This window comes from Nonomuraea sp. NPDC050227 (assembly GCF_044459705.1).
In the GTDB taxonomy this organism is placed as follows: Bacteria; Actinomycetota; Actinomycetes; order Streptosporangiales; family Streptosporangiaceae; genus Nonomuraea.
Genome location: NZ_JBITJF010000005.1, coordinates 1 through 115343 on the forward strand (window position 1 = coordinate 1; position 115343 = coordinate 115343).

Here is a 115343-nt window from a genome sequence, read left to right on the forward strand (position 1 = left end):
GGATCCACCGCCAGCACCACCGAGATCGCCATGCACCGCTCACCCGCCGACCCGAACCCCGCCGACACCGCCGCATCAGCCACCAGATCCAGATCGGCGTCCGGCAGCACCAGCATGTGGTTCTTGGCCCCGCCCAGCGCCTGCACCCGCTTGCCGTGCGCGCTACCCCTCTCGTACACGTACCGGGCGATCGGCGTCGAACCCACGAACGACACCGCCGCCACGTCCGGGTGCTCCAGCAGCCGGTCCACCGCCACCTTGTCGCCCTGCACCACCGAGAACACCCCCTCAGGCAGCCCGGCCTCCTGCCACAGCCGCGCCATCAGCAACGACGCCGACGGATCCCGCTCCGACGGCTTCAACACGAACGCGTTCCCACACGCGATCGCCACCGGGAACATCCACATCGGCACCATCGCCGGGAAGTTGAACGGCGTGATCCCCGCCACCACCCCCAACGGCTGCCGGATCGAATACGAATCCACCCGGGTCGAGACACCCTCGGAGAAACCACCCTTGAGCAGATGCGGGATCCCGCACGCGAACTCCACCACCTCCAGCCCGCGCGCCACCTCCCCCAACGCGTCCGCATGCACCTTGCCGTGCTCGGCCGAGATCAACGCGGCCAGCTCGTCACGATGGGCGTACATCAGCTCACGGAACCGGAACAGGACCCGGCCGCGCTTGATCAGCGAGGAGTCCCGCCACGCCGGGAAGGCCGCCACCGCGGCGGCCACCGCCGCGTCCACCTCGGCCACCGACGCCAGCGCCACGTGACCGCCGACCTCACCCGTGGCCGGGTTGAAGATCTCCGCCGTCCGGTCGCCGCCGTCCGTCAGGGCGCCGTTGATCCAGTGCTTGACCGACTTCACCGTTCTCCCTCTCCCAGTGCCAGTTCCACCGCGTCCACGAGCGCGCCCTCGGCGCAGGGACGCGAGACCACGTCCGCGGCCGACAGGACGTCGGGATGGCCGTCGCCGACCGCGATGCCCAGGCCGGCGGCCTGGATCATGTCGATGTCGTTGGGGTTGTCGCCGATGGCGGCGACCTGCTCCAGCGGCACTCCCCGGGCCTTCGCCAGCTCGCGCAGGGCGCTGCCCTTGGTCGCCCCCTCCGGCAGCACCTCCAGGTACGTCGCCTCCGACCGGACGGTGACCGTGCCCGCGATGTCCAGGTCCGGCAGGCGATCGCCGATCAGCATGCACTTGGTGATCCCGTCGGGGGGCAGCACCGCCCAGTCGCCGGGGTCGCGCAGGGTGATGCCGTCCCGCCGGGCGTAGTCCCGCAGTTCCGGGACGTCGTCCACGGCCAGCGCCTCCCCGCCGGAGAAGGCCACCGGGTACACGCCCGCGGGCAGCTCGCCGAACAGGCCGAGCAGCGTCTTCCAGGCGGTGGCGGGCAGGTGGCGGGAGCGCAGCACCTCGCCGGTCGCCAGGTTCACGGTGCGGGCGCCGTTGTAGAGGATGGCCGGGCCGTCCAGGCCCAGCTCGTCGTAGTAGGGGCGGGCCGAGCGTTCCATGCGGCCGGTGGCGATGACGACCTCGCCGCCCGCGGCCCGGTAGCGGCGCAGCGCGTCCCGGGCGGCGGGCACCATGGCCAGGTCGCGCCCGACGAGCGTGCCGTCGAGGTCGGTCACGATCCAGCGGATCACGTCGCGCTCCCCGCCCCCGCGACGTCGGCGGCCCCGACGGCCCCGGCGGCCACGTCGGCCAGCACCGAGGAGGCCAGGTCGAACCCGCCGACGCAGGCCAGGTAGCCGCCCGGCTCGAAGACGCTGCCCGACAGCGGGATGTAGACGCCGCCGGCCTGCCTGACCAGCAGGGACCCGGCCGCGACGTCCCAGGCGTTGACGCGGGTGCCGTACGCGACGTCGGACCAGCCGGCGGCGACGTGGGCGAGCTTGAGCGCGGCGCTGCCCGGACGGCGGATGGTCGCGAACGACTGGGTCATCCTGGAGAAGCGGCGCAGCGCGCCCTCCTCGTCCTCGGCCAGGTCGCGCGGCGTGGGATAGCTGGACAGCAGCACCGCCTCGCGGTCGGCGCGGGCGCCCGCGCTGCGCAGCCGCTCGCCGTTGCAGACGGCCCCGCCGAGCCAGGCGGTGAACTCGTCGTCGCGCACCGGGTCGTAGATCACCCCGGCCACCACCTCGCCGTCCACGGCGGCGGCGATCGAGGTGCAGAAGAACGGCAGGCCGACGGCGAAGTTGGCGGTGCCGTCGATGGGGTCGACGTACCAGCTGATGGCGCCCTGTCCCCTGGTGCCGCCCTCCTCGCCCACCACGACGCTGTCGGGGCAGAGCCGGTCGAGCACCTCGCGGATGCCCTCCTCGGCCGCCTTGTCGTGCTCGGTCACCGGGTCGTGGAAGTCGCGCTTGGTCTGGATCTCCGGACGCGAGCGGAAGGCGCCGCGCAGCCGGTCGCCGACCGCCCTGGCCGCCTCGGCCGCGATGGCGGCCAGCTCGCGAGAGGTGTTCACGTCCATGTCTCCTCCAGGAGGGTCAGCAGGGCGCGGGGGTCCTCGACCGTGGCCTGAGGGCTCTGCCGCACCCGGTACGGGATCTTGTCGGTGCTCGCGGAGACCATCAGGACGGTCGCCCCCGCCCCGGCCCGGGCGCCGCAGATCACGTCCCGGTCGTAGTTGTCGCCGACGTACCAGGCGTCGGCCGGGTCCACGCCGAGGGCGCGGCAGGCGAGCAGGATCATCTCGGGGTTCGGCTTGCGCACGCCGACCTCGTCGCTGTAGACCTGCGCGGCGAACAGGTGCTCCAGCCCGCTCCCGGCCAGGTAGTCGCGGTGCACGGCCCCGCACAGCGCGTTGCTGACGACGGCGGGGACGACGCCGTTGCGCAGGCAGGCGTTCAGCAGCTCCGCCATGCCGGTGCGCAGCTTCCGGTCGCTGCGCAGCTCGCCCATGCGCTTGCACAGGGGCGTCGCCTCGACGGTGACCAGCGTGCGGGCCTGCTCGGGCCAGTCGGTGGCGACGAACTCGGCCCAGAACCGGCGGTGGGTCATCTCCTCGGGCGCGAACTGCCGGGACGTGGAGTCCTTCCAGTACTTGTCGGCCCGCGCCCCGGCCCGGATGTCGCTCTCGACGTCCTCGGCCGTCAGGCCGTCGAACCCGGTCCTGGCCAGCATGGCGTGCACCTCGGCGGCCAGCTCGGCCGCCCAGGACGGGCGTTTGGCGGTCTCGACGATCACGCCGCCGAAGTCCAGGAGCAGCGCCTTGGGGCGGATCACGCGGTCACCTCCGCCCGGTCCCAGGAGGAGATGCGGGCGCCGTCCGCGCCGAACAGGTGGAGCTGCTCGGTCCAGCAGGGCAGCACGTCGCCGGGCGCGGCCCGCACCGGCGTGTACGACAGGGCGAACAGCTCGGTGTCCAGGACGCGCAGCCGTACCGTCCAGGAGGAGCCGGCCGGCAGCACGGCCTCGACCAGCGCCTCCTCGCTCCAGGCGGCGGCGGGCGGCGTGCCGAGCCGCAGCGCCTCGGGCCGGATGCCGACGGCGGACGGGATGACCCCCGAGCCGCGCGCCTCGACGAACCGCAGCAGCGATCCGGCCAGCCCGCCGGGCGCCGGTCCGGCGTCCACGATGGCCATCGGCGGGCTGCCGACGAACTCGGCGACGAACCGGTTGGCGGGCCGCTCGTACATCTCCATGGGCGCGGCGAGCTGCTGCAGCTCGCCCTCGTTCATGACGGCGACGTCGGTGGCCATGGTGAGGGCTTCGAGCTGGTCGTGGGTGACGAAGACGATCGTCGCGCCGGACTCCTCGTGGATGCGCTTGAGCTCGGCCCGCATCTCCAGCCGCAGCCGGGCGTCGAGGTTGGACAGCGGCTCGTCCAGCAGCAGCACGGACGGGTTGACCGCGAGCATCCTGGCCAGCGCGACGCGCTGCTGCTGGCCGCCGGACAGCTGGGAGGGGTAGCGGTCCATGGCGGCGTCGACGTGCACCATCTTCAGCGCCGCCTCGGCCCGCGCGCGCCGTTCGGCGGCGGGCACCTTGCGCATGCGCAGCCCGAACTCCACGTTGTCGCGCACGGACAGGTGCGGCCAGAGCGCGTAGTTCTGGAACACCAGCCCCATCGCCCGCTTCTCGGGCGGGACGTAGACGCCCTGCTCGACGGAGTCCAGGACGCGCTCGCCGACGGCGATGCTGCCCGCGGTGGGCTGTTCGAGGCCGGCGATCATGCGCAACGTGGTGGTCTTGCCGCAGCCGGAGGGGCCGAGCAGGCACATGAAGGCGCCGTCGGGGACCACGAGGTCGAGGTTCTTCACCGCGTAGTCGCCGCCGCCGTAGCTCTTGGAGACTGCGCTCAAGGTGATGTTCGGCATCTATCCTCCTAGGCCGGACGCCAGGCTGCTCTTGGTCAGCCGCTGGGTCAGGGAAGTCATGGTGAAGGAGAGCAAAGCGATCATGAGGACGACGCCGTTGGCGAGCTGCGTGTATCCGTAGTCGACCAGGCCGATGGAGAGCGTCGTGAGAAGCTGGGTGCCGGTGGTGGTCAGCATCACGACGATGCTGAGCTCCTTCAGCCCCGAGATGAACGGCAACACGATCCCGGTGACCAGGGCGCCCTTCTGGATCGGGAAGATGATCCGCCGCATCCGGTGCCACCAGGAGGCCCCGGCGATCTGCGCGGCCTCCTCCGGCTCCCGGCCGAGCTGCATCATCGCCGCGATGCCCGAGCGCGAGCTGTACGGCAGGTGCGTCACGGCCATGACCAGGATCAGCAGGAACGTCGTCCCGTACAGAGCGGGGACGGGCCCGCGGGCGACGGCGAACAGCGACAGCGAGGCGGCGGCGAAGGCGATGCCGGGGATGAGGTACGGCAGGAACGACACCTGGCGCAGGAACCCGGCGATGCGCGGCGCGGTGCCGCGGACCACGACGTACCCGATGAGCAGGCCGGCGACCGCGCAGATCAGCGAGGCCAGGCCGACGATGCGCAGCGAGTTCCAGGCGGCCTGCCACAGCTCGGAGCCGCGCAGGATGCCGTGCGGGAACCCGACCGCGCCGGGCAGCCGGTCGGCGATCCAGTAGTCGAGCGTCAAGGTCGACAGGTCCAGCGGCGTGCGGGTGAGCGTGGACAGCAGCAGCGTGAGCACCGGGATCAGCACGCTGACCACGAAGACCACCGCGCCCAGCGCGAACGCGGGCCAGCGCCAGCCGCGCAGGTCGCCCAGCCGGTCCATCGCGCCCTTGCCGCCGACGGTGACGAACCTGCGCTGCTCGCGCATCAGCCGCATGTCGGTGAAGACGATCAGCACGCCGATGATCACGATGACGGTGGCGAGCACGGAGGCCACGCCGGTGCTGCGGTCCCTGATCGACTGGAACAGCCCGGTGGACAGCACCTGGTAGTCGGCGGGCAGGCCGAGCACGTACGGGGTGCCGAACGTGCCGAGCACCCGCCCGACCACGAGCAGCACGGCCGAGGAGAGCGCGGGCAGCATCAGCGGCACCACGATCCGCCGCACGACGACGCGCCGCGGCGCCCCGAGGATCCGGGCCGAGTCCTCCAGCTGGACGTCGATCCGGCGCAGCGCGTTGCCGACCAGCAGCAGCACGAACGGGTAGTAGTGCAGCCCGAGCGTGACGATGATCGGCAGCGGGCCGTAGGCCAGCCAGTCGGGGGTGCGCACGCCGGCCGACTCCAGGAAGCCCACCTGCCCGCCGGCCCGCTCGTTCTTGAACAGCGTCAGCCAGGCCAGCGAGAACGTCCACGACGGCAGCATGTACGGCACCACCAGCGCCCCGGCCAGCCACTTGCGGCCGGGCACGTTGGTCCGGGTCACCAGCCAGGCCATCCCGCCGCCGAGCAGCAGCGCGAACAGCACGGTGCCGACCGCGACGACCAGCGTGTTGACCAGCGGGCCCCAGAACAGCAGGCCGCTGATCTGGGAGCGGAAGACCCGCCACAGGTAGTAGCCGGTCCACTCGCCCGGCTGCTGGCCGGCGTGCAGCTCGTCGCCGAACTGGAGGCGGAAGGCGTCCGACAGGACCGCGATCAGGGGGGCGACGACGAGGTAGGCGAGCAGGACGACGAGGATCAGGCCGAGCGCGGCGGTCGGGTCGTGCCGCAGGACCTGGAGGCGGTAGCGGAGTCGGCGCCGTCTCGGCGGGCGAGGCGGCGGCTCCGTCTTGGTCAGAACAGCCATGGTCTTCCTTCGGGGGGTTTTCAGTGGCTTCGTTTGAGCATGGCGTCGGCGAGGGCGTCGGCGGCCTCGCCGAGCCGGCGGCCCACGGCGTCCAGGCGGGAGAGCAGCTCGCGTTCGCGCAGGGTGTCCATGTCCAGCGGGCCGGCGAACAGCTCGGTGAGCCGGGCCTGGTGGAGCTGGCGGACGCGGCTGCGGGACTTGCGGGTGGCGAGCACGGCCACGGTGACCGAGCCGGGATCGCCGGTGATCTTCAGCAGGGCCTGTTCGAGCTGGTCCAGGCCGTCGATGACGGCGCCCAGCGGCTCGGCGGCGAAGGTGAGGTCGGCGGGCCCGAACAGGTCGGCCTCGCGGACGAAGTCGCGTAACTGGTCCAGCACGTCGTCGATCGAGCGGGAGAGCCGGAAGAGGTCCTCCCTGTCGATGGGGGTGGCCAGCACCCGTCTCAGCGCCCGGACGAGCTCGGCGCGGGCGGCGTCGCCCTCGTGCTCGACCTCGGCCATGCGGGCGCGGGCCGCGGCCTGGCCGGTCGTGCCCGAGGCGGCCGAGCGGGCCAGCACGGCGCCCTCCCTGGCCACGGCGACCTGGCCGCGGATGAGGTCGATCACCCGCCGTCCGGACCGGCCGCGCAGCTCGTCCCAGGCGCGGGCGAGCCGGCGGGGCCGTCCGCCGCTCACAGCAGCCTCAGGCCGAGCCCGGCCAGGGCGCCCAGGGCCATGGACGACGGCAGCGTGACCAGCCAGGCCGTACCCATGTTCAGCACTCCTTGCCATCGCACCCTCCTGCTTCCTTCGCTTGCCACCACGCCGACGACCCCGGCGGTCACGGACTGGGTCATGCTCACCGGGCTGCCCAGGGCCGAGCTGCCGAGGACGGCGCCGGTGGCCGCCGTCTCGGCCGACAGCACGTGCAGCGGCCGGGTGATGACCAGGCCGCGGCCGACCCGCCCGCCCACCCGGGGCAGCGTGGTCAGCGCCCCGGCCAGGAACAGCGCGACCAGCACGGCCATCCACACCGGCGAGAGCTGGACGGGCCCGACCCGGCCGAGCCCGTTGCGGCCGACGTCCACGGCGACGCTCACCACGGCGATCATCTTCTGGCCGTCGTTGACGGCGTAGGCCAGGCACTGGGCCGCGTACGCCACCAGGTGGGCGGCCAGCACCAGCCCCGGCATCCGGCGCGAGGACGGCACCCGCCGGGACGCGGTGCCCAGCAGGTAGCCGAGCACCAGCCCGACCAGCGGCGCGCACGCCCCGATCGCCAGCACGGTGATCAGGCTCGGCCAGGCCACCGGCAGCCCGGCGCCGAGCCCGGCGCCCGCGATGCCGCCGATCACCGCCAGCGTCAGGCTGGTGGGCAGCCCTCTGCCGGTCAGCGCCGCCACCACCACCACGGCGATCACCACGCCGGCCAGGAACACGGCCGCGCCGCTGCCCGAGTCGAGCCCCGCGAGCCCTTCGGTGAAGGTCCGCGCGACCGCGACGCCCAGCACGTACGGCCCGGCGAACAGGACCGCCACCAGCAGCGCGGCGGCCAGCCAGCCGGGCGTGCGCGGGAAGCGCAGGCCGAGGCCGATCAGCGTGGCGCCGTCGTTGGCCCCGCTGATCAGCACGAACAGGACGGCCACCGCGGCGAAGGCCAGCGTCCAGCCCATCAGAGGTAGAGCCGCTGGTCGCGCTTGGCCTCGTCGTAACGCTCGCGCGCGGCCCTGACCTCGGGCAGGCCGGACACCTGCGCGACCGGCACGTCCCACCAGGCCTGCGCGCCGGGGCCGCCGCCGGGGACGGGTTCGACGTACACGACGGTGGTCCTGGCCGACTCCCTGGCCTTGACCAGGGCGGCCCGCAGCGACTCGGGGCCGTCGGCGCGCAGCACGTCGGCGCCCAGGCTGGCGGCGTTGGCGGCGAGGTCCACCGGCAGGGGCTCGCCGTCCAGCTCGCCGCCGGGGCCGCGGGTGCGGTACGCGGTGCCGAGCCGCCGGGCGCCCACCGACTCGCTGAGGTTGCCGATGGAGGCGAAGCCCCGGTTGTCCACCAGGACGATCACCAGCTTGATCCGCTCCTGCACGGCGGTCGCGATCTCCTGCGCCATCATCAGGTACGACCCGTCGCCGACCAGCACGAACACCTCGCGTTCCGGCGCGGCCAGCTTCACCCCGAGGCCGCCGGCGATCTCGTAGCCCATGCACGAGTAGCCGTACTCGACGTGGTACTGCTCGGGGTCGGCGGGCCGCCAGAGGCGGTGCAGGTCGCCCGGCATCGAGCCGGCCGCGTTGACCACCACGCCGCCTTCGGCGACCTCGTTGAGGACGCCGAGCAGGACGGGCTGGGTGAGCTCGGGGCCCGCGTAGGTGTGGCCGATCTCCGACTGCCAGGCGGCGGCCAGGGCGGCGGCCCGGTGGGTCCATTCGGGGTCGGCCCGCCAGTCCACGTCGTCGAGGGCGCGCAGGGCCTCGCGGGCGTCGGCGACGAGCGTGGCGCCCGCGTTCTTGGCCGCGTCGAAGGCGGTGACGTTGACGTTGAGGAAGGCGGCCTGCCCGAACAGCGTCCTGGAGGCGGTGGTGAAGTCGGTGTAGCGGGTGCCGACGCCGATGACCAGGTCGGCCTCGCGGGCCAGGGTGTTGGCCGCGTCGGTGCCGGTGTGGCCGATCGCGCCGGCCGCGCAAGGATGGTCGTACGGCAGCGCGCCCTTGCCCGCCTGCGTCTCGCCCACCGGCACGCCGTGGTTCTCGGCGAAGCGGGTCAGCTCGGCCCACGCCCCGCTGTACCTGACGCCGCCGCCGGCCACGATCAGCGGCCTGCGGGAGCCGCGCAGCAGCTCCTTCGCCCTGGCCAGCGCGGCCGGCTCCGGGACCGGGCGGGGAACGTGCCAGACCCGCCGGGCGAACAGCTCCTCGGGCCAGTCGTAGGCCTCGGCCTGCACGTCCTGGGGCAGCGCCAGCGTCACCGCGCCCGTCTCGGCGGGGTCGGTGAGCACCCGCATCGCCGCCAGCAGCGCGGCCGGGAGCTGCTCGGGCCGGTTGATCCGGTCGAAGAAGCGCGACACCGGACGCAGCGAGTCGTTGACCGACACGTCGTAGGACCGGGGGTCCTCCAGCTCCTGCAGCACCGTGCCGGGTGCGCGGGTGGCGAAGACGTCGCCGGGCAGCAGCAGCACCGGCACCCGGTTGATCGTGGCCAGCGCCGCGCCGGTGACCAGGTTGGTGGCGCCGGGCCCGATGGACGTCGTGCAGGCGAAGGTGGACAGCCGCGCGCGGGTGCGGGCGTAGCCGACGGCCGTGTGCACCATGGCCTGCTCGTTGCGGGCCAGGTAGTACGGCAGCGCGTCGCCCGTGCCCGCGCCCTGCTCGGCCAGCGCCTGGCCGACGCCCGCGACGTTGCCGTGGCCGAAGATCCCGAGCACGCCCGCGATCAGCCGCTGCTCGACGCCGTCGCGTTCCGACCACTGGGCGGCCAGGAAGCGGGTCAGCGCCTGAGCCGTGGTCAGCCTCATGAGGCACCTCCTTGCACGAGATCGGGCACGCCGCCCTCCAGCAGGCCGAGCGCGGTGTCCACGGCGGCGCCCACGTCCCCGTCCGGCGGGTAGAGCAGCGCCCGGCCGACCACCAGGCCGCGGACGCCGGGCAGGCGCAGCGCCTTGCGCCAGGAGTCGTACATCTCGCCGGCGTCCTGGCCGGAGTCGCCGCCCAGCAGCAGCACGGGCAGGGTGGTGGACTCCACGACGCGTTCCATCTCCGGCACGACCGGGATCTTCAGCCAGGTGCGGGCGGAGGTCGCGCCGAGGCCCTGGCCGACGCTGATGGCGTGGATCACGGCCTCGGGCGACAGGTCGTGCCGCACCACGCCGTCCTGCCGCCTGGACCAGAACGGCTCGACCATCGCCATCAGGCCGTGCCTGGCCAGGTCGGTGACGGCCTGGCCGCAGCTGGCCAGGGTGGCTGCGGTGGCGCTGTCCTCCAGCGCGATCCGGCACAACATCTTGCCGCCGTCCAGGCCCATCGCGGCGATGGTGGGGGCGTCGTAGGCGGTGAAGCGGTCGTCGAACTCGAACACCGAGCCGTGCACGCCGCCGCGGTTCATCGAGCCGATGACGATCTTGTCGTCGAGCGCGCCGAGCAGCAGCAGGTCCTCGACGATGTCGGGGGTGGCCAGCAGGCCGTCCACGCCGGGCCTGGCCAGGGCGGTCATCAGCCGGTCGAGCAGGTCGGCGCGGCTGCGCATGGCCATCGGGTGGCCGGCCACGCCGAGGGCGCCCCGGGCCGGATGGTCGGCCGCGATGATGAGCAGCTGCTCCCTGCCGTTCCTGAGGGGCCGGCGCCGGCGGGCGGCCGCCGCCTCGGCGACGCGCTCCGGCTGCCAGGCGCGCTGGTCGAGCAGCCGGCGGTAGTCCTGCTCACGCATGCGTGACGGCTCCTTCCGAGAGGGTGGCGGACAGGACGGCCTCGACCTCGTCCGCCGTGGGCATCGCGGGCGCGCAGGCCAGGCGTCCGGCGACGATCGCGCCCGCGGCGTTGGCGAAGCGCAGGGTGCGTTCGAGCGGCCAGCCTTCGAGCAGGCCGTGGCAGAGCGCGCCGCCGAAGGCGTCGCCGGCGCCGAGCCCGTTGACCACCTCGACCGGGACGGGCGGCACCCGTACGGTCTCCGTGGCGGTCATGCCGAGCACGCCGTCCGCGCCCTGTTTGACGATGGCCAGCTCGACACCCAGCTCCAGCAGGGTCTCGCCGGCCGCGCGCGGGTCGCGGGCGCCGGTGGCCACCTCGACCTCGTCGAGGTTGCCGGCCGCGACGGTGACGTGCGCGAGCGCCTCGCGCACCCGCTCGCGGGCGGTGGCCGCGTCGGCCCAGAACATGGGCCGGTAGTCCAGGTCGAGCACGGTGTGCCGGGCGCGCCCGCGGGCCTGCCAGGCGGCCAGGTGGGCGGCGTGGGACGGCTCGGCCGACAGGCCGGTCACGGTGGCCCAGAACAGCCGCGCGCCGGTGACGGCCGCCAGGTCGAGGTCGCCGGGCGCGATCTCCAGGTCGGGCGCGTCCTGGCGGTAGAAGTAGAGCGGGAAGTCGTCCGGCGGCCTGATCTCGCAGAACGTGACCGGAGTCGGCCGGCCGGGCACGGCGCCGACCAGGCGGGCGTCCACGCCGTAGGAGCGCAGCGCGTCGCGGACGAACGCGCCGAACGGGTCGTCGCCGGTCCGCGTGATCACCGCGCTGGAGTGGCCCAGGCGGGCGGCGGCCACGGCCACGTTGGTGGGGCTGCCGCCCAGGTACTTGCCGAACGTCTCCACGTGCCGCAGCGACACGCCGGTCTGGAGCGGGTAGACGTCCACGCCGACCCGGCCCATCGTCAGCACGTCGAGGGCGCTCACGCCAGGCCCCGCAGGAACGCCACGCCCGCCCGCACGTCGTCGGCCGGGCCGGCGCCCGCCGGGGGTTCGGCGTCGAGGACGACGTCCTGCTCCATGACGTACCAGCCGTCGTAGCCGGCGGCGGTCAGGCGTTCGACGATGCCCCGGACGTCCACGTCGCCGCGGCCGAGCCGGCGGTAGATCCCGGCGCGGACGGCGTCGGTGTAGGTCAGCTCACCGGCCCGGACGCGGGCGGCGAGCGCGGCGTCGACGTCCTTCAGGTGCACGTGGGCGATCCGCTCGGGGACGCGGGTGACCAGCTCCAGCGGGTCGCCGCCGCCGATGAGCAGGTGGCCGGTGTCCAGGCAGAGCGGGACGGCGCTGCCGCCGAGCACCCGGTCCACCTCCTGGCCGGTCTCGACCATGGTGCCGACGTGGGGGTGCAGGGTGAGCGCGCGGCCGTCGCCCTTGGCCTCGTGGAAGGCGCGGTCGAGGTTGCCGAGCAGGGTGCGCCAGCCGGTGTCGTCCAGCTCGGGACGGGCGTCGTAGCCGTCGGCGCCGGTGGCGGCGGCCAGCACGACGACCACGTCCGGGTCGAAGGCGGCCCAGGTGGCGCGGAGGGCGGGCAGCGGGTCGTGGGCGGGGTCGTGCAGGACCGCGGGGACGAATCCGCCCACGGCGCGCAGCCCGTACCGGCCGAGCAGGTCCTGGTCGGCGGGCAGGAAGCCGTCGGGGCCCAGCTCGGTGGCGGTCAGGCCCAGCTCGGCCATCTCGGCGAGCACGCGGTCGGCGGTGAGCTGGTGTCCCCATCCGGGCACCTCGCACACGCCCCAGGAGATGGGTGCGGCGGCGATCCTCACTTGGCCACCTCCAGCACGCGCACCGGACGGCCCTCGCGGCGCGCCAGGTCGGCGGCCTCGGCCAGGTAGAGGGCGGCCAGGGCGTCGCGGACGGTGCAGGGGCTCTCGCTCTCGCCCCTGGCCATCGACAGGAACGCGCCCATCTCGGCGACGTAGGCTTCCTCGAACCTGGTCTGGAAGTCCGGCCACGGCGGCCCGTCCGGGTTCAGGCCCTCGGCCGAGCGCAGTGGGGTGCGGTCGCCGAGCCCGACGGCGCGGGTGCCGAGCGTGCCGGCCAGCTCCATGCGCACGTCGTAGCCGGCGCCGTTGTAGCGGGAGCCCTGCAGGGTGACCAGCGTGCCGTCGTCCATGACGATCAGGGCGGCGCTGTTGTCCACGTCCTCGGCGGCGGCGAAGTACGGATCGCCGCGGTTGGCGCCGACCGCCTGCACGACGTCCGCCTCGCGGCCGGTGACCCAGCGCAGGATGTCGAAGTCGTGGATGTGGCAGTCGCGGAAGATGCCGCCGGACTGGGCGACGTACTCGGCGGGCGGCGGCGCCGGGTCGCCGGTCAGCATGTGCACACGGTGCAACTCGCCGAGCTCGCCCGCCAGCAGCGCCTCGCGGGCGGCCCGGTAGCCGGCGTCGAAGCGGCGCTGGAAGCCGATGTGCACGCCGATCCCGGCCCGTTCGACGGCCTCGGCCACCCGCAGCGTCTCCTTGACGGTCGGCGCGGCCGGCTTCTCGCAGAACGCCGGCACTCCCCGCTCGCACGCCCTCAGCAGGCCCTCGGCGTGGGCGGAGGTCGGCGTCGCGAGCACCACCGCGTCCGCGTCGAAGGGGTCGCCGGTCCGGGCGCCGAGCCGCCGGGCCACCTCCTCCGCCCGCGCCGTGTCCACGTCGGACACGACGAGCTCGTCGACCAAGGCGGACAGGGTGGTGGCATGGAACATGCCTATACGTCCTAGGCCCAGCAGACCCACACGCATGATCGCTCCTCATCCAGGGGGGCCTCCAGTTCTAGATGAACAGGAGATGAACCGTCAAGACTTTGTCCTGACATAAGGATGAACTGTCGTACCTGGGGGGCGAGGCCGTGGCTCGGTTCGCACGTAAGAATGTCTTGACAAATTATTCACGTGACGTTCATCGTGAGCACACAATGGCGCCGGTCGGGGCTGGCGCGGCGCCTTGCGAATCCGAGAGGCAAGAGGAGTGACGCCATCATGAGGCGTACCGGGAAGATCATCTCCATGGCGTTGCTGGCGTCCGCCGCCGTGGCGTGCGCGCCCTCCACCGCAGGCGGAGGACCGTCGGCGGCGGCGACGGCCAAGGCGCTGCCCGGCCCGTCGCTCGATGCGAACTTCGACCTGGAGGCGCTGGTCGCCGCGGCGAAGAAGGAAGGCAGCGTCCTGGTCTACGACTCCAGCGGCGACATCGAGGAAGTGGCCAAGGCGTTCACCGCGAAGTACGGCATCGCCATGGAGGGGGTGAAGTCGGACACCCCGCAGACGGCCGAGAAGATGACCAGGGAGCACGCCGCCGACAACGTCACCATCGACGCGGCCATGTACGAGGACGGCGGCGTCCTGGTCGGCCAGCTCGCGCCGCAGGGCGTCACCCAGACGTGGATCCCCGGCGACCTGCAGGACCAGATCCCCGCCGAGAACCAGAACCCGCTGCTCGCCCTCTCCAAGGCGACGGTCTTCGGCTACAACACCAAGCTCTCCCCCGGCGGCTGCCCGGTGAAGAACGTCTGGGACCTGACCGATCCGGAGTGGTCCGGCAAGCTGGTGATGCAGGACCCGCTGGGCAAGCCGACCGTGCTGTCGTTCTTCACCCAGCTCGACGCGTACGGCAACCAGTCGCTCGAACAGGCCTACCAGGCCAAGTACGGCAAGCCGCTGAAGACCGAGGAGAAGAGCGCCGCACAGGAGTGGATCAAGCGCCTGTCGCTCAACAAGCCGGTGCTGACCGGCTCCGACGAGGACATCTCCGCCGCCGTGGGCGCGCCGGCCGCCACGGACAAGAAGATCGGCTTCATGTCGATCTCGAAGTTCCGCAACAACGAGGACAAGGGCTACCACCAGGCCGCCTGCGAGGGGATGACCCCCTTCACCGGCTTCAGCTACCCCAAGTACGCGGCGATCGCCACCAAGAGCAAGCACCCCAACGCGGCCAAGCTGTTCGTGCACTTCATCATGACCGAGGAAGGCGTCAAGCACGAGATCGGCGAGGGCGGCGTCTCGGGCAACAGCACGGTCAAGCCGATGGTCACCCCGCCCGGCCTGTCGGACTGGCAGGGCCAGCTCTTCCACACCGACCCCAAGGGCCTGCTCGGCGACCTGCAGAACCGCCAGGCCATGTCGGACTTCTGGCGCGTCAACCGCAGCTAGCGCGCACCGTCGCACCGCCCGGCCGGGAGGATCCCCGGCCGGGCGCGTCGGCATGCCCTGCTATCCGTGCAACACCTAATGTCCTGACATAAGGACGACCTATTGATTTCTTGTTAACTGGTCGTTACGTTTTGGGGCAACATCAACACCCCGAACGAGGAGGCGCAATGCGTCCCCTGTCCAGGCTCTCCCTGGCAGCCCTGATGTTGACCGTGTTGGGCGGGATCGCCGTACCCGCGGCCGGTGCCGGTGTGGCGACCGTGTACCCCGACGTCGAGACCCCCTCCCTCTACGACGACGAGGCCGGCGGCGACGCCAACGGCGACGACCCGGCGATCTGGGTCGACCCGTCCGACTCCGAGGACAGCGTGGTGATCGCCACCGCCAAGAAGGGCGGCCTGTACGTCTACGACCTCGACGGGCAGCAGCTCCAGCACCTGCCGGCGCCCGCCGCCCCCGGGCCGGACGACGAGGCGGGCCGCTTCAACAACGTCGACGTCGCCTACGGCTTCGGCGGCAGGGACCTGGCGATCGTCTCCGACCGCGGCCGGGACATGCTGCGCATCTACGCCATCTCGCACGGCCACCTCACCGACGTGACCGACCCGGCCGCGCCGTTCGTGTTCAACACGACGCAGCAGCAGGTCAACGACGCCGAGACGGCCTACGGCCTGACCGCCTGGAAGGACTCCACCGGCACGTACGCGCTGGTCAGCCGCCGCCACAAGACCTCGGTCGGCCTGGTCAAGCTGCTCGCCAAGCCGGGCGGCAAGATCGGCTACCAGCTCGTGCGGACGCTGACCCTGCCGGGCTCCTTCACCCTGCCGAACGGCCAGACCTGGTCCCCCTGCCTTGAGCCGGACGAGCAGGCGCAGGTCGAGGGCATGGTCGTGGACCAGGAGCGGGACGTGCTCTACGCCGCCCAGGAGGACGTCGGCATCTGGCGGATGCGCGCCGACCTCACCGGCACGCCCGTCCTGGTGGACAAGGTCCGCGAGTACGGCGTCCCCGGCACCTACGACCCCGCGACCGAGGAGTGCACCCCCGGCGCCGACCCCGGCTACGGCGGCACGCACCTCACCGCGGACGCCGAGGGCCTGACCATCTACTACCGCGAGGACGGCAAGGGCTACCTGCTGGCCTCCAGCCAGGGCGACAACACCTTCGCCGTCTACCGCAGGGAGGGCTCCAACGCCTACCTCGGCCAGTTCCGGATCGGCGAGGCGAACGGCATCGACGGCTCGGAGGTGAGCGACGGCTCGACCGTGCTCAACGTGCCGCTGGGCGAGTTCGACGAGGGCATGTTCATCGCCCACGACGGCGTGAACACGCCGGCCACGGCGGACCGGGAGAACACCAACTTCAAGTTCGCCGACTGGGGCGACATCGCCGACGAGCTGGACCTGGACGTGGACACCGACGGCTGGGACCCGCGCGACTGATCATCGCCTGATCACCGCCGCCCAGCGGTCCCGCGAACCGGGGCGCCGTCCAGCCGGACGGCGCCCCTCGTCGATTTGGGCATCCCTTCGTGGGGCGGGGAGAATGGGGTGCGCGTGCGGAGGAGGAGCGTGACCGAGAGCCAGTCGCTTGACCACCTCGCCCGCCGCCTGGAAGAGGTGGTCGGCGAGCTGCGCGGCATCCCCGTCGACGTCGAGCGGCTGGAGGACCCCGAGCTCGTCCGCCGGCAGATCCTGCGCGCCACCCGGTCGTCGGCCGAGCTGCGGGCCATGCACCCGGTGGGCTCGCGCGAGCAGGGCCGCGACGAGCAGCGCAGCCGGCGTACCGTGCTGGACGCCCTGCGGGAGGGCCTGTCGATGCGCACGATCGTCCATTCGAGCGTGCTGGACGACCCGCGCAAGGCGGCCCGCATCCAGGAGCTGCACGCCGCCGGCGACCTGCACCGGGTCATCGACGAGCCCATCCAGCAGCTCCTCATCTTCGACCGGTCCGTGGCGTTCGTCCGGATCACCCCGATCGCCTACACGCCGGGCGCGCTCATGATCAGGCAGCAGGGGCTGATCGCCACCCTCATCGACCTGTTCGAGCTGTCGTGGGCGCGGGCCAGGGAGGTCACCGAGCCGGCCCACCGGCTCTCGCCCCGGGAGCGGGAGGTGCTGGCGCTGATCGCCGAGGGCCGTTCCAACAGCGCCGTGGCCCGCGCCCTGTCGATCACGGAGGCGGCCGTCGGCAAGCACGTGGCCTCCATGTTCGCCAAGCTCGACCTGCCCGCGACCGACGACGCCAACCGGCGGGTGCTGGCGGTGCTGGCCTACCTGCGCGGCGTGGCGAGGTAGGGCCAGGGCTACCTCGTTCTCGTCCCAGCACCCGTGCGGGCGGGCCGCGGCGGGCGCTTCGATGGACGTCATGCAGAAAATGACTGGATTGCTGGTCGGCGCGGTGTTCGGCGCGGTGTTCGTCGTCGTCAACGCGCACGGCCCGCTCGGCTCCGTGACCGCGAACCTGCTGCGGGCCGCCGCGTGCCTGGCGGCGGCGGGCGTGCTGGCGATGTGGTTCCGTGCCGTGCGCGCGGAACGTCCCGCCGCGGCCGGCCGGCGGGGCATGTTCGGGCCCGGCTACCTGGCCGTGGTCGTGGCCGAGGCGGTCCTGCTGTTCGGCGGGCTGCGGGTGCTGGCCGCGCTCGGGCGTCCCGAGGAGGGGAACGTGGCGTGGGTGGCGTTCGTGGTGGGCGTGCACTTCGTCGCGCTGGCGCCGATCTGGAAGGACTGGAGCATCGCCGTGCCGGGCGTCGCGCTCACGCTGCTCGGCGCCGGCGGGCTCGTCCTGGCCGCCACGCCCGCGGTGGCGTGGGTGCCGGTCGTCAGCGGGGTGCTGTCCGGCGTCGTGCTGCTGGCCGGCAGCCTCACCCTCGGCCTGCGCGGTACGGCGCGGGCGGCGGCCTGACCGTCCGGCGGGCGCGCCTTCTCCCCCGGCACAGACCCTCTGATACTCTCTGTGCTGAATTGATTACTTTCTGTCGCTAGGGGAGCTAGTGTGAAGGTCGCCTGCGTCGGCGGTGGGCCCGCCAACCTGTACTTCTCGATCCTGATGAAACGGGTCGACCCGTCCCACGAGGTCGCCGTCTACGAGCGCAACCCGGCCGGGACCACCTACGGCTGGGGCGTGACCTACTGGGACGACCTGCTCAAGAACCTGCGCGCCGCCGACCCCGAGTCGGCGGACGTCATCAGGGAGAACTCGATCCGCTGGGACAGCTGGGTCACCCACATCCAGGACCGCGCGACGGTGTCGCTCACCGAGTCGGACGAGGGCTTCGGCATCTGCCGCCACCGCCTGCTCGACATCCTGGCCGACCGCGCCCGCTCCCTGGGCGTGCACGTCGAGCACGGCCGCGAGATCGCCTCCCGGGAGGAGCTCGACGCCGACCTGGTCGTGGCCGGTGACGGCATCAACAGCACGCTGCGCGCGCCGCACGCCGAGCATTTCGGCACCGAGATCGCGGTCGGCCGCAACCACTACATCTGGCTCGGCACCACGAAGGTCTTCGACGCCTTCACCTTCGCCTTCTCCGAGACGCCGCACGGCTGGATCTGGTGCTACTGCTACGTCTACAGCGGCGACCACAGCACGTGCGTCGTCGAGTGCTCCCCCGAGACCTGGAAGGGGCTCGGGCTCGACCAGGCCGACGCGGCCGACGGCCTGGCGCTGCTGGAGAAGATCTTCGCCGACGTCCTGGACGGCCATCCGCTGATCGGACGGGCGCACACCGACGGCAGCGCGTACTGGCTGAACTTCCGCACGCTGACCAACCGCACGTGGTACCACGACGACCTTGTCCTGCTCGGGGACGCCGCGCACACCACCCACTACTCCATCGGCGCGGGCACCGCCCTGGCCTTCGGGGACGCCGCCTTCCTGGTCAACGCGCTGAACCAGGAGCCGGAGCTCCCGGCCGCCCTCGCCCGCTACGACCGCGAACGCCGCAAGGCGATCCGCCCGCACCAGAAGTCGGCCCGGCTCAGCGCCCAGTGGTACGAGAACCTGACGCGTTACATCGACCTCTCGCCGGTCGAGTTCATCGCGCTGCTCGGCCAGCGGCACTCCCGGGTGCTGCCGCACCTGCCGCCCCGGCTGTACGTCCAGGTCGACCGCGTTCTCAGCGGGTTCGGCGGGTTCGGCGGCTCCGGCAAGGACTGACCGGGAGGCGCGCCCGCTCAGGCCCCGATCAGGGGAAGTCCTTGGGGTTCACGGGGCTGGTGCGGGCGTTGCCGCCCCTGACCGGGTTCAGGGTCAGCGTCCAGATGGTGTACTGCGTCGAGGTCGTGCGGAAGCGCAGCCGGTCGTTGAACTTCTGGTACGTCGCACCCCTGGTGAAGCGGCCCTTCGACACGCTGAACCGGTAGCCGGTGGTGAAGAAGATGCGGTACGTGCCGTCCCGGACGTCCCGGATGCGGGCCGTGGACCGCGCGCGGACGTAGACGCTGATCGCCTTGGTCCGGCCCTTGACGATGGTGACGACGCCGTCCTTCGACGTGCCGTTCTTGATCTTGAGTACGCCGCGGCCGCCGCTGAGACGGTCGTAGACGATCCGGCCGTTGGCCGGGCGGGAGGCCGCCTCCTGGACGGCCGAGGAGGTCTGGACGGCCGCGGCCTGCAGGCCCGCCGTGGCGGCGCCGGCCGGGGCGGAGGTCAGCAGCGTGCCGGTCAGTGCGACGGCGGCGACGACCCCCGCGCGTAGCGGGGTCGCTTCGAGGAGTCTCTTCACCATGGTCTTCTCCTTGGGGGACATGGTCGGACTGATCGCGTACCCGTGTATATCAGGACAGACCGCTTCTACGCTCGTAGACTTTAAGCCGCCCGTTCGGCTCCGAGAGGCGGCACGATGAGCTACGTCCCCGTTCCCTACGACCCTGAGCTGGCGGAAGGTCTCGCGGCGTTCCTGGCGGCGGTCGAGAGCGTTCCGCTGCGCGCGGACACCATCCAGCGCAACCGCGAGATCTTCGCCGAGCTCATCCCGCCCATGGAGACGATCGTCGCCGGCCGTCCCGTCGAGTGGTGGGACGTGGACGTGCCCGGCCCCGAGGGCGCTCCCGACGTCACGCTCACGGTCGTCCGTCCCAAGGGCGGCCCCGCGCCCGGCGCGGCGGCCGTGTACGAGATCCACGGCGGCGGGATGATCCTCGGCACCCGCTTCTTCGGCATCGAGGGCCTGATCCAGGCGGCCCTGGCGCACGGCATGGTCGGGGTGACGGTCGAGTACCGGCTCGCCCCGGAGAACCCGGCCCCGGCGGCGGCCGAGGACTGCTACGCGGGCTTCGTCTGGACCGCCGGACACGCCGAGGAGCTGGGGTTCGACCCGGGGCGGCTGCTCGTGTCCGGCTTCAGCGCGGGCGGCGGGCTCACCGCGTCCGTCGGCATCATGGCCCGCGACCGGAACGGCCCCGCCGCCGCCGGGCTCTACGTCGGCGCACCCATGATCGACGACCGGAACTCGACCGTGTCGAGCCTCCAGTACGACGGCATCGGCGCCTGGGACCGCAACAACAACGACACCGCCTGGACCGCCCTGCTCGGCGACCGGCGCGGCGGCCCGGACGTGCTGCCGCACGAGGTCCCGGCGCGGGCGGCCGACCTGTCGGGGCTGCCGCCGGTCTTCGTCGAGGTCGGGGCGGCCGAGGTGTTCCGGGACGAGGCGGTCGAGTTCGCCGGCCGCATCTGGGCGACCGGCGGCCAGGCGGAACTGCACGTGTGGGCCGGCGGCCACCACGGCTTCACCGGCACCCCAGGCGCCCGCGTCTCCCGCGCCGCCCAGGAAGCCAAACACTCCTGGCTGCAACGCACCCTGGGCATCTGACCCCACCCGCCAGCCCCCTCCACACCGCGAGGGGGCGGGGGGCCGGGAGGCGCGGGCATCTCCCCCTGCCCCAACCCCACACGACGCCCGGGGAGCGATGAACCGGAGGGCCTTGGGCACCTCCCCCTCCCCCCACCACCCCGGACGCCTTCCGCGCGACGCGGGGACGGTGTGTGGGGTCAGGGGGTGAGGGTGCGGCGGAGCCAGGAGAGGCGGGTGGCGAGGGCGGCGCGGGTGATCTCGTGGTCCGGCGCGAAGATGTCGAACCCGTGGAAGGCGCCGTTCCAGATGTGCAGCTCGGCCTGCCCGCCGGCCGCCCAGATCCGCGTGGCGTACGCGACGTCCTCGTCACGGAACAGCTCGGCGGCCCCCGCCTCGACGAACGCGGGCGGCAGCCCCGACAGGTCGGTCGCCCGCGCCGGGGCCGCGTGACAGGGCACGTCGGCGTCCGGGTCGCCGGCCCGCTCGCCGAGCAGTGCCCGCCAGCCCAGCAGGTTCAGGGCGCGCGGCCAGGTGCCGAGGTCGTCGTACTGGTGGCTGGAGACGGTGGTGTTGCGGTCGTCCAGCATCGGGCACAGCAGGAGCTGGCCGGCCAGGCGCGGGCCGCCGCGGTCGCGGGCCAGCAGGGCGACCCCGGCCGCCAGGCCGCCGCCGGCGCTGCCGCCCATGACCACCACCCGCCCGGGATCCACGCCGAGCTCGGCGGCGTGCCGCGACATCCAGGCCAGCCCGGCGTAGCAGTCCTCGACCGGCGCCGGGTGGGGGTGCTCGGGGGCCAGGCGGTACTCGACGTTGACGGCGACGACGCCCAGCTCCTCGACGAGCGCGACCAGGCGCGGCGTGTCCATGGCCCGATGGCCGGTGATCATGCCGCCGCCGTGGATGTTGTACAGCCCGGGGACCGGGGCCCGCAGGCGGCGCGGGCGCAGCACCGTGACCTCCAGGTCCGGCGCGCCGGCCGGGCCGGGGACGAGCAGCTCCTCGGCGTCGATCTCGCGGTCGCCGATCACCTCGGCGACCGGCGGCATGGGCATGGCCGCCCCGGCGGCGCGCATCAGCGGGATGGTCTCCAGGGTGGGGGCGGGGCCGTTCGGCCGGGGCATGCCGTCCAGGACCACGGCCAGCGCCGGGTCGAAGGGCACGGGGACGGGGGGCACGGGAGTCGGAGGCACGGGGGTGGGGGGCATGGTTCTCCTGGTCACTGCGGTTCTGCGAAGGTGAGCGCCCGTGCCGGGTTCTCGACCATGATCATGTGGGTGGCCTCGGGGCTGACGCCGAGGCGGCGCAGGGCGGGCAGGAAGTGCCGCGGGATGTAGTCGTAGCCCTTGCCGCCGTACCGCTTGAGCTGGATCTTCTGGCACACGTCGTGGCCGAGCACGATCTGGCCCGCGTACCCGCGCTCGACCAGGTCGGCGATGCCGCGCAGCACCTTGTGGTCGCTGCCCAGGACCAGGTGCCCCCACGGGCTGCCCGGCGCGGCCAGGAAGTCGAACTCGACGAAGACGCCGCGGGCCAGCAGCCGCTCGGCGAACTCCGGGCCGGACAGGACGTCCATGCAGTGGCCCAGGACGACGTTGCCGGGGGCGACGCCCTCCTCCTGGAGGATGTCGAGCACCCGGAACTTCTCCTCGCCGACGCCGCCGACGTGGAAGGTGACCGGCGCGCCGGTGACGCGGGCGGCCCGTCCGGCGGCCCGCACGCTCTTGAGCTCGCCGCCGGTCAGCGGCACCGACTCCGCGCCGACCTCGCCGATGACGCCCGCGCGCACGCCGGTGCCGTCGGCCCCGAGCACGACGTCGCGCACGATGACGTCGGCCAGCTCGTCCACGGTGCGCTCGTCCATGTCGGCCGGATGGAACGCCGGGGTGTACCAGCCGCCGCCCATGACGATGTGCATCCCGGTGGCCCGGGACAGCCGCAGCAGCGCCTCGGGGTCGCGGCCGAGGCCGATGGGCGAGACCTCGACCATGGTGCGCCCACCGCTGTGGGCGAAGGCGAGGGTCTCGGCGAGCATCTCGTCGAAGTCGCCCAGCAGGTCGTTGTCGGCGTTCGGCCCGCCGTGGCGGGTGCGGGCGAGGTTGGCCAGGGTGAGCGGCTCGGCCGCCGCCGGCGCGTCCTCGCCGGGCCGGCGGGACCGGGCGGGCCTGCGCAGGTCGATGAAGATGTGCTCGTGCATGGACGTCTGCCCGAGCAGCGCCGGGTCCACCGGGCCGGCGACGGTGAGCGCCTGCCCGGCCAGGTCGGGGATGGGGAAGGGGTAGCGGCTCACGAGCCCGCCTCCTCGGTCCGGAGCGTGAGCAGCCGCCTCGGGTTGCGCACGGTGACGGTCTCGATCAGCTCGTCGTCGGCTCCGAGCATCCTCAGGTACGGCACGAACTGCCGCAGGACGAAGGCGTAACCGCCGCCGCCGTAGGCGAGGAGCTGGGACTTGGCCCGTACGCCCTGCGACAGCAGGAGGCGTCCGGCGTGGCCGCGGCGGGCGAGTTCGAGCACGGCCGCGGCGACGTCCTGGTCGTCGGAGACGCTGAGCGCGGTGGGCAGCCTGCCGAGCTGGTCGAACTGCACGAAGACGCCGCGCCCGAGCAGCGGTTCGAGGTCGTCGGGCCGCGGGGAGAGCGCGTCGCAGTGGCCGACGGCCACCCGAGTGAGGTCCGCGCCCTCATCGGCGAGCAGGTCGAGGACGCGCTGCTGGACGGCCGGGTCCTCGTTGCGGGCCAGCGAGACGGCGGCGCCGGTGGCCGCCGCCGCGCGGGCCGCGGCGACCAGGAGCGCGCGCTCGGCGGGCACGCCGGGGTCGAGCGCGGCCAGCTCGCCGATGATGCCGGCCCGCACCCCGCGCACGCCCTCGGTGAGGTCGCGGACCAGCTCCTCGGTCAACTCCTCGGCCGGTGCGGCGGCGTCCCGGGCCGAGGTCGGGGCGGCGGGGCCGGCGGTCCGTGCCGGGTGGTGACGGCCGCAGCCCATGACGACGGTCACGCCGGTCTCTTCGGCGAGCCGGCGCAGCCCGGCCGGGTCGCGGCCGAACCCGTCGGTCGTCAGGTCCACCACCGTGCCGCCGCCGGCCTCCCGGAACGCGGCCAGCTCGGCGGCGGCCAGGCCCGCGTCGCCGAGCAGCAGGTCGTCCCGGTTGACGGCGCCCATGCCGACCTCGCCGAGCAGGTCCATCGTCAGCGGCGCGCGGTAGAGCCACAGGGCGCCGGCCGCCGTGGGACGGGTGCGGCCGGTACGCGCCCAGGACTCGGGCGTGTCGTCGGGCGGGGCGAAGTCGCTCAGCAGGTGCTCATGCGGCAGGACCGCGCCCAGCGAGGCCGCTGGGACCTCGCCGGTGACGGCCACGACCGTGGCATCGGTGGTGGACACACGAGCAATATAGCCCCAGAGCGTCTACAAGTGTAGATAAAAGCGTCAGGCGACTCCGTCCACCGTCCGGGGGACGCCGAGCGGGTTGGCCTCGCGCAGCTCCGGCGGCAGAAGGGGGTCGGGGGTGTCCTGGAAGCACACCGGGCGCAGCCAGCGCTCGATCGCGGTGCCGCCGACCGAGGTCGAGGTGCTGGTCGAGGCCGGGTACGGCCCGCCGTGCTGCATCGCGGGCGCGACCGACACGCCCGTGGGCCAGCCGTCCACGACGACCCGCCCGGCCAGCCCGGCGAGCCTGGCCACCAGGCCGGCCGCCGCGCCCTCGCGCTCGTCGGCCGCCAGGTGCGCGGTCGCGGTGAGGTTGCCGGGCAGCGCGTCGAGCACGGCGTCCCGCTCGGACTCCGAGCCGTACCGGGCCACGACGGTGACCGGTCCGAAGCACTCCTCCAGCAGCTCGGCGTGGGCGTCGCCGTCCGCGAGCCGCTCGGCCGCCACGGTCAGCACGCCCGGCCGGACGGCCAGCGGCGCGGCGTCGTCCTCGCCCGCGGCCAGCGCCTGTGTGACCCCGGGAAGCTGGGCGCGGGAGCGCACGCCGTCCAGGAAGGCCGCCCGCATGCGCGGGTCGAGCAGCGGTCCGGCGGGCACGGCGGCCGTGACCACGGCGTCGAGCACCGCGTCGCCCGCCGGGCCCGCGGGCAGCAGGACCAGGCCCGGCTTGACGCAGAACTGGCCGAGTCCCTGGGTGTAGGAGGCGGCCAGGCCCGCGCCGATCTCGGCCGCCCTGGTCGCGGCGGCCCGCTCGGTCACCACGACCGGGTTGAGGCTGCCCAGCTCGCCGTGGAACGGGATCGGCCGCGGACGCGCGGCGGCCAGGTCGTGCAGCGCCCGCCCGCCGCGTACCGAGCCGGTGAAGCCGACGGCGGCGGTCAGCGGGTGCCGGACCAGCTCCGGGCCCGCCGCGAAGCCGTGGACCAGGCCCACGACGTCGGCCGGCAGACCGGCCTTCTCCGCGGCGGCGCGCAGCGCGCGGGCGGTCAGGACGCTGGTCGCCGGATGGTCCGGATGCGCCTTGACGACGACCGGGCAGCCGGCGGCCAGCGCGCTGGCGGTGTCGCCGCCCGGCACGCTGAAGGCCAGCGGGAAGTTGCTCGCCGCGAACACCGCGACCACGCCCAGCGGCACCTTGTAGCGCCGCAGGTCGGGGCGGGGGGCCGGGCGGGCGGCCGGGTCGGCGTGGTCGATGATCACGTCCAGGAAGGCGCCCGACTCGGCCACGTCGGCGAAGGCCCGCAGCTGGTAGCAGGTGCGGGCCAGCTCGCCGGTGAGGCGGACCCGGCCGAGCGCGGTCTCCGCGTCGGCGGTCGCGATGATCTCCTCGCCGCCCTCCTCCAGCAGCGCGGCGGCGGTACGCAGCAGGTCGGCGCGTACGGACCGGTCGGCCAGGGCGGGGGCGGCGGCGGCAGCGGCGCGCACGGCGCGGTCCACGTCCCGCGGCGTCGACTCCGCCGCGACGCGCTCGCGGGGCTGTCCGGTACGCGGGTCGACGCTCAGCACGTCACTCACGGTCTCGTCCTCTTTCATGGTCTTCGTCGGGGGCGTCGTCAGGGGTTTCGTCTGGGGCGTCGGGGTTGTCGTCGTCGAGCGCGGCCAGCTCGCCCAGGGACACCGGGGCCGCCAGGCTCCGGGTGGACAGCGGGCGCAGGTCGCCGGCCGTGCTCTCGCGGCGGCTCAGGCAGGCCGCGACGCCGGCGGTGGCGAACCCGCACACCCGTCCCTGGCACCAGCCCATGCCCGGCCGGGCCAGCATCTTCAGCGTGCGCGGGTCGCCCGCGCCCAGCTCGTCGTGGGCGCGGCGCAGGTCGCCGTAGGAGACCTCCTCGCAGCGGCAGACCAGCGTCTCGTCCCGCAGCCAGGACGTCCAGGCGCGCGGCACGGGGTAGGTCCGGTGCATGGCCGCGGCGAAGCGCCGCCCGCGGGCGATCGACCGGCGCAACCGGCCCATGAGCGCCGGGTCGGCCCGGCGGCCCAGCGTACGGGCCAGGGCGAGGGCGCTCAGCCGGCCCTCCTGCCGGGCCAGGACGGCGCCGCCGACGCCGGTCGCCTCGCCCGCGACGTACAGGCCGGGGACGCCGGTGCGCTGGAAGGCGTCCACGGTCACGACCAGCGAGCCGTCGACGTCCTTCCTGGTGTCGGCGCCGAGCATGAGCGGCAGTTCGAGGGACGGCGTGAACCCCCAGCCGAGCGCGACGAGGTCGGCGGAGATCTCGCGGACCGGCCCGGCCGGGCGGCCGTCGCGGCCGAGCCGGGCCAGCCGGACGGCCTCGACCCGGTCCTCGCCCAGGATCTCGGTGACCACGGTCCCGGTGCGGTACGGCACGCGGTGGCGGCCCATCAGCACGGCGTACCGCAGCGCCTCCAGCCCCTTGGCCGGCACGGACGCGGCGCCGCGCGGGTCGCGCAGCCAGCCGAGCGTGGCGTTGGCCTCGGCGACCGCCGCCACCCTGGCCCCGGCCGCGGCCAGGCCGGTGGCGACCGGCAGCAGGAACGGCCCGGTCCCGGCGACGACCGCCCGGCGGCCCGCGAGCGTGCGCTGCCCCTTGAGCAGGGCCTGCACTCCCCCGGCGGCCATCACGCCGGGCAGGTCCCAGCCGGGGACGGGCAGCTGCCGGTCGTAGCCGCCGGGGCACAGGATCAGCGCGCGGGCGGTCACCGTCGTGCCGGACGCCCCCTCCTCGGGGACGGTGGGCGTCGTGCGCAGCGTGAACGTGCCCGCGCCGTCGCGGGTCGCCAGCCAGACCTGGTGGCCGGGCAGGTAGCGGACCCGTCCGGCGGCGGTCAGGGTGCGCAGCCGGTCGCGCAGCCGGGTGAAGACCGGCCAGTCGTGGTGCCCGGCGGCGTCCTCGGGGCGGGCGTGGCGTTCGTCGTAGTGCCGCCAGTACTGGCCGCCCGGCTGGCGGGCGCCGTCCACGAGGGCCACGTCCAGCCCGGCCTCGGCGGCCTCGACGGCGGCGGCCAGCCCCGCAGGGCCCGCGCCGACCACGGCGACGTCGTGCGTCTCACGCATGACGACCTCCCTGCTCGCCGTCCGCCGGGGCGTCGTCGCCGAGGCGCATGCCGTCGCGCGCCGGGACCAGGCAGGCGCGCAGGTCCGGGACGCCGTCGACGGTGATGAGGCAGTCGAAGCAGACGCCGATGCCGCAGAACAGGCCACGCGGCCGGCCGGCCCCGCGGGTGGTGCGCCAGTCGAGGATGCCGGCCGCGACCAGGGCGGCCCCGACGCTCTGGCCGGGCTCGGCGGGGACGCTCGCGCCACGGAAGGTCATCTGGTGGGTCATCGGGGCCCCTCCTCGGTCGCGGCGGACTCGGTGCCGGGGAAACGGTCGGGGGCGGGGAAGCGGTCGGGGGCGAACGGCTTGAGGTCGAGGTCCGGGGTGCGGCCGGTGAGCGCCTGGGCGACGAGCTTGCCGGTGCCCGCGGACAGTCCGATGCCCGCGCCCTCGTGCCCGCAGGCGTGCCACAACCCGGGCGCGCGCGGGTCGGGCCCGATCACCGGCAGATGGTCCGGGCAGTACGGCCGGAAGCCCAGGTACGTGCGCATGGCCCGGACGTCCCGCAACATCGGGAACAGCGCGATCGCCTTGGCCGCCAGCGCCCCGGCCGCCCGCGGGGAGAACGTGCGGTCGAAGCCGACGCGCTCCCGGGAGGCGCCGATGAGGATCGTGCCGCTGCCGGTGCCCTCCACGACGGGCGAGGTCTGCAGGGCGGCGTCGGAGCTGGCCACGTCCCCGACGTACTCGGCGGCGTAGACCTTGTGGCGGATCGTCCGCGGCGGCATGGGCTGGGTGACCAGCACGAACCCGCGCCTGGGCAGGACGGGCACGTGCACCCCGGCCAGGGCGGCGACGTCGCCGGCCCACGTGCCGGTCGCGTTGAGCACCGCCCCGGCGGGCAGGTCGCCGGCCGTGGTGCGCACGCCGGTCACCCGGCGCCCGTCGCGCAGGAAGCCGGTGACGCCGGTGCCGGTGCGCACCTCGGCGCCGTGCGCGCGGGCCAGCCGCAGCAGGTGGGCGACCACCAGCATGGGCTGGACCTGGGCGTCCTGGGGGTAGAAGGCGGCTCCGGCGAGTCCGGGCGCGAGGTGCGGCTCGTAGTCGCGCAGCTCCTCCGCCGCCACGTCGCGCACCTCGACGCCGTGGCGGCGCTGGTGCTCGCCCAGCTCGCGCAGCGAGGCCAGGCCGGGCCCGGACGCCGCGACGACCAGCCCGCCCTTGGCCTCGAACTCCCACAGCCCGGCGTGCTCGGCCAGGTCCTCGCGCCACACCCGCTGGGAGTAGAGCGCGAGGTCGAGCTCGGGCCCGGCCTCCTTGTCGGACACGAGCAGGTTGCCCTCGCCCGCGCTGGAGGTGCCCCCGGCGATGGCGCCGCGCTCGACGACCACCACGCGCAGCCCGGCCAGCGCGGCGAAGTACGCGCCGGCGGCGCCCACCACGCCGGCGCCGACCACGACGAGGTCGGCGCTCACGGCGTGCCCTTCGCGCCGCCCGCCCGGCGGCTCACAGCAGGAACCCCGCCGGGAAGGGGTCGGTCGGGTCGAGGTGGAACTGCGAGGTGCCGGTGACCCAGGCGCGGCCGGTGATCGAGGGCAGCACGGCGGGCAGCGGGCCGACCGTGGTCTCGCCGAGCAGCCGCCCGGTGAAGCGGGTGCCGATGAAGGACTCGTTGACGAAGTCGTCGCCGAGGGCCAGCTCGCCCCTGGCGTGGAACTGGGCCATGCGGGCGCTGGTGCCGGTGCCGCACGGCGAACGGTCGAACCAGCCGGGGTGGATGGCCATGGCGTGCCTGGACAGCTGCGCCGTCGAGCCGGGGGCGGCCAGGTAGACGTGATGGCAGCCGTTGATGTCGGGCCGCTCGGGGTGGACCGGGCGGTCGTGCTCGTTGACGGCGTCCATGATCGCGAGCCCGGCCGACAGCAGGTCGCCGGCGCGGGCCCGGTCGAAGGGCAGTCCCAGCTCGGCCAGCTCGACGAAGGCGTAGAAGTTGCCGCCGAAGGCCAGGTCGTAGCCGATCTCCCCGAAGCCGGGCACCTCGACCTTGCGGTCCAGCGCGTACGCGAACGAGGGCACGTTCTGGATGGTCACCGAGGTCGCCGCGCCGTCCTCGACCGCCACGGACGCCACCACGAGCCCGGCCGGCGTGTCGAGCCGGATCGTGGTGACCGGCTCGACCACGGGCACCATCCCGGTCTCCACCAGGACGGTCGCCACGCCGATCGTGCCGTGGCCGCACATCGGCAGCAACCCGGAGACCTCGATGAACAGCACGCCGTAGTCGGCGTCGGGCCGGGTGGGCGGCTGGAGGATCGCCCCGCTCATCGCGGCGTGGCCGCGCGGCTCGTACATGAGCAGCGTGCGCACGTCGTCGCTGTTCTCCATGAACCACAGCCGGCGCTCGGCCATGGTCGCCCCCGGGATGGCGCCGACGCCGCCGACGATCACGCGGGTGGGCATGCCCTCGGTGTGGGAGTCGACGGCGTGGAAGGTGCGACGTGATCTCACTTGTAGCCCTTTTCCAGGACGGCCTCGGTGTCGGCGGTGATGCGGGCGACCAGCTCGGGCGCGAGCGGCAGGCGCGGCGGACGGCAGGCGCCGCCCCTGCGCCCGGCCAGGTCCATGGACAGCTTGATCGACTGCACGAACTCGGGCTTGGAGTCCCAGCGCAGCAGCGGGTGCAGGTCGCGGTAGACGCGCAGCGCCTCGGGCAGGTCGGCGGGGTCGCCCGAGGTGGCCAGCCGGTACAGGCGGGTCGTGGACTGCGGGATCATGTTCGGGTACCCGGCGATCCAGCCGACGGCCCCGGCCAGGCCCAGCTCCAGCAGCACGTCGTCGGCCCCGATGAGCAGGTCCAGCTCCGGCGCCAGCTCGGCGATCTCGTACGCCCTGCGCACGTCCCCGGTGAACTCCTTGACGCCGACGATCAGGCCCTCGTGGTACAGCTCGGCCAGCAGGGCGGGGGTCAGGTCGACCTTGGTGTCGAACGGGTTGTTGTAGGCCACGACCGGCAGCCCGGCCTTGGCGACCTCCCGGTAGTGGGCGACGACGGCCTCGCGCGGGGCCCGGTAGGCGTTCGGCGGCAGCAGCAGCACGGACGTGGCCCCCGCCTCGGCGGCCTGCTCGGCCCACCGGCGGGCCTCCATGGAGCCGTACGCGGCCACGCCCGGCATGACGCCGAACCCGGGCGGCGCGGCCTGGACGGCCGTCTCGACGACGCGGGCCCGCTCCTGCGGCGTGAGCGTCTGGTACTCGCCCAGCGAGCCGTTGGGCGTCACACCGTCACAGCCGCCTTCGGCCAGGAAGCGCACGTGCTCGGCGAACCCGTCGTAGTCCACGGAGAGGTCGTCGGCGAAGGGCAGGGCCGTCGCGACGTGGATGCCGCGCCACGGCGTGGCGGAGGTGGTCATGCTGAGGTCTCCTCACATGGGGATATTCGAGAGATTATGCGGTGCAATGTCACAGCGACTACCTACCCGGCGGCCATCCACTTCTCCAGGCCGTCGGCGTCCAGGGGCAGCGCCGCCGACAACACGTCGGCGCCCTGCTCGGTGACCACCAGGTCGTCCTCGATCCGGACGCCGATCCCGCGCAGCTCCGGCGGGACGGTGAGGTCGTGCGGGTGGAAGTACAGGCCGGGCTCCACGGTGAGCGCCATGCCGGGGGCCATGACGGCGTCCTGGTAGGACTCCTGGCTCGCCCTGCCGCAGTCGTGCACGTCCAGGCCGAGGTGGTGGCCGACGCCGCAGACCAGGTAGCGGCGGTGGTGCTGGCCGGCGTCGGACAGCGCCTCGTCCACCGAGACCGCCAGCAGGCCCCAGTCGGCCAGGCCGTGCGCGACGACCTCCATGGCGGCGTGGTGGAAGTCGCTGAAGCGGCGGCCGGGGGCGACGGCGGCGAGCGCGGCCCGGTGGGCCCGTTCGACCAGGTCGTGCACCTGCCGCTGGGCCGGGGTGAAACGGCCGGAGACGGGGAAGGTGCGGGTGACGTCGGCGGTGTAGCAGCTCTCCGCCTCGACGCCGAGGTCGAGCAGGAGCAGCTCGCCGGGGGTGACCGGGCCGTCGCAGCGCACCCAGTGCAGGGTGGGCGCGTGCGGGCCGGAGCCCACGATGGAGGGGTAGCCGGGGCCGTTGCCGTAGGCGCGGGCGTACCGGTCGAAGGTGCCCTGGAGCCACCGCTCGCCGCGCCCGTCCACGGCGGCGGGGATCTCGCGGACGACGGCGGCGAACCCCTCGACGGTGCGGTCCACCGCCTCGCGCAGCTGGCCGAGCTCCCAGTCGTCCTTGTACATGCGCAGCTCGGCGAGGACCCGGGCGGCCTCCTGGTCGTCCGTCACCTCGGTGGTCAGCTCGGCCAGCGGCTTGACCGGGACGCCCAGCGCCTTCGCCCAGTCGTCCAGGCCGGGCGCGGCGCCCACCCACAGCTCGCCGTACCTGGAGTCGGTGAAGAACGCCGGGTCGCCGGGGCCGGCGGGCGGCGGCACGTAGAGGGTGGCCTCGGCGCCCTCCAGCACGACGACGGCGTTCTCGATCTGGCAGCCGGTCAGCCAGACGAAGTCGCTGCCGGCGCGGAAGTCGTAGGCCATGTCGTTGCTGCGGATCGGGGCCTGCCCCGCGGCCAGCACGACTCTCCGGCCGGGCAGCGCCTCGGCCAGCCGCGCCCGGTGGGCGGCGGCGGCCTCGGCCGCGCCGGGCACCACGCGCGGCGTGCGGTCGGGGGTGCCCCAGCCGGTGTTCATGTACGCGGCGAACGCGGGGATCTCGGACAGCCTCGGGGGCCTGCCGTCACGCACCGGGGATCACTCCTTCCATAGGGCTCAGTAATGTGTGGCATTGCACTGAACACTAGAACGACAGGAAGCCGCCGCCAAGAGGTGACCAGAAAAATCCGCATATCGTGACAAAGGCTCGGTTAGTCTGCGGAAGCCACGCGATCATCACGCACACGGAGCCCCCGCGGCGGAACGAGCGCGGCGGGACGAGAGACGGGAAGAACGATGACCTCTTGGATCCTCATCGTCGTCGGCGTGCTGCTGGCCCTGGTGGGCGGGCTCTGGGCGCTCCAGGGACTGGGCGTGGTGGGCGGCAGCGTGATGACCGGCGACACCGCCTGGGCGGTCATCGGGCCGGTGGTCCTGCTGGTGGGCGTCGCCGTCGTGGTGATCGGCCTGCGCCTGCGGCGTTCGCCGTCCCGCTGAGCGCGGCGATCCGGCCCGGGGAAGCATGAAGCCGGCTGCGATCCGGGCGGCCGTCCGCACACGGAGGGTTCTGTCGCAAATGGCCTAGAATCCGACAGATGTCCCCCGCCTCCGCCCGGCTGGCCTGGCTGGACGCCCTGCGGGGGCCCGCCGCGCTGGCCGTCACCGCGCACCACGCGGGCTGGTCCTTCGTCCCCGCCGCGTGGGCGGTCGTGGACCGCAGGATCGACCTCGGCACGTGGGGCGTCTTCGTGTTCTTCCTGGTCAGCGGCTACATCATCCCGGCGTCCCTGGAACGGCGCGGCGACCTGCGCGCCTTCTGGACCGGGCGGGCCTTCCGCCTGCTGCCGCTGCTGCTCGCCGCCCTCGGCCTGGCGTTCCTGCTCGCCTTCGCGGGCCTGGTCCCGCTGGATCCGCGCCTCGGCGAACGTCCCGCGCCGCTGGTCGCGCTCGGCAACCTGACGATGCTGCAGGAGCTGGTCAACCTGCCGCCCGTCATCGGCGTGACCTGGACGCTGTCGTACGAGATGGCCTTCTACCTGATCAGCGTGGCGCTGTTCGCGACCGGCCAGGCCAGCAGGTCGGCGGGGATCGCCGTCACGCTGGCGGCGCTGGCCGTGCCCGCGGGGCTGCTGCTGCCGGGCGCCTCGATCAACGGCGGGGCCGACCTGACCGCCGCGCTGCTCGTCCTCGCGGTCGTGGCGGCTATCGCGGTCACCGCCCTCGGGGACGGCCGGGCCCGTACGGCGGCCGCCGCGGCGGGCGGGCTGCTCGGGCTGGCGCTGGTGGTCCTGGGCAGCCGGGCCGGCACCTGGCAGGGCGTGATCATCCTGGCCGCCATGTTCGCCGGGACCGCGGTGCATCGCGCCGAGCAGGGCGTGATCTCCTGGCGGACCGCCGGGCTCGCCTGCCTGGCGGTGGTGGCCTGCGGCGTCCCCGCCAAGGACGACCCGGGATGGGCGCCCGCGCTCGTGCTCGCGTTCGCGGTGTTCGGGGTGGGGCTGGCGCTGCGCCACAGGGCGTTCCCGCGCGCGCTGACCCGGCTCGGCGTGATCAGCTTCTCCGTCTACCTGCTGCATCCCCTGCTGCTGCGCCTGCTGCCGAACCTGGTGCTGTACTACCTGGTCCTGATCCCGCTGTGCCTGGTGACGTACCAGGTGATCGAGGCCCCGGCCCAGCGGCTCGGCCGCCGGCTGAGCGGGTCGCGCGCCGCCGTCCAGAAGCAGGGACCGACCGTCAGGAAGTAGCGACCGACGCCGCGGGCGGGCACCCCCCAGCCCCCGCCCGCGCGTCCGGTGCCGCGAGCGGGTCCCGCTCGCGGAGGTGGCCGCCGTCGTCAGGCGACCACGAGTGACTGCGCCCTGAACTCCCTTCCGGCCACGATCTCCGAGACGAACCCGTCGGGTCCGACGGGACGGTCGCCGATCAGCGTGACCCGGTGCAGCCTGCGCGGCACGTCGAGGTGGTCGAGGTCGGACGGGGCGAGGTGGGCGGTGGCGCGGTTGTCCCAGAAGGCGACGCTGCCGGGCTGCCAGCGGAACCGCACGGTGTACTCGGGCCGGGTGAGCTGCTCGTACAGCAGGTCGAGGATGCGGCGGCTCTCCACGGCCGACAGGCCCACGATGTGGTCGGTGAAGCCGGGGTTGACGAACAACGCCCGCTCACCGGTCTCCGGATGCACCCGCACCACCGGGTGCACGGAGATCAGCAGGTTGTCGTTGATGCGCTTGACCAGCTTGCCGTCCTCCTCGGCGGCCTGGTAACCGGCCAGGAAGCGGTGTTCGGCGCGCAGGCCGTCCACCAGGTCGCGCAGCGGCGCGGACAGGCCCTCGTAGGCGGCCACCAGGTTCGTCCACTGGGTGTCGCCGCCGAACTCCGGCACGGTCTCGGCCCGCAGGATCGAGGCGGCGGGCGGGTTGACGGCGGCGGTGACGTCGGTGTGCCAGCCGGAGAAGTAGGAGTAGCGCCTGCGCTGGTAGAGCTCGCGGTAGTTGACGCCGTAACGCTTCTCGTACCGGCGCGGGTCGATGGTCAGGATCTGCGGGAACTCCTCGGGCGGCGCGTCCTCGTGCGGGTGGGCGTGGGTCAGCTCGCCGAACTGGCGGGCGAAGGCGATCTGCGCGGCGTGGTCGAGCTCCTGCCCGCGGAAGAACACGACTTTGTACGCGAGCAGCGCCCGGCGGATCTCCTCGACCACGGACGGATCGAGCGGGTGGGCCAGATCGACGCCGGTGATCTCGGCGCCGATGTGCCCGGCGACCCGCCGGACGGTGAGCACGCTGGTGGGTGTCGACATGGTTCGGCCACTCCTCTGAGCTTCGGGGAAGGTCTGGGGGAAGGACGCTCGGGGCGTCCGAGGAGAGCGGGGACCCGGAGGTCACCGCACGGCACAGAGCGCGCTCGCCTGCCGCCGGAGGTCGACGTGGAGGCGGGCCACCAGAAGGCTCTTCACGCCTCTGATCCTGCGCGAAATTTCCCACAAAAGCAATAGGTAATACATGAAAGGCGGTCAGCCCCGGCCGGGGCCGCCGTCCGTCACCGTGACCCGGCCCGAGTACGCCGAGGTGCCGTCCGGGTTGAGCTGGAGGATCGGGATCTCCTTGGTCTGGCGGGCGCCGCCCTCGACGATCCTGATCGGGCCGCTGGCGCCCTCGACCGACACCGTGCCGCTGGTCAGCATGTTCGCCATGTCCTGCGGCGAGGGCACGTCCGGCTCCCGGGCGAACGCCTTGGCCGTCTCCAGGGCCACGAACATGGCGTCGTGGTGCATGATGGCCATGCCGTCGTCGAGGCTCTCGTGCGGGAACATGCGCCGGAAGCTGTCGGGGTCGTCGCCCTCGAACCTGGCCCGGATCGCCGTGAGCACCCCGCCGCCGGGCAGCGCGAGGCTCGCCGGGTGGGCCAGGGCCGTGTAGAAGAGCCGGATCCGGGTGTCCCCCCACATGCCGAGGTCGACCTTGCGGTTCATCTCGCTGGCGTCGTCGCCGGTGATCACGGTGACGCCGGGCCGGACGCACCGCTCGCGCTGGCTGAGCGCCTGCATCAGCGCGGGCAGCTGCTCGCTGCGCCCGGCGTACAGGACGGTGTTCGCGCCGGAGTTGCAGACGCGCTCGGCGATGACGTCGAGCACGGTGCCGGAGAACCTGGTCGAGGAGTCGAAGGACAGCTCCATCACGCGTTCCCGGCCGGCCAGCGAGCCGGTGTAGAACCGGGCGAGGGTCTTGACGTAGCTGTCGGCCGGGTTGAGGTCTTTGATCACGACCGCCTGGAGCCCGGGGTTGACCTTCCTGGCGTGCACCACCCCGGCCTGGGCCTGCTCGCTGTTCAGGGCCGCGACGCGGGCCAGGCCGGGGAAGCCGGTGAGCTCGTCGGAGGTGATGACCGCCGAGACCATCGCGTACCGGCTCGCGCTCAGGCTCGCGACCGTCCTGCGGGTCGCGCCGGTGCTGGCGCCCAGCCCGGTCACGGCCACGATGTGCTCCTGCGCGGTCCGGTCCCGGACGGCCTCGACCGTCGGCTCCCAGTCCTGCGGCCCGTCGCTGGCGACCAGCACCCGCACGTACGGCGGCGAGGACGGCTGCCGGTTGCGCCACACCTGCGCCAGATGGATGCCCTCCAGGCCGTGCCTGATGCTCTCCCGGTTCATGGCGATGTCGGTGAGGGAGCCGGTCATCGGGAACATCGCGACGACGGTCACGTAGTCATCCGGGTGCTCCTTCTCCACCGCGGCGTTCTCGGCGGCGATGCGGCTCATGACCGGGGCCAGGTCGGGGCCGAAGGCGTCGCTGTCGTCGGTGAGCCGCGACGTCCTGACGTAGAGCCCGAGGACGACCACGGCTGCCACGACGAGCGCCCCCGCCAGCGCCCTGCGCAGCAGGACGCGGTTGCGGCGGCCCGCCGCCCACTTCGCGCCGACCTCCGCCGGCGCCGGATCGCCCGCCCCGGCCATGCCGAGGTCACCGTCGTCGCTCATACCTGTCGGCCTCCCGTAACAAGATCGCCGGACTGGTGGCCGACCGCCTGGCCAGGTCCCGCAGCCCGCGCGCGACCTGCTCGGCCCGGCTCCCGGACGGGTCGAGCAGCGGGTCGAGCCAGAACCAGCGGTCCACGACCAGGGCCCTGACCACGACGAGCCAGTCCCCGCGCTCGTGCGGGACGGCGGTCGCCACCAGCGAGTCGTACAGCTCGTCCAGGGGCGTGACCAGCGGCAGCCGGTTGGGGGCGGTGGTCACCTCGTTGAAGCCGGCCAGCCATTCCGGCAGGCGGCTGCGGCCGTCCTCGCGCACGTCGAGCCGGTCGAAGAGCCGGTGCAGGTGATCGGCGACGTGGGTCAGATGGCCTTCGGGGTCGTCCCGGCCGACACGGGCCAGGCGGTGGTGCAGGCTGCGCGGGTTCTCCTCGCCGCCGGGGCCGAGGTGGAAACGTTCCAGGTCCCCGTGCACGTCGTCCCAGCGGCCGGTGACGGCGAGCCGGTGCAGCAGCAGCCGCCGCAGCCACGGGTGGATCACGGTGACCTGGGGGCCGCGCGCGCCCTCGTAGCGGCCGTGCGGGTCCCGCTCCTCCGGACGGCGGTCGAGCCAGAGCAGGTCGGCCAGCTCGTTGCGCAGGTTCGGCGTCCGGCCGGCCCGTTTGAGCAGGGCGCTCTCGGCGTCGTCCACGTTCCTGGCCGCCGCCCAGTCGGTGAGCTCGTCCAGGTGGGCCAGGTGCAGCCGGTCGGGCCAGCGCAGCAGGTCCTCGCGGCACACGACGGCGCGGAAGGCGTCGTCGTCCTGGGCCGTGGCGGCGAGCCTGCCCAGGCGCCGGGTCACGGCCGGATGGCCGCCGGTCAGCTCCCGGACGGCCGAGGCGTAGGCGCGCGACCTGTCGGCCTCCAGCGGCGGCATCAGCACCGGGTACCACCACGGCTGCTCCCGGGCGTCGTAGCCGGCCCGCCAGTCTCGGTAGCTCGCCTCCGCCAGCGTGGGCGGGTGGGCCGCGCCGGGCACGACCGTGCCGGGACGCGCCCACGAGCCGCCCATCGGCAGCCACTCCTTCGACTCCGCCACCACCAGCAGCGGGTCGGCGCCCTTGGCCGGGCCGAGCGCCCTGAGCAGCGCGCGGCCCGCCGCGGTCTCGGCCCCCTCCAGCAGCAGCAGGCAGCTGCGGGCGTGGCGGTGGCTCTTGGACCAGGAGTCGGTGAGGTCGGCGACGAGGGCCCGGCACAGGATCGCCCCGGCGGACCCGGACGGGTCGCCGCCGTGGCCGTCCCGCCGCCTGGCCAGGTCGATCACGTTGCCGTTGGCCATCTGGGCGGCCAGCCACGTCCTGCCCTTGTCGTTGAGCAGCCTGACCACGCGGCGGCGCTGGCCCCGCGCGGCGTACTGGAGCACCGAGGTGAGCGCGGCCAGCGGCTCGGCCCCCGGGATGCGGCCGAGCAGGTCGCGCAGCAGGGACAGGGCGTCGGACAGCCGCTCGGGGTCGCCGCCGTCCACGAGGTCGTCCAGTTCGCCGGCCAGCTCGTTGTCGGAGCGGTCCCGCGGGTCCAGGGCCAGCACGTGCAGCGCGAAGACCACCCGGGGCAGCCGCACGCTGGAGGTCTCCATCAGGTCGTGGGCGATGCGCTCCACGGTCTTGACCACCGGCGCGTCGCGCAGCCCCGGCAGCCGGAAGTCCACCCGCACCCGGGGCGACTCGGGCCTGGTGACGCTCCTCCAGACGCGGGTGAGGCACACCTCGCGGTCGGTGCCGTCGGGGCCGAGCAGCACGATGACCGGGAGCCGGTCGCCGCTCCCGAGCGGGAGGCACTCCTTCGTCACCAGGCGAAGGTGCGCGTCGTTGAACGAATCCGCCATCGCAGCAACCTGCTCGGTCGTCGTCAGCCGGTGCGTGCCCGAGTGAGCATCGCCCCGCGGACGCTCGTTTCCATCATAGAAACGAACATCGGACGACGCGGAAAAATCCGGATGAATCCGGAGCCTCCGGCCGGCGCCGGAGGCTCCGGCCGGGGTCAGGGGTGCGGGCGCTCGTCCACCACCTGCAGCACCTTCCCGGTACGCGGGTGCGTCACCAGCTCGGACGGCCGCACCCATTCGACGGTCAGCGGGTGCACCAGCCCCTCGGCCACGGACTTCGGGTAGAGCGGCTTGGCCGCGTACACGGCGTCCACGAGCCGCTGGGTCAGGCCGGGCGGCGGCTCCTGCGTGCAGGCCAGCCGGAGCAGCAGGCCGTCCTTGCCGTCCCAGCGGCGCTGGACCATCTGCATCGCCGACATCGCCCGGTCCGGGTCGGCGGCGACCAGCACGGCCCGGACGGCCTCGCTGGACATCGCCACCGTCTCCACCCTGGCCCCCTCCGACGTCCTGCCGACCAGCCGGAAGGCCCGGCATTCCGCGTCGGTCCACTCCCCCAGGTCGCCGACCGGGTAGCGGATGACCGGCATCAGCGTCCTGAACAGGTTGGTGACGACCACCCGCCCGCGCACGCCGGGCGTGGTGACCGGGTCGCCGGTCACCTCGTCGAGCAGCTCCACCAGGGTGCGGTCGGGGAACGCCGCGTGCACCCGCACGTCCGCGCCCGCCACGGGGCCGCCGATCAGCCCGGCGTCCACGGAGGCGTAGCCGAGCGAGGCGATCGCCGCGCCGGGGAAGGCCTTGGCGAGCTGCGGACGCAGGTCGTCGAAGAGCAGGTCGCCGGCGAACAGCAGCAGTTCCACGGTGTCCGCGCCGCGCCCCCGCGCGATCACCGCCTCGGCCACCTTGCCGAGCTTCATCGGCGGCCCCGCCAGCACGTGCACGCCGAACAGCTCGATCAGGTCGGCGATGTAGCCGTCCTCGGCGTGGCAGGCGATGGGCAGGCGCACGTTCTCCACGGGGGCGTTGTGCAGGGCGTGCTCGATGTAGAGGAAGCCGCCGTACATCTCGCCGGCGGAGAACAGGTTCGCCACCCGGTGTCCGGGCCGCAGGCCCGCCTGCACCATGCCGGCGCCGAACGCGGTCACCGAGTCGGCGTGCTCCGAGCGCGTCCAGGGGGAGAACTTGGGCGCCCCGGTGGTGCCGCCGGAGGCGTAGACGCCGGCGTCGGTCAGGGGGCCGGTCAGCAGCCTGTTGTCCGGGTAGGTGTTGGCGGCCCAGAAGGCGTTCTGGTCGATGATCGGCAGCGCGGTGAGGTCGTCCACGCCGTCGGGCAGGTCCCGGTAGAGCTCGGCGTAGAACGGCGAGTGCCGGCGGGCGAAGTCGATCAGGTCACGCAGGGACTTGGCGGGCATGTGTCACTCCTTGGTCGTCGATGCTCAGATCCGGCTGTGGGCGAGGCTCGGGACCCGCGCCAGCACCCGTCGGCGGTAGAACCACCAGTTGGTGGCCAGGAAGACGGCGTAGGCGCCGATGAACACCTGGAGTGCGGGCGCGACGGAACCCGTCCCGGCCAGCGAGACGGCGAAGCCGCGGGGGATGAGGAACCCGCCGAACGCGCCGACCGCGGAGGCGATGCCGATGGCCGCCGCGGCCTCGCGCCTGGCCCGCAGCCGCGCGTCCGGAGACCCGTGCCGGGCCTGCGCGGTGAAGATGGCCGGGATCATCCGGTACGTGGACCCGTTCCCCGCCCCCGAGGCGACGAACAGCAGCAGGAACGCGCCCAGGAAGAGCGGGAAGCTGTGCCGGCCGAGCGCGGCGAGCGCGGCCACGGCCCCGGCGGCCATGGCGACGAACGACCACGAGGTGACCTTGGCCCCGCCGTACCGGTCGGCCAGCCAGCCACCGACCGGCCGCGCCAGCGACCCGGCCAGCGGCCCGAGGAAGGCCAGGTACGGCGAGGCGGACTCGGCGAACGCCGACTTGGCAACCAGCGGGAACGCCGCCGAGTAGCCGATGAACGAGCCGAAGGTGCCGATGTACAGGAAGGACATGACCCAGGTGTGCGGACGCAGGAACGCCCTGCCCTGGGTGCCGAAGCCGGTCCTGGCCACGGCCAGGTTGTCCATGAACAGGTACGCGCACAGCGCGGCGGCCACGACGAGCGGCATCCACACCAGCCCGGCGTACGCCAGGCCGCCCGCCGCCACCAGCGGGATCAGCAGTTGCACGACCGCCACGCCCAGGTTCCCGCCGGCCGCGTTCACGCCCAGCGCGAACCCCTTGCGCCGCTCCGGGTAGAAGTAGGAGACGTTGGCCATGGAGGAGGCGAAGTTGCCACCGCCGAGCCCGGCCGTGGCGGCGGCGGCCAGGAACATCCAGTAGGGCCTGGCCGGATCGGTGACCAGCCAGGCCAGCAGCCCCGTCGGCGCCAGGAGCAGCAGGGCGCTGGCCACGTTCCAGTTGCGCCCGCCGAAGGCCGAGACGGCGAAGGTGTAGGGCAGCCGCAGCGTGCTGCCGACCAGGTTCGGCACCGCGACCAGCCAGAAGAGCTGGTCGACGGTGAACGGGAAGCCCGCCTTCGGCAGCAGGACGACGACGGCGCTCCACAGCAGCCACACCGCGAAGCCGAGATGCTCGACGAAGATGGAGAAGATCAGGTTCCTGGTGGCGACGCGGCGTCCGACGGCCGCCCAGAAGCCCGGGTCCTCGGGTTCCCAGTGCTCGATCCAGCGTCCGGTCCGCCGGTTCATGAGGTTCTCCCTTCGTTGGTGGGACGGCCGGCGACCACGACGCCGTGGCCGCGGAACTCGGCGACGACCTCGCCGGCCGGGCGGCGCACGGTGACGTCGTAGACGCCGTGCCGACCGTGTCTTGCCCGTTCCGTGGCCTCGGCCACCAGCACGTCGCCGGCCGCCGCCGGGCGCAGGAACGTCACCTGGGCGCTGTGGGCCAGCATGACCGGGCCGCGGCTGTTGCAGGCGTGGTCGAAGGCGGCGTCGGCGAGCAGGAACAGGTAGCCGCCGTGGGCGACGCCGTGCCCGTTCACCATGTCCTCGGTGACGCGCATGCGCAGCCGGGCCCGGCCGCCGGCGGCCTCCTCCAGCGCGATGCCGAGCGCCCGGCAGGCCGGATCGGGGCCGGCCGCGGGGTCGGTCGCAGGGCCTTTTGCGGGGCCGGGCGCGGGGGCGGTCATGGGGTGGCTCCGAGCCAGGTCCTGGCCATGGCCTGGACGGCCGAGCCGTCGGGGTCGGCGAGCTTGCCGGCCACGTACCGCGACACCCAGGGCCCGGTCGGGATGCGGAAGGGCGGGTCGGCGGCGGTCAGCGCGGCCACGATCACGTCGGCCACCTGCCAGGAGGTCTGGCCGGCGCCCTCCCAGCCGGGGCCGCACACCCAGTCGAGGTAGGCGTCGAAGGCCGGGGCGTACGGGCCGGAGGCGGCCCGGATGGTCTTCCGGTTGATGTCCGGAAAAATCCCGAACCGGGTGTCGGAGACGAAGCCGGGCACCACCACGCTCACCCGTACGCCGTGCGCGGCCGCGACCGGCGCCAGGCTCTCCATGAACCCCTCGACCGCCGCCTTGGCCGCCGCGTACGCCTCGTTGAACGGCTGGCCCACGACGCCGTGCACGCTGCCGACCGTCACCAGACGCCCTCCGGCGGCCCGCAGCAGCGGCATCGCCACCCGGCTGACCTCGATCACCCCGAAGAAGTTGACCTCGAAGTTGGCGCGCAGCGCCTCCGGCGTGGACATCTCCATCGTCGGGTCGAAGTTCGACACGCCCGCGTTGTTGACCAGCGCGTCCAGCCCTCCGTACGTCTCGCGCACGCCCTTCACGCACGCCCGCGCCGAGGCGGGGTCGGTGACGTCGAGGTGGCGGACGTCCAGGGTGACGCCGGCCCGGTCGGCCGCCGCGCGCAGGTCGCCGTCGCGTCCGAGGTCGCGCATGGTGGCCACCACCGTCAGCCCGGCCCGTGCGGCGGTCACCGCGGTGGCCAGCCCGATCCCCGACGAGGTCCCGGTGATCAGCACAGTCGTCATGACGCGCTCCCCGCCAGGTGCGCCCGCGGCTCGGCCCGGTCCATGTGGGCCTGGATCCCCGAGGCGGGCAGGAACGAGAACGCCGCCAGCAGCGTGCCGCCGGCCATGACGGCCTGCGCCGCGCCGAGCACGCCCAGCGCGGGCGTCAGCAGGGTGACCGCCGACCCGCCCGCGAGCGCGGCCAGCGGGATCACCCCCCAGGTCGCCGTGCGGAACGCGGCGTGCATGACGCCCTGGTTCTCGGCGGCCATCCGCGACTGCCGGATCGGCGCGCTGCACACGTTGATGCACGACATGAAGAAGCCGTAGCAGCCGAACGTCACGCCGATCACCGCCGCGGCGGGCAGCGCGGGCGCGGCCAGCACGCCGAGGCCGACCAGGCAGTGCAGCAGCAGCGCCCAGGCCATGGTCCGGCCGAGCCCGAGCCGGTCGCTGATCTTCGGGGCGGCCAGCGCGCCGAGCACCGCGCCGACGGCCGCCGCCGAGATCGCCGCGCCGAACACGCCCACCGAGACGCCGAGCCCCTGGTAGGCCAGCACCGGCAGGACCGTGACGAAGACCGGACCGCCCGAGTTGAGCACCACCGCGGCCAGCACCACCCGGCGCAGCACCGGGTCGGCCCAGTTCAGCCGGAAGCCGAGCATCAGCCGCGAGCGCACCGGCACCCGCTCCCCGGTCGTGACGCCCCACGGCTTCATGGCGCGCAGGCAGGCCGCCGAGACCAGGTAGCTGGCCGCGTCCACGAGCAGCGAGGCGACGCCGAGCAGGTGGTACAGGCCCGCCGCGATCGACGGCCCGGCCACCTCCGACACCGTGCTGCTGCCCTCCAGCCGCGAGTACGCCCGCACCAGCCGGTCCTGCGGCACGGTGGTCGGCACGGCGACGAGGTAGCCGATGTTGAAGAAGATGGTCGCGCCGCTGATCAGCGCCACGCACACGAACAGCACCGGCGTCGAGAGCACCCCGCACCAGTACGCGACCGGGATGACCCCCACCGCCGCCAGCCGGACGAGGTCGCACACGACCATGGTCAGCCGCTTGTCCCACCGGTCCACGAGCACCCCGGCGATCGGCCCGAGCAGCGGGATGCCCAGGTACTGGGCCATGGCCACGACGCCGACCTCCAGCGCGGAGGCGTGCAACACGAAGATCATCAGCGTCGGCACGACGAACACGGTGATCCGGTCGCCGAGCAGGCTCACCGTCTGGCCGCTCCAGTAGAGGCCGAACTCCCGGCCGAGCGACCCCGGCATCCTCACTGCTCCTCCCGCACGACGAAGGAGGAGGTCTTGCCGGTGCGGTCGTTGCCGATCAGCGCGTCGACCGTCCGGACGCGGAAGGAGCCGGGGTCGTGCTGGAAGGCCGTGCTGAGGGTGAAGGTGGCGGCCAGGAGGTCGTGGCGCAGCCGTTCGGGCAGGCCGGGCGGGGTCTCGGGGCCGGTCAGCAGCAGCACGTCCACGCCGGAGACCCGGCCCTGCCGCTCGGTGATCAGGACCTGGGCGCGCAGCACGCCGGGCTCGCGCTCGGCCTGGGCGACGACGTCGTCCACGTGCAGGCCGAGGCCGCGCACCTGGACGACCGAGTCGCGGCGGCCCAGGACGCGCAGCGCCCTGTCGTCCCGGCCGCACGGGCAGGAGACGAGGCGGCCGGCGTCGCCGGTGCGGTAACGCAGCACCGGGTTGAGCATGTCGGGGTTGAGCGTGGTGAAGTCCAGCAGCTCGTCGGCGTCGCTGTGCACGAGCTGGTCGGGCAGCGGGTGGAAGACGTCGGCCGGGCAGTCCGGGGTGTTGGTGGCGGCGACCCAGGTCTCGGTGCTGCCGAACATGCCCCAGCGGCGGGCGTCCGGCGCGACCTCGGCCAGGTCCTCGTCGAGCTGGGGATGCCACGCCTCGCCCAGCCAGAGCACCTTGCGCAGCGCGGGCAGGCGCAGGCCGGCCGCGCGGGCGTGGGCGAACCACAGCCGCAGGACACTGGGCGTGCCGCCGAACGCGGTCACCTTCCGGTCGGCGAAGAAGCCGAGCCAGTCGCCGTACTCCTCCTTGCCGACCGAGCCCAGGGCGATGACCCGGCAGCCGGACAGGTCGGCGAAGGCGGCGGCCAGGAAGTGGGCGCCCCACATGCGGCCGGCGCCCCAGGCGTTGACGAAGACGTCGTCCGGTTCGAGCGGCTGCCAGTGGCGGTGCACGCCGTCCATGTAGAAGCCGGTGGGGGCGTAGCCGACCTTGGGCGCGCCGGTGCTGCCGCCGCTCTGGAAGAGCCAGGTCGCGCCCTGTCCCGCCTTGGGCTCCAGGTGCGCGAGCGCGACGTTGAGGTCGTCCTTGACCAGCGGCGGCAGGACGGCCAGGTCCTCCAGCGTGAGCACCTTCTCGTGGCCCTCGTAGCGCGGCGCGAGCGCGGGCACGCTCCTCAGCCGCTCCAGCGAGCGCCTCGGGACGCGCAGCAGCGGCTCGGCCGCCGCGGACGTCAGCGAGAACGATTCGGTCATGGGGGTCACCAGCTCTCGGGGTCGTGCGGAAGACGGTCTTGCGGAAGGCCGTCGTGCGGGTGGCGGTCTTTGAGGAAGCGGGTGTGGCCGTCGCGGTAGGCCGTCCAGCGGGCGCGGGTGACGTCGCGCTGGAGGGTGCGGGCGGGGTCGCCGAGGTCGGGCGCGATCACGCCGTCGGGCTCCAGCTCGGAGAACCAGTAGCGCTCGCCGTCGTGCAGGAAGTCGACGCAGAAGAACGGGATGGGCAGCCGCTCGTAGAAGTACGCCGTGGCCGCCGCCAGCTCGGGCGGCACGGGCGGGAACTCCATCGTGCCGCCCCTGCTGGCGTTGGCGACCGGCGAGCCCGGCTCCGGGATGCGTTTCATGACCGCGTACGGCTCGCCGTCCACGACGTAGACGCGGTAGTCCACGGTGCCGTCGCCCAGGTAGGGCTGGACGACGAGCGTGGTGTCGCCGCCCTGGGCGAGGCTGGCCAGGCCGCGCAGCTCCTCGGAGTCGCGGGCCAGGTTCACCCCGCCGCCGCCGCACCAGCCGGCCGGCTTGACCAGGGCCGGGTAGGTGAGGCCGGCGATGGCGGCCTCGTACAGGTGCTTGCTGGTGTCCCGGCCGGTGCCGATGCGCAGGGTCGGGATCGGCGGCACGGGCGAGTCGCGCAGCCGCAGGACGGTGGCCAGCTTGTCGTTGGCCACCGGCGACAGGGACGGCGGGAACGGCAGGTAGAAGCCGGCCTCCTCCAGCACGGCGTAGAGGGCGTACTGGTTGAAGACGTCCATGGACTGGTAGGGCAGGGAGTACAGGGCGGTGATGAAGAGGGTGTCCTCGGGGGTGACGGGCTCGTCGTCCACGAAGACGCGGGGCCGGCCGGGCTCCAGGGCGTCCACGGTGACCGAGTCCGGGGAGTTCCTGGTCCAGCGCAGGCCGAGCTCGGCGGCGACCTCCTCGTACAGGTCCCAGAAGAACGGGTGCCACATCGCGGTGGCCCTGGTGGACTCCCGGTCGGGGAAGATCCAGCACAAACGGCGCAACGAGCTCATGACTCTCCCTTCTGGCTCGCCCACCAGCGGCGGCCGGGCTCGGGCAGGGTGTCGATCGGGTCGTAGAAGGGGAAGCGGCGCGCCGGGCCGGGCGGCTCCAGCCCGATCCCGTGGCTCCTGGTCCAGTACGAGACGCCGCGTTCCCGGTCGTAGGCGGCGGCCTGGTGCACCCAGCGTTTGCCGACGTAGGGCACGTCACACACGATCCGGGGCGTGGCGTAGCCGGGCAGGTGGCCCATGATGGCCTCCTGGAGGCGCCGGGCCTGGTGCAGCGGGGTGCGCCAGTGCTCGGCGTTGGGGATCAGGTCGCAGACGTAGAAGTAGTAGGGCAGGATCCCGGCCTCGCCGTGCAGGGCGAAGCACAGGTCGAGCAGGTCGTGCGGGGTGGCGTTCACGCCGCGCATGAGCACGCCCTGGTTGCGCACGTCCCGCACGCCGGCCGCGAGCAGGGCCCCGGCCGCCTCGGCGACCAGCGGCGTCACCGAGCGGGCGTGGTTGGCGTGGGTGTGCACGGCCAGGTTCACCCCGCGGGCCCGCGCGACGGCGGCCACCCGGCCCACGCCCTCGACCACGGCCGGCTGGAGCCAGTGCTGCGGCAGCCCGACCAGCGCCTTGGTGGCCAGCCGAATGTCGCGTACGGACTCCAGCTCCAGCAGCCGCAGCAGGAACGCCTCCAGCCGCGGCCACGGCATGTTCGCCAGGTCGCCGCCGGAGACCACCACGTCGCGGACGGCGGGCGTGCGCTTGAGGTAGTCCAGCATCAGCTCCTGCCGGTCCACCGGCCTGAGCGTGAGCCTGGCCTTGACGACCTGCGGGGTGGAGGTGCCGACCAGGTCCATCCGGGTGCAGTGGCCGCAGTACTGCGGGCACGTGGCCAGCAGCTCGGCCAGCACCTTCGTCGGGTAGCGGTGGGTCAGGCCCTCCACCGCCCACATCTCGGCCTCGTGCAGCGAGTCCCGCTGGGCCCGCGGATGGCTCGGCCAGACCGGGTGCCGGTCGGAGGCGACCGGCAGCAGGTAGCGGCGGACCGGGTTGGCCAGGAACGCCGCCGTGAACGCGGCCGGACCGCCGGGTTCGTCCGGCGCCATGACGTTGAGGAGCTGGGGCGTGACCAGCATGGACATGGTGGCGAACCGGGCCACGTCGGCGGCCAGGTCGGCGAGGAAGGCGTCCTGGAGCAGGTCGCCGGTCACGGCGCGGAGCTGCGCCGCGTTGCGCACGCAGTGGGCGCGCTGCCACTGGGCGTCGCGCCACTGCGCCTCGGTGACCCCGCGCCACCCCGGCAGCCGCCGCCAGTCGGGCTCGGCGAGCGCCCGCCGCGCGTACACGTAGGGGCGGTCGGCGGCCCCGGACCCCGCGGCCCCGGACCCCGCGGCCTCGGACCGGGCGGTCTCGACGTCGGCGGCGGGGCGGCGGGGGTTGTCGTCGTTCGGGCTCATCCGGCGAACAGCGCCGCGTGCCGGGTGCGGAGCTCGCGCTTGAGCACCTTGCCTGTGGGGCCGAGCGGGTAGTCCTGCTCGGTACGCGCCAGGATCACCGCGGCCAGCGTGGCCAGGCCCGCGTCGGCCAGCGCCTTGTTGGCCTTCTCCCTGATCTCCTCGGCGGTGACCGCGGCGGCCTCGGCCTGCGTCCGTACGACGGCGATCGGCACCTGCCCCCCGGGCCCCGGCACGCCGACGACCGAGCAGTCCTGGACGAGGTCCGCGCAGTCGGCGATGAGGACCTCCTCGACGGGCAGGCTGTAGACCGGCCCGGCCGCGGTGTCGATCACGTCCACGGTGCGGTCGAGGTGGTAGAAGTCGCCCTCGGCGTCCCGGCGGGCGACGTCGCCGGTGAGCCAGTAGCCGTTGAGCTCGAAGCTGCCGGTCAGCCTGGCGTCGTTCCAGTAGCCGGGGGTGCGCGACGGGGTGATCACGCCCAGCAGGCCGACCTCGCCGTCGGGCAGCTCCCGGCCGTTCTCGTCGAGCACGGCGGCCTTGATCACCGCGTCCTGCGGCTTGCCCACGCAGCGGTCGGCGCGCGGCGTCTCGGGGGTGGTGACCTGGCCGAACAGCGCCATGCCCATCTCCGAGGAGCCGAGCCCGTCCACGAACTGGGAGCCGGGCAGCGGCTCGCCGGCGGCCTCGCCGCGCGGCAGCAGCCACGACCTGATCAGCCCCGCGGGCCGCTCGCCGAGCTGGACGAGCCGCCGGATGTGCCCGTAGTGGGCGCTGTCCCCGGTGTTGAACCAGGAGTGCACCCGGGCCGCGCCCCTGACGGGCAGCTCGCCGGTGGCCAGCTCGACGAACGTGCGCGGGAACGAGGCCACCATGGTCGGCTGGAACGCCTCCATGACCGGCTCCACCCCGGCCCGCCGCCAGTCCGACATGATCACGGTCGGCAGCCCGAGCAGCACCGCGGTGAGGAAGTAGCTGAGCCCGCCCGCGTGGGTGTGCGGCATGAGCGACATCAGCCGGTCGTACGGCTCCGCCGGGAAACGCACCATCCGCTGCTGTTTGCCGTCCCAGAAGCTGCGGTGTCCGAGGATGGTGGACTTGGGGGTGCCGGTGGTGCCGGAGGAGTGGATGAGCGCCACCACGTCGTCCGGCTCGTGCCGGTACGGGTACTGCTCCGGCAGCCCGCTGGACGCCGCGTCGTGGGCCCGCACCTCGGCCGCCAGGGCGACGAACCGGGGCCGGGCGCGCGGCGTGTTGCGGTAGGCGAGCTGCAGCCGGGTCGTGTCGTCGGCGACCACGCCCACCACGCCGACGTGCTCCAGGTAGCCGGCCATGACGTCGGCCCGCATGGCGTCGTTGACCATCGCCGGGATCGCGCCGAGCGCGGTGAGCGCCAGGAAGTGCAGCAGCGGCTCCAGTCCCTCGGCGACGACGACGCCCACGGGCTCGCCGGGCCGCACGCCGTTGGCGTGGTACCAGGTGGCGTACCGGTCGCGCAGGGCCGCGAGGTCGGTCAGGCTGTGGCCGCGTAACACGACCTGGCCGCGGTGGTCGGTGTGGTGGCTGTGGATGAACGGCACCGACCGGTTGGGGTTGGCCGCCAGCGCGTGGTCGAGGAAGTTGCCCGCGCCGAGGCCGGGCTCGGTCATGAAGCCCTGCCGCACGGCCAGGGGGGCGATCGGGGTCTGGTCAGTCATGGATGTGCCTCCACGTCGCGTCGATCTGCGCGGCCACCCGGTGCCCTGAGCGGATGGCGCCTTCCATCAGGCCGAAGAACTCGGTGCTCGTCTCGGTGCCGGCCCAGTGCACCCGCTGGTGGGGGGTCGTCAGCCGCGGGCCGAGCCGCAGCCAGTCGCCCGGCCCGAACAGCGCCGCGTAGCAGCCCCGGCTGTGCTCGTCGCTCAGCCAGTCGGTCACGTGGCAGGCGTCCGGGGCGGGCAGCCCGGGGAACAGCCGCGCGACCTGGGCCCGCGCCCGCTCGGCCTGCTCGCGCGGGGGCAGCGCGGCGAACGCCTTGGCCTGCGCGCCGGTCACGAACCCGGTCAGCACGCCCGCCGAGCCGTCCGCGGGCGAGTCGTCCACGGTGGACAGCAGGGGACCGTCCGCGCTGACCGACCAGCCCGAAAGGCCCTGCTCGCGCCAGAGCGGCGCGGGGTAGACCAGGTGCACCTTCACCGCGCAGCCGGGCGCCGTACGGGGGCCCGAGCGCGGCGCGGGCAGGCCCGGCCGGAACTCCACGGCGTCGGCCAGCACCGGCGGCACGGCGACCACCACCGCGTCCGCCCTGGTGGCGCCGGTCGCGGTGACGACGTCCACGCCGGTCGCGTCCTGGTGGACCGCGCGCACCGGCTCGCCGAGGAGCACCCGGTCGCCGAGCCGGGCGGCCAGGCGCAGGCACACCTGGTGGGCGCCGCCGTCGATCCGGTCCTCCTGCGCACCGCCCGCGAAGGCGTTCAGGTAGCGCAGCCCGCCGCCCGAGCGCAGGTAGAAGGCCAGATGCAGGACGGACACGTCCGCCGGGTCGGCGGCCATCATCTCGCCGGCGAACAGCGGGAAGAACAGCCGCGCGTCCGGATGCGTCAGGTGCTCGGCGGCCCAGTCCGCCGCCGTGGTGGCGTCCAGGCGGGCGGCGTCCGGCGTCAGCCAGGGCGCGTCGGGGCGGACGGCGGCGGCCAGCTCCTCCAGCGCGTCGAACAGGCCGCCCAGCGCGACCGCCGACAGGGGCGGGAACCGGCCGGTCCCGGCCTCGCCGCCGAGCGCGAACCTGGCCGCGCCGCCCACGGTGGCCGGGGTGGTCTTCAGGTCCAGCTCGGCCAGCAGGGCCGTCAGCGCGGTGTGCCGCTCCCCCAGGTACGCCGCGCCCGCGTCGGCCCAGCCGCCGGGGGCGACCTCGATGCCGCGCGTACGGCCGCCGACGCGGTCCCTGGCCTCGATCACGGTGACCTCGGCGCCGGACGCCGCCAGGTCGGCGGCGGCGGTGAGCCCCGCGAGGCCCGCTCCCACGACGACGACCCTCATGCCAGGCTCGCGATCTTCTTGGCCAGCGCGGCCGGGGTGGGCGCGTCGAGGAAGTCGTCGAAGTCCAGCTCGGCGCCGCAGTCGCGGGCGATCGCGCTGAGGACGCGGGTGGCGAGCAGCGAATCCCCACCCAAGACGAAAAAGTCGGAATCGTCCGTTATTTCGGGGTTTTCCAGTACCCGCCGGAAGATGTCGGAGACGGCGGTGACGTCCACGTGCATGATCTCCTTCAGTTGGTGGTGTAGCGCCGGTGCGAACCGGCGCGGTCGACCTTGCCGCTGGTGGTGTAGGCCAGTTCGGGCACGACGGTGATCCGGCTGGGCACCAGGTGGCCCGGCACCCGGCCCCGCAGGTACTCCCGCACCTCGCCGGCCAGCCCGCCCTCGACGTCCCGGCCGGGCTGCGGGTCCTGGGCGTCCTGGACGGGTTTCGGGTGCTCGACGTCCCGGCGGGGCTGCGGGCGGGGGACGACGTAGGCGGCGAGGGTGGTGTGATCGGCGACCGTGACGCCCGCCACCGCGACCGCGCTCACGCCCGGATGGCCGGCGATGTGCGCCTCGACCTCGGCCGGGTCCACCCGGATGCCCCGGATCTTGAGCTCGTGGTCGAGCCGTCCCTCGTGGACGAGCGCCCCGCCGCCGGTCACGGTGACCCGGTCCCCGGTGCGGAAGAACCGCCCGCCGCCCGCCTCGGGGGTGACGAAGCGCGCGGCGGTCGCCTCCGGCAGGCCCAGGTAGCCCAGCGCCAGTGCCGGCCCGCCGACCAGCAACTCGTCCTCCGCACTCACCCGCTGCTCGACGTGCGCAAGCGCCCACCCGATCGGCACCCGCTCCCCCGCCCCCGGCGCCCGCTCCCCCGCCGTCGAGCCAGGCGGATCCGTCGGCGCCCGCTCACCCGCGACCCCGTCGGTCATCGGGCCGTGCAGGTCGATGGCGTGCGTGATGAGCGTGGTCTCCGTGCATCCGTAGGTGTTGAGCAGGCGGACGCCGCCGGTGTCCAGGGCCCGCCAGTCGGCCAGGCGCGACGGGCTGACGGCCTCGCCTCCGATGATCACCAGCCGGACGCACGGAGGCAGCGCGGCCTCTTCGTCGGCCAGGTGCCGTACCAGCTCGTGCCAGAACGCCGTGGGCAGGTCCAGCACGCTGATCCGCTCGTCGGCGACCGCGCGCAACATCCGGCGGAACGAGCCCGAGTGCGCGCCGTCGTGGAAGACCAGCGCCGCCCCGCCGGTCAGGGCGGGCAGGATCTCCTCCAGACAGGTGTCCCAGTTCAGCGAGGCGAACTGGAGCACCCGGTCGGCCGGGGTGATGCCGAACAGCTCGCGCAGTGCCCCCGTCACGACGGAGATCGCCCGCCTGGGCGTCACCACGGGCTTGGGCGCACCGGTCGAACCGGAGGTGAACAGGACGTACGCGGGCGCGTCCCCCGCGACGACCGGCGGCTCACCCGCCGCGCCGCCGTCGAGGCCGCCGCCGGGGTCGCCGCCGGAGTGGTCGGGGTCGTCGTCAGAGCTGCCGCCGAAGTCGCCGTGATCGGGCGGCTCGATCACCTGTACGCCGTCCGGGGCCCATGCGTCCGGCCCGGACGCGACCAGCGTGCGGCAGCCGGCCGCCGCCAGCATCGCCTGCCGGCGGGCCCGCGGGTGCGCCGGGTCGACGGGCACGTACGCGCCGCCCGCCGCCAGCGTGCCGAGCAGCGCGGCCACGGTCCCCGGCGTGCGGGACGTCAGCACGCCCACCGCCCCGGGACCGGGCCCGAGCCGCCGGGCAATGGCGCGGACCCAGACGGCCAGCTCGGCGTAGGTGACGGTGCGACCGTCGTGGACCAGGGCCGGACGGCCCGGATGGAGCCCGGCCGTGCGGGCGAACTCCTGGAGAACGTCGTGGTGCGGTTCGGACAACGCTGCCTCTTCCCCGGGGCGACGCGACGGGGCCGGCCGCGCGTCGGCGCGTCTGTCAGCCCGTGTCAAGCGAATGTGGAGCGAACCCAAGCGAGATCGCGTTCAGAGTGCAGCAGGGCGCTGCACGGGGGCTTGATGGCGTCAGGATTTCGGCTGTACTGCCTGTCATGTCTCCTGTATGGCGGCCTGCGACGTGGCAAAGGGGAAATGCGATATGTCAGACGAAACAGCACGGGCGGGTCTGGCGGACGTACTGAAGATCGGGCTCCTGGGGGCGGTGCGCGCCTGGCGGGGGCGCCAGGAGATCCCGCTCGGGCCGCCCCGGCAGCGCGCGGCGCTGGCCCTGCTCGCGCTGGACGCGGGCCGGCTCGTCTCGGTGAACCGGCTGATCGAGGGCCTGTGGGGCGAACGGCCTCCGGCCGGGGCGCGCAACCTGGTGCAGGGGTACGTCTCCCGGCTGCGTCCCCTCCTGGCCGCGGCCGGCGTCACCATCGCCTACCGCCCGCGCGGCTACCAGCTCGGCCTGGACCCCGGGCAGGTGGACGTGCACGAGTTCCGGACGGCGGTCACCCGGGCGCGCGCCGGCGAGACGGCCGAACGGCAGGCCACCGGGCTGCGCCGCGCCCTGACCCTGTGGCGCGGCGAGCCGCTGACCGGCGTCTCCGGCGGCGAGCTGCTGGACCGGCTGCGCGACGCGCTCGCCGAGGAACGCCTCGGCGCCGTCGAGGAGTGCCTGGACGCCGAGGTCCGGGCGGGCCGGGCGGCCGTGCTGGTGCCGGAGCTGATCGCGCTGGTCGCCGAGCACCCGTTCCGCGAGGGGCTGGTCGGCCTGCTCATGCTGGCGCTGTGCCGGGCCGGCCGCCGCGTGGACGCGCTGGAGCGGTACGAGCGCACCCGCCGCCGCCTCACCGAGGAGCTGGGCCTCGACCCCGGCCCCGAGCTGCGGCAACTGCACCAGCGCATCCTGCGCGGGAACGTTCCGCCGATCAGGCCGGCCGATTCCCGGGAAACGGTGACGCCCGCGCAACTGCCGCCCGGCCCCGGCCAGTTCACCGGCCGGACCGCCCAGCTCCGGCTGCTCGACCTGCTCACGCCCGGCGGCGACCCACCCACGAAAGACGGCGCCTCGCCCGCGAAGGACAGCGCCCCGCCCGTGACCGGCGGCAACGCGCTCGCGAGCGGCGACGACCCGCTCGCGACGGGCGGCGACCCGCTCGCGACCGGCCGCGACGCGCTCGCGGGCGGCGGCGACCCGGCCGCCGGCGGTACGGCGATCTCGGTGCTGACCGGCGCGGGCGGGTCCGGCAAGACGGCCCTGGCCCTGCACTGGGCCCACCGCAACCGCCACCGCTTCCCCGACGGCCAGCTCTACGTGGACCTGCGCGGCCACTCGGCCGAGCGGCCGCTGCTGCCGATCGAGGCGCTCGGCCGGTTCCTGCGCGGGCTGGGCCTGCCCGCCGAGCGCGTGCCCGGCACGGTGGAGGAGGCCAGCGCGGCCTACCGCAGCCTGCTGGCCGACCGGCGGGTGCTGGTGGTGCTGGACAACGCCGGCAGCGAGGAGCAGGTCCGCCCGCTGCTGCCGGGCGGACGCCGCTGCGCCACCGTGATCACCAGCAGGGACCGCCTGGACGGCCTGGTCGCCCGGGACGGCGCGATCCCCGTCCCGCTCGGCGTGTTGTCCACCGGCGAGGCGGTCACGCTGTTCGGCGGGATCCTCGGCGGCGAACGGCTGGCCGCCGAGCGGGACGCGGCGCTCGACCTGGCCAGGGCGTGCGGCCGGCTGCCGCTGGCGCTGCGCATCGCCGCCGCGGGCATCCTCGGCCGGCCGGGCGGGGACGCCGTCGGCGGCATCGCCGGTCAGGTGCGCCGGCTCACCGGCACCCGATTATCGGCTTTGGCGGTCACCGGAGATCCGCACGCGGCCGTGCGCGGCGCGTTCGACCTGTCCTATCACCGCCTGGATCCGGCGGCGCGGCGGCTGTTCCGGCTGCTGGCGCTCGTCCCCGGGCCCACGTTCACCGCGGGGGCGGCCGGGGCGCTGGCCGGGACCGTGTCCGCGGAGGCCGACCGGCTGCTGTCCGGGCTCGCCGCCGCGCACCTGGTCGAGGAGCCGGAGCCGGGCCGCTACACCTTCCACGACCTGATGCGGGAGTACGCCCGCGAACGCGTGCTGGCCGAGGAGTCCGCGCCGGGACGGGCCCGCGCCCTGGACGCGCTGATGGCCTGGTACCTGCGGATGGTCCGGGAGGCCGGCGACGTCGCCTACCCCCACCTGCTGCGCGCCCCCGCCGACGGCTCCGGCCGCCCGGCCGCCTTTCCCGCCGCCGCCGCCGCGCTGGCCTGGCTGGACGCCGAACGCGCCAACCTCGTCGCCGCCGTACGGAACGCCCCCGACCACCCGTACGCCTGGCGGCTCATCGACGCCATGAACGGCTACCTCGACCTGACCGGCGGCCAGCCCGGCTGGACGGACGTGCTGCGGGACGCCCGGCAGGCCGCCCGCGCGGCCGGCGACCACCTGGGCCAGGCGGCCGTCGGGCACTGCCTGGCCGCCACCCGCTGGCGGGCGGCCGAGCTGACCGAGGCGGTCGCGGAGCTGCGCGGGGCGTTCACGGCGGCCGAGCTGGCGGGCTGGCCGGAGGGGAAGCTCGCGGCGCTGGCCGCGCTCGGCGTGGTCCACCTCCAGCAGGGCAGGCTCGGCGCGGCCCGGCGGCTGCTGGCCCTGGCCGTGGACGGCTCGCGGCGCTCCTCGCGGGTGGGGGCCGCGCCGCTCGTCGACCTCGGGCTGGCGCTGACCCAGATGGGCCGACTCGACGCCGCCGAGGAGCGCCTGAGCGAGGCGGTGTCGCTCTGCCGCGACCGCGGGCTGCCGGCGACCGAGGCCGCCGCGCTGGCCAGCCTCGGCAACGTGCTCCGGCTGACCGGCCGGCTGGGCGAGGCCGTCCGGTGCCTGACGGCGGCGCGCGGGCTCGGCGCCGCGATCGGCGAACGGTCCCAGGCCGACCTGTGCAGGGAACTGGCCGACGTGCACCTGGACGCGGGCCGGCGGGCCGACGCGCTCGGCTACGCCGAGGAGGCGCTGCGGCGGGCGCTGGCGGTCGGCGATCCCAAGCTGGAGCTGGACGCCCTGCTCGGGCTCGGCCGGATCCGCTGCCAGACCGATCCCGGGGCCGCCGTCGGGCAGCTGAGCGCCGCGCTGGAGCGGGCCCGCGGCATCGGCGCCGCCGTGGGCCAGGCGGACGCGCTCGTGGGGCTGGCCGTGGCGCGTACCCGTCTGGACGAGCACGCGACCGCCATGCGCGACACGCTGGCGGGGCTGGCGCTGGCCAGGAAGGCGGGCGCGGTGCTGGTGCAGGGCGCGGCGCTGGCGGCGGGCGCGGAGGCGGCGCTGGCGGCCGGCGACCCGGGCCTGGCCATCTCCTACGCCGCCCGCGCGGCCCGCGTCCACGCCGGCAGCGGCTACAAGCTGGGCGAGGCGCGGGCCCTTCTGACGCTGGGACGCGCCCACCGCCGCACCGGCGACGAGCCGGCCGCCGAACGGTTCCGGGAACGGGCCGGCGACCTGTTCACCGCGGTCCTGGATCCGCCGCCGGCCCGGCCCGCCGAGGTGGCCGCGGGCCGATGACCGGCCCCGCCGCAGGCTCGCCGGGATCGGCCTCGGCGGGATCAGTGGAGGACGCCGTGCTCCGCGGCCCAGGCGGCGACCTGCGTGCGCGAGCCGAAGTTGAGCTTGAGCAGGATGTTGGCGACGTGCCGGGCGGCCGTGGCCGGGCTGATGAACAGCTCCTCGCCGATGGCCCGGTTGGACAGCCCCCGGCTGATCAGCACGACGATCTCCCGCTCGCGCGGCGTGAGCACCGACGCCGGGCCCGACGCAGCCCCCGCGCCACTGCCCGCCGCGGGCCGCGGCGCGCCCTGGGCCGGCCGCTCGCCCCGCAGGCCGTAGCGCAGGGCCTCCTCCTCCGTCATGCCGCCGCCCATCGTCCACCAGAGCTGGACCTGCCCCTCGCCGGCCTCCGCGCGGGCGCGGGCGAGCAGCGGCTCGGGCGTGGCGGACGTCCAGACGGGCAGCCCGAGCCGCTCCTCCATGGCCTTGGCCGCGGCCCAGAGGCGTACGGCGGTCTCCAGGTCGTGCTGCTTCTCGGCCAGGACGGCCAGCGCGACCAGCGCGGAGATGATCGGCAGGCGCTGCCCCATGGACCGGCTCAGCGTCACGCACCTGGCCAGCCGCGCCCTGGCCCGCTCCGCGTCGCCCTGGCGGGCCAGGACCGCGCCGAGCAGGCCGAGACTGGTGGCGAGGACGGGCTTGGCCGCCATCTCCTCGGCCAGCTCGGCGCACTCCTCCAGGTGGCGGCGGGCGCTGTCGAGGTCGCCGAGGAAGTCGGCGAAGCGGCCCAGCTCCAGGTGGGCCCGGGTGACCCCCCACAGGTGGCCGAAGCGGGAGTAGACCTCGATGGCCTCCTCGCCCCTGGTCAGCGACTCGCGCCGGAGGCCCTGGAAGGCGGCCACCCCGGACAGCAGCAGCCGCGCCGACGCCTCGATCAGGCCGTTGCCGACGCGCAGGGCCAGTTGCAGGGCCTCCTCGCCGCGCTCGGCGGCCAGCGCGAGATCGCCTTTGGTGCCTTCGTACATGCCGGCGATCACGAGGGTGAAGGCCAGCATGAAGTCGTCGCCGGTCGCCCGGCGCAGCTCAAGGGCGCGGGCGGCCGACTCGCCGCAGGCGGCGGCGTCCTGCTGCTCGTAGGCCAGGTTGGCGTGGTGGAGCAGGGCCTCGGCGGACAGGTCGCGGAGCGGGCGGGCGGCGGGCAGCGCGAGCAGGCTCTCGTACCAGCGGCGGCCCTCGGTCAGCTCGCCGAACCCGGCCCACAGCGGCATGTAGCCGCACGCGAGCCGCAGACCGGGCTCGGCCAGGCCGGACCGGACGGCCCAGGACAGGGCCTCGCGGGCGTTGCCCAGCAGGTCCTGGAGCGCGAGCAGCCGGGCGTAGCGCTGCGGCCAGGTCAGGCCGGGCGTGGCCCACACGTCGCGGCCGTGGTGGTGGGCGAGGTCGGCCAGGCCGTGGAGCAGCCGGTCGCGCAGCTGCCGGGTCTCGCCGGCCGACTCCAGCTTCCCGGCGGCGAACTGGCGGGCCGACTCCAGCAGCCGGTAGCACGAGCTGCCCTGGTCGAACAGCACGAGCGACTTGTCGACCAGGCCGCTGAGCACGTCGAGGACCTGGGCGGCGGCCAGGCTCGGCCCCGCGCAGACGGACTCGGCCAGGTCGAGGGTGAACGGCCCGCTGAACACCGCGAGCCGCCGGAAGAGCACCTGCTCCTGCGGGGAGAGCAGGTCGTGGCTCCATTCGAGGGTGGCCAGCAGGGTGCGCTGCCGGGCCGGCGCGGTGCGGCCGCTCGCCGTCAGCAGCTGGAACCGGTCGTTGACCCGGGCCGAGATCTGGCCGGGCGACATCGCGGCGGTCCTGGCCGCGGCCAGCTCCAGGGCCAGCGGCAGGCCGTCGAGGGCGTGGCAGAGCCGGGCGATGTCGCCGGCGTTGGCGCCGGTGACCGCGAGCCCCGACCCGGCCGACCGCGCCCGGTCGAGGAAGAGCTGCACGGACTCGACCCGCTCGACCTCCTCGGCCGCCTCCGCCGGGCCGGGCAGCGCCAGCGGCGGCACCCGCCACACCAGCTCGCCGGGGATCTTCAGCGGCTCCCGGCTGGTCACCAGCAGCCGCAGGTCCTCGCAGGAGGTCAGCAGCCGCTCGGCCAGCTCGGCGCACGCCTCGACCAGGTGCTCGCAGTTGTCCAGGACGAGCAGCGGCTTCTTGCCGCGCAGGAAGTCGACCAGCGTGTCGAGCAGCGGCCGCACGCCCTCCTCGTGCACGCCCAGCACCTTGGTGATCTCGTGGACCAGCAGGTCGGCCCTGGTCAGCCTGGACAGCTCGGCCAGCCAGACCCCGTCGGGGAAGGACGGGACCAGCCGGGCGGCGATCTGCAGCGCGCACCGGGTCTTGCCGGTGCCTCCGACGCCGCTGAGCGTCAGCAGCCTGACCTCACCGACCAGCCCGCACAACTCCTCCAGATCCCGTTCCCGCCCGATGAACCTGTCGGGCTCGGCGGGAAGGTTGTGTCTGAGCAACGTCACCATGATCCTCATGTGTCTGGACCCCAGGATTGGCACCCAGTGTGACACCGCCCTCACGAGCTGTCAGAGGTTTGCCCCAAGCGCGGGACCGGCGGCGCGGACCGGGACGACCCGCAGCCGCGCGTCGATCAGCAGGGTGACGTCGTGCTCGGTGATGATCCGGCGGCACTCGGCGGGGTCGGGCTCGTGCGCCGCGACCAGCCGCGCGCCCGCCCCGAGCACCATGTCGTAGGCCCGCAGGTCGGCCCCGGCGACCAGGACGACGTCGGCGGCGCCCACCTTGCGGGCGGTGGTGAGCCGGGCGGTGGGCTCGATCGGGCCGTCGGCGCCGAGCAGGCTGTCGAAGCCGGCCGTGCCGGGGACGCCGGTGAAGGAGTAGACCTGCCGGATGTCGGCCTCCTGGGCGATGGCGTCGGCGTCGTCCCGGTCGGTGATCATGATGCGGGCGCCGGTGGCGGCCGGTCCGCCGGGGATGGACACCACCACGCCGCCCGCGGCGAGCACGGCGTACCCGGCGACGGGCAGATGGCAACCGCCGCGCAGCAGCACGACCACCGGGTCGCCGGGGCGCAGGCCGCGCCGCCGCAGGCCCTGGGCGGCCTGGCGGGCGCGGACGGCGAGCGTGCCGTACGTGAGCGTGGCGCCGCTCGCGGCCTCGGCGACCGCCACCCGCGGGCCGAGAGCGGCCGCCCGCAGCAGGACCGTCTCCGTCCAACCAGTCATGGCCCCCAGGCTAGGAAGCCGGGCGGCCGGGCGGCATGGTCCAGAGTGTGTAACCGGGTGTGTAATCCGGCCGCGCCATACCCGATTCCGCATGGCTTGAGCCCGCGCGGGGGCGGCGCGCGTACCTCCTGACGGCAGATCCCGGTTCCGGTTTCGGAGGTACGTCATGCACCGCAGAGTCGCCCTGCTCGCCGTCGTCGCGCTCGCCGTGGCGGGCGCGCCGGTCCCCGCGCAGGCCGGGACCGCCCTGGACCGCGGCCCCGTGGGCTGGTCGGGGGCCGGTTCGTCGTCGCAGCGCAGGACCGTCATGGAGTACTGGACGCCGGAGCGCATGCGGGCGGCCAGGCCGCTCTCCGCGCCCACGCCGCGCCGCGGGACGTCCTCCGGCGGGCCGACGCAGGGCACGCCCTGGGCCACGCGCGGCGTCGCGGGCAGCCGCCGGATCACGACGTCCTCCTGGACCGGCTCCCGGACCGGCGCGGCGGCCTCCTCGCTCGCCGGGAGCACGGCGGCGGCGGCCCGCCGGGCGGCGCCCGCGCAGGACAGTCCGGGCCAGGCGTGGGCGGACGGGGGCGGCGTCGCCCGCACGGTCGGCCGGGTCTTCTTCACCACCGCCGAGGGGCGTACGGCCTCCTGCTCGGGCACCGCGGTGACCAGCGCCAACCAGAGCGTCGTGATGACCGCGGGCCACTGCGTCAAGATGAACGGCGCCGCCCACCGCAACTGGGTGTTCGTCCCCGGCTTCGACGACGGCCGCCGCCCGTTCGGCACGTGGGTGGCCACCCGGCTGCTGACCACCCAGCAGTGGAACACCAACGAGGACATCAACTTCGACGTCGCCGCCGCCGTGGTCGCGCCCTTACAGGGACGCACGCTCACCGACGTCGTCGGCGGCCAGGGGGTGGCCTTCAACCAGCCCACCGGACGGCAGATGTTCTCCTTCGGCTACCCGGCCGCCGCCCCCTTCGACGGCTCCGACCTGGTGTTCTGCAGCGGACGGGTGTTCAAGGACCCGGTCAGGACCCGCGACCAGGGGCTGCGCTGCGCGATGACCGGCGGGTCGAGCGGCGGACCGTGGTTCGAGGGGTTCGACACCTCCAGCGGCCTCGGCTGGCTGAACTCCGTCAACAGCTTCAAGTACGACTTCGCCCCCGACTTCATGTTCGGCCCCTTCTTCGGCAACGAGGCCATGGCCGTCTACCAGGCCGCACAACGCTCCGGCGCCGCCTGACCACCGCCGGCGTCCACTGATTGATCTGTTTTGGGCCCCCCGGCCGGTATTCCGGCCGCACGGCGGACGCTCTGACCCGGCGCACGAACGCCACCACGCCGTCAGGCGACCCACGGGGGACCACGTTGACCCAGACCAGTGCCGACGCCCATGCCGCCTCCCGCCTCCGGCCGGCGGCGGTGCTGCGGCTGCTGGCGGGGCGGGGCGCGTTCCGGGCCGGTACGCAGGTCGCCGCGGCGGCGCCGGCGGCCGTGTGGGACGGGGCGACGTTCGGCCACTACGCCACCGCGCTCGGGCTGTGCGGATGGCTGCTCCTGGTCGCGGACGCGCCGGAGAAGGCCGCGCTGAAGACGCTGGCGCGGGTCAGGCGGACCGGCCCTGCGGTGGCCAGGCTGACGGTGGCCATGTCCGCCGCGCCGGTCGCGGTGCTGCTGGCGGTGCTCGTTCCCGTGGCGGTGATCGCGCCGCTGTCGACGGCGGCCCTCTGTCTCGCGGCCGGGGCGTGGTCGGCCTGCACGGGCCTGCTGATGACGGTCTCCGGGCTGCACCGCGTACGCGGCCGGCCCGTGCTGGACACGATGGCCTTCGTGGCCAGCGGCGGCGTGGTGCTCGCCGTCACCGCCGCCACCCTGTGGACCGGCTGGCCGCCGCAGACGCACCTGCTGCTCGTCCTGGCCGGGACGGTCGCGGTGACCTGCGGGGCGCTGGCGGCGCTCCCCCGCGACTGGCTGCGCCCGCCTGCCGGTCATGGGCGGCGGGCGTTGCTGCGTCCCCTGTCGCGGGCCGCCTGGCTGCTGGGGGCGGCCGACCTGTGCGACGCGCTCTGCTTCGCGGTCGTGTACCTGGTGCTCGGCGCCTCGGGGCGGGCGGGGCAGAGCGGCGTGCTGTATCTCGCGCTGCTGCCGGCGGTCGCGGTCTGCCAGCTCGTCATCTACCTGCTGCGGGTCGCGCAGCCGGCGACCTCGCGGCGGCTGCGCGGGCTCGCCGGACGGGCCGGGCGTGCGCGGGCGGCACATCTCCTGGGCCGGGCCGGGTGGGCGGGAGGCGCCGTCGCCGTCGCCTGCGCGGCCCTGCTCCGGTGGGCTCCGGACGGGCTCGCGGCGTCGCCGGTGGTCCTGGCCGGGCTGGTCCTCGTCGTGCCGGCGCTGTTCCTGACCGTGATGTACGCGGCCTACCTGGTGGAGAACACGAACAACGACGTGCTCGCCGTGACGTCGGCGGGCGCGTTCGCCGGGCTGGTGGCCACCGCCTCGCTGGCGGTCGTCGTCGTGCCGTGGTCGGGGGCGGCCGGGGGCCTGGTGGCGCTGGCCCTCGGGGTGCCCGTGAAGGCCCATGTGATGCGCCGGATGCTGATCTCGCGGAACTCGGAGTGACGACATGTACGTGATGGGCATCTCCCGGGCGCACGACTCCGCGGCGGCGCTGGTGCGCGACGGCGAGATCGTGGCGTTCGCCGAGGAGGAGCGGCTCACCCGCGTCCGGCACGACGGCCGGTTCCCCCGCCGGGCGGTCGCCTACTGCCTGGAACAGGCGGGGATCGGGCTGGACGAGGTGGACCACGTGGCCTTCCACGGGCAGCGGACGGGCTCCCCGCCCGGCTGGGAGGTCAGGGAGGCCGCCGGGCACACCGGCCCGGCCGGGTTCGGGGTGCACCAGGTGGAACACCACCGCGCGTACGCGGCCGGCGCCTTCCACGTGAGCCCGTTCGACTCCGCCGCCGTGCTCACGATGGACGGGACCGGCACCTGCCTGGCCGTCGCCGACGGGGACCGGATCAGGCACCTGCGGCACGTCGGTCAGCCCCACTCGCTGGGCGCCCTGTACGCGGCGGTCACCGGCTACCTCGGCTTCCGTCCCGGCCTGGACGAGGACAAGGTGATGGCGCTGGCGGCCTACGGCGGCGACACCTACGTCCAGCCCTTCGCCGACCTGCTGCGCCTGACCCCGTACGGCGGCCACGAGCTGGACCTGAGCTGGTTCGAGCCGCACGCGGGCGGCGGGCGGCACACCGTCTCGGCGAGGTTCCTCGACGCCTTCGGCCCGCCGCCCCCGCCCGCCGGGAAGATGCTCACCCAGCACGCCGTGGACGTCGCCTTCGCGCTCCAGGCCACCCTTGAGCGGGCCGGGCTGCACCTGGCCCGATGGCTGCGCGAGACGACCGGGGCGACCCGGCTCGCGGTGGCCGGCGAGACCGCGATGAACCCCATGCTGAACGGCCGCCTGCTGGCCGAGTCCGGCTTCGAGGAGCTGTTCGCCCAGCCCGCCGCCGCCTCGCTCGGCGCGGCGCTGGAGGTGAGCGTCGGCCGGTACGGCCGGCCCCGCCCGGCGGGCGGTCACGTGTTCGCCGGGCCCGGCTTCACCGAGGAGCGCATGGAGAAGGCGCTGCGCGACGCGGGCGTGGACTACCGGCGGCCGGACGACATCGCCGGGCACGCCGCCGCCCGCATCGCCGACGGCCTGATCGTGGGCTGGTTCCAGGGCCGGACGGAGTGCGGGCCGCGCGGCCTGGGCAACCGCTCGCTGCTGGCCGACCCGCGCGACCCCACGTCCGCCGCGCGCATGAACGAACGGGTCAGGCGCCGGGAGCCGTTCCTGCCGCTCGCGCCGTCGTGCCTGGCCGAGCGGTCCGCGGACTACTTCGCCGGGGGGCATCCCTCGCCGGTCATGCTGCTCGGGTTCGACGTGCTGGACCACCGCCGCGGCGAGGTGCCCGCGATCACGCACGTGGACGGCAGCGCCCGCGTGCAGACGGTGAGCCGGGCCGCCAACCCGCTCTTCCACTCCCTGATCACCCGCTTCGAGGCGCTGACCGGCGTGCCGATGCTGGCCGGCGCCTCCTTCCGGGACGACGACGAGCCGATCGTGTGCACGCCCGAGGACGCCGTCGCCTGCTATCTCAGGACCGGCGCGGACGCGCTGGCCCTCGGCCCGTTCTGGGCCCGCAAACGCCGGACGGACGACCGGGCCGGCCGGGAGGCGGACCGATGAGCGGCGCGAGGTCCCTGCGGCCGCACCCGCCCCGGCCCGTCCTGTGGCGGGTGCTGACCGCAGGGCGGGCGGGCGATGTACAGCGTTGAGGTGGCGGCCTCCATCGGCGAGGTCGGGGCCGGGGAGTGGGACGCGCTCGCCGACGGCGTGCCGTTCGTGCGGCATCACTGGCTGGCCCTGGCCGAACGCGTCCTGTCCGGGCACCGGCCGCGCTACCTGCTGGTCCGCAAGGACGGCGGGCTCGTGGCCGCGGCGGTGTGCGCGCTGGAGCACCGGCTGCACAACCCGGTGCTGGAGTCCCGGTTCGGGCGGCTGACCAGGAGGTGGCCGTTCCTCCAGGTCCAGGCGCCGATGACGGCGACGTCCGGGCTGCTGGGCGGTGAGGGGCCGCAGCGGCGGGTGCTGCTGCGGGCGGTGCGGTCGCTGGTCAGGCGCGAGCGGCTGCTGTTCTGCGTCGTCGACCACCTGCCGTACGCCGCCGGGCAGCCGGGCTACAGCCGCCTGGGCTGGTTGCCGGAGACGCTGCTGGACCTGACGTGGCCGTCGTACGAGGCGTACCTGGACCATCTGCCACGCAAGAGGCGGGCCGAGATCCGGCGCACGCAGCGCCGGGCCGCGCGGGAGGGCATCGAGGTCCGGCCGCTGACGGCCGGGCCGGGCGGGGAGCCGGACCGGCTGCTGGACCGGCTGGGCCCGATGGTGGCCGCGGTGGACCTCCGCCACGGGCCGCACGTCTTCTACCGGCCGGGCCTGTTCACCGAGGCCGCCGGCGCCCTGGGCGCGGACCTGACCGTCCTGGCCGCCCGCCGCGACGGCGCGCCGGCCGGCTGCGTCGCCCTGCTGCGCGACGGCGACGAGCTGGTCGCCCGGTGGATCGGACGCGACTACGCCCTCACCGAGGGCACCGCCGTCTACCACGCGCTGCTCACGGCGTGCGTACGGGCCGCCGTCGGCTCGGGCGCGCGCAGGCTGCGGCTCGGCGGCGCGGCGTACGAGACGAAGAAGCAGTTCGGGGTGCGGCTGGAGCCGCGCAGCCGGTTGTTCGCCGCCCGCAGCGCGATGGTCACCCGGCTCGTCGGCGGGCTGGGCCACCGCCTCGACCCGCCGCAGCTCCCGTCCCCGCCATCCAGCACGTGACCCGGGAAGGACGAGGGCCGGTGCGCGCCGCCGTTCAGCGCTCGCGGCGCTCCGGGGGGAGCTCGCCCGCGAAGACGCGTAGCTGGAGGGCCAGCGTGGCGTAGTAGCCGACCAGGGTGGTCAGCTCGAACAGGCCGCGCTCGCCGAGCGCCGCCGTGACCGCCCGGTAGTCCTCCTCGGCCAGCGTCCCCGTCCGGGTCAGCTCGCGGGCGGCGAGGACGGCGGCGCGTTCGGCCGGGTCGGCCAGGCCGGGCGGACGTCCCTCGCGCACCGCGGTCAGCTCGGTCTCGGTCAGGCCGCAGGACCGGCCCACCGCCTCGTGCGCGTCGCGTTCGGTGTCGCTGCCCCAGTGGGCGGCGACCACGAGGATCGCCAGCTCCCTGGCCCGGTCCGGCAGCACCGAGCCGTAGCGCACCGCCGCGCCCAGCGCCTGGAGCGCGCCGCCGACCGGCGGGCTCAGCAGCATGGCGTTGAACGGGCCGCGCAGCCGTCCCCGCTCGTCGGCGAGGGGGAAGAGCTGAGGGCCCGCCGCCCGGGGGCCGCCGGTGATGGCGCGGTAGACCTCGGTCTGGGCGTCGTCCAGGTCTTCCGGGGGAAGGGCGGGCAGCCGGGCGGTCATGCGGTGCTCCTGTCTCGGCGACGCGGGCCACCCGGGCTCCGCCGGCGGGTGGACCTGCGGTGACGTCTCGCGCTCGGGTGCCGCTGGCGCGGTTAGCCGTGGCCGGATCACGGAACATCCTAGGTCTCTAGCCGCGCGGCCGTCTTGGAGATCATGACCATGGAGTTCGCCACTCCCCACCGCCACCGTCACCGCCCGCCGGGGCGTGTCTCGTGACCAGGACCGGGGTGTCCGGGCCGCTGCTGGTCGTGCTCGGCCTGCTGTCGGCGGTGGCGCCGCTGGCCACCGACATGTACCTGCCCGTGTTCACCGACCTGGCGGCCGACCTGGGGACGGGCGCGGCCGGCGTGCAGCTCACGCTGACCGCGTTCCTCACCGGGCTGGCGCTGGGGCAGCTCGTCATCGGGCCGCTGTCCGACCGGTTCGGCCGCCGCCGGCCGATCCTGCTGGCCACCGCCGCGGCCCTGGCCGCCTGCGTCCTGTGCGCGCTGGCGCCGGACATCCGGACGCTCGTCGCCCTGCGTTTCGTGCACGGGTTCGCCGGGTCGGCGGGCATCGTCATCGGCCGCGCGGTGGCGGCCGACCTGACGTCCGGCCGGGCGGCGGCGCGGATCTTCTCGCTGCTGGCCTCGGTGGTCGGCGTCGCGCCCGTCGTGGCCCCGCTGATCGGCGGCGCGCTGTCGCCCGCCGGGTGGCGCGCGGAGTTCTGGGTGATGGCCGGGATCTCGGCGGTGATGCTGCTCGGTTCGGCGCTCGTCGTGCCCGAGACGCTGCCGCCCGGACGCCGGCACGCGGGCGGCCTGGCCGCCACCGGGCGGACCGTGCGGCGGCTGTTCGCCGACCGGGGCTATCTCGGTTACGCCTTCTCCTTCGCGTTCGGCTTCGCGGGGCTGATGGGGTACATCTCGGCCTCGCCCTTCGTCGTGCAGAACGTCCTGGGCCTGTCCACCCCCGCCTACACCGTGACGTTCGCGGCCAACGCGCTGGGCATGACGCTGACCGGCCTGGCCGCGGCGCGCCTGGTGCGCCGGTTCAGCCCGGAGGGGCTGCTGCGGACCGGGCAGGGGGTCGTGCTGGGGCTGTCGGCCGTGCTGCTGGTGCTGCTGGGGGCGGGGGTGGCCGCGGTGGTGGTGCTGCCGGTGCTGTTCGCGCTGGTCAGCTCGTTCACGCTGATCATGGGGAACGCGGCGGCGCTGACGGTGGGGCGGGCGCCGTACGCGACCGGCACGGCGGCGGCCGTGATGGGCGCGTTGCAGTTCGCGCTCGGGGCGCTGGTCTCGCCGCTGGTCGGCCTGGGCGGCGCGGACACCGGGCTGCCGATGGGCGTCACGCTGGTCGTCAGCGCGCTGCTCGGCATCGGCGCCCGCCTGCTGACCCGGGGCCTGCCCGAGACCGGCCCCACCACCGCCGAGGCCCCCGCCCGCGGCTGAGCCCCGTCCGGTGGTGTCTTCCGGGCCTGGGTTCAGGGGGCCGGGTGGGTGCGCAGGGCCGTGTCGAGCCAGTCGAAGGCCGGGGCCGACGGGGCCGGGGGCGGCCAGGCGTTGATCACGGCGAGCAGGCGGAGGTAGCGCTCCCTGCGGGGGTCGTTCGCCGCCGTCAGCCTGGCCAGCAGTCGCAGCCGGAGGCCGGCGTCGTCGGGACGGCCCAGGAGGCGTGCGTACTCGCCGGCGACCGCCGCCACGACCGGCGCGGACTCGGGCGCGGCGGGATCCACGCCCACCGCCAGCGCCTTCCCCGCCGCCCACACGCCCACCGACACGGCGTCCCGCGGCACCCCTTCCCCATGGCCCGCGGCATGGTCGGTGGCGTGGTCGGTGGTCAGGTCGTGCAGCCTCGCGCGGAAGGACGGGTCCGCCATCAGTTCGGCCAGTTCCAGCCACGCCTCCACCTGCTCCGGCTCGGCGTCGTCCGGCAGTTCGGGGGTCAGCGAGACCCGCATCCCCGCCAGTCCCGGCCCGGCGTCCGGGACGGCGGCGTCCAGGAAGTCGCCGACCAGGCGGCGGCGTTCGTCCTCCGACAGTCCTGCGAGTCTGTGCATGAGCTCCATCTCCTCGGGCCCCGAGCCGCGCCGGGCCACCGCCGTCAGCACCGCGCGCCGCATCCGCAGCGTGCGGATCCGCACCGCCAGGGCCTCGGCGTGCGCCGCCGCGACCTGCGCGAGCGTCAGCTCCCGATCCACGACCTTGCGGACCGTGACCAGGTCGACTCCGAGGTCGCGCAGCGTGCGGACGAGGTCGAGGCGGGCCGCGGCGGCGGCGTCGTAGAGGCGGTAGCCGGCCGGGCTGCGTTCCACCGGCGGCACGATCCCGCGGTCGGAGTAGAACCTGATGGTCCTGACCGGCAGTCCGGTCCGCCGCGCCAGGTCGCCGATCGTGTAGAGGGTGCCGCCGTCCATGGCTCCACCTTGGCGTCTCCCCCTGGTGGAGACTCAAGCGCCTCCCTCGTCGCGCGGCTCCGGCCGATGACCGTGGTGTCAAGCCTCGGATCGTGACCGGCGTGATCGTAAGGTGGGACTGACCACCGGGGAGCGGTCCTGGACGTCGCCGCGCGCCTGGGTGCCCTCACTTCGACGGCTCGGGAGAAGTCATGGCTGAAGAGCACCCCCATTCCTACGGCGCCCACGACGCGGCCACCGTGTCGGCCGCCTACCGCAACGCGCTCGACGTGATCGCCGCCGTGGAGCCCGGCGTGGCCGGCGCGATCCGCGCCGAGCTGGCCGACCAGCGCGCCTCGCTGAAGCTCATCGCGAGCGAGAACTACGCCTCCCCGGCCGTCCTGCTCACGATGGGCACGTGGCTGTCCGACAAGTACGCGGAAGGCACGATCGGCCACCGCTTCTACGCCGGTTGCCAGAACATCGACACCGTCGAGCAGCTGGCGGCCGACCACGCCAAGGCCCTGTTCGGCGCCGAGCACGCCTACGTCCAGCCCCATTCGGGCATCGACGCCAACCTGGTGGCGTTCTGGGGCATTCTGGCCCACCGGGTCGAGGCCCCGGCCCTGGCCGCCGCCGGCGCGCGGCACGTCAACGACCTGTCGGAGGACGACTGGGAGACCCTGCGCAAGGCCCTGGGCGACCAGCGGGCCCTCGGCATGTCGCTGGACGCGGGCGGTCACCTGACCCACGGCTTCCGTCCCAACATCTCGGGCAAGATGTTCCACCAGCGCTCCTACGGCACCGACCCGGAGAGCGGCCTGCTCGACTACGACGCGCTGCGCGCGACCGCCCGCGAGTTCCGCCCGCTGGTGCTGATCGCCGGGTACTCGGCCTACCCGCGGCGCATCGACTTCGCCCGCATGCGGGAGATCGCCGACGAGGTGGGCGCGGTCCTGATGGTGGACATGGCGCACTTCGCCGGGCTGGTCGCGGGCAAGGTGTTCACCGGCGTGCACGACCCGGTGCCGTACGCGCACGTCACGACGACCACCACGCACAAGTCGCTGCGCGGGCCGCGCGGCGGCCTGGTGCTGTGCCAACGGGAGTACGCCGACTCGATCGACCGGGGCTGCCCGATGGTGCTGGGCGGCCCGCTCGGCAACGTGATGGCGGCCAAGGCCGTCGCCCTGGCCGAGGCGCGGCAGTCCGAGTTCGCCGACTACGCGCGGGCGGTGGCCGGCAACGCGGTCGCCTTGGCCGAGGGCCTGGCGCGGCGCGGCGTACGGCTGGTCACCGGCGGCACCGACAACCACCTGGTGCTGCTCGACGTGTCCACGTACGGGCTGACCGGCCGGCAGGCGGAGTCGGCGCTGCTCGACGCCGGGATCGTCACCAACCGCAACGCGATCCCGCGCGACCCCAACGGTGCCTGGTACACCTCGGGCATCCGGGTCGGCACCCCGGCGCTCACCTCGCGCGGGTTCGGCACGCCGGAGTTCGACCAGGTCGCCGAGCTGATCGTCGGCGTGCTGACCGACACCACGCCGTCGGCCACCTCCAAGGCGAAGTACGACCTGCCGCAGAGCACCGCCGAGAAGACCCGCGCCGCGGCGGCCGAGCTGCTGGCCGCCCACCCGCTCTACCCGGGCCTCGACCTGGGCTGACCCACCGGCCGCCCACCCCGCTCACTCCGGCCCGCTCACTCCTGGCCGCGACGGGCCCGTCCCGCGAAGTAGGCGGCCGCCGCCCGGGTGTGGGCGGGGAACGCCAGCTCGGCGGGCCCGTCGATGACCAGCCACTCGCTCGTCTCGTCCGTGGCCTCCATCGGCGGCAGCGCGGACGCGGTGACGCGCGGGCCGAGCCCGAAGATCAGCACGGTTCCGTCCGGGGCGCTGACCACGTCGAAGAGCGTGACGTCGGCGGCCTCGGCCACCACGCCCGTCTCCTCGCGCAGCTCGCGCACGGCCGCCTGCTGCCAGGACTCCCCCAGGTCGATGAACCCGCCGGGGAGGGCGAGCCGACCGCGGCGCGGCTCGACGTCCCGGCGTACGACGAGCAGGCCGTCGTCGACGGGCAGCAGCGTCACCGCGACCGGCAGCGGGTTGAGGTAGCTGGTGTTCCCGCAGGCCGCGCAGGTGCGGGGCCAGGGCTGGCCGGGGGCGAAGGCGGCGCCGCAGAAGGAGCAGTACGCGTTCCTGATCACGCCGCGATCCTAGAGCCCGGCCCGGCGACCGGGCCGGCTGGACGACGGTGCCATGGGGTCAGCCCGCGACCGAGCGGTCCGCGCGGCTGACCAGGGGATTGCCGCGGTGGGGTTGCCAGGCGGCGCGCAGGCCGCGCAGCTCCTCCCGGACCCGGGCCGAGGAGATCAGCCGGATGTCGTCGCTCAGGTCGAGGACGGTGGCCGCCGCCTGGTCCACCTCCCCCGCGCGGAGAAGGGAGTGGGCGGCCCGCAGCCCGATCAGGGCACGGGTGCGCAGCTCGACCGGCCGTCTGCCCCGCATGGACGCGGCGAAGTGGCGGGCGGCGGTGGCGTGGTCGCCGAGCTGGGTGAGGGTCAGGCCGATCTGGTGCTCCAGGGACTCGCGCCGGTAGTTGCCCGTCCACTCCGACTCGGGGACGGAGTCGGCGCGTTCGAGCTGGGTCTCGGTACGGCTGAGCAGGCTGAGCGCGTCCCAGCGGGTGCCGGCGGCGGCGTGGGTCTCGGCGCGCATGCCGGTGATCCACGCCTGGGTGCGGGCGGGACCGTGCCCGGCCAGCGCGGACGCGGCAGCCTCGGCCAGGGCCAGCGCCTCGCCGTCGTGGCCCAGCTCGGCGGCCTGGACGGCCATGCTGCGCAGGGCGGTGGCGCGCAGCAGCAGGTCGGCGGCCTCGTCGGCGAGACGCACGCTGCTGATGTAGTAGCGCTGGGCCAGGGCGTGGGCGCCGGCGTCCATGGCCATGTAGGCGGCCAGGTAGCTCAGCTCGGCGGCGGCGGCGAACAGGTCGGGCCTGCGGCGGCCGGTCGTGCCGTGCAGCAGGGGCGTGACCTCGCGGGACAGGTAGGCGGCGACCGCGGCGCGGGCGTGGCCGCCGCCGTAGCGGTCGTCCAGGTCGGCGAAGGCGCGGGTGGTGGCGCGGATCCGTTCGACGTCGCCCGCGCCGGCCCGGCGGGCCGCCGCGCGGCCGCCCGCCCGCCGCGCGGCCAGGACCGATAAGCCCGATAAGCCGGACAACGCGGCCAGGGTGAACGTGCGCCGATTGAGCAGGTCGTCCTCGCCCAGCACGGCGAGCCGGGCGACCGGGTCGCCGCGCCAGGGATCGTCGGCGGACGGCGACCCGCCCGGCTCCGGCCAGCCCAGATGCGCCGGGCGCAGGCCGGGCCGGCCCAGGCGGCGGCGGAACGCCTCGACCGCCGCGCGCACCGCCTCGGGGCGCGGGATGGTGCCGGTCAGCCAGTGGCCGACCGCCGAGCGGTCGTAGTGCACGCGCTCGCCACTCTCGGCGGCGACGGCGTTGACGTGCCGCGCGGTGGCCGCGTGGGTCCAGCCCGCCTGCTCGATCAACGCCGCCAGCGCCCGGTTGACGACTGGGTGGGTACGGCGGGGCGGCATCTCATCTTCACATCGCTTCACATCACTGTGGCCTCGACGGTGCGCCGGACGTGGCTCACCGTCAAGAGTGCGGGCCGTGCCCCTCGCGGGACGGCCCCGTACGGAGGACGGCGAGGGAGGGGCTGATGGACGGGCTGCACGGCGCGGGCCGGCACGAGACCGGCCTGGAGGAGGCGGCGCAGGAGGAGCTGACGGCCGCGCTGGCGGGCCGCCCGCTGGTCTGCGTCGAACGGTTCAGCACCGCGCTGCGCACCGGCTACACCGGCCCGGCCCCGGTCGAGGTGCTGCGCCCGGCGCTGAGCATCGGCTGCTACCCGGCGTGGGACCCGGCGCTGCCCGGCATGGTCGTCGCCGCCGAGGAGCGCACCAGGACCCGGTCGGTCGCCGAGCGGCACGCCTGGCTGCCCCGCGTCCGGCACGAGGCCGCCCGGCACCTGCTCAAGCTGGACCGTCCGCCGGTCGTCTTCACCTGGTACGACAACGCCCGCCTGCGCGAGCTGGCCGGCCCCGGCGGGGTGGTCGCGGCCATCGACGCCGACGTGCGGGCCGCGATCGAGGCCAAGCACCTGCTGGACGACCTGCTGCGGGCGGCCGGCGTGCCGGCGGTGGCCCGCGTCCCCTGCGTGCACGTCGAGCGGCTGCCCGGACTGGCCGAGCTGCGGCGCGCGGTCGGCACCGAGCGGGTCGTGGTGCAGGCGGGCCGGCGGGCGGACCGGCACGGCACCGTGGTCGTCGCGGGCGAGGAGGACATGCCGCGCGCGGCCCGGCTGCTCGGGCCGTACCGGGTGGCGGCGTACGTGCCGGGCTGGCCGTGCACGATCGCGGTGCTCAGCGTGCCCGACCGCGACGGCGGCGTCCGGGTGTACGCCGACCGCCCCGCCCACACCTCGGCCGGGATCGCCGAGCTGGGCGCCGGGCCGATGCGCAGCACGGGCGACGACTGGTCGCGCCCCTGGCCGACGCCCGCCGCCGCGCTGCTCATCGAGTGCGCCGAGCGCATCGCGTCCTGGGCCTGGCGCAGGTACGGCGCGGCCGGCCTGTTCAGCGTGGAGGCCATCCTCACCCCGGGCGAACGGGTCCACCTGACGGCGATCAAGTGGCGGCACCAGGAGGGCACCGAGGTGGCGTCGGTCAACCAGCAGGCCGCCGGGCTGCCCCCGTTCGTGCTGGCCCACCTGTCGGTGATGCTCGGCGGGCCGGTGACCTGGCTGGGGGACGCGCAGGAGTTCAACCAGCGCACGCTGCTGCGCTCGGCCCGGCCGGGCGGGCCGTTCCACGTCCGGGTCCGCCTGGCCCGCGACACCCCCGTACGCGTGTCGGCCGCCCACGGCCCCGGCGTCTACCGTCTGGACCGGTCGGGGAGCCTGCGGTGGGTGCGGCGGGGGGCGCACCCGTCGCAGGCGCGGGCGAGCCAGGGCGAGTTCCTGCTGGCCAACCTGCCCGAGCCGGACGTCGTCTGCCATCCGGGGGCCCACCTCGCCACCGTCGAGGGCGTCGCCGAGGACGGGGCGCACCCGTTCGACGGCCCGGACACCGCCTCCTTGGCCACCCGGCGGATCGTCGCGGCCGTCGAGGAGCTGTTCGACGAGGTCAAGGAGCTCTGATCGGCACGTTGCGACAGGGAGCCCGCGGACCGATGAGTTCCCCCGTCCCCGGTGGTCCAACCTGATGACACCCGACTCCGCGGAAGGACCCACACCGATGAGCACCACGCACATTCTCGACATACCGGGCGGGCGCCTGCGCTACCACGTCCGCGGCAGCGGCCCGCTGCTGCTGCTCGTGGGCGCGCCGATGGACGCCGCCCCCTTCGCCCCGCTGGCCGAGGAGCTGGCCGGCGAGCACACCGTCGTCACCCACGACCCGCGCGGCGTGGCCGGCAGCACGCTCGACGACCCCGGCCAGGACTCCACCCCCGACCTGCGGGCCGGCGACGCGCTCGCGATCATGGACGCGCTCGGCGCCGAGTCGGCCGACGTGCTCGGCAGCAGCGGCGGCGCGGTCACCGGCCTCGCCCTGGTCACCCGCCACCCCACCCGCGTGCGCACCCTCGTCGCGCACGAGCCGCCCGTGCTGGAGCTGCTGCCCGACGTGGCCCGGCGCCGCGCCGAGGTGGACGACATGATCGAGACGTTCCGCCGGGAGGGCCCGGGGGCGGCGTTCGGGAAGTTCATGGCCGCCGCGGGCTTCCAGCCGGGCGAGGACGCCCCGGCCCCGCCGCCGAGCGAGTCGCCCGAGCAGGACCTGGCCGACGCCGCCCACTTCTTCCTGCACGAGCTGCGCGGCACCACCCGTTACGTGCCCGACGTCGCGGCGCTGAAGGCCGGGCCGGCCCGCGTCGTCGTGGGCGTCGGGGCCGACTCGGGCGGCCTGCTCACGCACCGCACCTCGCAGGCGCTGGCCGACCTGCTCGGCGCGCCGCCGGTGGTGTTCCCCGGCGAGCACACCGGCTTCGTCGACCGTCCGAAGGAGTTCGCCGATGTGCTGCGCGAGGTGCTGGCCCGCTGACGCGGTGGCCTGCTGAGGCGGCGGGCCCCCGGGCGGCGCGCTCCTGGCGGCGGGCTCCTGGTCGGGCGCTCAGCCGCCGGGGGTCAGGTTCGCCGGGAAGCCGCCGGTCGCGATCGGCCCCCAGCGGTCGATCGTGATCCGGATCAGCGACTTGTTCTGGCGGCGCATGGCCTGCCGGTACTCCTCCCAGTCGGGGTGCTCGCCGGCGATGCACCGGTAGTAGTCCACCAGGGCGTCGAGGGCCTCGGGCATGTCCAGCACCTCGCCTCGCCCGTCCACCTGGACGTAGGGGCCGTCCCAGTCGTCGGACAGCACGCACATCGAGACGCGCTCGTCGCGCCGGGCGTTCGCGGCCTTGGCGCGCCCGGGGTAGGTGGAGACCACGATCCGGCCCTCGTCGTCGACGCCGCACGAGACCGGCGAGAGCTGGGGACGCCCGTCGGCGCGGGTCGTCGAGAGCAGGCCGTGATGCCGGGGGCGGAGGAAGTCGAGAAGTTCGGGCAGATCGACGCGGCGGGCGGTCGCGATCCTGGGAGCCATACGGAACGCCTTTCCTGTGCGGTGCCGGCTTCGATCTTGCCATCCGGCGCGGGCCCCGGCTTCCGGGGCTCGCCCAGGCGGCCCTATGGTGTGGTTCGCCGGCATATGCCGGTACGCGCCCGAGGGGAGGAGCGGAATGCCGGAAGTCCGTCCGCTCCGGCCGGGCGATCCCGACAGGATCGGCGACCACCGGCTGCTCGGCGTGCTCGGCTCGGGCGGGCAGGGGGTCGTCTACAAGGGCGTCGACGGCGCGGGCCGCGAGGTCGCGATCAAGCTGCTGCACAGCCACCTGACCCAGGACGACGACGTCACCCGGGGCCTGCTGCGCGAGGCCGAGGCGGCGCGCCGGGTGGCCGCGTTCTGCACGGCCGCCGTGCTGGACGTGGGGGTGGCCGACGGGCGGCCGTACATCGTGAGCGAGTACGTCGCGGGCGACACGCTGCAGAGGCTCGTCCGGGAGTCGGGGCCGCGCACGGGGGGCGCCCTGGACCGGCTGGCGATCTCCACGCTCACCGCGCTGGCCGCCATCCACGAGGCCGGGATCGTGCACCGCGACTTCAAGCCGGGCAACGTGCTGATGGGGCCCGAGGGGCCGATCGTCATCGACTTCGGCATCGCCAAGGCCCTGGGCGCGACGACGCAGGCCTCGGCGCCGATGGGGACGCCGGCGTACATGTCGCCCGAGCAGTTCGCGGGCGAGCGGGTCGGGCCGGCGTCCGACGTGTTCAGCTGGGCGGGGACGATGGTGTTCGCCGCCACCGGCCATCCGCCGTACGCGGGCGAGACGGTCGCCGCCATCCTGCACAAGGTCATGAGCGGGACGCCCGACCTCACGGACGTGCCGGCCCGCCTGGTGGACCCGATCCGGTCCTGCCTCGCCAAGGACCCCGCCGCCCGCCCCACCCCCGCCGCCCTCCTCCGCCACCTCATCAGCGCCCCCGGCTCCCCCGCCCCGACCACCTCGCCCCCTGCGTCGGCGCCCGCCGCCCCGGGCCCGCCGACGCCGTACCCACCCGGTGCGCCGATCCCCCCGCCCGGAGCCGGAGCGACGGCCCATCCGACCGGACCCGGAGCCGGTGCGACGGTTCCGCCGCGCGGGCCTGGGGCGACGGTTCCGCCCGCCGGGGGCGGAGTTGGGGCGACGGTTCCGCCGGCTCTGGCTGGGGCGACGGGGCCGGCGTTTCGTGGGGAGGCGACCAGGCCGGGTACGGATCGGCGGGTGAGCCGGCGGGCCGTGGTGGTCGGCGGTGCGTCGGCCGCGGTGGCTGCGGCGGCGTCCGCCTTCCTTCTTCTGCGCCCCGCGAACGGCCTCGCCGACGACCCGTCCCCCCGCCCCACCGGCGACCCGACCGGCCCCCCGGCGACGGGCACGCCCACGACAGCGGCGACGAGCCCAGCGCCCAGCACGTCCCCCACTGGGTCGCCCACGGCGTCCACCACTCAGTCCCCCGCGGCCGAGCCGTTCGGCGCGCCCGTCAGGGAGCCCGTGGCGCTGCCGGCGGGCAGCGGGACGCCGGCCGTCCTGGCCGCCGCCGGCGCCACCGTCGTCTGCGGCACGTCCAAGGGCGCGGTGCTCGTCTGGGACCTCGGCCCGGCGTCCGCGCCCGTGCGCAGGCTGGGCGACGGCGGCGCCGCCGCGACCGCCGTGTCCTGCGCCGACGGCAAGGCCGCGTCCGGACACGGCGACGGCGCGATGCGGCTGTGGAACCCGGCGGGCGGCGCCCTCAACGCGAAGAAGGCGGCCGACCCGGTCATCGCCGTCACCACCGCCGGACGCGCGGTCGCCGTCACCCAGAAGTACGACAGCCTGAAGGACCTGCACAGCGTCGTCCGCCTGTGGGACCTCGCCACCGGCCGCCAGATCGGCCCCGCCGTCACCGACCACTTCCAGGGCGTCAACGGCCTGGCGTTCGGCCGCCTCGGCGACGACGAGGTGCTGGTCACCGGCGACGGCGCCAACCGCGTCCGGGTGCGCCGCCTGTCAGACGGAAAGGTGACACATACCTACAAGACCGGCGAGATCGGCGGCATCGAGCTGCTCGCCTGCGGCGAGCTGGACGGCCGTCCCGTCCTGGTCTCCACCCACCTCGACGCCACCCTGCGCGTCTACGACCTGGCGACCGGCAGGCGCAGGAAGAAGTGGAACTTCAGCCGCCGCAGCCCCGACGACCGGGGGGCGTCCGCGCTGGTCGTGGGCGCGCTCGGCGGCAGGCCCGTCGCGGTCGTCGCGCACGCGCCGGGCGGCGGCGAGACCGTCGTCCGCGTCTGGAGCCTGACCGACGGCAAGGTCGTCGGGGAGCTGGGCCCGGGGCCGGGCGCCGAGGTGCGGGCCCTGGCGCTGGCCGAGCTGGAGGGCCGTCCCGTGGTCGTGGGCACCGGCGGCGACGCCCTGCTGAGCGCGTGGAGCCTCGGTCCCGCCTGACGCTCATCCAGGTTTAAGAATCGCGGCCTATGGTTCGGCTGTGCTCACGGACGAAGTGGTGAAGGAGCCCGTGCGGACGCGTCCGCGCCGGGTCTGGCGACGGCGGCTGGCGACGGCGGTCGCGGTGCTGTTCGCGGCGGGGACGGCGGTCCGGCTCGGCGGCCTGGAGTCGGGCGTCCTGCTGGTCCCGCTGGTGTCCTTCACGCCGTACTTCGGGGTGGCGGCGCTGCTGATGCTGGGCGCGGCGGCGCTGGCCCGCAGCCGGGCGGCGGTCGCGGTCATGCTGGCGGTGTGCGTGTGCCTGGCCTGGCTGGTGCTCCCGCGCGCCCTGCCCGGCGGTACGGACGCCGCGACCGGCCGCCCGTTGCGCGTGCTGACCGCCAACCTCAACGGCGGCCGCGGCGACGCCCGCACGATCGTCGACCTGGTCCGCACGCTGAACGTGGACGTGCTCAGCCTCCAGGAGCTGACCTGGGCGGAACGCGACCGGCTGGCGGCGGCCGGGCTGGAGACGCTGCTGCCGTACCAGGTCACCAAGCCGGAGACGTGGGGGCCGGTCGGCAGCGGCGTGTACGCGCGCCACCCGCTGCGCGAGCGCACGGGCGTGTTCCAGCCGGTCGGGCACCACATGCCGGTCGTGGAGGCGGCGCTGCCCGGCGGCGCGGTGGAGGTGGTGGTCGTGCATCCGGTGGCGCCGGTGCCCTCGACGGTGCCGGAGTGGGCGGCGGGGGTCGGGACGCTGCCGCCCGCGCCGTCCACGGGCGCGCCCCGGATCCTGGCCGGGGACTTCAACGCCACGCTGGACCACGCCGTGTTCCGGCGGCTGCTGGGCACCGGCTACACCGACGCGGCGGCGGCCACCGGCAAGGGGCTGGTCCCCACGTGGCCGATGCGCCGGATCCCGCCGCTGGTGGCGATCGACCACGTGCTCACGGACGGACGGGCGCGGGCGGTGGACGTGCGCGTCCTCGACCTGCCCGGCTCCGACCACCGCGCCCTCTTCGCCGACCTCCGCCTCCAGGGCTGACCCGCCGGAAGCCTTGCGCCCGCCGACAGACCGGGCATGGGCCCCCGGACGGGCCGGGGCGGTGTCAGGCCAGCCAGGCCGCCGTGTCGGTGGGCAGGCGGTCGCCGTCCAGGGCGCCGCTGGCCAGCAGGAGCGTGCCGTGGGCGGGCAGCGGCACCGGGTCGGCGCCCAGGTTGACCACGCAGGTCAGACCGGAGTCCCGGGTGAAGGCGAGCACGTCGGGCCCGAGGTCGAGCCAGGTGAGCGTGCCGTCGCCGAGCCGCTCGGCACGGATGCGCAGCCCGTCCCGGTAGAGGTTGAGCATCGAGCCCAGGTCGGCGGTCTGGGCCTCGACGGTGAGCTTGTTCCAGGCGTCCGGCTGCGGCAGCCACGGCGTGGCCGTGCCGAAGCCGAACGGCGGCTCGTCGCCCGACCACGGCAGCGGCACCCGGCACCCGTCGCGGCCCTTCACCGTGTGGTTCGAGCGCCGCCACATCGGGTCCTGGCGCAGCTCGTCGGGGATGTCGTCCACCTCCGGCAGGCCCAGCTCCTCGCCCTGGTAGATGTAGATGCCGCCGGGCAGCGCCATGGCCAGCAGCGCCGCCGCGCGCGCCCGGCGGTAGCCGAGCTCCAGGTCGGAGGGGGCGCCGTCCCTGCGGTCGCCGTGGTCCCAGGAGGTGTCGGCGCGGCCGTACCGGGTGACGACGCGGGCGACGTCGTGGTTGGACAGCACCCAGGTGGGCGGGGCGCCGAGCGGGGCGTGGGTGGCGAGGGTCTGCTCGATCACCTGGCGCAGCCCGGCGGGCTCCCAGGGGCAGGCCAGGAACGGGAAGTTGAAGACGGTGTGCAGCTCGTCGGAGCGCAGGTAGCGGGCCAGGCGCTCCTGGTCGGGCAGCCAGACCTCGCCGACCAGGACGCGGCCGTCGTACTCGTCGTTGATCAGGCGCCAGCTCCGGTAGACGTCGTGGACCTCGTCCAGGTCCTCGTACGAGCCGGTCAGGCCGTCGGGCTTGGCGAGCAGGGCGGCCGAGTCGATGCGGATGCCGTCCACGCCGCGGTCGTACCAGAAGCGCAGCACGTCGTGGAACTCGCGGTGGACGTCCGGGTTGGTCCAGTTGAGGTCGGGCTGGCCGGGGTCGAACAGGTGCAGGTACCACTGGCCGTCGGGCACCTGGGTCCAGGCGGGGCCGCCGAAGATCGACTGCCATTCGCCGGGCTCGTCCCGGAACCAGAACCGGTCGCGCACGGACGGGTCGCGCAGCGCCTCCCGGAACCACGCGCTCGCGGTCGAGCTGTGGTTCGGCACCACGTCGATGATGATCCGGATGTTCAGGGCGTGCGCCTCGGCGATGAGCTCCTCCGCCTCGGCCAGGGTGCCGAACACGGGGTCGATGTCCCGGTAGTCGGCCACGTCGTACCCGCCGTCGGCCAGCGGCGACGGATACCAGGGGTTGAGCCAGATCGCGTTCACCCCGAGCGCCGACAGGTACGGCAAACGTGCCCGCAGCCCCGCCAGGTCGCCCACGCCGTCACCGTTGCCGTCGGCGAAGCTGCGCAGGTAGACCTGATAGATCGCGGCTCCCCGCCACCACGTTTCGGACATGCTGAAGACAACTCCTTGCCATAGGTGGAGGCACTCAGCCCTTGAGGCTGCCGGCGGTGAGTCCCGCCATGATGTGCCGCTGGAAGATGAAGAAGACGATGACGGTCGGGATGCTGGCGATCACCAGGCCGCCCATGACCTGGTCCTGCGACACGGCTCCGGCGGTCTGGGCCAGGCCCACGCTGAGCGTCATCTTCTCGCTGTCGCTCATGACGAGCAGCGGCCAGATGAAGTCCTTGAACGAGGTGACGATCGTGAAGATCGACGTCACGCCGAGGATCGGGCGGGAGACCGGCAGCACCACCGACCACAGGATGCGGAACGGGCCGCCGCCGTCGATCTGGGCGGCTTCGAGCAGCTCGCGGGGGATGGAGTCGAAGAACCTCTTGAGCAGGAAGATGTTGAAGCCGTTGGCCGCGGCGGGCAGCCACAGGCCCCACGGGTTGTTCAGCAGGTCCCAGCCGAGGACCGGCACGTCGTGGATGGCGAGATAGGTGGGGATGAGCACGACCATCGGCGGGATCATCAGCGTGGCCAGCATGGCGCCGAGGATGACGTTGCCGAACGCCGGGCGCAGCTTCGACAGCGCGTACGCGGCGGCGACGTCGACCGACATGGTGATCAGCCAGCCGCCGCCGGCGTACAGGACGGTGTTCTTCAGCAGCGTGCCGATGTCGAACAGCTCCCACGACTCCAGGAACTTCCCGAAGTTCAGCTCCTTCGGGAAGAGCGTGGGCGGCACCTGGGCGAACTCCTCGGCCGACTTCAGCGCGCCGGTGATCATCCAGTACATCGGCAGGAGGAACACGACCGTGAACGTGACGACCGTCGCGACCAGGACCGTCCAGTAGACCCGCCGTCCCCACCGGCTGTTGAGCTGGTGCGGGGAGATGATCGTGCGGAACTGCACCTCGATGCGCCTGGGCGGCCGTCTCCTGGCCCGGCGCCCTGGCGAGGGCGGCGCGGCGGGGCGGCGCAGGGTGGCGTTCGACATGGTCAGCCCTTCTCCTCGCGGGTCAGCCGGAGCTGCACGGCGGCGAAGGCGAGCAGCACGACCATGAGCATCATCCCCAGCGCGCCGCCCGCGCCGTAGTCGCTGTAGGTGAACGCCTGCTGGAACATCAGGAAGACGACGGTGGCGGTGGCGTTCTCCGGGCCGCCGCCGGTGAGCAGGTACGGCTCGATGAAGACCTGCATGGTCGCGACGATCTGCAACATCAGCATGAGCAGCAGGATCAGCCGGGTCTGGGGGATCGTGATGTGCCGGATCCGCTTCCAGACGCCGGCGCCGTCGAGCTCGGCGGCCTCGTAGAGGTCGGGCGGGATGTTCTGCAGCGCGGCGAGGTAGATCAGGGTCGCCGAGCCCATGTTCATCCAGGTCGAGACGAGCACCAGGCAGAGCAGCGCGGTGTCGGTCGAGTAGATCCAGTTGAGTCCGGGCAGCGAGAAGAAGCCGAGGATCTGGTTGAACAGGCCGACGTCGGGGTCGTAGAACCAGCGGAAGAGCAGCACCGCGACGGCCGGGGGCAGCATGACCGGCAGGTACACCACGAACCGCAGGTAGGCCCGGCAGTGGCGGAGCTCGTTGAGCAGGATCGCCACCGCGAACGGCAACCCGTAGCCGAGCACCAGCGCGAGGACGGTGAACATGAGCGTGTTCAGCCACGCGGGCCCGAAGGCGGGGTCGGCGAAGGCGGCCCTGAAGTTGTCCAGCCCGACCCACTCCGGCTCGTTGACCAGGTCGGTCTTCTGGAAGCTGAGGATGAACTCCTGGACGATGGGATACCAGGAGAACAGGACGAAGCAGAACAGCGCCCCGACCATGAACCCGTAGGCCGTCAGGTTCCTTCGCAACGCCCGGCGCAACGGCGAGGGCGGCCTCGGCCGTCGCGCGGCTCCGGCGGTCGCAATGCTCATGGGGTGTCTCCGATCACCGACTCGACGTACCGGGGCGCCGGCGGGTGCGGCGCCCCGGTCTCACGTTCCGCTCAGCCCTTGCCGAGCATGGCGTTCGCCTTGGTCTCGGCGTCCGCGAGGAGCTGGTCGACATTGGCGTCCTCGCGGCTCAGCACGGCCGACATGGCGACGTCGAGGATGGCGTAGAGCTCCTGGGCGTGCGGCGGCTCCATCTTGGGCGGGATGGTGGCCGAGGCGTCCACGTACGGCTGGTAGTTCTCCACCGGCAGGGTGGCGTTGGCCTTGCGGGCGTCCTGGATGGCCTTGCCGGTGGGCGAGGCGCCGTAGACGTCGTTGTCGGGCACGCCGACCGGGTTGCCGAGCGACTTGCCGCGGGCGAAGTCGAAGCGGCCCTTGTCGACGGTGTTGAAGCGGAAGTTCACCCAGGCCAGGCCGGCCTTGGCCTGCTCGGGCGTGGCCTTGGGGTTGACGAAGAACGCCTCGCCGCCGCTCAGCGACGCCTTGGCCTCGGGGAAGCCGGTGATGCCGTAGTCGGTGGCGGCGCCCTTGAACTTGTTGACCACGTCGGTGACGACGTCGGGGGCGCCGAGCATCATGCCGACCTTGCCCGAGCCCATGGCCTGCATGAGGGGCTCCCAGGCGTTGAACAGCTTGGCGCCGGTGCTCTTGTCCACCCAGCGCAGGTCCTTGAGGAACTGCAGCACGGCCTTGCCCTCGGGCGAGTTGAACGCGGCGGTCTTGCCGTCGGCCGAGACCATGTCGCCGCCGCGGCCGTACAGGGCCTGGTTGAAGTGCCAGCCGCCGGTGTTGCCGCCGGAGTACTCGCCGTAGCCGATGACGCCGCCGCCGAGCGCGGCGATCTTCTTGGCCGCCTCGCGGACCTCGGCCCAGGTCTTGGGCGGGCTGTTGGGGTCGAGCCCGGCCTTGGTGAACAGCGCCCGGTTGTAGACCAGGCCGACGCTGTAGTGGACGTTGGGGACGCCGTAGACCTTGCCGTCCTTGGTGACCAGGTCGCGGACGTCCTGGCGCAGGTCGTTCCAGTTCTTGATCTCACCGGTGTACGGCGTGATGTCCAGGCCCTGTCCCTTGGCGATCACGTCGCCGTAGTTGGTGACCGGCACCACGAACACGGTCTCCATCTGGCCGCCGGCCAGCTTCGGGCCGAAGGTCTTGGGGTCGAAGCAGGGCTGCTGGTCGGTGCTCTTGACCGTCACGCCGGGGTTGGCCTTCATGAAGGCGGCCACGTCGTCGTCCCAGGCCTGCCGCTCCTTGGGGGCGGACTTCGCGGGCTGGCAGGCGACGGTGATGCTCACCTGCGCGGCGCCGGAGGCGCTGCCCTGCGCCTCGGGCTTGGTGTCGTCGCCACTGCCGCAGGCCACGGCGCTCATGCTCAGGCCTGCCGCCACGAGCAGCCCCACAGTCCTGCGATAGTCCGATCTCTTCATCGATCTGACCCTTCCGAAGCTTGACGAAGCCGGGGGACGGTGAGGCGCCCCGCTGTGCGCTCACAATGGCAGATCCCTCAGATGTCCGCAATGTTTCGACATGGGGTTGCAAGATAACGACTAGGTCACCGGAAGACGTTCTCAGGACGAGCCGCGAACCCGTCCCGTCGAGGCCCTGACCACCAGCTCCGGGTCGAAGAGCAGCTCGTCGGCGGGCACCACGTGCTTGTCGATCTGCGCGATGAGCAGGTCGACGGCGGCCCGGCCCATGGCGTCGATCGGCTGCCGCACGGTGGTCAGCGGCGGGTCGGTGCAGTTCATCAGGGCCGAGTCGTCGAACCCGACGACCGAGACGTCCGCCGGCACCGACAGGCCGGCCCGGCGCACGGCCCGCACCGCGCCGAGCGCGAGCATGTCACTGGCGCACACGATGCCGGTCACGCCCCGGGCGACCAGCCTGGCCGCCGCCGCGTGGCCGCCCTCCAGCGAGTACATGCTGTGCTCGACCAGCGCGGGATCGACCTGCCCCGCCACGGCGGCGAGCTTGCGCCGGGACGGCACGTGGTCGCGCGGCCCGAGCACCAGGCCCACCCGCTCGTGACCGAGGCTGCGCAGGTGGCCGAGCGCGATCTCGGCGGCCACCACGTCGTCGGCCGACACCTGCGGGAACCCCAGGTGCTCGACGGCGGCGTTGACCAGGACGGTCGGCAGTTTGCGCTCGTAGAGCAGCTCGTAGTGCTCGTGGGAGGCGTCGGCCTGGGCGTAGTGGCCGCCGGCGAAGACGACGCCGCTGACCTGCTGGGAGAGCAGGAGGCTGACGTAGTCGGCCTCGCTGACCCCGCCGACCGTGCGGGTGCACAGCACGGAGGTGAAGCCCTGCTGGGCCAGGGCGCCGCCGACGACCTCGGCGAAGGCCGGGAAGATCGGGTTCTGCAGCTCGGGCAGCACCAGGCCGACCAGCCGGGCGCGGTCGCCGCGGAGCCGGGTGGGGCGCTCGTACCCGAGCACGTCGAGGGCCGTGAGCACGGCCTCCCTGGTGGCCTCCGACACGCCGGGCTTGCCGTTGAGCACCCGGCTCACGGTCGCCTCGCTCATGCCGACCTTCTTGGCCACGTCTCCGAGTCGTCGGGTCATGCGCAAACTATACGGCCAATCCCGCAAAGACTTGCAACAGCTTGCGCCCATCCTTGCGGGCGATGGGCGGGATTTCCGCCGCTTCCGCAGGGGTCACGACCTGCTTCGTTCGCCGCGCCCGCGAAATCACGTCATAGTCGATTATTTGCGAAACGAAGTAGAAACATTGCGGATTTCTAGGAGTCAACTTAAGGTGCGGGCAACCCTCCCAGCCCGACGAGAGGTGACACCCCCCATGAGACGCAAGCCCTCCCTCTTACGACCGCTCGCGGCGGCCGTGGCCGTCGCCCTGGCCCTGATCGGCTGGACGGCCCCACCGGCCGCGGCCGCGGGCCCGAACCTGGCGGCCGGGAAACCGGTCACGGTGAGCAGCACCACCGACGTCTACGGCGGCGGCAACGCCACCGACGGCGACCAGGCCACCTACTGGGAGAGCGCCAACAACGCCTTCCCCCAGTGGATCCAGGTGGACCTCGGCTCGGCCGTCAGCGTGAACGAGGTGGTCCTGAAGCTGCCCTCCGCGTGGGAGTCCAGGACGCAGACGCTGACGGTGCAGGGCGGCACCGAAGGCTCGCCGCTCACGACGCTCTCGGCCTCGGCCGTGCGCACGTTCGCCCCGGCGGCGACGATCACCTTCACCGCGGCGACCGTCCGGTACGTCCGGGTGACCGTCACCGCCAACACCGGCTGGCCCGCCGCCCAGGTCTCGGAGTTCGAGGTGCGCGGCCCCGGCTCGGGCGACACCCAGGCCCCGTCCGCGCCCGGCGGCCTGGCCTTCACCGAGCCGGTCGCCGGGCAGATCAAGCTGACCTGGACCGCCGCCACCGACAACGTGGGCGTGACCGGCTACGACGTCTACGCCAACAACGCGCTGCGCGGCAGCGTCGCCGGGAACGTGCTGACCTACACCGATGCCCAGCCCGGCACGCTGACGGTCTCCTACCAGGTCAAGGCCAGGGACGCGGCGGGCAACCAGTCCCCGGCGAGCAACACCGTCACCCGCACCGGCAGCGGTGGCGGCGGCTCCAACCTGGCCGCCGGCAAGCCCGTCACCGCCTCCTCCTACGTGCACACCTACGTCGCCGCCAACGCCAACGACAACAGCGTGACGACGTACTGGGAGGGCGCGGGCGGCAGCTATCCGAACACGCTGACCGTGCAGCTCGGCGCGAACGCCGACGTCTCCTCGGTCGTGGTCAGGCTGGACCCGGCCGCCGTGTGGAGCACCCGCACCCAGACGTTCCAGGTGCTCGGCAGGGAGCAGGGCGCCTCGGGGTTCACGAACCTGGTCTCCTCGGCGGCCTACACGTTCGACCCGGGCTCGGGCAACACGGTCACGGTGCCGGTCGGCGCGCGGGTGGCCGACGTGCGGCTCTCGTTCACGGCCAACACCGGGGCCCCGGCGGGGCAGGTGGCCGAGCTGCAGGTCATGGGCGTGCCCGCGCCGAACCCCGACCTGACCGTGACCTCGCTGTCCTGGTCGCCGCAGGCACCGGTGGAGACCGACGCGGTCACGCTGTCGGCCGTGGTCAGGAACGCCGGCAACGCGGCGTCGGCCGCGACCGACGTCGCCTTCTCCATCGGCGCCGGCAAGGTCGCCACCGCGAACGTGGGCGCGCTGGCCGCGGGCGCCTCGGCGACCGTGACCGCGAACATCGGCGCCCGGGACGCCGGCAGCTACCCCGTCACCGCCAAGGCCGACGACGCCGGGACCGTCATCGAGCAGAACGAGTCCAACAACTCCCTCACCGGCCCGTCCCCGCTGGTCGTCAAGCCGGTGGACACCTCCGACCTGGTCGCCGCGCCGGTCTCCTGGACGCCGGGCAACCCGGCCGCCGGCAGCGCGGTCGCCTTCTCGGTCGCGATCAGGAACCAGGGCACGGTGGCCTCCGCCGCCGGCGCGCACGGCGTCACGCTGACCGTCGCGAACGAGGCGGGCACGGTCGTCAGGACTCTGACCGGCGCCCACAGCGGCTCGATCGCGGCCGGCGCCACCACCGCCCCCGTGTCCCTGGGCACCTGGACGGCCGCCAACGGCAGGTACACCGTGAAGACCGTCATCGCGAACGACGCCAACGAGCTGCCGGTCAAGCAGGCCAACAACACCAGCGTCCAGCAGCTCTTCGTCGGCCGCGGCGCGAACATGCCGTACGACACCTACGAGGCCGAGGACGGCGTGACCGGCGGCGGCGCGCAGGTCGTCGGCCCGAGCAGGGACGTCGGCACGGTGGCCGGCGAGGCGTCGGGCCGCCGCGCGGTGACGCTGAGCCAGAACGGCTCCTACGTCGAGTGGACCACCAAGGCCGACACCAACACCCTGGTCACCCGCTTCTCCATCCCGGACGCCCCGGGCGGCGGCGGCACGAGCTCGACCCTGAACGTCTACGTCAACGGCGCCTTCCACAAGGCCATCGACCTGACCTCGAAGTACGCCTGGCTGTACGGCGCGGAGGCGAGCCCCGGCAACTCCCCCGGCGCCGGCCCGGCCCGCCACATCTACGACGAGGCCAACATCATGCTGAACGCCACGGTCCCCAAGGGCAGCAGGATCAGGCTGCAGAAGGACCCGGCCAACAGCACGACCTACGCCATCGACTTCGTCAGCCTGGAGCAGGTCTCGCCGGCCGCCAACCCCGACCCCGCGCACTACGCCGTACCGGCCGGGTTCTCCCAGCAGGACGTGCAGAACGCGCTGGACAAGGCGCGCCAGGACGCCAACCTGACCGGCGTCTACCTGCCCGCGGGCACGTACCAGACGACGGGCAAGTTCCAGGTGTACGGCAAGGCCGTCAAGGTGGTCGGCGCGGGCCCCTGGTACACCAGGTTCGTCTCGCCCTCGGGCCAGGACGGCACCGACGTCGGCTGGCGCACCGAGGCGTCGTCGAACGGCTCGACGTTCGCCGGGTTCGCCCACTTCGGCAACTACACCTCGCGCATCGACGGCCCCGGCAAGATCTTCGACCTGTCGAAGGTCTCGAACATCACGATCGACGACATCTGGGTCGAGCACCAGATCTGCATGTTCTGGGGCACGAACGTCGACCACGTCACGATCAGGAACTCGCGCATCAGGAACACCTTCGCCGACGGCGCGAACTTCACCAACGGCAGCACGAACAACCTGATCACCAACGTCGAGACCCGGGCCACCGGCGACGACAGCTTCGCGCTGTTCGCGGCGATCGACAACGTCAACGCCGACCAGTCGGGCAACGTCTTCGAGAACATCACCTCGCTGCTGACCTGGCGGGCCGCGGGCGTCGCGGTGTACGGCGGCCAGAACAACGTCGTGCGCAACGCCTACATCGCCGACACCCTGGTCTACTCGGGCATCACGATCAGCTCGCTGGACTTCGGCATCCCGATGCGGGACTTCGGGCCGGGCCAGACGAAGTTCGAGAACATCTCGCTCGTCCGCGCCGGCGGGCACTTCTGGGGACAGCAGACGTTCCCGGCGATGTGGATCTTCTCCGCGTCCAAGAAGTTCACCGCGATCCGGGTCACCGACGTGGACATCGTGGACCCGACCTACAGCGGGATCATGTTCCAGACCGGCTACTCCAGCCCGAGCACGCCGCTGAACCCGGTCACCGACACCGTGTTCACGAACGTGTCGATCTCGGGGGCCCACCGCAGCGGCGACGCCTTCGACGCCAAGTCGGGCTTCGGCATCTGGGTCAACGAGCTGCCCGAGCCGGGGCAGGGCCCGGCGGTCGGCTCGGCGACGTTCGGCAATCTGCGGCTGAGCGACAACGCGACGAACATCCGCAACACGACGAGCACGTTCACCCTCGACGTGAACTGAGCCCGTCCCCGACGTGCCGTCCGGGTCCGCGGGGGCTCGGACGGCACGTCCGCGATATGACCCAAATGGTATGCAAGCTCCGTGGACAACTTTAAAGTTTCTTTACATAATCCGATGAACCCGCTGGTCGCGGGCCCGCGCTCGGGCGACGAAAGGGTTGTCCACCATGAAGCGAACGCGCCGTCTCCTCGTCGTGCTGCTGGCCTCCGTCCTGGCGGCACTGGGCGTCCTCGTCGTCCAGACCTCCGCCCAGGCGGCCAACCTCCTCACCAATCCGGACTTCGAGACCGGATCCCTGTCGCCGTGGTCGTGCACCGGCGGGCTGGGGTCGGTGGTCTCCACCCCGGTCCACTCCGGCACCAAGGCGCTGGCCGCGGCGGCCAGCGGGTCCGACACCGCGCAGTGCACCCAGTCGGTGTCGGTGCGGCCGAGCACGACGTACACGCTGAGCGCGTGGGTGCGCGGCAGCTACGTCTACCTCGGCGTGACCGGCGGCTCCTCCTCCTGGACGTCGTCGGCGGGGGCGTACACGCAGCTCACCGTGTCGTTCACGACCACCGCGAGCCAGAGCAGCGCGGTCATCTTCCTGCACGGCTGGTACGGGCAGGGCACCTACTACGCCGACGACGTCAGCTTCGACGGCCCCGGCGGCACCGCCTCCCCCACGATCACGCCGACGGTCACCCCGACCGTGACGCCGACCGTCACGCCCACGGTGACCCCGACCGTGACCCCCACGGTGACCCCCACGGTCACGCCGACCGTGACCCCCACGGTGACGCCGACCGACACCACCTGCCCGACCAAGCCGCGGCCGGCCGGCAAGGTGATCCAGGGCTACTGGGAGAACTGGGACGGCGCGATCAACGGCGTGCACCCGCCGCTCGGCTGGATCCCGATCACCGACCCGCGCATCAAGGCGCACGGCTACAACGTGATCAACGCCGCGTTCCCCGTCATCCGCTCCGACGGCACCGTGCTGTGGGAGGACGGCATGGACGCCACCGTCAAGGTCGCCACCCCGGCCGAGATGTGCCAGGCCAAGGCCGCGGGCGCGACGATCCTCATGTCCATCGGCGGCGCGGCGGCCGGCATCGACCTCGGCTCCAGCGCCGTCGCCGACCGGTTCGTGGCGACCGTCGTGCCGATCCTGAAGAAGTACAACTTCGACGGCATCGACATCGACATCGAGACCGGCCTGACCGGCGGCGGCAGCATCACCCAGCTCTCCGCCTCGCAGTCGAACCTCATCCGGATCATCGACGGCGTGCTCGCCCAGATGCCGGCCGGGTTCGGCCTGACCATGGCGCCGGAGACGGCGTACGTGACGGGCGGCAGCGTGACGTACGGGTCGATCTGGGGCGCGTACCTGCCGATCATCAAGAAGTACGCCGACAACGGCCGCCTGTGGTGGCTGAACATGCAGTACTACAACGGCAGCATGTACGGCTGCTCCGGCGACTCCTACTCCGCCGGCACCGTGCAGGGCTTCACCGTGCAGACCACCTGCCTGAACAACGGCCTGACCATCCAGGGCACGACGATCACCGTGCCCTATGACAAGCAGGTGCCGGGCCTGCCCGCGCAGCCGGGCGCCGGCGGCGGGTACATGGCCCCCTCGCTGGTCTCGCAGGGCTGGAACGCCTTCAACGGCCAGCTCAAGGGCCTGATGACCTGGTCGATCAACTGGGACGGCTCGAAGGGCTGGACGTTCGGGGACAACGTCAAGGGCCTGCAGGGCCGCTAGGGACAGGACGCGGCGGCCTTCCGGCGCGCCAGGGGCGCCGGAAGCGCCGCCGTGTCCGCGAGATAACGCTTGGCTGTGAATCCGGCCCACTGGTTTGCCGCGTTTGCGGGGGCATGGAACGCTCTAGGCAAAAAGCGCCGAGGACCAGGTGGGGATTCAGGTGTCAACAGTAAGCGGGAGGGCGGCGGCGCGGCGTTCTGGCCGGTTGGCCACCTGCGTCATGGGGTTCGCCGCCATGGCGCTGCTCGCGGCCGGCTGCTCCCTCGGCGCCACCGCCGGCCAGGAGACCACTGGCGCCCAGCCGCCGCCGGCGTCCTCGCCCGCCGCCACCGCCGAGGCGCTGAAGCCGCCGCCCGTGGACGCCGACTGGCCGCGCTGGGGCCTGACCCACACCGGCGTCAGCGCCAACAACATCACCCCGCGCCTGGAGCAGGACGTCGCCCGCGCGCTGTCCGAGACGCCGATGCTGCAGAACCAGCACATCATGGGCTTCGGGGCGCTCAACCCCGAGCCGCGGCGGGGCGAGTACTTCTGGGAGGACCTCGACAGCCGGACGAACTTCATGCGGGAGTCCGGCGGCACCGGCGTGATCACGCTGTGCTGCGCCCCCGACTGGATGAAGGGCGGCCCCGAGGGCCCGACCGAGGAGTCGGCCTGGAAGGAGCACCTGGAGGACGCGCCGTACCCGGAGCACTTCGACGACTTCGCCAAACTGGCGGCGACCGTGGCCGAGCGCTACCGGGACGTCAAGTACTTCATGGTCTGGAACGAGTTCAAGGGCTTCTGGCGGGACCACAAGAAGCCCGCGGACTACAAGGGCTACACCGAGCTGTACAACAAGGTGTACGACGCGGTGAAGGCGGTCCGTCCGGACGCCAAGATCGGCGGGCCGTACCTGGGCTTCGACAGCGACAGCAAGGGCGACACCGAGCTGCGCGGCCCGTGGGGAGCGGTCAACCAGCACGCCCTCGACGCCTTCGAGTACTGGTTCAAGAACAAGAAGGGCGCCGACTTCGTCGTCGTGGACGGCGCCTCCCCCACCGAGACCCACGAGCTGCTGCCGGACGCGTTCGGCGCCCTGGGCAAGTTCGGCGCGATCACCAAGTGGCTGCGCGAGAAGACCGGCGACCTGCCGGTGTGGTGGTCGGAGTGGTACTTCGTGCCCGAGGACGGCACCGTCTGGGACGAGCCCATGCGGCTGGCCGTGCAGGCCGTCTCGATGATGGAGTTCGCCCGGAGCGGCGCGAGCACGGCCCTGTACTGGAACCCGCAGGCCAAGGACGGCGAGTGCCGGGCCTGCATGTGGGAGCCGCGCACGGGCGCGCTGATGCCCACCGGCAAGCTGGTGAGCGACTTCACCCGCTGGTTCCCGGCGGGCGCCGAGCTGGAGCCGGTCACCTCCTCCGACCCGCGGGTGCGGGTGCTGGCCCAGCCCCGGCAGCTCCTCGCGGTCAACACCACGGACAAGCAGGTCACCACGACGGTCGACGGCAAGGAGCTGACGCTCAAGCCGTACGAGATCAAGTGGAGCGACCGCTAGCCGGAGGCGGTGCGCGGTGATCACACGGGCGAGATGGCGGTCCGGTATGACGGCCGCCATTGATCCGGCTGACTCGCCTTGACACGATGCGCAAGATCCCGTGTCAATCCATCGAGGGAACTTGCGCATGTTGAAGCTCCGACCAGGGCTGAGCGCGCTCGTCGTGATCGCGTCGCTCAGCCTGACGACGCCGCCCTCGCAGGCGGCCCCGCGCGGCGCGCCCGCCTGCGCGCCCGGCACGACCGTCACCACCGACTCGGGCCAGGTGTGCGGGATCGCGGGCGAGGGCCTGCGCTCCTGGCTCGGCATCCCCTACGCCGCCCCGCCCGTCGGCGACCTGCGCTGGACGCCCGCGCGCCGGGCCGCGCCCTGGCCCGGCGTGTTCTCCGGCACCGGGCGGGGCAGCCCGTGCCCGCAGGCGGAGCTGCTCGGCTCCCCCTCCGAGGACGAGGACTGCCTCAAGCTCAACGTCGCCGCCCCCGAAGGGGCGCGGAACCTGCCCGTCATGGTGGAGTTCCACGGCGGCGGCTTCCGGTACGGCGCCCCCTCCGACGGCTCCTACCTGGCGAAGGCCGGCGACGTCGTGCACGTCGGCGTCGGCTACCGGCTGGGCGTCCTGGGCTTCCTGTCCCACCGGGCCTTCGGCCGGAACGCCGGCAACTACGCCCTGTCCGACCAGCAGGAGGCGCTGCGCTGGGTGCGGCGCAACATCGCCCGCTTCGGCGGCGACCCCGGCAACGTGACGATCTTCGGGGCCAGCGCCGGCGGGTCGAGCGTCTGCGCGCACACGGCGTCGCCGACCGCGAAGGGCCTGTTCGAGAAGGGGATCGTGCAGAGCGGCGAGTACAACTCGCTGCGCGGCGTGAACACCTTGTGGCAGCCGCAGGACTGCAAGGCCGAGCTGCCCACGCAGGCCGAGGCGCAGGCCCAGGGCGGCCGGTTCGCCGCCGCGCTGGGCTGCGAGCAGGCCGCCGACCCGGCCGCGTGCCTGCGGGCCAAACCGGTCAAGGCGCTGCTCGACCAGTCCGGCGACGGGCTCGGCCCCGACCGCGGGACGATCGCCCCCATCGTGGACGGCCGCATCCTGACCATGTCGCCGTCCCGGGCGTTCGCCAGGGGCAAGGTCAACAAGGTCGCCCTCATGCACGGCGTGGGCCGCGACGAGGTCCAGCTCCCCGCCGCGAACACCCCGGCCGAGTACGAGACTTTGGTCCGCCGGCAGTACGGCCCCCTCGCCCCCGAGGTGCTCGCCCGCTACCCGCTGGCCAGGTTCCCCGCGCCGGCGGCGTTCATCGCGTACCGGACGATCGTGGCCGACAGCAACTCGGTCTGCCCGGCGCTGCTCAACGACGAACGGCTGGCCGCGCACCTCCCGGTGTACGCCTTCCAGGTGGACAACGCCGACGCGCCGCCGCTGTTCTTCCTCGACCGGACCAAGCCGAACGGCGCCTTCCACATCAGCGAGGCGCCCTTCCTCTACTCCGACGTCAAGGACCTGGACGCCAACCAGCGCTCCTTCGGCGCCCAGCTCGTCGCCCAGTGGACGGGATTCGCCCGTGCCGGCGACCCGACCGCGGAGGGGACCCCGCTGTGGCCCCGGTACACCCGCACCGACCCCGCCGTCATGTCCCTGGCCCCGGCCGGTGACAGCCAGGTGACGCGGGAGATCGCCAGGCAGCACCAGTGCGCGTTCTGGAACAAGGAGGCGACCTCATGATCCGGCTGCTGACCGTCCTCTGCCTCGCGCTGCTGCAGGGCCCCGCGCCCGCGCAGGCGGCGACCGGCGGCGACTGGCCCATGTGGCAGCAGGGCCCGCTGGGCTGGCGGCACAACGCGGCCGAACGCGCGATCAACCCGCGCACGGTCGGCGGCCTCGCGCTGAAGTGGGCCTTCGCCTATCCCAAGGAGGCCGGCACGCCGCGCAGCCAGCCCGCCGTCGTGGGCGACACCGTCTACTTCGGCTCCCCCGAAGGCAAGCTGTACGCCAGGGACGCCGCCACCGGCGCCGCCCGCTGGGAGTTCGACCTGACCACCGTCGGCACCGGCCGCACCCAGGTGCAGGACGGCCCGGCCGTGGCCAGGGGCAAGGTGTACTTCGGCGACGTGCGCGGCTGGTTCTACGCCGTCGACCAGCGCACCGGCCGGCTGGCCTGGGCCCGCCGGCTCGACGACACCGTCACGGCGATCGTGACCAGCTCGCCCCTGGTCTTCGGCGACCGCGTCTACGTCGGCGTCTCCAGCGGCGAGAACATCCTCGGCAAGGAGCACGCCTGCTGCACCTTCCGCGGCCACCTCGACGCCATGGACGCCGACACCGGCCGCCCGGTCTGGCGCTTCGACACCGTCCCGAAGGCCCGCCAGGACGGCACCTGGCCCAACGGCATCCCCCGCTACGCCCCCTCGGGCGGCGGCGTGTGGAGCTCCCCCGCCCTCGACCCGGTCACCCGCACCCTCTACGTCGGCACCGGCCAGAACTACACCGGCAGCGCCGGCCACTACGACTCGGTGCTGGCGCTGGACATCGACACCGGCCGCCCGCGCTGGACCCGGCGGATGACCGACGTGGACACCTGGCGGCTGGAGTGCTCGCTGCCCACCCCCGAGGACCGCGAGTACTGCCCCAACCTCCCCGACGGCACCGCGCTCGATTTCGACCTCGGGGCCGCGCCCAACCTGTTCCGGGCGGGCGGGCGGCCGTTGGTCGGCATCGGGCAGAAGGCGGGCGTGTACCACGTGCTCGACGCCCGTACCGGGAAGATCGTCTGGCAGCGGCAGCTGTCCAAGCCGATGCCCGGCGGCGGCCTGTCCGGCGTCCAGTGGGGCACCTCCTTCGACGGGCAGCGCCTGTACGTGGCCACGTACATGGCCCAGCCCGGCACCCTGTTCGCCCTCGACCCGGCCACCGGGCACCTGCTGTGGGAGACGCCCAACCCGGCCGACGGCTGCGCCACCGGCGGCGCGGCCCAGTACCCGAACGTCTGCCGGCTCGGCCACACCCCGGCCGTCTCCAGCACGCCCGGCCTGGTCTGGGAGGGCAGCATGGACGGCAAGATGCGGGCCTACTCGGCGCGCACCGGCGAGGTCGTGTGGGCCTACGACACCATGCAGGAGGTGCAGGGGGTCAACGGCCTGACCGGGCGCGGCGGGGCCGTCTCGGGCGGCGGCGGGGCCGTGGTGTCGCACGGCATGCTGTTCGTCCAGTCCGGGTACTCCTTCACGCCGTACCCGAACCCGTACGGGTCGGTGTTCCTGGCCTTCAGCCTTCCGTAGGCGCCGCCGGGGCGGTCGAGCCGCGCACCACCAGCTCGGTCGCCAGCTCGACGTGGTGGGAGTCGATGCGCTCGCCGGCCGCCAGCCGCAGCGCGGTGCGCAGGGCCGCCCGGCCCATCTCGCGCAGCGGCTGGCGCACGGTGGTGAGCTGCGGCGAGGCCATCCGGGCGATCTGGGTGTCGTCGAAGCCGACGATGCTCAGGTCCTCCGGGATGCGCAGGCCGCGCGACCTGGCGGCCTCCATGACCCCGAGCGCGATCTCGTCGCAGCCGGCGAAGATCGCGGTCGGGGGCTCCGGCAGGTCGAGCACGCTCGCGCCGTTGACCAGGCCGTCCTGGTAGTGGAAGTGGGCGGTGCGCACGTAGCCGGGCGGCTCGGGCGCGCCGGCCGCCTCCAGCGCCGCCCGGTAGCCGTGCAGGCGGGCCTGGTTGCAGGCCGAGGTCGGCGGGCCGCCGATGTAGGCGATGCGGCGGTGGCCCAGCGACAGCAGGTGCTGGGTGGCGGTCAGGCCGCCGGCGAAGTTCGTCGAGCCGACGCTGGTCACGCTCGTGGTCGGCAGGTTGAGCGGGTCGATCACGACCAGCGGCAGCCGGGCCCGCGTCAGCGCCCCGAGCTGCGCGCCGGTCAGCTCGCTGGTCACCACGATGAGCGCCCGCCGCCCGGCGGCGACCAGGTCGCGCGCCCAGCCGCCGGTGCGCTGGTGGCTCTTCCTGATGCTGACGACGACCGACGTCTCCAGCTCGTCGCCGGCCTCGATCGCGCCGTGGATGATCTCGGTGGAGTAGGCGTTGAGGTCGTCGTCGAACTGCACCTCGACCGTGGCGGGGCCGCCCGCCTCGCCGCGGCGCGGCGTGGCGGGCACGTAGTCGTGCTGCTGGAGCAGCGACTGCACCAGCGAACGGGTCGCCGGGGCCACGTCGCTGCGGCCGTTGAGCACCTTGGAGACGGTGGCGACGGACACGCCGGCCGAGGCCGCGACGGTGGCCAGCGTGGCGCGCCTAGGAGCCGGCATCTGTTCCTCCTCGGATCTCCACGGGTGTGACCAGCCGCCTGCCCGCGCCGGCGGGCCGCGCCGGCCCGGTCAGCCGGACCACGCCGCGGCACGGCAGGTCGGCGGCGGACGTGCCGACGAGCACCTCGACGTCTCCCGGCTCCACGACGCGCCGCAGGTCGCGCCCGGTGAAGGCGGTCCTGTCGGTGTGGACGAGGAAGGAGACCCGCCTGCTCTCGCCCGGTTCGAGGCGCACCCTGGCGAAGCCGGTGAGCTGCTTCACCGGCCTGGTGACCTGGGCGAGGACGTCGTGCAGGTAGAGCTGCACGACCTCGTCGCCCGCCCGGCCGCCGGTGTTGGCGACGCGGACCGAGACGGTGAACTCGCCGTCGGTCGGGACCTCGGCCGCGCTGATCCGCAGGTCGCCGACCTCGAAGGAGGTGTAGGAGCGGCCGTGCCCGAAGGGGAACAGCGGGGTGGGATCGAGGTTGCTGATGCCCTTGCTGTCGGCTCCGAGCGGGGGCTGCAGGTAGGTGCCCGGCTGCCCGCCAGGATGGCGGGGTATCTGCACGGGAAGCTTGCCTCCAGGCTGGACACGACCGCTCAGTATACCGGCGATCGCCCCGCCGCCCTCCTCTCCCGGCATGAACGCCTGGACCAGCCCGGCGGCTCCGGCGTGCGCCTCGCCCAGCGCGTACGGGCGGCCGGAGACGACCACCACGACGACCGGCGTGCCCGTCGCGAACAGCTCGGCCAGCAGGTCGGCCTGGAGGCCGGGCAGCCGCAGGTCCTCGGCGTCGCAGCCCTCGCCCGACGTGCCCTGGCCGAACAGCCCGGCCAGGTCGCCCACGACCGCGACGCACAGGTCGGCCGCGCGGGCGGCGGCGGCCGCCGCGGCGAACCCGGACCGGTCGCCGCCCTGGACCGCGCAGCCCGGCTCGTGCACGATCTCGGCGCCGGGCAGCTCGGCGCGCAGCGCGCCCAGCACGGTCGGGGCCTCGACGCCGAGCCCGAGCCCGGGGTAGCGGGGCAGCACGTGGTTGGGGAAGGCGTAGCAGCCCATGAACGTGCGCGGGTCGTCGGCGCACGGGCCGACGACGGCGATCCGGCCGAGGCCCGCGCGCAGCGGCAGCGCCGTCCCGGGGTCGAGCAGCACGATCGAGCGTTCGGCGAGCTCGCGGGCGAGGGCGCGGTTGGCGGGCGAGTCCAGCTCGACGTCCGGCGCGCCGGCGACCGAGCCCTCCGGCGTCCAGCCGGGGTCGAGCAGGCCGAGCTGCACCTTCTGGGTGAGCAGCCGGCGCGCGGCGCGGTCGATCAGCGACTCGGGCAGCTCGCCCCGGCGCACCCGCTCGACCAGGTGGGCGCCGAAGCCGAGGGTGTCGGGCAGCTCGACGTCCACGCCGGCGGCCAGCGCCTGCGCGCCCGCGTCCGCCGGGTCGGCGGCCACCTGGTGCATGGTCGCCAGGAACGGGACCGCCCAGTAGTCGGACACGACGGTGCCGGTGAACCCCCACTCCTCGCGCAGCAGCTCGGTCAGCAGCCAGGAGTCGACGGCGGCGGGCACGCCGTCGACGTCGGAGTAGGAGTTCATCACCGAACGGGCGCCGCCCAGGGTGATCGCCGCCTCGAACGGCGGCAGGATCATGTCCATCAGCTCGCGGCGGCCCATCGGGACCGGGCCGTGGTTGCGGGCGGCCCGCGAGGCCGAGTACCCGGCGAAGTGCTTGAGCGTGGCGATCACGCCGGCGCTCTCCAGGCCGCGCACGTACGCCGCGCCGAGCATCGAGACGAGGTACGGGTCCTCGCCCATCGTCTCCTCGACCCGGCCCCACCGGTAGTCGCGGACCACGTCGAGCACCGGGGACAGGCCCTGGTGGGCGCCCACGGCACGCATGTCCCGGCCGATGGCCGTGGCCATGCGCTCGACCAGGCCGGGGTCGAAGGTGGCGGCCCAGGCGATGGCCGCCGGGTAGACGGTGGCGCCGTAGGTGGTGAAACCGGTCAGGCATTCCTCGTGCACGAGGGCGGGGATGCCTAGCCTGGACAGCCCGACGACCTCGCGTTGCAGCCGCACCACCTCGGCGGCGCCCTCGGCCACCGTCACCGGGACGCTGCCGAACACGCGGGTCAGGTGGCCGAGCCCGTGCCGGGCGGCCTCGCCCAGGGGCACGGTGCCGGAGGCGGCGAAAACGTCCTGCATGGGGGCCACGTTGTGGGTGCCCGTGCCGTCCGGGTCGGGGGCGGGGGCCGCCTCCTCGTGCGCCATGTCGTTGCCCACCCACCGGCTGCCGAGCTGGGCGACCTTCTCCTCCAGCGTCAACTCCTGAAGGAGGGCCTCGACGCGCTCGGCCACGGGAAGCGCCGGGTCCAGCCACGGACCGAGGACCCGATCTGCCGGGGTCCGATCTAGAGCCGTCATGAACTGCACTCCTTCAAGAGTTCTGCCGCAAAGTTTCGAAACATTTCGGAGCTGGGCCCGCCACCTGCACAATGCCGCAACTGGGGCAGAATAGCCAGCTAGATGCCCGCGCGAGATTACTACACCGGCCCGGCCGCCGCCCAGCTCCGTTTCCGCGACAGAGGTCTTGACAGGGAAATGGTCGAAATCTAGATTGACGTGCCGCGCGGTCATGTCGCAAATGTTTCGACTAGTTCACTCAACGGCGAGCGAACGAGCGGCATTGGGGGGTTGCCGATCCGACCGCCGGCCAACGCGTCCCAAGGACAACCGAGCCGCGGCCAGGCCACGGCATTCGAGTACGGAGATCAGCGTGGAGACCAGGACAACCTCTCGCCGCACCTTCCTCAGCCTCTCGATGGGGCTGCCCCTGGGAGCCGCGCTCGCCGCCTGCGGCACGTCGGGCCCCACCCGCGCCGGTGGCGGCGGACCGACCGGCGGTGGCGGCGGCGGCGCCAAGGCCACCTACTGGTACCTGTCGGTCGAGCCGCAGGAAGGCGTGCGCCGCCGGGCGATCGAGCGCTTCAACAAGGCCAACCCCAACACCCAGATCGAGGGCACGGCGTTCCAGAACGACGCCTACAAGACCAAGATCAAGACGGCCATCGGCGCCGGCCAGGCCCCCACGCTGATCTGGGGCTGGGGCGGCGGCACGCTGCGCAGCTACGTGCAGGCCGGCCAGGTGGAAGACCTCACGTCCTGGTTCTCCGAGAACGCCGCCGTCAAGGACCGGCTGTTCCCCTCCTCCTTCGGCGCGGCCACCGTGGACGGCAAGATCTACGCGATGCCGTGCGAGACCGTGCAGCCGATCGTCCTGTACTACAACAAGGAGGTGCTGGAGAAGGTCGGCGTGCAGCCGCCGACGACCTGGGGCGAGATCATGGACATCGTGCCCAAGATCAACGCCAAGGGCATCGCGCCGTTCTCGCTCGGCGGCCAGTCGCGCTGGACCAACATGATGTGGCTGGAGTTCCTGTTCGACCGGATCGGCGGCCCCGAGGTGTTCCAGGCGGTGTTCGAGGGCCAGAAGGACGCCTGGTCCCACCCCGCCGCCCTCGACGCCCTGACCAAGATGCAGGACCTGATCAAGGCGAACGGCTTCATCAAGGGCTTCTCCTCCATCACCGCCGACTCCAACGCCGACCAGGCGCTGCTCTACACCGGCAAGGCCGCGATGATGCTGCACGGCGGCTGGACGTACGGCGGCATGAAGAACGACGGCGGCGACTTCGTCCCCGGCGGCCACCTCGGCTACATGAACTTCCCGCCCGTGGACGGCGGCAAGGGCGACCCGAGCAACACCGTCGGCAACCCCGGCCAGTACCTGTCGATCTCCGCCAAGGCCACCCCCGAGCAGAAGGAGATCGCCAAGAAGTTCTTCACCAGCGGCGTGCTCGACCAGACCGAGGTCAAGGAGTGGGCGGACACGGGGGCCGTGCCGATCGTCAAGGGCGCCGACGCGGCCTTCGCCTCCTCCCCCGACGCCGAGTTCCTGAAGTTCGTCTACGGCATCGCCAGCAACGCCAAGACCTTCGCCCAGTCGTGGGACCAGGCGCTCAGCCCGACCGCCGCCGAGGTGCTGCTGGACAACATCGCCAAGCTGTTCCAGCTGTCCATCTCGCCGCAGCAGTTCCAGACGAACATGAACGCGGTCATCGGCAAGTGAGCGTGATCCCGATCCCCGCCGGGCGGCGGGCGCCGGCGGCGGCCGGGCGAGGGGGCCGCGGCGCCCTCGCCTGGCTGGCCGTCCCGGCGTTGCTGCTCTTCGTCGCCTTCGGCGTGATCCCGCTGATCGGGGTCCTCGTCCTCAGCTTCACCTCCTGGGACGGGCTGGGCGACATCGGCTTCGCCGGCCTGTCGAGCTGGCAGGCCGTGCTCGCCGACCCCGGGCTGCCGCACGCACTATGGGTGACGTTCCTGGTGATGGCCGCGTCCTGGGCGGTGCAGACGCCGGCCAGCATCCTGCTCGGGGTGTTCCTGGCCGGTCGGCAGCGCTACCGGGCCGTGCTGTCGGTGTTCTACTTCATCCCGCTGCTGCTCAGCTCGGCCGCCATCGCCATCACCTACAAGGCGCTGCTCGACCCGAACTTCGGGCTCGGCGCCGGGCTCGGCCTCGACCTGCTGGCCCAGGACTGGCTGGGCGAGCCCGTCCTCGCCTTCAGCGTGGTGATCTTCGTGGTGTCGTGGCAGTTCATCCCGTTCCACTCGCTGATCTACCAGGGCGGCGTGCGGCAGATCCCGCGCTCGATGTACGAGGCCGCCCAGCTCGACGGCGCGGGCCGGGTGCGCACGTTCTTCAGCATCACGCTGCCGCAGCTCAAGTACACGATCATCACGTCCTCGACGCTGATGGTGGTCGGGTCGCTGACGTTCTTCGACCTGATCTTCGTGCTGACCGCGGGCGGGCCCGGCGACGCCACCCGGGTGCTCGCCCTGGACATGTACAAGCGGGGGTTCCAGGCCAACCTGATGGGCCCGGCCAGCGCGATCGCGGTCATCCTCGTCCTCGTGGGCCTGGCGCTGGCGCTGCTGCTGCGCCGCCTGGGCGGCCGCGACGCCTCGGCGAGCCAGCTGGAAGGGGCCTGACATGGCGACGACGCTGACCAAGCCGGCGCGGCGGGCCGCCGGGGCGTCCCGGTCGGCGGGCGGCGGCCCGGCCGCCGCCCGCCGCAACTGGGTGGCCGGGGTCGCCGGGTGGATCTGGCTGGCGATCGTGGTGGTGCCGATCTACTGGATCGTCATCACCAGCTTCAAGGAGCAGAGCTCCTACTACGCCTCCAACCCGCTCGCGCCGCCGGCGGAGCCGACGCTGGGGGCCTACCGGCTGGTGCTGGAGTCGGACTTCGCCCTGTACTTCTTGAACAGCCTCCTCGTCACCCTCGGCGCGGTGATCCCGGCCGTCGGGGTGTCGTTCATGGCGGCGTACGCGATCGTGCGCGGCGGCGGGCGGTTCCTGCGCGGGGTGAACTCGCTGTTCCTGATGGGGCTGGCGATCCCGCTCCAGGCCACGATCATCCCGATCTACCTGATCATCATCCGGCTGCACCTGTACGACTCGCTGCTGGGCATGATCCTGCCCTCCATCGCGTTCGCGATCCCGCTGTCGGTGCTGGTGCTGTCCAACTTCATCAGGGACGTGCCCAAGGAGCTGTTCGAGTCGATGCGGCTGGACGGCGCCACCGACTGGGGCATGCTCTGGCGGCTGACCTTCCCGCTGACCCGTCCGGCCGTGGTGACGGTGACGATCTACAACGCGCTGACGATCTGGAACGGCTTCCTGCTGCCGCTGATCCTGACCCAGAGCCCGGACAAGCGCACGCTGCCGCTGGCGTTGTGGACGTTCCAGGGCCAGTACAGCGTGAACGTGCCCGCCGTGCTCGCCTCGGTCGTCCTGACCACGCTGCCCATCCTGATCCTCTACGTGGTGGGCCGCCGTCAGCTGCTCAGCGGGCTGACCGCGGGCTTCGGCAAGTGAGCGGCGGTCCTCCCCCGCGTGGGAGGACCGTCCATCGCGGCGCGTACCAGGGCCTCGGCGTCCCTGGCCAGGGCGGCCCGCGCCCGCTGCCGGCCGGCCGGCGGCGCGGCGCGCAGGGGGGCCAGCAGGCGCACCTCGACGGCCAGCCGCCGGGTCGCGGCCACCCGGAGCACCGAGGCGAGCAGCGAGTCCTCGCCCACGTAGCAGGCGCGGGTCGAGGGCCGGCCGTCCTCGCGGTAGCGCAGCGTGGCGGGCCGTACGGCGGCGCCCGCGTCGATCGCCGCCTGGAACAGCGCCGGCCGGAAGTCGCCCATGCCGAGCCCGCACCACGTGGTGCCCTCGGGGAAGGCCACGACGGTGTCGCCCGCCCGCAGCGCCCCGGCCACGGCGGCGACCGCCGACGGCAGCGCGGACAGGCGTTCCCTGTCGATGAACAGCGCGCCCGAGCCCGCGGCCAGCGTCCGGACGACCGGCCAGGCGGCGATCTCCCGCTTGGCCAGCGGGCGCGCGGGCACCGCGGCCGCGACGACCAGCGGGTCCAGCCACGACACGTGATTCGCCACGACCAGCACCCCGGCCTCCCCACCTCCCCCCGAACCCGCGGCCCCGGCCCCGACCCCGGCCCCGACCCCGGCCATGGTCGGCGGCCGGGGCGCCTCCGCCGGATCCTCGGCGACGAGGTCCAGGTGGATGCCCAGGGCGCGCAGCAGGAGCCGGGCCCACCTTCCGGTGACGCGCGCCCGCACGTCCGGGCGGGCGTGGCGGAACGCCAGCGCCACCGGCACCCCGGCCAGCACCACCAGGGCCGCCGCGAGCAGCCGCAGCGCCCGGCGCACCGCCCCCGCGCCGACGACCGCCGCCCCCACGCACATGTCCGGCGTGCACGGGCCCGTACGCAGCCAGGGGCCGGTCACGGCGTCCCGCCCAGGAAGTGACGCAGGTAGCGGGTGTTCGCCTGGGCCATCGAGAGCAGCACGAAGAAGTCGGCCGTGCCGAAGTCCCGGTCGTGCGCGGGCGGCCCGCACACCCACGCGCCCAGCCGCAGGTAGCCGCGGAGCAGCGCGGGCGGCACGAACCGGTCGGAGCGCGGCGCGCCGTCGGCCGCCCAGGGCGCGTGCGGCGTGACCCGGTGCTCCTCGGGGCCGAGCGGCACCCGTCCGGCCACCCCGGCCGCCAGCGCGCCGCCGTCGTCGAGCGGCACCGAGCAGCAGCCCGCCAGCCACTGGTGGCCGCCGCTCACCATGTACCGGGCGATCCCGGCCCACATCAGCGCGACCACCGCGCCGTCCCGGTGGTCCGGGTGCACGGTGGTACGTCCCGCTTCGACCAGGTTGCTGCGGATGGGGGCGAGGGCGCGCAGGTCGAACTCGCCGTCGGAGTAGAGCCGGTCGGACCGCCCCGGCGGCAGCAGCCGGTACGTCCCCACCACCCGCCGCCCCTCCCGCACCAGGAGGTGGTCGCAGTAGGCGTCGAACCGGTCCACGTCGAGGCCGGAGACCGGGCTGTCGAGCCGCGCCCCCATCTCCTCGGCGAAGACCTCGTACCGCAGCCGCTGGGCCGCCTGGAGGTCGGCGGGGCTCGTGGCCATGCCGACCGTGTACCGGCTCGTGTCAAGAGAGATCGTCATGGGCGCGGGGTCCTTCCCTGAAAGCGTCTCGCGACCATGTCGTCATGCCGACATGACGGCCGGCTCTCGCGTCGGGGGCACCCAGGCGTCGGAGCGGTGAACTAGCTCGCGGCCTCCTTCTCGCGGTCGCGGCGGTTGGCGTACAGGCTGGTCAGGGTGACCGTGGTCAGGACGGCGACGATCACGCCGAGCGAGGCGAGCGTCGGGATCTGCGGCATCCAGTCCCAGACGCCGTGCGCCCAGTGCAGCATGAGCTTGACCCCGATGAAGGCCAGGATGACGCTCAGCCCGTGGTTGAGGTGGCGCAGCTTGGCCAGGACGCCCTGCAGCACGAAGTACAGCGCCCGCAGGCCCATCAGCGCGAAGGCGTTGGTGGCGAAGACCAGGAACGGGTCCTCGGTCACGCCGTACACGGCCGGCACGGAGTCCACGGCGAAGACGATGTCCGTGCCCAGGACGGCGACGGCGGCCAGGGCCAGCGGCGTCAGGGCCAGCCGGCCGCCCTCGCGCACGGCCAGCCGGGAGCCGCGGTAGTCGTCGGTGACCGGCACGAACCGGCGCACCAGCCGGACGCTGCGCATGGAGGAGATGTCCACCTGCTGCTCGTGGCCGCCGAGCACGTCCTTGAGGATCTTCCCGGCGGTGACGATGAGGATCGCGCCGAACAGCAGGAACGCCCACGTGCCGCTCTGCAGGGCGGCGGCGCCGAGCCAGATGAAGATGCCGCGCAGGACGAGCGCCCCGACGATCCCGTACAGCAGGACCTGCCGGGCCAGCGCGGGCGGGACGGCGAAGGCGGCCAGCAGCAGCATGAAGACGAACAGGTTGTCCACCGACAACGACTTCTCCACCACGAACCCGGTGAAGAACTCCACGGCGACGCCGCCGCCGTGGTCCGCCCACAGGTAGAAGCCGAAGATCACCGGCAGCACCAGGTAGAACACCGACCAGCCGGCCGCCTCGCGCATGCGGACCTCGTGCGGGCGCCTGGTCAGGAGAAGATCCAGCGCCAGCAGCAGCACGAGCCCGGCGATCGCGACCAGCCAGAGGGTGGGCGTGGCGATGGTGGTCAGGGCGGGGGCAGCCTGCAATGTGCCCGGGGGCATGGGTCCTCCTCGAACGCGCGTCATCGTTCGAGGTCTCCTTCGCCCGTGCGCCGATCGCGCGGGCGGCCGCCCGGGGACGTCTGGGACGTCCGTACTGACCGGGCCGGCGCTTGCGAAGTACTCCCCTCGGCACCCTCAGCCTAGGCGAAGTCACGACATGTCACCACCTGTTGGCCGGTCCCCATCCGCGACAGCTGCGAGAGCGCAGGCCCAAGGCATGGTCTGCACCTGCTCTCCATGGGTATGCGTCTCAGTCCGGTGAGCGCCGGGTGGCTCAATCTCCGTTGAGCACGCGCGTCATCCACTCCAGCGATCCCGTGCTGAGCACCTCGTCCGCGAGGCGCTTCGCGGACGCCGTCCGTAGCGCGGCGAGCGAGCTGTCGATCCACGGCTGGACGTTCTGGTACCCCTGCTCGCGGTACTCGACGGCCTGCATCAGGCATTCGAGCTTGTCGGCGTCACGAGCACAGACGGCCTCAAGGCTGGTCTTCCCCTCGTACTCACCGACCGCGCCGCCCAGCATCTCCGCGACCGGCTCCGGAAGGCCGCGTACCTGGTCGGCGGTGACCTCCTCGTTCTGCGCCGCCGCCAAGTAACGCTTGCCGACGTAGGGAATGTCGGTGACACGGGTTTCCTGGGTGTCGTGGAACAGGCTCATGAACGCCGCGCGCTCGGGGTTGCCGCCCTCCAGAGCCGTGATCACACTCGCGATGATCGCTGTCCGGAAGGAGTGATCGGCGATGCTCTCAGGGTCACGCACCCCCGCGACCAGCCAGCCTGTGCGCTTGTAGCGCTTGAGCAGTCCGATCTCGTACAGCAGGCCCGTCAACCTCGCCAGTTCCTCCGCCATGGAAGTCCCTTCTCACCCTCGGTGGATCATGCGCAGAGCGTAGATGACCGCCTCCAGCTCGCGCTGGGACTGTGCTGACGCGATGGCCTCGTCCAGGGTGCGGGCAGCCGCGTCCCTGAGGGCGTCCACGGTCTGACTGTCCAAGGTCGAGGGGCGCAGCATGACCAGCGCCCACAGTGTGTGGGCCACCACGTCGAGGTAAGGATTCGCGGAGTTCAGCTTGCCGGTCAAATGCCGGAGGAGCTCGGTCCCGCGCCACACATCCGGTCTCAGCTCGATCATGAACGTGTCCGCCGACTGGGGTTCGCCCACCTCCCCGAGCCAGTAGGCCCAGTAGTTGAGGTTGGCCACCTCGCAGACCTCGTCGGCCAGATGGACGCGGATGAAGTGCTGCAACCCCTCGCGGTCGCCGATCCTGGCCAGCGAGTGGGCGCCGGACCGGACAACGGCCCATGACGGCGTCCACCCGGCCGCCCGGCTCATCCGACGTTCTTCGGCGCGCTGCATCGTTGTGAGCCAGTCCGCGGTGTCCGCGGTGTCGTCGAAGCCGGCGACATAGTGGGCCTGGCGGCGCAGCAACATGCCGTCCGCCCGGCCCGCGTCAGCACGCTCGGCCACTACCTTCAGGTGCTCGAAGAAGTGCGCGCGTTCGTCGGGCAGAAGCGAAGGTGAGGTGGCCACGGGCCCCCGGCGGCCGGTCCCCCGCGCGGCTCCCGCCATGGTTGACGGTGCCGTCCTGGTGAACGGCCAGGCCACGAGGTCGGTGAACGGACGTGTGATCACCCATGAGGCCAGTGGATGATCTTCGGTCCGGGCCTTCCCCGGCTCGGTGCCGAGCACGTAGCCGACGAACCGATCGGCTTCAAGGGCCATGTCCAATTGGAAGAGCAGACGCGCTCGGATGCCGAGCCGCAGGAGCCAGTGCCGCAACGACAGATACGTCCCTGTGGAGATCGCCATCAGCGGGCGGCGTCCGGATTCCCAACCCTGAATCGTCGTGACGTCCAGACCGAGAAGTTCGGCGAACCGTTCCTGGGTCGTCCCGGTGGACTCACGGATGACCTTGAGCACATAGCCGGAGATCCGGCCCTCCCGGCCGTGCTCGGCATTGCCCCGACCGGCTGTCAGGGTTCCCACGCCCTGGGAGGTCATGGCAGGAGCCACCGCCGTCCGCACTCGTACTTCCGGTCAGTTCTGCGACGTCCGCGCTGTTCATAGCGTTGCCACCAGCACGACAAGCCGATCCAGCGTAGCTCGCAAGGGGCTGGCGCGACCGACTTCTTCAGGTGGATCAATGGAATCATCACTCGGGACGAAGACCGTCAGGGGCACCGATAGCGCAGAAGACCGGCAGACGGCTCTATGCCGTCCACAGCACGTGATGCACTGTGTTCCCGTCTGACAAGTGCCTGAGCCCTCACGTCCCCCCCGCTCAGCACGGTCATACTCGGCTGCGGTGGCACAAGCCGTACCGGACGCTCGTACGAACGCGTCCGGTGGCCTGGACCTGCTTCTGCCAGGCCACCGTCTACGAACTGTGCGAGGGCGGCGGGCAGGCGTTCCTGCGGCGAACCGTCCACCTCAAGGGCAAGCCCGAAGTGCACGAGACCTCTCTTCGCTCGATCCGTGCAACTGCGGCGATCTGGACGGAATTGCTGTCCGGGCGAGCCCGATAGGCAGGGCGGGGCGCGCACTTCACGGGCCCGACAGCGTCACACCAGTCTGACTGCGGGACGGAAAAGCGCTGACTGTGCCATTTACCGTTAGGAAACTTTCCTTTATATTTGGGACTATCCCCCAGCATGAAGGAACGGTGACATGCGCAGAGTATGGACCTTCTTAGCCATGGCGGCGGTCTCCGTCGCCACCGTCGTCGCGCTCTCCCCGCCGGCCTCGGCGCACGGTTACATCTCCGACCCGCCCAGCCGCCAGGCCAACTGCGCGGCCGGCAAGGTCAAGAACTGCGGCCAGATCATCTGGGAGCCGCAGAGCGTCGAGGGCCCGAAGGGCCTGCGCAACTGCAGCGGCGGCGACGCCCGGTGGGCCCCGCTGGACGACGACAGCAAGGCCTGGCCCGCCGCGTCCGTCGGCGACACGGTCAACTTCAAGTGGCTCATCGAGGCCCGGCACGCCACCAGCACATGGGACTACTACGTCGGCAGCACCCGGATCGCCTCGTTCAACGACCACGGCAGGGAACCGGGCGCGACGGTGACGCACACGGTCAGCCTGGGCGGCCGGACCGGGCGCATCAAGCTGCTGGCCATCTGGAACATCGCCGACACGGAGAACGCCTTCTACAACTGCGTCGACCTCCAGGTGGGCCCCGGCGGCCCGACGCCGACCCCCACCGCCACCCCGACGCCGACCCCCACGCCCACCCCGACCCCCACGGTGACCCCGACCCAGGGCCCGACCGGCAACTGGACGGCGGGCACCGCGTACAAGTCGGGTGACCAGGTGGTCTACAACAACGTCACCTACCGCTGCCTCCAGCCGCACACGGCGCTGCCCGGCTGGGAGCCGCCGAACGTGCCCGCCCTGTGGCAACGGGTGTGATCGTCTAGCTCCGGTGCACGGGGGCGGTGCGGTCGGCCATGATGGACGGGCCGGCCGCACCCCCCTTCCGGAAGGACGCCGATGAAGCGACTTCTCCTCGCCCTCGGCGTCGTCGCCGGGGTGGCGGCGGCCGTCTGGGGCGCCGTCCTGGTGCTGTCCGCGACGGCCGATCCGGCGCCGGCCAGGCAGCGATTGGCCGTCGCCCCGCTGGTGGTGCGGGACAGCGTGATCACCGACGGCGGCGGCCAGGTCGTCGAGAAGCTCGCCGCCGACTGCGCGGCCAGCCGCCACCCCGCCTTCTGCCGCCGGGTGCACGACGAGCTGACCGCGATCGATCCGCGGCTGCTCACCCGGGGCGGCCTGGTCGTGGCCACCGCGCTCGATCCGCGGGCTCAGCAGGCGGCGCAACGGGCCGTCGAGGCGCGGGTCCGCCCGGGTGACGCGCCCGTCGCCGTCGAGGCCATGGTGGCGCCCGGCAGCGGCGAGATCAGGGCGCTGGCCGCCAGCCGCGGCGACGGCGCGCACGCCCTGTCGCAGGGCTCCACGGCGATGGCGTACACGCTGGCGGCGGCGCTGTCCGGCGGCTTCCGGTACGACGACGGCTTCCCCCGCGCCCGCTCCTTCCAGGCCACCGGCTACAACTCCTTCACCAACTGCAAGGGCGAGAACGTCGGCGACCCCACTCACACGGTCATCGGCCCCGGCGGCGAGGACGGCGGCGCGTTCACCACCCTGCGGTCGGCCGCCCGCGCCGTGCCGAACCCCTTCTTCCTGCGGCTGGAGGAGCGGGTCGGCCTCTGCCAGACCGTGCGCACGGCGCAGCGGCTCGGCCTCGCCCGCCGCGACGGGACACCGCTGCAGGAGTACGAGACGTTCACGCTCGGCATCAACGAGGCGGACACCGTCACCGTCGCCGCCACCTACGCCACGCTGGCCGCCCACGGCCTGCGCTGCGCGCCGAGAGCGGTCAAGGAGGTCCGCGACGGCTCCGGCAAGGTGCTGCACGCCCTCGGCCCCCGATGCGAGCAGGTTCTGGACGCGGCCGTCGCCGACGCGGTGACCGGCCTGCTGCGGACCGGCGGCCTCGGCCGGGACGCGGCGGCCCTGGCGGGCAGGATCCCCGACTTCGAGTCGGCCTGGTACGCCGGTTACACCCCCGACCTGGCCGCCGCCGTCAGCCTCGGGTTCCCCGACGAGTCCGAGCCCCGCACTTCCCCCGACGGGTCCCAGCGGCGCCCGCCCACCGCCGGGCGCGATCGGCCCACGCTCACCGGCCTGACCGTCGGCGGACGCCGCTACGACACCGTGGACGGCGCCACCATCCCCGGCCCCATCTGGCGGGCCTCGATGGCCGAGGCGCTGCGCGGGGCGCCGAAGTCCCGCTTCCCGGAGCCGGACGAAGCCCGCTTCGGCGGCTGCCGGCTGGCCTGCCCGCAGTGAGGCGTCAGCGCGCTCCCAGCAGCTCGGCCAGCCGGTCCATGGACTGGGCGCCGCCCTTGGGACCGTCGGCGCGGACGATGGCGTCGCGCGCCTCGACGGACGGGTGCACCGACCGGGCCACGTACCGGGTACGGCCGCCGGCCTCCTCCAGCCGGACGGTCTCCAGGGCCACCTCGCCGGGCGTGCCCTCGAACTCCCACGTGCGCACGTACCGCTCCGGCGGCACGACCGCGTGGTAGACGCCGCCGAAGGCGTACTCCCGGCCGCGGGCGTCGGTGTTGACGAAGCGCCACCGGCCGCCCGGCGCGACCTCCATGGCGTCCACCCGGGTGTCCAGCCAGTGGGGGCCCCACCAGCGCGGGATCAGCGCCGGGTCGGTCACGACCCGGAACACGACGTCCCTGGGGGCGTCGAAGGTCCGGATCATGATGATGTCCTGGCGGCCGGGTTCGATGACGAATTCGGTCTCAGCCATGGTCACGTCCTTCCTCGCTGTGCCGGAGCTTGCTGATCTCCTGGTCGAGCCGGTCGAAGCTGCCGGTCCAGCGTTCGCGGTAGCGGTCGATCCACGCGGAGGCGCCCTCCAGGGGCTCCGTCTCCAGGCGGCACGGACGCCACTGCGCGTCGCGTCCGCGGCTGATCAGCCCGGCCCGCTCCAGCACCTTCAGGTGCTTGGACACGGCCTGCAGGCTCATCTCGAAGGGCTCGGCCAGCTCGTTGACCGTCGCCTCGCCGTCGGCCAGCCGGGCGAGGATGGCCCGCCGGGTGGGGTCGGCCAGGGCGGCGAAGGTGAGGCTGAGCTGGTCGTCGGGCATCGGTGCGTACGTTCCTTCCTGGGCGGTCCCGACCCTAATGGTCCACGATCGCGCCGCAGGAGACGTTCACGGTCGCCGACGTCATGGTCCGGGCCCGGTCGGAGGCGACGAACGCCGCCACGTCGCCCACGTCGGCGAGGGTGGCGAGGCGGCCGAGCAGGGTGGGCTCGCGCAGCTCCGCCTCCAGCGCGGCCTTGCCGGGGAACGAGTCGGGGATGCTCTCCGGCACGCCGCCGGTGATCAGGGTGACCACGCGCACGCCCTGCGCCCCGGCTTCGCACGCCCACTGGCGGCGGATGCCCTCCATGGTGTCCAGCGACACCTTGAACCCGCCCAGCCCCGGCTGCGTCTGCGGCCCGCCGCCGCCGAACAGCAGGACGACCCCCGAACCGGCCATGTGCCGCACGGCGGCCCTGATGGTGAGGAACTGGGTGCGCGCGGCGACCTGGATCGGCCGCAGGAAGTCCTCGACGGAGATCTCGGCCAGCGGGCGCTGCACGTCCTGGACGGAGACGGCGTTGAACGAGACGTCGATGCGGCCCTCGCGGGCGGCCACCGAGCCGGTGAACGCGTCGACGGCCTGCTCGTCCAGCGCGTCGACGAGGGCGGTCTCCGCCGTGCCGCCGGCCGCGCGGATGTCGTCGGCGACCTTGTCGAGCGGGGCCCGGGTGCGGCCGGCCAGGAAGACGCGGGCGCCCTCGCGGGCGAAGGCGCGGGCCACCGCGCCGCCGATCGAGCCGCCGCCGCCGTAGACCACCGCGACCTTTTCTCGGAGAAGCATCTCTTCCTCCTTGTTCAACCCATTGGTTTATCAACCTATAGGTTGAATACGCGACGGTGTCAAGAACTGGACAGTCCTGGAGGCTTTATCCGATCTTGTCAGGACTCCGGGGCGGTGTTACCTCTGACGGGACGGGCGTCAACCGCGCGTCTTCCGTTCCCAGGAGGAACCGTGTCCACCAGACCCTGGTTACGCAGCGCCGTGATCGCCCTCGCGGTCACCGCCTCTGCCCTGCCCCTGACCGGCGCCGCGCGGGGCGAACCCGGCGGGCAGGCCCCGATCGTCCACGACTTCCAGGCCGAGCAGCACGGCAGGCCGGACCTGGACAACCGGCAGGGCCGCGTCCCGCCGCCCGCCGGGCTCGGCGCGCGGGCCGCCGGCGCGGACATCCGCTGGAACGCCCTCGGCACCCCCGCCGTGGTCACCGGCGCCGCGCCGCTCGCCGAGGGCCTGGGCGAGGACCCCGAACGGGCCGCCCGCGCCTACCTGGCCGCCAACGAGCCGCTGTTCGGCCTGTCGGCGGAGGAGGTCGCCGGGCTGGAGAAGGTCGCGGTCAACCCCCTCGGCGCCGGTCACGCCGTGCTCCTGCGCCAGCGGTTCGGCGGGCTGCCGGCCGGGGTGGACGGGCTCGTCGCGGTCGGCGTCGTGCGGGGGAAGGTGCGCCACGTGACCTCCTCGCTCGCCCGCGGGCAGGCCGTGCCCCCGGCCGCCGCGATCAGCGAGGCGCGGGCCCTGGAGATCGCGGCCCGCGACGGTGGCGTGGACCTGGCCACGGCGACGACGAAGCAGGTCACGAAGGTGGCCGTGCCCGCGCCCGACGGCGTGCACAGCGCGTACCAGGTGGTGCTGATCGGCGGCGGGAAGGGCGAGGCGGCGGCGTACACCACCCACGTGGACGCGGTCACCGGCGGCATCCTCACCCGCGAGAACCTGGTCGACCACTTCGACCCGGAGAACCCGCGCTGGGCGGCCTTCCCGGCCAGCCCGCCCGGCGACTACTCCGCCACCGACACCCGGCGGACCTGGTGCCAGGCGGCCGGGCCGGGCTGCGACCTCGCCACCGGCGGCGACCCGGCGACCGGCCGCGCCTGGGACGTGGACCACGCCACCGGCGCGCCGACCCACACCAGCGCGGGCAACGCCGCCCGGACGTACGAGAACCGCGCGAACGGCGACCCGTTCACCGTCGGCACCCGCGCGAACGCCCCCTCCCCCGACCGCGACTACGTCTATCCGTGGCGCAACACCTGGCACCAGGCCAAGTGCGACCCGGCGACGTTCGACCAGCCGGGCGAGGCGGACCTGGAGGCCGCCATCGCCAACCTCAACGCCATGCACAACCGCATGCACGACTGGTCCTACCGGCTCGGCTTCACCGAGTCCGCCTGGAACATGCAGGTGGACAACGGCGACCGCGGCGGGCTCGGCAACGACCCCGAGCTGGGCAACGCCCAGGCCGGCGCACGCGTGGCGTCGGTGCGCGACAACGCCAACCAGATCACCGGCCCCGACGGCGTCGCCCCGATCACCAACATGTACCTGTGGCAGCCGATCGCCGGCTCGTTCTACTCCCCCTGCGTGGACGGCGACTACGACATGTCGGTCATCGGCCACGAGTACAGCCACGCCATCTCCGGCCGCATGATCGCCGGCCCGACCGCCGGCTGGAGCGGCGCGCAGGCGGGCGCCATGAACGAGAGCACCTCCGACCTGTTCGCCATGGAGTACCTGGACGAGTACGGCTTCCGCTCCTCCGGCGCGACCCCGTACGTGATCGGCCCGTACGTCACGGGCGACCGGACGCGCGGCATCCGCAACTACGACATGTCCAGGTCGCCGCTGAACTACAGCGACCTCGCCTACGACCTGGTCGGCACGCAGGTGCACGCCGACGGCGAGATCTGGACCGCCACCCAGTTCGACGTCCGCGAGGCGTTCGTCAAGCGGTACGGCAAGGGCACGCCGGCCCGGCAGCGCGACTGCGCCGACGGCAAGGTGGCGGTGGACCGGTGCCCGGGCAACCGGCGGTGGGCGCAGCTCTCGTACGACGCCCTGCTGCTGATGGCCTCCGGCGCGGTCAGCTACGTCGACCACCGGGACGCGATCCTGGCCGCCGACGCCATCCGCTTCGACGGCGCGAACCAGGACATCCTGTGGCGGGCGTTCGCCGAGCACGGCCTGGGCAAGGGCGCGGCCAGCAACGGCCCGAACGACCCCGACCCGACGCCGAGCTTCGTCGACCCTGCGGGCCGCAACGGCTCGCTCCAGCTCAAGCCGCTGGGCGAGGCCAGGGACGCGGCCCTGCGGCTCTACGTGGGCGACTACGAGGGCCGCGCGGTGCCGGTCGCCGACACCGATCCGGCCACGCCGCTGGGCGACACCGTCGAGATGACGCCGGGCACGTACCGGTTCGTGGTGGCGGGCGCCGGGTTCGGGCACGCGCGGCTGACGTTCCCGGTGGTGGCCGGGGCCAGGCTGCCGCTCCCGCTGCCGCTGCCGCGCAACCTCGCCTCGGCCGCGGCGGGCGCGACGGCCGCCGGCGACGGCGTCAACCAGGCCCGGCTGATCGACGACACCGAGGCCACGAACTGGGCCTCGCGCACCGGCGCGCCGGCCGGCCGGTCGGTCGTCGTGGACCTGGCGGGCGACCGCCCGGTCACGGTGCGCAGGGTCCAGGTGAGCGCGATGCTCCGGCCCGACGTCGGCGACGCCGCCGATCCGGGCGGGCAGAACAGGTTCTCGGCGCTGCGCGCGTTCGAGGTGCTGGCCTGCGCCGCGAACTGCGCCGACCCGGCGAGCTTCAGGAAGGTCTACACCAGCCCGGCGGACGCCTTCGACGCCACGCTGCCCCGGCCGCGCGGCGCGGACCTGCTGGTGCGCTCCTTCCGGGTGCCGCCGACCAGCGCCACCCACCTGATGCTGCGGGTGGTCAGCAGCCAGTGCACCGGCAACCCGCGCTACGCGGGCGAGCAGGACGCCGACCCCGGCTCCGCGACCGACTGCGCCACGGCGAGCCCGGCGCGCGAGCAGGTGCGGGCGGCGGAGTTCCAGGCGTACGCCCACTGACCCGCCGGCGGGCCGCCCGGTCCGCCCCTCCCAGGGGTGGGCCGGGTGGTCAGAACGGGTAGTGGGCCTGTTCGGTCGCCAGGGTGATCCAGCGGGTGTTGCTGAACGCCTCCAGGCCCCATCGGCCGCCGAACCGGCCGTACCCGGAGGAGCCGGCCCCGCCGAACGGCGCCTGCGGCTCGTCGCCCACGGACTGGTCGTTGACGTGCACGATGCCGGTCCGCAGGCGGCGGGCCACGCGCAGGCCGTGGGTGCCGTTCTCGGTGATGATCCCGGCGGTCAGGCCGTGCTCGGTGTCGTTGGCCAGGGCCACGGCCTCGTCGTCGGTGGCGAAGGTGCCGAGCACGCACACCGGGCCGAACGCCTCGCCGTAGTACAGACGGGCGTGCTTCGGCACATCGGCCAGCACCGTGGCCGGGTGCACCGCGCCCTCGGGCTCGCCGCCACCGGCCAGCACCGTCGCGCCCTCGGCGACCGCGTCGGCGACCAGCCCGGCCACCCGGCGGGCGGCGTCCGCGCTGACCAGCGGCCCGATCACGGTCTCCGGCCGGGACGGGTCGCCGGCGGGCAGCGCGCGCACCTTGTCGGCGAACCGGCGGCCGAACTCCTCGGCCAGCGACTCGTGCACCAAAACGCGGTCGCCCGACATGCAGATCTGGCCCGCGTTCATGTAGACGCCGAACGCGGCGGCGTCGACCGCGTGGTCGAGGTCGGCGTCGTCCAGGACGATGATGGCGTTCTTGCCGCCCAGTTCCAGCAGGGCGGGCTTGAGGTGGCGGGCGGCGTGGGTGCCGATGATCCGGCCGACCTCGGTGGAGCCGGTGAAGTTGACCGCGCGGACGCGGGGGTCGGCGATGAGCGCCTCGGCGACCACGGCGGCGTCGGCCGGGTCGTTGGTGACCACGTTGAGCACGCCCGCGGGCAGCCCGGCCTCGTGCAGCAGGTCGGCGACGAACAGGCCGCACGCGATGGGGGCGTCCTCGCTGGGCTTCATGACGACGGTGTTGCCCGCGGCCAGGGCGGCGGCCACCGAGCGCACGCCGAGGATGATCGGCGCGTTCCACGGCGAGAAGGCGGCGACCACGCCGAGCGGCTCGCGCACGGCCAGGCCGAGCACGCCCTCCTCCTGCGCGGTGAGCACCTCGCCGCGCGGCGCGGTGATCGCGGCGGCGGCCTCACGCAGCATGTTCGCGGCCAGCCCGACGTTGAACAGCGCCCACGGACGGGTGCCGCCGACCTCGGCGGCCATCAGCGCCACGGCCTGCTCGCCGCGCTCCTGGAGCAGGTCGGCGGCCTTGAGGAAGATCGCCCGGCGGGCGAACGGGCTGGTGGCGGCCCAGCCGTCGAAGGCGGCCTGCGCCGCGTCCACGGCCGAGGTGACGTCCTCGACGCCCGCGGCGGCCACGGTCGCGTACACCTCGCCTGTGTAGGGGGCCAGGTCGGGGGTCGTACGGCCGCTCAGGGCGGGGACGTTCTTGCCGCCGATCAGCAGGTCACGGGTGATGGTCATGCGGGCTCCCCTGATGTCTCGGAAAGGACGCGCTGGGCGACGGCGAACGCCGCGTTGGCGGCCGGCACCCCGCAGTAGATGGCGCTCTGCAGCAGCACCTCGCCGATCTCGTCGGCCGTCAGCCCGTTGCGCACGGCGGCGCGGACGTGCATGGCCAGCTCGTCGAGGTGCCCATGGGCGACCAGCGCGGTGAGGGTGACGCAGCTCCTGGTGCGCCGGTCGAGGCCGGGCCTGGTCCAGATCTCCCCCCAGGCGTAGCGCGTGATGAGGTCCTGGAAGTCCCTGGTGAAGGCGGTGGTGCGGGCGACGGCCCGGTCGACGTGGGCGTCCCCGAGCACTTCCCGGCGCACCCGCATGCCGGGGGCGGCGGGCAGGTGGGCGAGCAGCGCGGCGGTGACCCGTTCGGGCTGGTCGACGCCGGCCAGGTGGGCCGCTCCCGGCACCTCCACGAGCGTCGCGCCGGGGATGCCGTCGGCCAGCTCCCTGGCGTGCGCGGGCGGCGTGGCCGGGTCGTCTCGGCCGCCCATGACCAGCGTCGGGACGGCGATGCCGGACAGCTCGGCGCGCAGGTCGTAGCCGGCCAGGGCGTCGCAGCAGGCGGCGTAGCCGGCGGGGTCGGCGGCGGCGAGGTCGTCGAGCAGCGCCAGGTCGCCCGGCCCGGCGAACCAGCGCTTGGCCGTGGGCTCCAGCAGCGGCGCGGTGCCCCGCTCACGGACCAGCGCGGCCCGCTCGCGCCAGCCGTCCGGCTCGCCGAAGCGGGCCGAGGAGCAGATCATCGCCAGGGACAGCAGGCGTCCGGGGTGGCGCAGGGCCAGGGTGGCGCCGATCGCGCCGCCGATGGAGATGCCGGCGTAGTGGAAGGCGTCCAGGCCCAGGTCGTCGGCCAGGTCCAGGACGAGCCCGGCCAGGCCGTCGATCGTGGACACGCCGGACGACGGGGAGCCGCCGTGTCCGGGCAGGTCGAAGCGGACCACGCGGAACCTGCGGGCCAGCGCGGCGACCTGCGGCTCCCACACCCGGGTCGAGGTGCCGACCGACGGGCCGAGGACG

The 115343-nt window shown here is 73.7% G+C and carries 94 protein-coding genes and 1 riboswitch (1 of these 95 running past the window's edge); of the genes, 30 read left to right on the forward strand and 64 right to left on the reverse strand.

The window, feature by feature from the left end:
• The 13 genes from mmsA to ACIBK9_RS20425 form a co-directional block, all read right to left on the reverse strand.
• A partial coding sequence (gene mmsA / locus ACIBK9_RS20365) for a CoA-acylating methylmalonate-semialdehyde dehydrogenase (protein WP_397160195.1) occupies positions 1-872 on the reverse strand: 872 nt, incomplete at its 3' end.
• Complete coding sequence (locus ACIBK9_RS20370) at positions 869-1651, reverse strand: Cof-type HAD-IIB family hydrolase (protein ID WP_397160196.1); 783 nt, start codon at positions 1649-1651, stop codon at positions 869-871. The genes mmsA and ACIBK9_RS20370, both read right to left, overlap by 4 nt.
• Positions 1648-2481: an inositol monophosphatase family protein gene (locus ACIBK9_RS20375; RefSeq protein WP_397160197.1), complete on the reverse strand. Its 834-nt coding sequence runs from the start codon at positions 2479-2481 to the stop codon at positions 1648-1650. Before ACIBK9_RS20375 ends, ACIBK9_RS20370 begins: the two co-directional genes overlap by 4 nt.
• Positions 2472-3236 carry an HAD-IA family hydrolase gene (locus ACIBK9_RS20380; protein ID WP_358292752.1) on the reverse strand — a complete coding sequence of 255 codons (765 nt, stop codon included), beginning with the start codon at positions 3234-3236 and terminating at the stop codon, positions 2472-2474. The genes ACIBK9_RS20375 and ACIBK9_RS20380 overlap by 10 nt, the downstream gene beginning before the upstream one ends.
• Positions 3233-4330 carry an ABC transporter ATP-binding protein gene (locus ACIBK9_RS20385; RefSeq protein WP_397160200.1) on the reverse strand — a complete coding sequence of 366 codons (1098 nt, stop codon included), beginning with the start codon at positions 4328-4330 and terminating at the stop codon, positions 3233-3235. The genes ACIBK9_RS20380 and ACIBK9_RS20385 overlap by 4 nt, the downstream gene beginning before the upstream one ends.
• Positions 4331-6157 carry an iron ABC transporter permease gene (locus tag ACIBK9_RS20390; protein WP_352324733.1) on the reverse strand — a complete coding sequence of 609 codons (1827 nt, stop codon included), beginning with the start codon at positions 6155-6157 and terminating at the stop codon, positions 4331-4333. It abuts the gene before it with no gap.
• Positions 6158-6177: 20 nt separating this feature from the next.
• Entirely contained in the window at positions 6178-6831 is a 654-nt protein-coding gene (locus ACIBK9_RS20395; RefSeq protein WP_352324732.1) for a DUF47 family protein, read from the reverse strand.
• Positions 6828-7808, reverse strand: a complete 981-nt coding sequence (locus ACIBK9_RS20400) for an inorganic phosphate transporter (protein ID WP_387673203.1) — start codon at positions 7806-7808, stop codon at positions 6828-6830. The genes ACIBK9_RS20395 and ACIBK9_RS20400 overlap by 4 nt, the downstream gene beginning before the upstream one ends.
• On the reverse strand, positions 7808-9646 hold the full coding sequence (iolD, locus tag ACIBK9_RS20405; protein WP_397160203.1) for a 3D-(3,5/4)-trihydroxycyclohexane-1,2-dione acylhydrolase (decyclizing): 1839 nt from the start codon (positions 9644-9646) through the stop codon (positions 7808-7810). The genes ACIBK9_RS20400 and iolD overlap by 1 nt, the downstream gene beginning before the upstream one ends.
• Positions 9643-10554: a deoxyribose-phosphate aldolase gene (locus ACIBK9_RS20410; protein WP_352324729.1), complete on the reverse strand. Its 912-nt coding sequence runs from the start codon at positions 10552-10554 to the stop codon at positions 9643-9645. The genes iolD and ACIBK9_RS20410 overlap by 4 nt, the downstream gene beginning before the upstream one ends.
• Positions 10547-11488 (reverse strand): 5-dehydro-2-deoxygluconokinase, encoded by a 942-nt coding sequence (gene iolC, locus ACIBK9_RS20415; protein WP_397161060.1) that lies wholly within the window; start codon positions 11486-11488, stop codon positions 10547-10549. The genes ACIBK9_RS20410 and iolC overlap by 8 nt, the downstream gene beginning before the upstream one ends.
• Positions 11489-11508: 20 nt before the next feature.
• Positions 11509-12351, reverse strand: a complete 843-nt coding sequence (locus ACIBK9_RS20420; RefSeq protein WP_352352762.1) for a TIM barrel protein — start codon at positions 12349-12351, stop codon at positions 11509-11511.
• Complete coding sequence (locus tag ACIBK9_RS20425; protein ID WP_397160206.1) at positions 12348-13319, reverse strand: Gfo/Idh/MocA family oxidoreductase; 972 nt, start codon at positions 13317-13319, stop codon at positions 12348-12350. Before ACIBK9_RS20425 ends, ACIBK9_RS20420 begins: the two co-directional genes overlap by 4 nt.
• A 237-nt stretch (positions 13320-13556) precedes the next feature.
• On the opposite strand from ACIBK9_RS20425, the gene ACIBK9_RS20430 reads away from it, so the two are divergent.
• The 5 genes from ACIBK9_RS20430 to ACIBK9_RS20450 all read left to right on the forward strand — a co-directional run bounded on the left by ACIBK9_RS20430 (position 13557) and on the right by ACIBK9_RS20450 (position 18884).
• A complete protein-coding gene (locus ACIBK9_RS20430) occupies positions 13557-14726 on the forward strand; it encodes an ABC transporter substrate-binding protein (RefSeq protein WP_397160208.1) in 1170 nt (389 codons plus the stop codon).
• Between the two features lie 167 nt (positions 14727-14893).
• The gene (locus ACIBK9_RS20435) at positions 14894-16168 is read left to right on the forward strand and encodes a phytase (RefSeq protein ID WP_358292734.1); all 1275 of its coding nucleotides are present in this window, start codon (positions 14894-14896) and stop codon (positions 16166-16168) included.
• 129 nt (positions 16169-16297) lie between these two features.
• Complete coding sequence (locus tag ACIBK9_RS20440; RefSeq protein ID WP_397160210.1) at positions 16298-17023, forward strand: LuxR C-terminal-related transcriptional regulator; 726 nt, start codon at positions 16298-16300, stop codon at positions 17021-17023.
• Positions 17024-17093: 70 nt separating this feature from the next.
• Positions 17094-17630, forward strand: coding sequence for a hypothetical protein (locus ACIBK9_RS20445; protein ID WP_358292730.1), 537 nt, complete (start codon positions 17094-17096; stop codon positions 17628-17630).
• 90 nt (positions 17631-17720) lie between these two features.
• Positions 17721-18884, forward strand: a complete 1164-nt coding sequence (locus ACIBK9_RS20450) for an FAD-dependent monooxygenase (protein ID WP_397160212.1) — start codon at positions 17721-17723, stop codon at positions 18882-18884.
• Positions 18885-18912: 28 nt separating this feature from the next.
• Here the strand turns inward: ACIBK9_RS20450 and ACIBK9_RS20455 are convergent, their stop codons facing one another.
• Positions 18913-19455, reverse strand: coding sequence for a hypothetical protein (locus tag ACIBK9_RS20455; protein WP_364336978.1), 543 nt, complete (start codon positions 19453-19455; stop codon positions 18913-18915).
• Between the two features lie 114 nt (positions 19456-19569).
• Here ACIBK9_RS20455 and ACIBK9_RS20460 point away from each other — a divergent pair, with 114 nt between their 5' ends.
• Positions 19570-20541: an alpha/beta hydrolase gene (locus tag ACIBK9_RS20460; RefSeq protein WP_397160214.1), complete on the forward strand. Its 972-nt coding sequence runs from the start codon at positions 19570-19572 to the stop codon at positions 20539-20541.
• A gap of 179 nt (positions 20542-20720) precedes the next feature.
• Here the strand turns inward: ACIBK9_RS20460 and ACIBK9_RS20465 are convergent, their stop codons facing one another.
• The 10 genes from ACIBK9_RS20465 to ACIBK9_RS20510 form a co-directional block, all read right to left on the reverse strand.
• A complete protein-coding gene (locus ACIBK9_RS20465; RefSeq protein WP_397160216.1) occupies positions 20721-21728 on the reverse strand; it encodes an alpha/beta hydrolase in 1008 nt (335 codons plus the stop codon).
• A gap of 11 nt (positions 21729-21739) precedes the next feature.
• A complete protein-coding gene (locus ACIBK9_RS20470; RefSeq protein ID WP_397160218.1) occupies positions 21740-22810 on the reverse strand; it encodes a phosphotriesterase in 1071 nt (356 codons plus the stop codon).
• On the reverse strand, positions 22807-23901 hold the full coding sequence (locus ACIBK9_RS20475) for a phosphotriesterase (protein WP_397160220.1): 1095 nt from the start codon (positions 23899-23901) through the stop codon (positions 22807-22809). Before ACIBK9_RS20475 ends, ACIBK9_RS20470 begins: the two co-directional genes overlap by 4 nt.
• Positions 23902-23946: 45 nt before the next feature.
• Entirely contained in the window at positions 23947-25461 is a 1515-nt protein-coding gene (locus tag ACIBK9_RS20480) for an aldehyde dehydrogenase (NADP(+)) (protein ID WP_397160222.1), read from the reverse strand.
• Positions 25454-26962, reverse strand: coding sequence for an NAD(P)/FAD-dependent oxidoreductase (locus tag ACIBK9_RS20485; RefSeq protein ID WP_397160224.1), 1509 nt, complete (start codon positions 26960-26962; stop codon positions 25454-25456). Before ACIBK9_RS20485 ends, ACIBK9_RS20480 begins: the two co-directional genes overlap by 8 nt.
• Complete coding sequence (locus ACIBK9_RS20490) at positions 26955-27233, reverse strand: (2Fe-2S)-binding protein (RefSeq protein WP_358292704.1); 279 nt, start codon at positions 27231-27233, stop codon at positions 26955-26957. The genes ACIBK9_RS20485 and ACIBK9_RS20490 overlap by 8 nt, the downstream gene beginning before the upstream one ends.
• Positions 27230-28420: an NAD(P)/FAD-dependent oxidoreductase gene (locus tag ACIBK9_RS20495; protein WP_397160226.1), complete on the reverse strand. Its 1191-nt coding sequence runs from the start codon at positions 28418-28420 to the stop codon at positions 27230-27232. Before ACIBK9_RS20495 ends, ACIBK9_RS20490 begins: the two co-directional genes overlap by 4 nt.
• Positions 28421-28451: 31 nt before the next feature.
• Complete coding sequence (locus ACIBK9_RS20500; RefSeq protein WP_352329986.1) at positions 28452-29453, reverse strand: proline racemase family protein; 1002 nt, start codon at positions 29451-29453, stop codon at positions 28452-28454.
• Positions 29450-30355 carry a dihydrodipicolinate synthase family protein gene (locus ACIBK9_RS20505; protein WP_358292699.1) on the reverse strand — a complete coding sequence of 302 codons (906 nt, stop codon included), beginning with the start codon at positions 30353-30355 and terminating at the stop codon, positions 29450-29452. Before ACIBK9_RS20505 ends, ACIBK9_RS20500 begins: the two co-directional genes overlap by 4 nt.
• Positions 30356-30417: 62 nt before the next feature.
• A complete protein-coding gene (locus ACIBK9_RS20510) occupies positions 30418-31737 on the reverse strand; it encodes an aminopeptidase P family protein (RefSeq protein ID WP_397160229.1) in 1320 nt (439 codons plus the stop codon).
• Between the two features lie 204 nt (positions 31738-31941).
• Between ACIBK9_RS20510 and ACIBK9_RS20515 the strand changes: the two genes are divergently transcribed.
• Both ACIBK9_RS20515 and ACIBK9_RS20520 read left to right on the forward strand, forming a co-directional pair.
• Entirely contained in the window at positions 31942-32142 is a 201-nt protein-coding gene (locus ACIBK9_RS20515; RefSeq protein WP_352329981.1) for a hypothetical protein, read from the forward strand.
• A 98-nt stretch (positions 32143-32240) separates the two neighbouring features.
• Positions 32241-33389, forward strand: a complete 1149-nt coding sequence (locus ACIBK9_RS20520; RefSeq protein ID WP_397160231.1) for an acyltransferase family protein — start codon at positions 32241-32243, stop codon at positions 33387-33389.
• Between the two features lie 89 nt (positions 33390-33478).
• On the opposite strand, the gene ACIBK9_RS20525 is transcribed toward ACIBK9_RS20520, so the two are convergent.
• The 16 genes from ACIBK9_RS20525 to ACIBK9_RS20600 form a co-directional block, all read right to left on the reverse strand.
• On the reverse strand, positions 33479-34438 hold the full coding sequence (locus ACIBK9_RS20525) for a TauD/TfdA dioxygenase family protein (protein WP_397160233.1): 960 nt from the start codon (positions 34436-34438) through the stop codon (positions 33479-33481).
• A gap of 81 nt (positions 34439-34519) precedes the next feature.
• Positions 34520-34642 (reverse strand): putative leader peptide, encoded by a 123-nt coding sequence (locus ACIBK9_RS20530; RefSeq protein ID WP_352324370.1) that lies wholly within the window; start codon positions 34640-34642, stop codon positions 34520-34522.
• Positions 34643-34651: 9 nt separating this feature from the next.
• Positions 34652-36115 carry a hypothetical protein gene (locus ACIBK9_RS20535; RefSeq protein WP_397160235.1) on the reverse strand — a complete coding sequence of 488 codons (1464 nt, stop codon included), beginning with the start codon at positions 36113-36115 and terminating at the stop codon, positions 34652-34654.
• The gene (locus ACIBK9_RS20540; RefSeq protein ID WP_397160237.1) at positions 36099-37973 is read right to left on the reverse strand and encodes a hypothetical protein; all 1875 of its coding nucleotides are present in this window, start codon (positions 37971-37973) and stop codon (positions 36099-36101) included. The genes ACIBK9_RS20535 and ACIBK9_RS20540 overlap by 17 nt, the downstream gene beginning before the upstream one ends.
• Positions 37974-38128: 155 nt before the next feature.
• Positions 38129-39385 carry a phenylacetate--CoA ligase family protein gene (locus ACIBK9_RS20545; RefSeq protein ID WP_397160239.1) on the reverse strand — a complete coding sequence of 419 codons (1257 nt, stop codon included), beginning with the start codon at positions 39383-39385 and terminating at the stop codon, positions 38129-38131.
• Positions 39386-39409: 24 nt separating this feature from the next.
• Positions 39410-40723 (reverse strand): MFS transporter, encoded by a 1314-nt coding sequence (locus ACIBK9_RS20550; protein WP_397160241.1) that lies wholly within the window; start codon positions 40721-40723, stop codon positions 39410-39412.
• Positions 40720-41166, reverse strand: a complete 447-nt coding sequence (paaI, locus tag ACIBK9_RS20555; RefSeq protein WP_397160243.1) for a hydroxyphenylacetyl-CoA thioesterase PaaI — start codon at positions 41164-41166, stop codon at positions 40720-40722. The genes ACIBK9_RS20550 and paaI overlap by 4 nt, the downstream gene beginning before the upstream one ends.
• On the reverse strand, positions 41163-42014 hold the full coding sequence (locus tag ACIBK9_RS20560; RefSeq protein WP_397160245.1) for an SDR family NAD(P)-dependent oxidoreductase: 852 nt from the start codon (positions 42012-42014) through the stop codon (positions 41163-41165). Before ACIBK9_RS20560 ends, paaI begins: the two co-directional genes overlap by 4 nt.
• Positions 42011-43267: an MFS transporter gene (locus ACIBK9_RS20565; protein WP_397160247.1), complete on the reverse strand. Its 1257-nt coding sequence runs from the start codon at positions 43265-43267 to the stop codon at positions 42011-42013. The genes ACIBK9_RS20560 and ACIBK9_RS20565 overlap by 4 nt, the downstream gene beginning before the upstream one ends.
• A gap of 2 nt (positions 43268-43269) precedes the next feature.
• Positions 43270-44499 (reverse strand): phenylacetate--CoA ligase family protein, encoded by a 1230-nt coding sequence (locus tag ACIBK9_RS20570; protein ID WP_397160249.1) that lies wholly within the window; start codon positions 44497-44499, stop codon positions 43270-43272.
• A gap of 5 nt (positions 44500-44504) precedes the next feature.
• Positions 44505-45533: a RimK family alpha-L-glutamate ligase gene (locus ACIBK9_RS20575; protein WP_397160251.1), complete on the reverse strand. Its 1029-nt coding sequence runs from the start codon at positions 45531-45533 to the stop codon at positions 44505-44507.
• On the reverse strand, positions 45530-46972 hold the full coding sequence (locus ACIBK9_RS20580) for a KamA family radical SAM protein (RefSeq protein ID WP_397160253.1): 1443 nt from the start codon (positions 46970-46972) through the stop codon (positions 45530-45532). Before ACIBK9_RS20580 ends, ACIBK9_RS20575 begins: the two co-directional genes overlap by 4 nt.
• Positions 46969-48666 (reverse strand): class I adenylate-forming enzyme family protein, encoded by a 1698-nt coding sequence (locus ACIBK9_RS20585; protein ID WP_397160255.1) that lies wholly within the window; start codon positions 48664-48666, stop codon positions 46969-46971. Before ACIBK9_RS20585 ends, ACIBK9_RS20580 begins: the two co-directional genes overlap by 4 nt.
• Entirely contained in the window at positions 48659-49987 is a 1329-nt protein-coding gene (locus tag ACIBK9_RS20590) for a flavin monoamine oxidase family protein (protein ID WP_397160257.1), read from the reverse strand. Before ACIBK9_RS20590 ends, ACIBK9_RS20585 begins: the two co-directional genes overlap by 8 nt.
• Positions 49984-50202, reverse strand: coding sequence for a phosphopantetheine-binding protein (locus ACIBK9_RS20595; RefSeq protein ID WP_352324385.1), 219 nt, complete (start codon positions 50200-50202; stop codon positions 49984-49986). Before ACIBK9_RS20595 ends, ACIBK9_RS20590 begins: the two co-directional genes overlap by 4 nt.
• Positions 50203-50216: 14 nt before the next feature.
• A complete protein-coding gene (locus ACIBK9_RS20600) occupies positions 50217-51887 on the reverse strand; it encodes an AMP-binding protein (RefSeq protein ID WP_397160260.1) in 1671 nt (556 codons plus the stop codon).
• Positions 51888-52101: 214 nt separating this feature from the next.
• Between ACIBK9_RS20600 and ACIBK9_RS20605 the strand changes: the two genes are divergently transcribed.
• Positions 52102-55512 carry an AfsR/SARP family transcriptional regulator gene (locus tag ACIBK9_RS20605; RefSeq protein ID WP_397160262.1) on the forward strand — a complete coding sequence of 1137 codons (3411 nt, stop codon included), beginning with the start codon at positions 52102-52104 and terminating at the stop codon, positions 55510-55512.
• A gap of 41 nt (positions 55513-55553) precedes the next feature.
• Here the strand turns inward: ACIBK9_RS20605 and ACIBK9_RS20610 are convergent, their stop codons facing one another.
• Both ACIBK9_RS20610 and ACIBK9_RS20615 read right to left on the reverse strand, forming a co-directional pair.
• Complete coding sequence (locus ACIBK9_RS20610; protein ID WP_397160264.1) at positions 55554-58004, reverse strand: ATP-binding protein; 2451 nt, start codon at positions 58002-58004, stop codon at positions 55554-55556.
• A 69-nt stretch (positions 58005-58073) separates the two neighbouring features.
• Positions 58074-58733 carry an AMP-binding protein gene (locus ACIBK9_RS20615; RefSeq protein WP_358292645.1) on the reverse strand — a complete coding sequence of 220 codons (660 nt, stop codon included), beginning with the start codon at positions 58731-58733 and terminating at the stop codon, positions 58074-58076.
• Positions 58734-58899: 166 nt separating this feature from the next.
• Here ACIBK9_RS20615 and ACIBK9_RS20620 point away from each other — a divergent pair, with 166 nt between their 5' ends.
• The 4 genes from ACIBK9_RS20620 to ACIBK9_RS20635 all read left to right on the forward strand — a co-directional run bounded on the left by ACIBK9_RS20620 (position 58900) and on the right by ACIBK9_RS20635 (position 64089).
• On the forward strand, positions 58900-59964 hold the full coding sequence (locus tag ACIBK9_RS20620; RefSeq protein WP_397160266.1) for a trypsin-like serine peptidase: 1065 nt from the start codon (positions 58900-58902) through the stop codon (positions 59962-59964).
• Between the two features lie 125 nt (positions 59965-60089).
• Positions 60090-61337 carry a hypothetical protein gene (locus ACIBK9_RS20625; RefSeq protein ID WP_397160268.1) on the forward strand — a complete coding sequence of 416 codons (1248 nt, stop codon included), beginning with the start codon at positions 60090-60092 and terminating at the stop codon, positions 61335-61337.
• A gap of 4 nt (positions 61338-61341) precedes the next feature.
• Entirely contained in the window at positions 61342-62952 is a 1611-nt protein-coding gene (locus ACIBK9_RS20630; RefSeq protein WP_397160270.1) for a carbamoyltransferase, read from the forward strand.
• Between the two features lie 75 nt (positions 62953-63027).
• Positions 63028-64089: a GNAT family N-acetyltransferase gene (locus ACIBK9_RS20635; protein ID WP_397160272.1), complete on the forward strand. Its 1062-nt coding sequence runs from the start codon at positions 63028-63030 to the stop codon at positions 64087-64089.
• 34 nt (positions 64090-64123) lie between these two features.
• Here the strand turns inward: ACIBK9_RS20635 and ACIBK9_RS20640 are convergent, their stop codons facing one another.
• Positions 64124-64708, reverse strand: coding sequence for a carboxymuconolactone decarboxylase family protein (locus ACIBK9_RS20640; RefSeq protein ID WP_397160274.1), 585 nt, complete (start codon positions 64706-64708; stop codon positions 64124-64126).
• 212 nt (positions 64709-64920) lie between these two features.
• On the opposite strand from ACIBK9_RS20640, the gene ACIBK9_RS20645 reads away from it, so the two are divergent.
• Positions 64921-66138 carry a multidrug effflux MFS transporter gene (locus tag ACIBK9_RS20645; RefSeq protein WP_358292625.1) on the forward strand — a complete coding sequence of 406 codons (1218 nt, stop codon included), beginning with the start codon at positions 64921-64923 and terminating at the stop codon, positions 66136-66138.
• 32 nt (positions 66139-66170) lie between these two features.
• Here ACIBK9_RS20645 and ACIBK9_RS20650 read toward each other — a convergent pair whose 3' ends face one another.
• The gene (locus tag ACIBK9_RS20650; protein ID WP_397160276.1) at positions 66171-67103 is read right to left on the reverse strand and encodes a MerR family transcriptional regulator; all 933 of its coding nucleotides are present in this window, start codon (positions 67101-67103) and stop codon (positions 66171-66173) included.
• A gap of 82 nt (positions 67104-67185) precedes the next feature.
• Positions 67186-67272, forward strand: a riboswitch (ZMP/ZTP riboswitch).
• 22 nt (positions 67273-67294) lie between these two features.
• Here ACIBK9_RS20650 and ACIBK9_RS20655 point away from each other — a divergent pair.
• Positions 67295-68749, forward strand: a complete 1455-nt coding sequence (locus ACIBK9_RS20655; protein ID WP_397160278.1) for a glycine hydroxymethyltransferase — start codon at positions 67295-67297, stop codon at positions 68747-68749.
• 35 nt (positions 68750-68784) lie between these two features.
• On the opposite strand, the gene ACIBK9_RS20660 is transcribed toward ACIBK9_RS20655, so the two are convergent.
• Positions 68785-69288 carry an NUDIX domain-containing protein gene (locus ACIBK9_RS20660; protein ID WP_397160280.1) on the reverse strand — a complete coding sequence of 168 codons (504 nt, stop codon included), beginning with the start codon at positions 69286-69288 and terminating at the stop codon, positions 68785-68787.
• A 58-nt stretch (positions 69289-69346) separates the two neighbouring features.
• Positions 69347-70678, reverse strand: a complete 1332-nt coding sequence (locus ACIBK9_RS20665) for a hypothetical protein (protein ID WP_397160282.1) — start codon at positions 70676-70678, stop codon at positions 69347-69349.
• A gap of 125 nt (positions 70679-70803) precedes the next feature.
• On the opposite strand from ACIBK9_RS20665, the gene ACIBK9_RS20670 reads away from it, so the two are divergent.
• Together ACIBK9_RS20670 and ACIBK9_RS20675 are read left to right on the forward strand one after the other, a co-directional pair.
• The gene (locus ACIBK9_RS20670) at positions 70804-72282 is read left to right on the forward strand and encodes a hypothetical protein (RefSeq protein WP_397160284.1); all 1479 of its coding nucleotides are present in this window, start codon (positions 70804-70806) and stop codon (positions 72280-72282) included.
• Between the two features lie 97 nt (positions 72283-72379).
• Positions 72380-73186, forward strand: a complete 807-nt coding sequence (locus tag ACIBK9_RS20675) for an alpha/beta fold hydrolase (protein WP_397160286.1) — start codon at positions 72380-72382, stop codon at positions 73184-73186.
• Positions 73187-73255: 69 nt separating this feature from the next.
• Here the strand turns inward: ACIBK9_RS20675 and ACIBK9_RS20680 are convergent, their stop codons facing one another.
• A complete protein-coding gene (locus ACIBK9_RS20680; protein ID WP_364336894.1) occupies positions 73256-73726 on the reverse strand; it encodes a PPOX class F420-dependent oxidoreductase in 471 nt (156 codons plus the stop codon).
• Between the two features lie 136 nt (positions 73727-73862).
• On the opposite strand from ACIBK9_RS20680, the gene ACIBK9_RS20685 reads away from it, so the two are divergent.
• On the forward strand, positions 73863-76148 hold the full coding sequence (locus ACIBK9_RS20685; RefSeq protein WP_397160288.1) for a protein kinase: 2286 nt from the start codon (positions 73863-73865) through the stop codon (positions 76146-76148).
• A 40-nt stretch (positions 76149-76188) separates the two neighbouring features.
• Positions 76189-77175 carry an endonuclease/exonuclease/phosphatase family protein gene (locus ACIBK9_RS20690; protein ID WP_397160290.1) on the forward strand — a complete coding sequence of 329 codons (987 nt, stop codon included), beginning with the start codon at positions 76189-76191 and terminating at the stop codon, positions 77173-77175.
• A 64-nt stretch (positions 77176-77239) separates the two neighbouring features.
• On the opposite strand, the gene ACIBK9_RS20695 is transcribed toward ACIBK9_RS20690, so the two are convergent.
• From ACIBK9_RS20695 to ACIBK9_RS20715, 5 genes are all read right to left on the reverse strand, one after another.
• Positions 77240-78757, reverse strand: coding sequence for a glycoside hydrolase family 13 protein (locus tag ACIBK9_RS20695; protein WP_397160292.1), 1518 nt, complete (start codon positions 78755-78757; stop codon positions 77240-77242).
• 34 nt (positions 78758-78791) lie between these two features.
• Positions 78792-79751, reverse strand: coding sequence for a carbohydrate ABC transporter permease (locus tag ACIBK9_RS20700; RefSeq protein ID WP_358292594.1), 960 nt, complete (start codon positions 79749-79751; stop codon positions 78792-78794).
• Positions 79752-79753: 2 nt separating this feature from the next.
• Positions 79754-80674, reverse strand: coding sequence for a sugar ABC transporter permease (locus ACIBK9_RS20705; RefSeq protein WP_352325894.1), 921 nt, complete (start codon positions 80672-80674; stop codon positions 79754-79756).
• 71 nt (positions 80675-80745) lie between these two features.
• Positions 80746-82119 carry an ABC transporter substrate-binding protein gene (locus ACIBK9_RS20710; protein ID WP_397160295.1) on the reverse strand — a complete coding sequence of 458 codons (1374 nt, stop codon included), beginning with the start codon at positions 82117-82119 and terminating at the stop codon, positions 80746-80748.
• Between the two features lie 141 nt (positions 82120-82260).
• Positions 82261-83253, reverse strand: a complete 993-nt coding sequence (locus ACIBK9_RS20715) for a LacI family DNA-binding transcriptional regulator (RefSeq protein WP_397160297.1) — start codon at positions 83251-83253, stop codon at positions 82261-82263.
• Between the two features lie 235 nt (positions 83254-83488).
• On the opposite strand from ACIBK9_RS20715, the gene ACIBK9_RS20720 reads away from it, so the two are divergent.
• From ACIBK9_RS20720 to ACIBK9_RS20740, 5 genes are all read left to right on the forward strand, one after another.
• On the forward strand, positions 83489-87058 hold the full coding sequence (locus tag ACIBK9_RS20720) for a discoidin domain-containing protein (protein ID WP_397160299.1): 3570 nt from the start codon (positions 83489-83491) through the stop codon (positions 87056-87058).
• A gap of 166 nt (positions 87059-87224) precedes the next feature.
• Positions 87225-88805: a carbohydrate binding domain-containing protein gene (locus tag ACIBK9_RS20725; RefSeq protein WP_397160301.1), complete on the forward strand. Its 1581-nt coding sequence runs from the start codon at positions 87225-87227 to the stop codon at positions 88803-88805.
• Positions 88806-89010: 205 nt separating this feature from the next.
• Complete coding sequence (locus ACIBK9_RS20730; protein WP_397160303.1) at positions 89011-90345, forward strand: xylan 1,4-beta-xylosidase; 1335 nt, start codon at positions 89011-89013, stop codon at positions 90343-90345.
• A gap of 127 nt (positions 90346-90472) precedes the next feature.
• Positions 90473-92062 (forward strand): carboxylesterase/lipase family protein, encoded by a 1590-nt coding sequence (locus ACIBK9_RS20735; protein WP_397160305.1) that lies wholly within the window; start codon positions 90473-90475, stop codon positions 92060-92062.
• Positions 92059-93615: a PQQ-binding-like beta-propeller repeat protein gene (locus ACIBK9_RS20740; protein WP_397160307.1), complete on the forward strand. Its 1557-nt coding sequence runs from the start codon at positions 92059-92061 to the stop codon at positions 93613-93615. Before ACIBK9_RS20735 ends, ACIBK9_RS20740 begins: the two co-directional genes overlap by 4 nt.
• On the opposite strand, the gene ACIBK9_RS20745 is transcribed toward ACIBK9_RS20740, so the two are convergent.
• Together ACIBK9_RS20745 and ACIBK9_RS20750 are read right to left on the reverse strand one after the other, a co-directional pair.
• Positions 93602-94627 carry a substrate-binding domain-containing protein gene (locus ACIBK9_RS20745; protein ID WP_364336868.1) on the reverse strand — a complete coding sequence of 342 codons (1026 nt, stop codon included), beginning with the start codon at positions 94625-94627 and terminating at the stop codon, positions 93602-93604. The genes ACIBK9_RS20740 and ACIBK9_RS20745 overlap by 14 nt on opposite strands.
• Complete coding sequence (locus ACIBK9_RS20750) at positions 94614-97025, reverse strand: glycoside hydrolase family 3 N-terminal domain-containing protein (RefSeq protein WP_397160310.1); 2412 nt, start codon at positions 97023-97025, stop codon at positions 94614-94616. The genes ACIBK9_RS20745 and ACIBK9_RS20750 overlap by 14 nt, the downstream gene beginning before the upstream one ends.
• Before the next feature lie 352 nt (positions 97026-97377).
• Here ACIBK9_RS20750 and ACIBK9_RS20755 point away from each other — a divergent pair, with 352 nt between their 5' ends.
• From ACIBK9_RS20755 to ACIBK9_RS20765, 3 genes are read left to right on the forward strand one after another with little or no spacing between them, the layout of a single operon-like run.
• A complete protein-coding gene (locus ACIBK9_RS20755) occupies positions 97378-98730 on the forward strand; it encodes an extracellular solute-binding protein (protein ID WP_397160312.1) in 1353 nt (450 codons plus the stop codon).
• Complete coding sequence (locus ACIBK9_RS20760) at positions 98727-99650, forward strand: carbohydrate ABC transporter permease (RefSeq protein WP_387673041.1); 924 nt, start codon at positions 98727-98729, stop codon at positions 99648-99650. The genes ACIBK9_RS20755 and ACIBK9_RS20760 overlap by 4 nt, the downstream gene beginning before the upstream one ends.
• Position 99651: 1 nt before the next feature.
• On the forward strand, positions 99652-100539 hold the full coding sequence (locus ACIBK9_RS20765; protein WP_397160314.1) for a carbohydrate ABC transporter permease: 888 nt from the start codon (positions 99652-99654) through the stop codon (positions 100537-100539).
• Here the strand turns inward: ACIBK9_RS20765 and ACIBK9_RS20770 are convergent.
• The 5 genes from ACIBK9_RS20770 to ACIBK9_RS20790 form a co-directional block, all read right to left on the reverse strand.
• Positions 100500-101453: a lysophospholipid acyltransferase family protein gene (locus tag ACIBK9_RS20770; RefSeq protein ID WP_397160316.1), complete on the reverse strand. Its 954-nt coding sequence runs from the start codon at positions 101451-101453 to the stop codon at positions 100500-100502. The two genes, ACIBK9_RS20765 and ACIBK9_RS20770, sit on opposite strands and share 40 nt — an antisense overlap.
• The gene (locus ACIBK9_RS20775; RefSeq protein ID WP_397160318.1) at positions 101450-102166 is read right to left on the reverse strand and encodes a GNAT family N-acetyltransferase; all 717 of its coding nucleotides are present in this window, start codon (positions 102164-102166) and stop codon (positions 101450-101452) included. The genes ACIBK9_RS20770 and ACIBK9_RS20775 overlap by 4 nt, the downstream gene beginning before the upstream one ends.
• A 101-nt stretch (positions 102167-102267) precedes the next feature.
• Complete coding sequence (locus ACIBK9_RS20780) at positions 102268-103272, reverse strand: TerC/Alx family metal homeostasis membrane protein (RefSeq protein ID WP_364336855.1); 1005 nt, start codon at positions 103270-103272, stop codon at positions 102268-102270.
• Positions 103273-103546: 274 nt separating this feature from the next.
• Entirely contained in the window at positions 103547-104122 is a 576-nt protein-coding gene (locus ACIBK9_RS20785) for an HD family hydrolase (protein WP_397160321.1), read from the reverse strand.
• Between the two features lie 12 nt (positions 104123-104134).
• Complete coding sequence (locus ACIBK9_RS20790) at positions 104135-105274, reverse strand: helix-turn-helix domain-containing protein (RefSeq protein WP_397160323.1); 1140 nt, start codon at positions 105272-105274, stop codon at positions 104135-104137.
• A 666-nt stretch (positions 105275-105940) separates the two neighbouring features.
• Between ACIBK9_RS20790 and ACIBK9_RS20795 the strand changes: the two genes are divergently transcribed.
• Positions 105941-106681: a lytic polysaccharide monooxygenase gene (locus ACIBK9_RS20795; protein WP_364336853.1), complete on the forward strand. Its 741-nt coding sequence runs from the start codon at positions 105941-105943 to the stop codon at positions 106679-106681.
• A gap of 81 nt (positions 106682-106762) precedes the next feature.
• Entirely contained in the window at positions 106763-108121 is a 1359-nt protein-coding gene (locus ACIBK9_RS20800; protein ID WP_397160325.1) for a hypothetical protein, read from the forward strand.
• 4 nt (positions 108122-108125) lie between these two features.
• Here ACIBK9_RS20800 and ACIBK9_RS20805 read toward each other — a convergent pair whose 3' ends face one another.
• Genes ACIBK9_RS20805 through ACIBK9_RS20815 form a run of 3 tightly spaced genes read right to left on the reverse strand, consistent with a single transcriptional unit; the run spans position 108126 to position 109717 of the window.
• Positions 108126-108596 (reverse strand): SRPBCC family protein, encoded by a 471-nt coding sequence (locus ACIBK9_RS20805; RefSeq protein WP_397160326.1) that lies wholly within the window; start codon positions 108594-108596, stop codon positions 108126-108128.
• Positions 108589-108936, reverse strand: coding sequence for an ArsR/SmtB family transcription factor (locus ACIBK9_RS20810; protein WP_397160328.1), 348 nt, complete (start codon positions 108934-108936; stop codon positions 108589-108591). The genes ACIBK9_RS20805 and ACIBK9_RS20810 overlap by 8 nt, the downstream gene beginning before the upstream one ends.
• Positions 108937-108970: 34 nt before the next feature.
• A complete protein-coding gene (locus tag ACIBK9_RS20815) occupies positions 108971-109717 on the reverse strand; it encodes an SDR family NAD(P)-dependent oxidoreductase (protein WP_397160330.1) in 747 nt (248 codons plus the stop codon).
• Between the two features lie 171 nt (positions 109718-109888).
• Between ACIBK9_RS20815 and ACIBK9_RS20820 the strand changes: the two genes are divergently transcribed.
• On the forward strand, positions 109889-112783 hold the full coding sequence (locus tag ACIBK9_RS20820) for a M36 family metallopeptidase (RefSeq protein ID WP_397160332.1): 2895 nt from the start codon (positions 109889-109891) through the stop codon (positions 112781-112783).
• Positions 112784-112832: 49 nt separating this feature from the next.
• On the opposite strand, the gene ACIBK9_RS20825 is transcribed toward ACIBK9_RS20820, so the two are convergent.
• Together ACIBK9_RS20825 and pcaC are read right to left on the reverse strand one after the other, a co-directional pair.
• Positions 112833-114293 carry an aldehyde dehydrogenase family protein gene (locus tag ACIBK9_RS20825; RefSeq protein ID WP_397160334.1) on the reverse strand — a complete coding sequence of 487 codons (1461 nt, stop codon included), beginning with the start codon at positions 114291-114293 and terminating at the stop codon, positions 112833-112835.
• Positions 114290-115343 carry the 3' portion of a 4-carboxymuconolactone decarboxylase gene (pcaC, locus tag ACIBK9_RS20830; protein WP_397161062.1) on the reverse strand. 44 nt of this gene lie beyond the right edge of the window, so only the last 1054 of its 1098 coding nucleotides appear in the window; its start codon lies off the right edge, out of view; it ends in the stop codon at positions 114290-114292. The genes ACIBK9_RS20825 and pcaC overlap by 4 nt, the downstream gene beginning before the upstream one ends.

Bases quoted from the DNA above. Each gene is read 5' to 3' on its own strand.
- ACIBK9_RS20375 (WP_397160197.1), bottom strand. From the start codon at position 2,481: ATGGACGTGAACACCTCTCGCGAGCTGGCCGCCATCGCGGCCGAGGCG.
- ACIBK9_RS20385 (WP_397160200.1), bottom strand. From the start codon at position 4,330: ATGCCGAACATCACCTTGAGCGCAGTCTCCAAGAGCTACGGCGGCGGC.
- ACIBK9_RS20390 (WP_352324733.1), bottom strand. From the start codon at position 6,157: ATGGCTGTTCTGACCAAGACGGAGCCGCCGCCTCGCCCGCCGAGACGG.
- ACIBK9_RS20400 (WP_387673203.1), bottom strand. From the start codon at position 7,808: ATGGGCTGGACGCTGGCCTTCGCCGCGGTGGCCGTCCTGTTCGTGCTG.
- iolD (WP_397160203.1), bottom strand. From the start codon at position 9,646: ATGAGGCTGACCACGGCTCAGGCGCTGACCCGCTTCCTGGCCGCCCAG.
- ACIBK9_RS20410 (WP_352324729.1), bottom strand. From the start codon at position 10,554: ATGCGTGAGCAGGACTACCGCCGGCTGCTCGACCAGCGCGCCTGGCAG.
- iolC (WP_397161060.1), bottom strand. From the start codon at position 11,488: ATGGGCCGGGTCGGCGTGGACGTCTACCCGCTCCAGACCGGCGTGTCG.
- ACIBK9_RS20425 (WP_397160206.1), bottom strand. From the start codon at position 13,319: ATGCGTGTGGGTCTGCTGGGCCTAGGACGTATAGGCATGTTCCATGCC.
- ACIBK9_RS20430 (WP_397160208.1), top strand. From the start codon at position 13,557: ATGAGGCGTACCGGGAAGATCATCTCCATGGCGTTGCTGGCGTCCGCC.
- ACIBK9_RS20435 (WP_358292734.1), top strand. From the start codon at position 14,894: ATGCGTCCCCTGTCCAGGCTCTCCCTGGCAGCCCTGATGTTGACCGTG.
- ACIBK9_RS20445 (WP_358292730.1), top strand. From the start codon at position 17,094: ATGCAGAAAATGACTGGATTGCTGGTCGGCGCGGTGTTCGGCGCGGTG.
- ACIBK9_RS20455 (WP_364336978.1), bottom strand. From the start codon at position 19,455: ATGGTGAAGAGACTCCTCGAAGCGACCCCGCTACGCGCGGGGGTCGTC.
- ACIBK9_RS20460 (WP_397160214.1), top strand. From the start codon at position 19,570: ATGAGCTACGTCCCCGTTCCCTACGACCCTGAGCTGGCGGAAGGTCTC.
- ACIBK9_RS20465 (WP_397160216.1), bottom strand. From the start codon at position 21,728: ATGCCCCCCACCCCCGTGCCTCCGACTCCCGTGCCCCCCGTCCCCGTG.
- ACIBK9_RS20485 (WP_397160224.1), bottom strand. From the start codon at position 26,962: ATGCGTGAGACGCACGACGTCGCCGTGGTCGGCGCGGGCCCTGCGGGG.
- ACIBK9_RS20490 (WP_358292704.1), bottom strand. From the start codon at position 27,233: ATGACCCACCAGATGACCTTCCGTGGCGCGAGCGTCCCCGCCGAGCCC.
- ACIBK9_RS20505 (WP_358292699.1), bottom strand. From the start codon at position 30,355: ATGACCACCTCCGCCACGCCGTGGCGCGGCATCCACGTCGCGACGGCC.
- ACIBK9_RS20515 (WP_352329981.1), top strand. From the start codon at position 31,942: ATGACCTCTTGGATCCTCATCGTCGTCGGCGTGCTGCTGGCCCTGGTG.
- ACIBK9_RS20520 (WP_397160231.1), top strand. From the start codon at position 32,241: ATGTCCCCCGCCTCCGCCCGGCTGGCCTGGCTGGACGCCCTGCGGGGG.
- ACIBK9_RS20525 (WP_397160233.1), bottom strand. From the start codon at position 34,438: ATGTCGACACCCACCAGCGTGCTCACCGTCCGGCGGGTCGCCGGGCAC.
- ACIBK9_RS20530 (WP_352324370.1), bottom strand. From the start codon at position 34,642: ATGTATTACCTATTGCTTTTGTGGGAAATTTCGCGCAGGATCAGAGGC.
- ACIBK9_RS20535 (WP_397160235.1), bottom strand. From the start codon at position 36,115: ATGAGCGACGACGGTGACCTCGGCATGGCCGGGGCGGGCGATCCGGCG.
- ACIBK9_RS20540 (WP_397160237.1), bottom strand. From the start codon at position 37,973: ATGGCGGATTCGTTCAACGACGCGCACCTTCGCCTGGTGACGAAGGAG.
- ACIBK9_RS20545 (WP_397160239.1), bottom strand. From the start codon at position 39,385: ATGCCCGCCAAGTCCCTGCGTGACCTGATCGACTTCGCCCGCCGGCAC.
- ACIBK9_RS20550 (WP_397160241.1), bottom strand. From the start codon at position 40,723: ATGAACCGGCGGACCGGACGCTGGATCGAGCACTGGGAACCCGAGGAC.
- paaI (WP_397160243.1), bottom strand. From the start codon at position 41,166: ATGACCGCCCCCGCGCCCGGCCCCGCAAAAGGCCCTGCGACCGACCCC.
- ACIBK9_RS20560 (WP_397160245.1), bottom strand. From the start codon at position 42,014: ATGACGACTGTGCTGATCACCGGGACCTCGTCGGGGATCGGGCTGGCC.
- ACIBK9_RS20565 (WP_397160247.1), bottom strand. From the start codon at position 43,267: ATGCCGGGGTCGCTCGGCCGGGAGTTCGGCCTCTACTGGAGCGGCCAG.
- ACIBK9_RS20570 (WP_397160249.1), bottom strand. From the start codon at position 44,499: ATGACCGAATCGTTCTCGCTGACGTCCGCGGCGGCCGAGCCGCTGCTG.
- ACIBK9_RS20575 (WP_397160251.1), bottom strand. From the start codon at position 45,533: ATGAGCTCGTTGCGCCGTTTGTGCTGGATCTTCCCCGACCGGGAGTCC.
- ACIBK9_RS20580 (WP_397160253.1), bottom strand. From the start codon at position 46,972: ATGAGCCCGAACGACGACAACCCCCGCCGCCCCGCCGCCGACGTCGAG.
- ACIBK9_RS20585 (WP_397160255.1), bottom strand. From the start codon at position 48,666: ATGACTGACCAGACCCCGATCGCCCCCCTGGCCGTGCGGCAGGGCTTC.
- ACIBK9_RS20590 (WP_397160257.1), bottom strand. From the start codon at position 49,987: ATGAGGGTCGTCGTCGTGGGAGCGGGCCTCGCGGGGCTCACCGCCGCC.
- ACIBK9_RS20605 (WP_397160262.1), top strand. From the start codon at position 52,102: ATGTCAGACGAAACAGCACGGGCGGGTCTGGCGGACGTACTGAAGATC.
- ACIBK9_RS20615 (WP_358292645.1), bottom strand. From the start codon at position 58,733: ATGACTGGTTGGACGGAGACGGTCCTGCTGCGGGCGGCCGCTCTCGGC.
- ACIBK9_RS20620 (WP_397160266.1), top strand. From the start codon at position 58,900: ATGCACCGCAGAGTCGCCCTGCTCGCCGTCGTCGCGCTCGCCGTGGCG.
- ACIBK9_RS20630 (WP_397160270.1), top strand. From the start codon at position 61,342: ATGTACGTGATGGGCATCTCCCGGGCGCACGACTCCGCGGCGGCGCTG.
- ACIBK9_RS20635 (WP_397160272.1), top strand. From the start codon at position 63,028: ATGTACAGCGTTGAGGTGGCGGCCTCCATCGGCGAGGTCGGGGCCGGG.
- ACIBK9_RS20640 (WP_397160274.1), bottom strand. From the start codon at position 64,708: ATGACCGCCCGGCTGCCCGCCCTTCCCCCGGAAGACCTGGACGACGCC.
- ACIBK9_RS20650 (WP_397160276.1), bottom strand. From the start codon at position 67,103: ATGGACGGCGGCACCCTCTACACGATCGGCGACCTGGCGCGGCGGACC.
- ACIBK9_RS20655 (WP_397160278.1), top strand. From the start codon at position 67,295: ATGGCTGAAGAGCACCCCCATTCCTACGGCGCCCACGACGCGGCCACC.
- ACIBK9_RS20665 (WP_397160282.1), bottom strand. From the start codon at position 70,678: ATGCCGCCCCGCCGTACCCACCCAGTCGTCAACCGGGCGCTGGCGGCG.
- ACIBK9_RS20670 (WP_397160284.1), top strand. From the start codon at position 70,804: ATGGACGGGCTGCACGGCGCGGGCCGGCACGAGACCGGCCTGGAGGAG.
- ACIBK9_RS20675 (WP_397160286.1), top strand. From the start codon at position 72,380: ATGAGCACCACGCACATTCTCGACATACCGGGCGGGCGCCTGCGCTAC.
- ACIBK9_RS20680 (WP_364336894.1), bottom strand. From the start codon at position 73,726: ATGGCTCCCAGGATCGCGACCGCCCGCCGCGTCGATCTGCCCGAACTT.
- ACIBK9_RS20685 (WP_397160288.1), top strand. From the start codon at position 73,863: ATGCCGGAAGTCCGTCCGCTCCGGCCGGGCGATCCCGACAGGATCGGC.
- ACIBK9_RS20695 (WP_397160292.1), bottom strand. From the start codon at position 78,757: ATGTCCGAAACGTGGTGGCGGGGAGCCGCGATCTATCAGGTCTACCTG.
- ACIBK9_RS20700 (WP_358292594.1), bottom strand. From the start codon at position 79,751: ATGTCGAACGCCACCCTGCGCCGCCCCGCCGCGCCGCCCTCGCCAGGG.
- ACIBK9_RS20705 (WP_352325894.1), bottom strand. From the start codon at position 80,674: ATGAGCATTGCGACCGCCGGAGCCGCGCGACGGCCGAGGCCGCCCTCG.
- ACIBK9_RS20710 (WP_397160295.1), bottom strand. From the start codon at position 82,119: ATGAAGAGATCGGACTATCGCAGGACTGTGGGGCTGCTCGTGGCGGCA.
- ACIBK9_RS20715 (WP_397160297.1), bottom strand. From the start codon at position 83,253: ATGACCCGACGACTCGGAGACGTGGCCAAGAAGGTCGGCATGAGCGAG.
- ACIBK9_RS20720 (WP_397160299.1), top strand. From the start codon at position 83,489: ATGAGACGCAAGCCCTCCCTCTTACGACCGCTCGCGGCGGCCGTGGCC.
- ACIBK9_RS20725 (WP_397160301.1), top strand. From the start codon at position 87,225: ATGAAGCGAACGCGCCGTCTCCTCGTCGTGCTGCTGGCCTCCGTCCTG.
- ACIBK9_RS20735 (WP_397160305.1), top strand. From the start codon at position 90,473: ATGTTGAAGCTCCGACCAGGGCTGAGCGCGCTCGTCGTGATCGCGTCG.
- ACIBK9_RS20740 (WP_397160307.1), top strand. From the start codon at position 92,059: ATGATCCGGCTGCTGACCGTCCTCTGCCTCGCGCTGCTGCAGGGCCCC.
- ACIBK9_RS20745 (WP_364336868.1), bottom strand. From the start codon at position 94,627: ATGCCGGCTCCTAGGCGCGCCACGCTGGCCACCGTCGCGGCCTCGGCC.
- ACIBK9_RS20750 (WP_397160310.1), bottom strand. From the start codon at position 97,025: ATGACGGCTCTAGATCGGACCCCGGCAGATCGGGTCCTCGGTCCGTGG.
- ACIBK9_RS20765 (WP_397160314.1), top strand. From the start codon at position 99,652: ATGGCGACGACGCTGACCAAGCCGGCGCGGCGGGCCGCCGGGGCGTCC.
- ACIBK9_RS20775 (WP_397160318.1), bottom strand. From the start codon at position 102,166: ATGACGATCTCTCTTGACACGAGCCGGTACACGGTCGGCATGGCCACG.
- ACIBK9_RS20780 (WP_364336855.1), bottom strand. From the start codon at position 103,272: ATGCCCCCGGGCACATTGCAGGCTGCCCCCGCCCTGACCACCATCGCC.
- ACIBK9_RS20785 (WP_397160321.1), bottom strand. From the start codon at position 104,122: ATGGCGGAGGAACTGGCGAGGTTGACGGGCCTGCTGTACGAGATCGGA.
- ACIBK9_RS20790 (WP_397160323.1), bottom strand. From the start codon at position 105,274: ATGACCTCCCAGGGCGTGGGAACCCTGACAGCCGGTCGGGGCAATGCC.
- ACIBK9_RS20795 (WP_364336853.1), top strand. From the start codon at position 105,941: ATGCGCAGAGTATGGACCTTCTTAGCCATGGCGGCGGTCTCCGTCGCC.
- ACIBK9_RS20800 (WP_397160325.1), top strand. From the start codon at position 106,763: ATGAAGCGACTTCTCCTCGCCCTCGGCGTCGTCGCCGGGGTGGCGGCG.
- ACIBK9_RS20805 (WP_397160326.1), bottom strand. From the start codon at position 108,596: ATGGCTGAGACCGAATTCGTCATCGAACCCGGCCGCCAGGACATCATC.
- ACIBK9_RS20810 (WP_397160328.1), bottom strand. From the start codon at position 108,936: ATGCCCGACGACCAGCTCAGCCTCACCTTCGCCGCCCTGGCCGACCCC.
- ACIBK9_RS20815 (WP_397160330.1), bottom strand. From the start codon at position 109,717: ATGCTTCTCCGAGAAAAGGTCGCGGTGGTCTACGGCGGCGGCGGCTCG.
- ACIBK9_RS20825 (WP_397160334.1), bottom strand. From the start codon at position 114,293: ATGACCATCACCCGTGACCTGCTGATCGGCGGCAAGAACGTCCCCGCC.